General features: G+C 74.4%; 76 protein-coding genes and 1 pseudogene. 46 read left to right on the forward strand and 31 right to left on the reverse strand.

Features of this window, described 5'->3' with window-relative positions:
* Positions 1–179: 179 nt before the first annotated feature.
* Together dtd and ABZV78_RS09825 are read right to left on the reverse strand one after the other, a co-directional pair.
* Positions 180–602: a D-aminoacyl-tRNA deacylase gene (gene dtd / locus ABZV78_RS09820; RefSeq protein WP_355637085.1), complete on the reverse strand. Its 423-nt coding sequence runs from the start codon at positions 600–602 to the stop codon at positions 180–182.
* On the reverse strand, positions 602–2,086 hold the full coding sequence (locus tag ABZV78_RS09825) for a methyltransferase (protein ID WP_355637087.1): 1,485 nt from the start codon (positions 2,084–2,086) through the stop codon (positions 602–604). Before ABZV78_RS09825 ends, dtd begins: the two co-directional genes overlap by 1 nt.
* Positions 2,087–2,246: 160 nt before the next feature.
* On the opposite strand from ABZV78_RS09825, the pseudogene ABZV78_RS09830 reads away from it, so the two are divergent.
* The 4 genes and pseudogenes from ABZV78_RS09830 to ABZV78_RS09845 form a co-directional block, all read left to right on the forward strand.
* Positions 2,247–2,564: pseudogene (locus ABZV78_RS09830) on the forward strand (S8 family serine peptidase); the annotation flags it as partial.
* A gap of 83 nt (positions 2,565–2,647) precedes the next feature.
* Positions 2,648–3,232 (forward strand): HhH-GPD-type base excision DNA repair protein, encoded by a 585-nt coding sequence (locus ABZV78_RS09835; protein ID WP_355637089.1) that lies wholly within the window; start codon positions 2,648–2,650, stop codon positions 3,230–3,232.
* Positions 3,233–3,294: 62 nt separating this feature from the next.
* On the forward strand, positions 3,295–4,494 hold the full coding sequence (locus ABZV78_RS09840) for a low temperature requirement protein A (protein ID WP_355637091.1): 1,200 nt from the start codon (positions 3,295–3,297) through the stop codon (positions 4,492–4,494).
* 72 nt (positions 4,495–4,566) lie between these two features.
* The gene (locus tag ABZV78_RS09845) at positions 4,567–5,799 is read left to right on the forward strand and encodes a low temperature requirement protein A (protein WP_355637093.1); all 1,233 of its coding nucleotides are present in this window, start codon (positions 4,567–4,569) and stop codon (positions 5,797–5,799) included.
* A gap of 4 nt (positions 5,800–5,803) precedes the next feature.
* Here the strand turns inward: ABZV78_RS09845 and ABZV78_RS09850 are convergent, their stop codons facing one another.
* Complete coding sequence (locus ABZV78_RS09850; RefSeq protein ID WP_355637095.1) at positions 5,804–6,115, reverse strand: hypothetical protein; 312 nt, start codon at positions 6,113–6,115, stop codon at positions 5,804–5,806.
* Positions 6,105–6,416 carry a hypothetical protein gene (locus tag ABZV78_RS09855; RefSeq protein WP_355637097.1) on the reverse strand — a complete coding sequence of 104 codons (312 nt, stop codon included), beginning with the start codon at positions 6,414–6,416 and terminating at the stop codon, positions 6,105–6,107. The genes ABZV78_RS09850 and ABZV78_RS09855 overlap by 11 nt, the downstream gene beginning before the upstream one ends.
* Before the next feature lie 105 nt (positions 6,417–6,521).
* Between ABZV78_RS09855 and ABZV78_RS09860 the strand changes: the two genes are divergently transcribed.
* A complete protein-coding gene (locus ABZV78_RS09860; protein ID WP_355637099.1) occupies positions 6,522–6,878 on the forward strand; it encodes a DUF3099 domain-containing protein in 357 nt (118 codons plus the stop codon).
* A gap of 36 nt (positions 6,879–6,914) precedes the next feature.
* Here the strand turns inward: ABZV78_RS09860 and ABZV78_RS09865 are convergent, their stop codons facing one another.
* Both ABZV78_RS09865 and ABZV78_RS09870 read right to left on the reverse strand, forming a co-directional pair.
* On the reverse strand, positions 6,915–7,811 hold the full coding sequence (locus tag ABZV78_RS09865; protein WP_355637101.1) for a sugar kinase: 897 nt from the start codon (positions 7,809–7,811) through the stop codon (positions 6,915–6,917).
* Positions 7,808–8,743, reverse strand: a complete 936-nt coding sequence (locus tag ABZV78_RS09870) for a pseudouridine-5'-phosphate glycosidase (protein WP_355637103.1) — start codon at positions 8,741–8,743, stop codon at positions 7,808–7,810. Before ABZV78_RS09870 ends, ABZV78_RS09865 begins: the two co-directional genes overlap by 4 nt.
* Before the next feature lie 88 nt (positions 8,744–8,831).
* Here ABZV78_RS09870 and ABZV78_RS09875 point away from each other — a divergent pair, with 88 nt between their 5' ends.
* From ABZV78_RS09875 to ABZV78_RS09885, 3 genes are all read left to right on the forward strand, one after another.
* Complete coding sequence (locus tag ABZV78_RS09875; protein ID WP_030502976.1) at positions 8,832–9,050, forward strand: DUF3039 domain-containing protein; 219 nt, start codon at positions 8,832–8,834, stop codon at positions 9,048–9,050.
* Between the two features lie 40 nt (positions 9,051–9,090).
* A complete protein-coding gene (locus ABZV78_RS09880; RefSeq protein ID WP_355637105.1) occupies positions 9,091–9,741 on the forward strand; it encodes a TRIC cation channel family protein in 651 nt (216 codons plus the stop codon).
* A gap of 180 nt (positions 9,742–9,921) precedes the next feature.
* A complete protein-coding gene (locus ABZV78_RS09885; RefSeq protein WP_355637107.1) occupies positions 9,922–11,655 on the forward strand; it encodes a DEAD/DEAH box helicase in 1,734 nt (577 codons plus the stop codon).
* Between the two features lie 184 nt (positions 11,656–11,839).
* Here ABZV78_RS09885 and ABZV78_RS09890 read toward each other — a convergent pair whose 3' ends face one another.
* Together ABZV78_RS09890 and ABZV78_RS09895 are read right to left on the reverse strand one after the other, a co-directional pair.
* Positions 11,840–12,073 carry a hypothetical protein gene (locus tag ABZV78_RS09890; protein ID WP_355637109.1) on the reverse strand — a complete coding sequence of 78 codons (234 nt, stop codon included), beginning with the start codon at positions 12,071–12,073 and terminating at the stop codon, positions 11,840–11,842.
* 245 nt (positions 12,074–12,318) lie between these two features.
* Complete coding sequence (locus ABZV78_RS09895) at positions 12,319–13,944, reverse strand: RNA polymerase sigma factor (protein ID WP_355637111.1); 1,626 nt, start codon at positions 13,942–13,944, stop codon at positions 12,319–12,321.
* A 286-nt stretch (positions 13,945–14,230) separates the two neighbouring features.
* Between ABZV78_RS09895 and ABZV78_RS09900 the strand changes: the two genes are divergently transcribed.
* The gene (locus tag ABZV78_RS09900) at positions 14,231–15,052 is read left to right on the forward strand and encodes an inositol monophosphatase family protein (protein ID WP_355637113.1); all 822 of its coding nucleotides are present in this window, start codon (positions 14,231–14,233) and stop codon (positions 15,050–15,052) included.
* Between the two features lie 87 nt (positions 15,053–15,139).
* On the opposite strand, the gene ABZV78_RS09905 is transcribed toward ABZV78_RS09900, so the two are convergent.
* Positions 15,140–15,652, reverse strand: a complete 513-nt coding sequence (locus ABZV78_RS09905; protein ID WP_355637214.1) for a LytR C-terminal domain-containing protein — start codon at positions 15,650–15,652, stop codon at positions 15,140–15,142.
* 437 nt (positions 15,653–16,089) lie between these two features.
* Between ABZV78_RS09905 and ABZV78_RS09910 the strand changes: the two genes are divergently transcribed.
* Both ABZV78_RS09910 and ABZV78_RS09915 read left to right on the forward strand, forming a co-directional pair.
* On the forward strand, positions 16,090–16,386 hold the full coding sequence (locus tag ABZV78_RS09910; RefSeq protein WP_091269374.1) for a DUF4193 domain-containing protein: 297 nt from the start codon (positions 16,090–16,092) through the stop codon (positions 16,384–16,386).
* A gap of 196 nt (positions 16,387–16,582) precedes the next feature.
* On the forward strand, positions 16,583–17,380 hold the full coding sequence (locus tag ABZV78_RS09915) for a hypothetical protein (RefSeq protein ID WP_355637216.1): 798 nt from the start codon (positions 16,583–16,585) through the stop codon (positions 17,378–17,380).
* Positions 17,381–17,401: 21 nt separating this feature from the next.
* On the opposite strand, the gene ABZV78_RS09920 is transcribed toward ABZV78_RS09915, so the two are convergent.
* The gene (locus ABZV78_RS09920; protein ID WP_355637115.1) at positions 17,402–17,893 is read right to left on the reverse strand and encodes a DUF3093 domain-containing protein; all 492 of its coding nucleotides are present in this window, start codon (positions 17,891–17,893) and stop codon (positions 17,402–17,404) included.
* A gap of 86 nt (positions 17,894–17,979) precedes the next feature.
* Between ABZV78_RS09920 and dut the strand changes: the two genes are divergently transcribed.
* The 4 genes from dut to ABZV78_RS09940 all read left to right on the forward strand — a co-directional run bounded on the left by dut (position 17,980) and on the right by ABZV78_RS09940 (position 20,435).
* A complete protein-coding gene (gene dut / locus ABZV78_RS09925; RefSeq protein WP_355637117.1) occupies positions 17,980–18,477 on the forward strand; it encodes a dUTP diphosphatase in 498 nt (165 codons plus the stop codon).
* 25 nt (positions 18,478–18,502) lie between these two features.
* Positions 18,503–19,156 carry a DUF3710 domain-containing protein gene (locus ABZV78_RS09930; RefSeq protein WP_355637119.1) on the forward strand — a complete coding sequence of 218 codons (654 nt, stop codon included), beginning with the start codon at positions 18,503–18,505 and terminating at the stop codon, positions 19,154–19,156.
* A 227-nt stretch (positions 19,157–19,383) separates the two neighbouring features.
* Positions 19,384–19,764: an OB-fold nucleic acid binding domain-containing protein gene (locus ABZV78_RS09935; RefSeq protein ID WP_189193719.1), complete on the forward strand. Its 381-nt coding sequence runs from the start codon at positions 19,384–19,386 to the stop codon at positions 19,762–19,764.
* A gap of 56 nt (positions 19,765–19,820) precedes the next feature.
* Positions 19,821–20,435 carry a DUF3159 domain-containing protein gene (locus ABZV78_RS09940; RefSeq protein WP_355637218.1) on the forward strand — a complete coding sequence of 205 codons (615 nt, stop codon included), beginning with the start codon at positions 19,821–19,823 and terminating at the stop codon, positions 20,433–20,435.
* 18 nt (positions 20,436–20,453) lie between these two features.
* Here the strand turns inward: ABZV78_RS09940 and ABZV78_RS09945 are convergent, their stop codons facing one another.
* Positions 20,454–21,143, reverse strand: a complete 690-nt coding sequence (locus ABZV78_RS09945) for a TrkA family potassium uptake protein (protein ID WP_355637121.1) — start codon at positions 21,141–21,143, stop codon at positions 20,454–20,456.
* A 2-nt stretch (positions 21,144–21,145) separates the two neighbouring features.
* Entirely contained in the window at positions 21,146–21,811 is a 666-nt protein-coding gene (locus ABZV78_RS09950; RefSeq protein WP_355637123.1) for a TrkA family potassium uptake protein, read from the reverse strand.
* 157 nt (positions 21,812–21,968) lie between these two features.
* Here ABZV78_RS09950 and ABZV78_RS09955 point away from each other — a divergent pair, with 157 nt between their 5' ends.
* From ABZV78_RS09955 to ABZV78_RS09995, 9 genes are all read left to right on the forward strand, one after another.
* On the forward strand, positions 21,969–24,032 hold the full coding sequence (locus ABZV78_RS09955) for an APC family permease (RefSeq protein ID WP_355637125.1): 2,064 nt from the start codon (positions 21,969–21,971) through the stop codon (positions 24,030–24,032).
* A complete protein-coding gene (locus tag ABZV78_RS09960) occupies positions 24,029–25,267 on the forward strand; it encodes a TRAM domain-containing protein (RefSeq protein ID WP_355637127.1) in 1,239 nt (412 codons plus the stop codon). Before ABZV78_RS09955 ends, ABZV78_RS09960 begins: the two co-directional genes overlap by 4 nt.
* A 13-nt stretch (positions 25,268–25,280) precedes the next feature.
* The gene (locus tag ABZV78_RS09965) at positions 25,281–26,474 is read left to right on the forward strand and encodes an anhydro-N-acetylmuramic acid kinase (RefSeq protein WP_355637129.1); all 1,194 of its coding nucleotides are present in this window, start codon (positions 25,281–25,283) and stop codon (positions 26,472–26,474) included.
* 70 nt (positions 26,475–26,544) lie between these two features.
* Complete coding sequence (gene dxs / locus ABZV78_RS09970) at positions 26,545–28,491, forward strand: 1-deoxy-D-xylulose-5-phosphate synthase (RefSeq protein WP_091311778.1); 1,947 nt, start codon at positions 26,545–26,547, stop codon at positions 28,489–28,491.
* 262 nt (positions 28,492–28,753) lie between these two features.
* Positions 28,754–29,440, forward strand: a complete 687-nt coding sequence (locus ABZV78_RS09975) for a hypothetical protein (RefSeq protein ID WP_355637131.1) — start codon at positions 28,754–28,756, stop codon at positions 29,438–29,440.
* A 184-nt stretch (positions 29,441–29,624) separates the two neighbouring features.
* Complete coding sequence (locus tag ABZV78_RS09980; RefSeq protein ID WP_355637133.1) at positions 29,625–30,185, forward strand: hypothetical protein; 561 nt, start codon at positions 29,625–29,627, stop codon at positions 30,183–30,185.
* 180 nt (positions 30,186–30,365) lie between these two features.
* On the forward strand, positions 30,366–31,577 hold the full coding sequence (locus tag ABZV78_RS09985) for a helix-turn-helix transcriptional regulator (protein ID WP_355637135.1): 1,212 nt from the start codon (positions 30,366–30,368) through the stop codon (positions 31,575–31,577).
* A 315-nt stretch (positions 31,578–31,892) separates the two neighbouring features.
* The gene (locus ABZV78_RS09990) at positions 31,893–32,111 is read left to right on the forward strand and encodes a flavin reductase (RefSeq protein WP_355637136.1); all 219 of its coding nucleotides are present in this window, start codon (positions 31,893–31,895) and stop codon (positions 32,109–32,111) included.
* Positions 32,108–32,281, forward strand: coding sequence for a hypothetical protein (locus ABZV78_RS09995; protein WP_355637138.1), 174 nt, complete (start codon positions 32,108–32,110; stop codon positions 32,279–32,281). Before ABZV78_RS09990 ends, ABZV78_RS09995 begins: the two co-directional genes overlap by 4 nt.
* 211 nt (positions 32,282–32,492) lie before the next feature.
* Here ABZV78_RS09995 and ABZV78_RS10000 read toward each other — a convergent pair whose 3' ends face one another.
* Complete coding sequence (locus ABZV78_RS10000; protein ID WP_355637140.1) at positions 32,493–33,677, reverse strand: hypothetical protein; 1,185 nt, start codon at positions 33,675–33,677, stop codon at positions 32,493–32,495.
* 171 nt (positions 33,678–33,848) lie between these two features.
* On the opposite strand from ABZV78_RS10000, the gene ABZV78_RS10005 reads away from it, so the two are divergent.
* Both ABZV78_RS10005 and ABZV78_RS10010 read left to right on the forward strand, forming a co-directional pair.
* Positions 33,849–35,726 carry a hypothetical protein gene (locus tag ABZV78_RS10005; RefSeq protein WP_355637142.1) on the forward strand — a complete coding sequence of 626 codons (1,878 nt, stop codon included), beginning with the start codon at positions 33,849–33,851 and terminating at the stop codon, positions 35,724–35,726.
* Entirely contained in the window at positions 35,684–37,471 is a 1,788-nt protein-coding gene (locus ABZV78_RS10010; RefSeq protein ID WP_355637144.1) for a hypothetical protein, read from the forward strand. Before ABZV78_RS10005 ends, ABZV78_RS10010 begins: the two co-directional genes overlap by 43 nt.
* A 219-nt stretch (positions 37,472–37,690) precedes the next feature.
* On the opposite strand, the gene ABZV78_RS10015 is transcribed toward ABZV78_RS10010, so the two are convergent.
* Complete coding sequence (locus tag ABZV78_RS10015) at positions 37,691–39,481, reverse strand: hypothetical protein (RefSeq protein ID WP_355637220.1); 1,791 nt, start codon at positions 39,479–39,481, stop codon at positions 37,691–37,693.
* 140 nt (positions 39,482–39,621) lie between these two features.
* Here ABZV78_RS10015 and ABZV78_RS10020 point away from each other — a divergent pair, with 140 nt between their 5' ends.
* Complete coding sequence (locus ABZV78_RS10020; protein ID WP_355637146.1) at positions 39,622–40,908, forward strand: PQQ-binding-like beta-propeller repeat protein; 1,287 nt, start codon at positions 39,622–39,624, stop codon at positions 40,906–40,908.
* Complete coding sequence (locus tag ABZV78_RS10025) at positions 40,905–42,194, forward strand: PQQ-binding-like beta-propeller repeat protein (protein ID WP_355637148.1); 1,290 nt, start codon at positions 40,905–40,907, stop codon at positions 42,192–42,194. The genes ABZV78_RS10020 and ABZV78_RS10025 overlap by 4 nt, the downstream gene beginning before the upstream one ends.
* Position 42,195: 1 nt before the next feature.
* Here the strand turns inward: ABZV78_RS10025 and ABZV78_RS10030 are convergent, their stop codons facing one another.
* Entirely contained in the window at positions 42,196–43,143 is a 948-nt protein-coding gene (locus ABZV78_RS10030) for a C39 family peptidase (protein WP_355637150.1), read from the reverse strand.
* A gap of 444 nt (positions 43,144–43,587) precedes the next feature.
* Here ABZV78_RS10030 and ABZV78_RS10035 point away from each other — a divergent pair, with 444 nt between their 5' ends.
* From ABZV78_RS10035 to ABZV78_RS10050, 4 genes are all read left to right on the forward strand, one after another.
* Entirely contained in the window at positions 43,588–44,256 is a 669-nt protein-coding gene (locus ABZV78_RS10035; RefSeq protein ID WP_355637152.1) for a response regulator transcription factor, read from the forward strand.
* Positions 44,253–45,326 (forward strand): HAMP domain-containing sensor histidine kinase, encoded by a 1,074-nt coding sequence (locus ABZV78_RS10040; RefSeq protein ID WP_355637154.1) that lies wholly within the window; start codon positions 44,253–44,255, stop codon positions 45,324–45,326. The genes ABZV78_RS10035 and ABZV78_RS10040 overlap by 4 nt, the downstream gene beginning before the upstream one ends.
* A 186-nt stretch (positions 45,327–45,512) precedes the next feature.
* A complete protein-coding gene (locus tag ABZV78_RS10045) occupies positions 45,513–48,053 on the forward strand; it encodes a malectin domain-containing carbohydrate-binding protein (RefSeq protein WP_355637156.1) in 2,541 nt (846 codons plus the stop codon).
* 211 nt (positions 48,054–48,264) lie between these two features.
* On the forward strand, positions 48,265–48,651 hold the full coding sequence (locus ABZV78_RS10050; protein ID WP_355637158.1) for a VOC family protein: 387 nt from the start codon (positions 48,265–48,267) through the stop codon (positions 48,649–48,651).
* A 63-nt stretch (positions 48,652–48,714) separates the two neighbouring features.
* Here the strand turns inward: ABZV78_RS10050 and ABZV78_RS10055 are convergent, their stop codons facing one another.
* The 4 genes from ABZV78_RS10055 to ABZV78_RS10070 all read right to left on the reverse strand — a co-directional run bounded on the left by ABZV78_RS10055 (position 48,715) and on the right by ABZV78_RS10070 (position 54,627).
* Positions 48,715–49,578, reverse strand: coding sequence for a hypothetical protein (locus tag ABZV78_RS10055; protein WP_355637160.1), 864 nt, complete (start codon positions 49,576–49,578; stop codon positions 48,715–48,717).
* Between the two features lie 274 nt (positions 49,579–49,852).
* Positions 49,853–51,922 carry a 3-hydroxyacyl-CoA dehydrogenase NAD-binding domain-containing protein gene (locus ABZV78_RS10060; protein ID WP_355637162.1) on the reverse strand — a complete coding sequence of 690 codons (2,070 nt, stop codon included), beginning with the start codon at positions 51,920–51,922 and terminating at the stop codon, positions 49,853–49,855.
* Positions 51,919–53,115 (reverse strand): thiolase family protein, encoded by a 1,197-nt coding sequence (locus ABZV78_RS10065; RefSeq protein WP_355637164.1) that lies wholly within the window; start codon positions 53,113–53,115, stop codon positions 51,919–51,921. Before ABZV78_RS10065 ends, ABZV78_RS10060 begins: the two co-directional genes overlap by 4 nt.
* Positions 53,116–53,304: 189 nt before the next feature.
* Positions 53,305–54,627, reverse strand: a complete 1,323-nt coding sequence (locus ABZV78_RS10070; protein WP_355637166.1) for an HRDC domain-containing protein — start codon at positions 54,625–54,627, stop codon at positions 53,305–53,307.
* A 208-nt stretch (positions 54,628–54,835) separates the two neighbouring features.
* On the opposite strand from ABZV78_RS10070, the gene ABZV78_RS10075 reads away from it, so the two are divergent.
* Complete coding sequence (locus tag ABZV78_RS10075; protein ID WP_355637168.1) at positions 54,836–56,359, forward strand: trypsin-like peptidase domain-containing protein; 1,524 nt, start codon at positions 54,836–54,838, stop codon at positions 56,357–56,359.
* A gap of 124 nt (positions 56,360–56,483) precedes the next feature.
* Complete coding sequence (locus ABZV78_RS10080; RefSeq protein ID WP_355637170.1) at positions 56,484–57,305, forward strand: hypothetical protein; 822 nt, start codon at positions 56,484–56,486, stop codon at positions 57,303–57,305.
* Between the two features lie 68 nt (positions 57,306–57,373).
* Here the strand turns inward: ABZV78_RS10080 and ABZV78_RS10085 are convergent, their stop codons facing one another.
* Complete coding sequence (locus ABZV78_RS10085; protein ID WP_355637172.1) at positions 57,374–57,946, reverse strand: DUF3000 domain-containing protein; 573 nt, start codon at positions 57,944–57,946, stop codon at positions 57,374–57,376.
* Positions 57,947–58,106: 160 nt separating this feature from the next.
* Between ABZV78_RS10085 and hemE the strand changes: the two genes are divergently transcribed.
* Genes hemE through hemQ form a run of 3 tightly spaced genes read left to right on the forward strand, consistent with a single transcriptional unit; the run spans position 58,107 to position 61,319 of the window.
* Positions 58,107–59,198, forward strand: coding sequence for a uroporphyrinogen decarboxylase (hemE, locus tag ABZV78_RS10090; RefSeq protein ID WP_355637174.1), 1,092 nt, complete (start codon positions 58,107–58,109; stop codon positions 59,196–59,198).
* Positions 59,199–59,211: 13 nt separating this feature from the next.
* Positions 59,212–60,621, forward strand: a complete 1,410-nt coding sequence (hemG, locus tag ABZV78_RS10095) for a protoporphyrinogen oxidase (protein WP_355637176.1) — start codon at positions 59,212–59,214, stop codon at positions 60,619–60,621.
* Positions 60,618–61,319 (forward strand): hydrogen peroxide-dependent heme synthase, encoded by a 702-nt coding sequence (gene hemQ, locus ABZV78_RS10100; RefSeq protein WP_355637178.1) that lies wholly within the window; start codon positions 60,618–60,620, stop codon positions 61,317–61,319. The genes hemG and hemQ overlap by 4 nt, the downstream gene beginning before the upstream one ends.
* 61 nt (positions 61,320–61,380) lie before the next feature.
* On the opposite strand, the gene ABZV78_RS10105 is transcribed toward hemQ, so the two are convergent.
* From ABZV78_RS10105 to ABZV78_RS10115, 3 genes are all read right to left on the reverse strand, one after another.
* On the reverse strand, positions 61,381–63,693 hold the full coding sequence (locus tag ABZV78_RS10105) for an N-acetylmuramoyl-L-alanine amidase (protein ID WP_355637180.1): 2,313 nt from the start codon (positions 63,691–63,693) through the stop codon (positions 61,381–61,383).
* An 83-nt stretch (positions 63,694–63,776) separates the two neighbouring features.
* Entirely contained in the window at positions 63,777–64,226 is a 450-nt protein-coding gene (locus ABZV78_RS10110) for a GNAT family N-acetyltransferase (protein WP_355637182.1), read from the reverse strand.
* 44 nt (positions 64,227–64,270) lie between these two features.
* On the reverse strand, positions 64,271–64,531 hold the full coding sequence (locus ABZV78_RS10115) for a Prokaryotic metallothionein (RefSeq protein WP_355637184.1): 261 nt from the start codon (positions 64,529–64,531) through the stop codon (positions 64,271–64,273).
* A 156-nt stretch (positions 64,532–64,687) separates the two neighbouring features.
* On the opposite strand from ABZV78_RS10115, the gene ABZV78_RS10120 reads away from it, so the two are divergent.
* Complete coding sequence (locus tag ABZV78_RS10120; protein WP_355637186.1) at positions 64,688–64,963, forward strand: isoamylase early set domain-containing protein; 276 nt, start codon at positions 64,688–64,690, stop codon at positions 64,961–64,963.
* Positions 64,964–64,984: 21 nt separating this feature from the next.
* Here the strand turns inward: ABZV78_RS10120 and msrB are convergent, their stop codons facing one another.
* Positions 64,985–65,395, reverse strand: coding sequence for a peptide-methionine (R)-S-oxide reductase MsrB (gene msrB / locus ABZV78_RS10125; RefSeq protein WP_107078418.1), 411 nt, complete (start codon positions 65,393–65,395; stop codon positions 64,985–64,987).
* A 47-nt stretch (positions 65,396–65,442) separates the two neighbouring features.
* Here msrB and ligD point away from each other — a divergent pair, with 47 nt between their 5' ends.
* The 5 genes from ligD to ABZV78_RS10150 all read left to right on the forward strand — a co-directional run bounded on the left by ligD (position 65,443) and on the right by ABZV78_RS10150 (position 74,239).
* On the forward strand, positions 65,443–66,471 hold the full coding sequence (gene ligD / locus ABZV78_RS10130; RefSeq protein ID WP_355637188.1) for a non-homologous end-joining DNA ligase: 1,029 nt from the start codon (positions 65,443–65,445) through the stop codon (positions 66,469–66,471).
* Positions 66,472–66,572: 101 nt separating this feature from the next.
* Positions 66,573–69,755 (forward strand): FtsX-like permease family protein, encoded by a 3,183-nt coding sequence (locus ABZV78_RS10135; RefSeq protein ID WP_355637190.1) that lies wholly within the window; start codon positions 66,573–66,575, stop codon positions 69,753–69,755.
* Positions 69,752–72,481, forward strand: a complete 2,730-nt coding sequence (locus tag ABZV78_RS10140; RefSeq protein WP_355637192.1) for an FtsX-like permease family protein — start codon at positions 69,752–69,754, stop codon at positions 72,479–72,481. Before ABZV78_RS10135 ends, ABZV78_RS10140 begins: the two co-directional genes overlap by 4 nt.
* A gap of 1 nt (position 72,482) precedes the next feature.
* The gene (locus ABZV78_RS10145) at positions 72,483–73,523 is read left to right on the forward strand and encodes an ABC transporter ATP-binding protein (RefSeq protein WP_355637194.1); all 1,041 of its coding nucleotides are present in this window, start codon (positions 72,483–72,485) and stop codon (positions 73,521–73,523) included.
* Positions 73,523–74,239 (forward strand): ABC transporter ATP-binding protein, encoded by a 717-nt coding sequence (locus ABZV78_RS10150; RefSeq protein WP_355637196.1) that lies wholly within the window; start codon positions 73,523–73,525, stop codon positions 74,237–74,239. Before ABZV78_RS10145 ends, ABZV78_RS10150 begins: the two co-directional genes overlap by 1 nt.
* A 70-nt stretch (positions 74,240–74,309) precedes the next feature.
* On the opposite strand, the gene ABZV78_RS10155 is transcribed toward ABZV78_RS10150, so the two are convergent.
* The 3 genes from ABZV78_RS10155 to ABZV78_RS10165 form a co-directional block, all read right to left on the reverse strand.
* Entirely contained in the window at positions 74,310–74,858 is a 549-nt protein-coding gene (locus ABZV78_RS10155) for a hypothetical protein (RefSeq protein ID WP_355637198.1), read from the reverse strand.
* A 76-nt stretch (positions 74,859–74,934) separates the two neighbouring features.
* A complete protein-coding gene (locus ABZV78_RS10160; protein ID WP_355637200.1) occupies positions 74,935–75,393 on the reverse strand; it encodes a hypothetical protein in 459 nt (152 codons plus the stop codon).
* Between the two features lie 17 nt (positions 75,394–75,410).
* Complete coding sequence (locus ABZV78_RS10165; protein WP_355637202.1) at positions 75,411–75,863, reverse strand: GNAT family N-acetyltransferase; 453 nt, start codon at positions 75,861–75,863, stop codon at positions 75,411–75,413.
* 73 nt (positions 75,864–75,936) lie between these two features.
* Between ABZV78_RS10165 and ABZV78_RS10170 the strand changes: the two genes are divergently transcribed.
* The gene (locus ABZV78_RS10170) at positions 75,937–76,428 is read left to right on the forward strand and encodes an ion channel (protein WP_355637204.1); all 492 of its coding nucleotides are present in this window, start codon (positions 75,937–75,939) and stop codon (positions 76,426–76,428) included.
* A gap of 47 nt (positions 76,429–76,475) precedes the next feature.
* Here ABZV78_RS10170 and ABZV78_RS10175 read toward each other — a convergent pair whose 3' ends face one another.
* Complete coding sequence (locus tag ABZV78_RS10175) at positions 76,476–78,062, reverse strand: alpha/beta hydrolase (protein ID WP_355637206.1); 1,587 nt, start codon at positions 78,060–78,062, stop codon at positions 76,476–76,478.
* 33 nt (positions 78,063–78,095) lie between these two features.
* A complete protein-coding gene (locus tag ABZV78_RS10180) occupies positions 78,096–79,208 on the reverse strand; it encodes an ATP-dependent DNA ligase (protein ID WP_355637208.1) in 1,113 nt (370 codons plus the stop codon).
* A gap of 135 nt (positions 79,209–79,343) precedes the next feature.
* On the opposite strand from ABZV78_RS10180, the gene ABZV78_RS10185 reads away from it, so the two are divergent.
* Positions 79,344–79,556 carry a hypothetical protein gene (locus ABZV78_RS10185; RefSeq protein WP_091311643.1) on the forward strand — a complete coding sequence of 71 codons (213 nt, stop codon included), beginning with the start codon at positions 79,344–79,346 and terminating at the stop codon, positions 79,554–79,556.
* Between the two features lie 24 nt (positions 79,557–79,580).
* Here ABZV78_RS10185 and ABZV78_RS10190 read toward each other — a convergent pair whose 3' ends face one another.
* Entirely contained in the window at positions 79,581–80,093 is a 513-nt protein-coding gene (locus ABZV78_RS10190; protein WP_355637209.1) for a GNAT family N-acetyltransferase, read from the reverse strand.
* A 94-nt stretch (positions 80,094–80,187) separates the two neighbouring features.
* Here ABZV78_RS10190 and ABZV78_RS10195 point away from each other — a divergent pair, with 94 nt between their 5' ends.
* Entirely contained in the window at positions 80,188–80,718 is a 531-nt protein-coding gene (locus tag ABZV78_RS10195) for a DUF1990 domain-containing protein (RefSeq protein ID WP_355637210.1), read from the forward strand.
* A gap of 22 nt (positions 80,719–80,740) precedes the next feature.
* Here the strand turns inward: ABZV78_RS10195 and ABZV78_RS10200 are convergent, their stop codons facing one another.
* Positions 80,741–81,655 carry a DNA-3-methyladenine glycosylase 2 family protein gene (locus ABZV78_RS10200; protein WP_355637212.1) on the reverse strand — a complete coding sequence of 305 codons (915 nt, stop codon included), beginning with the start codon at positions 81,653–81,655 and terminating at the stop codon, positions 80,741–80,743.
* Positions 81,656–81,834: the final 179 nt, after the last annotated feature.

Here is an 81,834-nt window from a genome sequence, read left to right on the forward strand (position 1 = left end):
GCCAGCGGCTACTGGCGGTCAAGCTCCTGATCAGGCCAAACGTCTCCCGCCGGGCCGGCGCCGGCAGCAGCAGACGGACAAGTCCCGCCAAAGGCACGAAGCCAGTCAGAGGAAGGGTCACGTCCGCTGCTGCCGACCATCAGCCCATCACCCGCGGACCGACCAGGCCAGCCTCACAGTCAGAGGTCGAGGAGGAGGGTGCGGGGGCCGACGTTGACGCTTTCGACCAGCATGTGGGTGCGGAAGCGGCCGGTCTCGACCTTGGCGCCCCGGGCGCGGAGTGCCTCCACGACGGCGTCGACCAGCGGCTCGGCCAGCTCGGCGGGGGCCGCGGCGGTCCAGCTCGGTCTTCTGCCCTTGCGGGCGTCACCGTAGAGGGTGAACTGGCTGACCACCAGGACGGGCGCGCCGGTGTCGGCGGCACTCCTCTCGTCGTCCAGGATGCGCAGCTCGTGGATCTTGCGGGCCATGGTGGCCGCCAGCTGCGGGGTGTCGGTGTGGGTCACGCCGAGCAGCACCAGCAGCCCGTCGGTGATCTCGCCGACCACCTCGCCGTCGACGGTCACGGCGGCCCGGCCGACGGTCTGCACCACCGCCCGCATCAGTCCGCCACCGGCTCGACGAGGCCCCGCTCGACCAGGTGCGCCACGATCGGCCCGGCCGCCTCGGCCAGCTCGTCTGGTGCGACGTCGTGCGCGGCGGCGAGCAGGGCGAGCTGGTCGCGCAGCGGCAGCCGGCCGTCCGCGCCGCCGACCAGGGCGAGCACCAGCGGGTCGATCTCCTCGGACCAGCGCAGCCCGTGCGGCATGGCGAGGACCTGGCGGTCCACCGCCCAGCCCTCCTCGCCCATGGTGGCCTCCTGGCGCAGCTGGAGCCCGTCCGCGGCCCGGTAGCGGGCGGCGAGCAGCCCGTCGGTGTCCCGGGCGCGCAGCCAGTCCTGCCGGTCGAACCACTCGCCGACCCGGTCGCCCAGCGGCGGCTCGACCCGCTGGCGCAGGTCCTCCACCCGGACGATCGGCTCGTCGTGGCCGGCCCGGCGCAGCGAGACGATGCCGAAGCCGATCGCCTCCACCTTGTGCGCGTCGAACCAGTCCAGCCAGGCCGCCATTCGCTGCGGGTCGGCCGTCTCGCCGACGTCGGTGAGCCACAGGTTGACGTACGCCATCGGGTCGGCCACCTCGCGCTGGATCACCCAGGCGTCCAGCCCGGTGCCGGCGAACCAGCCGGTCACCCGCTCGGCCCAGTCCTCGCCGGTGACGTGCACCCAGTTGGCCAGGTACTGCATCGTCCCGCCCTCGGTGAGCAGGTGCGGGGCGGCGGCGGCCAGTTCGGCGCCGATCGCGTCGCCGACCCGGCCGGAGTCGCGGTAGACGTGCGTGGTGGTGCCGGGCCCGACCACGAACGGCGGGTTGCTGACCACCAGGTCGAACCGGCGGCCGGCCACCGGGGCGACCAGGTCGCCGCGGAGCAGTTCCCAGTCCTGCCCGTTGAGGGCGGCGGTGGTGGCGGCGAAGCGCAGTGCCCGCTCGGAGACGTCGGTGGCGGTCACCCGGCGGGCGTGGGTGGACAGGTGCAGCGCCTGCACGCCCGAGCCGGTGCCCAGGTCCAGCGCGGTCTCCACCGGCCGGCGCACGGTGGCGCCGATCAGCGTCTGGGTGGCCCCGCCGATGCCCAGCACGTGCTCGGCGTGCAGCGGGCGGCCGGGCCGGGCGCTGGCCGGCACGTCGGCGAGCACCCACCACTCGTCCCCGTACGGCTCCAGGTCGACGCCGGCGCGCAGGCCGTCGCCGTGCCGCTCGACGAGGCCTCCGGCGAGCGCCTCCTCGACGGTCAGCGGGGCGAGCGCGGCGGCCACCACCGGCTCCGCCTCGGTCTGGTCGCAGATGAAGACCCGGATCAGCGTGGCGAGGGCGTCGCGGTCCTCGGTGGCGCGCAGCGCCGCGCGGAAGTCGTTGCGGGCCACCCCGCCGGTGGCCTGCGGCCCGAGCCGGTCGGCGATGCCGTTGGCGGTGAAGCGCGCCCGGGTCAGCGCGGTGCGCAGCGCGTCGACCCCGGCGGGGGAGAGCAGCATGTCGTGACGGTCCACGTCGACATCCTGCCTCCCCGGGGTGCTCGCCCGGCGGGCACCCGCGACATCCATACCGCCGACTCACGGTATCGGCAGTTATCTATTTCATGTTCATCAGTGTATGGCTAGCATCTGCCGCAACATCCGTCGATGGGCGCTCCCGGTGGCCACGAGCCCGGCCGCGATCACCGTGGGCTCCACCACCAGCAGCGACGCCCGCTCGTCCTTCTCCAACTACGGCTCCTGCGTGGACATCTTCGCCCCCGGGTCGAGCATCGTCTCCGCGTACCGGACCAGCGACACCGCCAGCAGCACGCTGAGCGGCACGTCGATGGCCTCGCCTCACGTGGCCGGCGCGGCGGCGCTCGTGCTCGGCGCCAACCCGTCGTACAGCCCGGCACAGGTGGCCAGCTACCTGACCACCAACGCCACCACCGGCAAGGTGACCAACCCCGGCTCCGGCTCGCCGAACCGGCTGCTCTTCGTCGTCAACTGACGATCGCGGCCGCACGGCCCGGTGGACCCCACCCCAGTCCACCGGGCCGTGTCGCGCACACGGGCGGCGGCGGGCGCGGCAGGATGGGGGGCATGACGCTCTCGCTGCCCATCGACCCGCAGGCCAACGAGCTGCTGGCGCGCAGCCCGCTGGCGCTGCTCCTCGGCATGGTGCTGGACCAGCAGGTGCCGATGGAGAAGGCGTTCTCCTCTCCCTACGTGCTGGCGCAACGGCTCGGCCACGAGCCGGACGCCCGGGAGCTGGCCGAATACTCCCCCGAGGCGCTGGTCGAGATCTTCGCCCGGCCGCCGGCCCTGCACCGGTTCCCCAAGGCCATGGCCGCCCGGGTGCAGGAGGTGTGCCGGGCCCTGGTCGAGCGCTACGACGGCGACCCGGCCCGGCTCTGGTCCGAGGCGGCCGACGGCCGGGAACTGCTGCGCCGGGTCGGCGAGCTGCCCGGCTTCGGCCGCCAGAAGGCGCAGATCTTCGTCGCCCTGCTCGGCAAGCGGTTCGGGATCGCCCCGGACGGCTGGCGCGAGGCGGCCGGCGGCTACGGCGACGCGGACGCGTACCGCTCGGTGGCCGACGTGACCGACCCCGAGTCGCTGCGCCGGGTCCGCGAGTACAAGCAGCGGATGAAGGCGGAGGCGAAGGCCGCCAAGGGCTGACGCAACCCCCGTCCACCCTGGCTCGTTGTCATGATCGTCAAGGTGGCGACGACGGGCGGGTGATGACGGACGAGCGGGGGGCGGAACTCCTGCGCGGCGGCGGCGGGCCCTACCGTGCGACCTTCCTGGAGCTCTTCCTCGACGTCGTGTTCGTCTTCGCGTTCACCCGGGTCTCGCAGCGCCTGATCCACGACGTGATGACGGGCGGCGGCCGCCTCCCCCTGGAACTGGCGCAGACCCTGCTCCTGCTCCTCGCGATCTGGATGGTCTGGTCGCTGACCGCATGGGCCACCAGCCACTACGACCCGGAACAGCCACCCATCCAGGCGGTCATGGTCTGGTCCATGTTCGGCAGCCTGGTGATGGCCGTCTCGGTGCCGGACGCGTACGGCGCGCACGGGCTGAGCTTCGCCGCCGGCTACGTCTCCATCCAGGTGGGCCGCTCGCTCTACCTGACCGTGGCGCTGCGCCGGCACCCGCAGCGGCACCTGTCCGACCGGATCCTGATCTGGTCAGCCGTCTCCGCCGTGGCGTGGCTCGCCGGTGGCCTGGCGGAGGGCGACTGGCGGTTGCTGCTCTGGGCGGTGGCGCTGGCGGTCGACTACCTGGGCCTGGTGATCGGCTGGCCGGTGCCCCGGCTGGGCCGGGCGGCGGCGACGGACTGGACGGTGACGGGCGAGCACCTGGCCGAGCGGTACCAGCAGTTCGTCATCATCGCGCTCGGCGAGATGATCTTCGTGGCCGGCCTCGGCTTCAGCGGCAGCGACTTCGCCGCGGTGCGGTGGATCGCCTTCATGGACGCCTTCGCCACCACCGTGCTGCTCTGGCGGATCTACTTCCACCGGGCCGGTTCGGTGCTGGTCGAGGCGGTGGCCGAGGCGCGGCAGCCGGCCCGGTTGGGGCGGTCGGCCACCTGGACCCACCTCACGATGATCGCCGGCATCGTGACCGCGGCGGTCGGCTACGAGTTGGCCATCGCCGAGCCCGGCGGGCACGCCGACGGGGTCCGGGTGGCGGCCATCATCGGGGGTCCGGCGCTCTTCGTGGTCGGCCGGGCCCGCTTCGAGTACGAGGTCTTCGGCCGGGTCTCCTGGTCCCGCGTGATCGGCCTGCTGCTCCTGGTCCTCGGCGTGCCGCTGCTGGCCCGGTTGCCGCTGCTCGGCATCGCCGCCGGCGTCACGGCGGTGCTCACCGGGATGGCCGTGGCGGACGCGCTGCGGGCGCGGGGCCGCCCGCCGGAACGCCCCGCCTCACCGATGTGACCCGCCGGGGGAGACGCAACCGGCGTGGCGGCCCCGTCGTTGGGGGCCAGGACGGCGGACGGGGGTGACACGGTGGACGAACGCGGTGCGGCGCTGCTGCGTCCGACGAGGAGTTCCGCGCGGGCCACCTTCCTGGAACTCTTCTTCGACCTGGTCTTCGTCTTCGCGCTGACCCGGGTCTCCCAGCGGCTGATCAACAGCCTGCCCGCCACCGGGTGGACACTGGCCGCCGCGGTGGGCCGTACCGTGCTGCTGTTTCTGGTGTTGTGGCTGGTCTGGACGATCACCGTCTGGGTGACCAGCCGCTACGAGCCGGAGCGGACCGTCATCCAGACCGTGGTGGTCGGGACCATGTTCGCGAGCCTGGTGATGGGGGTGGCGCTGCCGCGGGCCCTGGAGGAGCGGGCGCTGCCGTTCGCCCTCGCCTACGTGGCGGTGATGCTCGGCCGGCCCCTGGTGGTCGCCGCCGCGCTGCACGGCCATCCACGGCGGCTGGTCCCGCTCCGGCTGGCCGCCTGGGCGGGGGCGACCGCGCCGCTCTGGCTGGCCGGCGCACTGGGCCCCGACGACCTGCGCCTGCCGCTCTGGGCCCTGGCGCTGACCGTCGACTACGCCGCCCTGTTCACCGGCTGGCCGCTGCCGCGGCTCGGCTCCTCGCCGATCCTCGGCTGGCGGATCGCCGGCGAGCACCTGGCCGAGCGCTACCAGCAGATCTTCCTCATCGCGCTCGGTGAGTCGATCCTGGTCATCGGGGTGACCTACAGCGGCGAGGAGTTCTCCGGCGAGGGCGCCGGCGCCTTCGTGGTCGCCTTCGTCACGACCGCGCTGCTCTGGCGGATCTACTTCCACCGGGCCGGGCACCTGCTGGGCGAGGCGCTGCGGCTGGCGCGCGCGCCGGGCCGGCTCGGCACGTCGGCCGCGATCACCCACCTGGTCATCGTGCTCGGCGTGCTCACCGCGGCGGTCGGCTACGAGGTGGCCATCGCCGAGCCGTTTCACCGGTCCGACGCGAGCCTGCTGCTCTTCGTGGTGGGTGGACCGCTGCTCTTCCTGGCCGGCCGGGCCCGCTTCGAGTACGAGATCTTCGGCCGGATCTCGCTGCCCCGGGTGCTCGGCGGGGGCGTGCTGCTCCTGCTGGTCCCGCTGCTGGCGCACGGTCCCGCCGTGCGGGCCCTGTGGGTGGTGGCCGCCGTGCTGGCCGCGGTGGCCCTGGCGGATGCGTGGCGCAGCCGGGGTCGCCCGCCGGAGATGTCGGCCTCCCCGATCGGGCGCACGGGGCCGGAGAGCGGCGGCCCGGAGACGTGAGGGCTCAGGCGGCGGTGGGGCGGGACAGCGCGGCCAGGGCCCGGCGCACGTCGGCCAGGGAGACCGTGGCCGAGTCGTCGAGATCGGCAAGGCCGGCCTCGATCCACTGCCGCATGAGCGTGGTCACCCCGATGCCGCGCGTCTCGGCGGCCGCCCGGACCCGTTCGTAGGTCTCCAGCGGGAGGCGCACCGAGCGGCTGACCATCGGCACGTCGGTGTCGGGGGTGGGCAGTTCCGCGGGCTGGGTCTCGTCGATCAGGTCGGCGAGCGCGTCGCCGGCGTCGTGGAACCGCTTGGTTGCCTCGTTACGGTGCATCGTGACCGCCTCCTCGTCGGCGTGACCTCCGCACCGCGTCGTCGTAGCGCTTGGCTTCGACGTCGCTCAGTTCGCGGGCGGAGAGGATGTCCCAGTCGTTGTCGCTGCCGTCGGCCTCGGCCAGCAGCACCGCGAGGCGTCGCCCCCGGTGGTCGGTCGCGTAGACCACCATGACGTCGTCCCCGAGGTGCCGGATGACCCGCCGCGTGCTGTGCAGGGCCTCCCAGACTTCCCCGGGCGTGACTTCGTAGACCCGCAGGTTGGCCAACGCCTCGTCGGTGAAGCTGAACCGGTTGCCCACGAGCGGAGCGTACCACGCACGTAACACGCGCCGCCTTGTCACGATTTTCGCCGATCAACCGTCGGGGGTGACAGGATGAGTCGTAATCCCTCGAGGAGGTCCGTGGTGAAGCGTCAGGCGTACCAGCCGATCCTGATCACCGACGCCTCGCGCAGCCAGGACGACCAGCTCACCAGCCGGCAGAAGCGCTACGTGCTGATGATGGGAATCCGGGTCGCGTGCCTGGTGATCGGTGCGGTCCTGGTCGGCGTCAAGGCGCCGCTGCTCTGGCTCTGGCTGCCGCTCTGCGCTCTCGGGATGGCGCTCATCCCGTGGCTGGCCGTGCTGCTGGCCAACGACCGCCCGCCGAAGGAAGAGCACCGGTTGGCCGGAAAGTTCCAACACCGTCACCGCGACGAGACCCCGCCCATGGCGCTCTCCGCCGAGGAGCGCCCGCACAAGGTCATCGACGCCGAGCCCTGACCGGCCCGGGCGGCACCCCGCCCGGAGCGACCACCGTCAGGGTTGGGGGCGGGCGCCCACCGTCGTGACCGCCAGGGCGCCCAGGTCGCCGGCGCGGGTCAGTGCCGCGCGGGGGTTCGCGCCTTCGAGCCACGCCGTGAGCAGGCCGGCGGCGAAGGCGTCGCCCGCCCCGGTCACGTCGACCACGGCCACCCCGGGCGCCGGGGCCGTCTCGACCACCCCGGTCCGGTCCACCCAGACCGCGCCGGCCGCGCCCCGCTTCACCACCACCCGCCGGGCCACCGAGGTCAGCGCCCGGGCCTGCGCCGCCGGGTCGAGCCCGCCCGCCAGCACCGTCGCCTCGTCCGTGTTGACCAGCAGCAGGTCGACGTCGCGTACCCAGGTCAGGAAGGCCGTGCCGACCCGCCGCAACGGGGCCGCGGACGCCGCGTCGACGCTGGTGGTGAGCCCGCGCTCGCGGGCGGCGGCCAGCGCGCGCAGGCCCGCGCCGCGCGACCCGACGTCCAGCAGGGTGTACGCGGACAGGTGCAGGTGCCCGGCGTCGGGCGCCGCCGCGACGGTCCGGTCGACGTGCCCGGCGGTCAGCCGCAGGTTCGCCCCGCGCTGGCTGACCATGGTGCGCTCCCCGTCGTGGGTGAGCACGATGACCGTGCCGGTGGGGTAGCCCTCGTGGCGCTCCACCGCGCAGGTCACCCCGACCCGCTCCAGTTCGGCGACCCGTTCGCGGCCGGTCTCGTCGTCGCCGACCGCGGCGACCAGCGTGACGGCCGCCCCCTGGCCGGCGAGCCAGGCCGCGGTGTTGGCCGCCTGGCCGCCGCCGCTGAAGCGGATCCCGGCCGCGGTGTCCGAACCGGTGGCGAGGGGACCGGAGAGCACCGCGAGCACGTCGGTGATCACGTCGCCGACGACGACGATGCGGGGTGCGGGGCTCATGCCGAGGGGGCGGCGCGGCGGGCCGCCGCGGCGACCGCGATCCGCGCCGCCAGGTCGGCGTTGCGCAGGATGATCCGCACGTTCACGGCCAGGCTGGCGCCCTCGGTGGCGGAGTGGAAGTGGGCCAGCAGGAACGGGGTCACCGCCTTGCCGGTCACCCCGTCGCGGGCCAGCAGGGCCAGCCCCGCGGCCAGGGTGCGGTCGTGCAGCGCCGGGTCGAGTTGCTCGTCCACCGGCAGCGGGTTCGCCACGATCAGCCCGCCGTGGTGCACGCCCTGCTCCCGGCGGGCGGCCAGCACGTCGGCCGCCTGCTCCGGCGACTCCACCGACCAGTCCAGGTCGAAGCCCGCGTCGGTGAGGTAGAAGCCGGGGAAGCGGCGGGTGCGGTAGCCCACCACGCTCACCCCGAGGGTCTCCAGCCGCTCCAGGGTGGCGCCCACGTCGAGGATCGACTTCACCCCGGCGCAGACCACCGCGATCGGGGTCCGGGCGAGGGTGACCAGGTCGGCGGACTCGTCGAAGGTCTGCGCCGCCTCCCGGTGCACCCCGCCGAGCCCACCGGTGGCGAAGACGCCGATCCCGGCCGCCGCGGCCACCGCGCTGGTCGCCGCCACCGTGGTGGCCCCGTCCGCGCCGGTCGCCGCCGCCACGGCGAGGTCGCGCACCGAGAGCTTGCTCACCCCGTCAACCGTGGCGAGCCGGGTCAGCTGGGCGTCGTCCAGCCCCACGATCAGCTCACCGGCGACCATGCCGATGGTGGCCGGGACGGCCCCCGCGTCCCGGACCGCCTGCTCGATCTGTCGCGCGACGCGAAGGTTGTCCGGTCGGGGCAGGCCGTGCGAGACGATGGTGCTCTCCAGGGCGACGACCGGACGCCCGTCGCGCAGGGCGTCGGCCACCTCGGTGCCGAGACTGATGTGAAAGTTGGTCACTTCGGCTACGGTACGGGCCGCTTCCGGCGCGGGCCCAGGTGGACCGGGCCGGATCGACCTGCAAAACTGGACCGTTGGAGGTGTAGTCGTGAGTACAGAGGTTCTCGAGCGTCCCGAGCTGAAGGACGCCGACACCGGCCCGGAGATGTTCCACTACGTCCGCAAGGAGAAGATCGCGGAGAGTGCCGTCATGGGCACCTTCGTCGTGGCGCTCTGCGGCGAGACCTTTCCGGTGACCAAGGCGGCCAAGCCGGGTTCCCCGGTCTGCCCCAAGTGCAAGGAGATCTACGACTCGTACGCCGAGTGATCCCGGGCGGCCGTCCCGGCCGCCCGCGTAACCTGCGGCGGTGACCACCTCCACCGCCCTGCTCCTCGCCGACCTCACCGGTGTGGCGGTCTTCGCCGCCTCCGGTGCCTCCGCGGCGGTGGCCAAACGGCTCGACCTCTTCGGAGTGGTCTTCGTCGGCGTCGTCGCCGCCCTCGGCGGCGGGATCTTCCGCGACCTGGTCATCGACGAGGTGCCCCCGTTGGCCTTCGCCGACTGGCGGTACGCGGTCACCGCGGCGGTCACCGCCGCCGCCATCTTCTGGCTGCACCCCCAGTTCGCCCGGCTGCGCACCACCGTGCTGGTGCTCGACGCGGCGGGTCTCGGCCTGTTCACCGTCACCGGCACGCTCAAGGCCCTCGACGCCCACGTGCCGGCCGTCGGCGCCTGCATGATCGGCATGCTGACCGCGATCGGCGGCGGGCTGGGCCGCGACCTGCTCACCGGCGAGATCCCGGTGGTGCTGCGCCGCGAGATCTACGCCGTGGCCGCGCTGGCCGGCTCGATCGCGGTGGCGCTGCTGTCGGCGTACGGGGTGGCGACCGCGGTGCCGCTGACCGCCGCGGCCGTCTTCGTCTTCGGGCTGCGCCTGGTGTCCCTGCGGCGGCGCTGGTCCGCCCCGGTCCCGGCGCTGCGGCCACCGCGCACCGGCACCCGGGGACCGCAGGTCTGAGCCCTCGTGCGGCGGGGTGGGCGGATGTGACCAGCGTGGCGTCGAGTGGGGCGGAACGGCCCCGCTGGTTATGCTGAGTCGGCCTTCGCGGCACCGGATGCGCGAGGGCGTTTTCATGGGCGGCGGCACCCGTGGCCCTCGGCCGGGGTCCGCCGTCGTGCGGTCGGAGAGGAGCTACGCGTGGCACCGCGGTTGCCGGCGCTCGACACGTTCCCACCCCTGCGTGCCTGGCAACGCAAGGCGATGGTGGAGTACCTGCGCCGCCGCACCGAGGACTTCACGGCGGTCGCCACGCCCGGCGCCGGCAAGACCACCTTCGCCCTCCGGATCGCCGCCGAACTGCTGAACGACGGCACCGTCGAGGCGGTCACCGTGGTCGCCCCCACCGAGCACCTGAAGACCCAGTGGGCGGAGTCCGCCGCCCGGATCGGCATCCAGCTCGACGCCGCCTTCCGCAACGCCGACCTGCACTCCGCGGCCGACTTCCACGGCGCGGTCGTCACCTACGCCCAGGTCGGCATGGCGCCGCAGGTGCACCGGCGGCGCACCATGACCCGGCGCACCCTGGTCATCCTCGACGAGATCCACCACGCCGGCGACTCGCGGACCTGGGGCGACGGCGTCAAGGCGGCCTTCGAGCCCGCGGTACGCCGGCTGATGCTCACCGGCACGCCGTTCCGCTCCGACGACAACCCGATCCCGTTCGTCAGCTACGAGCGGGGCGGGGACGGGCTGCTCCGCTCCCGCGCCGACTCGGTCTACGGCTACTCCGACGCGCTGCGCGAGGGCGTGGTCCGGCCGGTGCTCTTCCTGGCGTACTCGGGGGAGACCCGGTGGCGCACCAACGCCGGCGAGGAGCTGGCCGCCCGGCTGGGCGAGCCGATGACCCAGGACCTCATCGCGCAGGCCTGGCGCACCGCGCTGGATCCGGCCGGCGACTGGATGCCGCAGGTGCTGCGGGCCGCCGACGCCCGGCTGACCGTGCTGCGCGCGAACGGCATGCCGGACGCCGGCGGCCTGGTGATCGCCAGCGACCAGCAGGTGGCCCGCTCCTACGCCAAGCTGCTGGAGCAGGTGACCGGTGAGAAGGCCGCCGTGGTGCTCTCCGACGACCAGGGCGCGTCCGCGCGGATCGCGACGTTCGCGGCCTCCGAGCAGCGCTGGCTGGTCGCGGTCCGGATGGTGTCCGAGGGCGTCGACATCCCCCGGCTGGCCGTCGGCGTCTACGCGACCAGCGCCAGCACCCCGCTCTACTTCGCGCAGGCGATCGGCCGGTTCGTCCGGGCCCGCCGGCCCGGCGAGACCGCCTCGGTCTTCCTGCCCAGCGTGCCGCACCTGCTCGGACTGGCCAGCGAGATGGAGGCCGAGCGGGACCACGTGCTCGGCAAGCCGAAGGACTCCGACGGCTTCGACGACGACCTGCTGGAGCGTGCCCAGCGGGACGACCAGGCCAGCGGCGAGCTGGAGAAGCGGTTCGCCGCGCTCTCCGCGACCGCCGAGCTGGACCAGGTGATCTTCGACGGCGCCTCGTTCGGCACCGCGGCCCAGGCGGGCACCCCGGAGGAGGAGGAATACCTCGGCCTGCCCGGGCTGCTCACCGCAGACCAGGTCTCGATGCTGCTCACCAAGCGGCAGTCCGAGCAGCTCGCCGCGCAGCGGCGCCGGACCGCCCAGCGGACCGCTGAGCCGGCCGCTGCGGCCCCGGCGGCGGCCCCGCCCGCGATGAGTGCCGCCCAGCGCCGGGTGGCCCTCCGGCGGCAGCTGAACGCCCTGGTGGCCGCCCGCCACCACCGCACCGGCCAACCCCACGGCAAGATCCACGCCGAGCTGCGCCGCCTCTGCGGCGGCCCCCCCAGCGCCCAGGCCACCATCGAACAACTCGAAGAACGCATAGCCACGGTCCAGACCCTGTGACCCGGCCCGCGCCCTCACCCGGTCCGGGTGATCATGAGGTTGGCGGCGAAGTCGATCTCGGAAACCGCCGCTAACCTCATGATCAACGGGGCCCGGTGGGTGGGTGGGGTGGGTGCGCAAAAAGCCGGCCGGAGGTCCCTGGGGACCTCCGGCCGGCTTATGTCGAGTTGCGGATCCTTCGTACTCAGTTCGCCATTAGATCGGCGCCACGCCAGCTGAACTCCGGGTCCGCCGAGAACCGCACGGTGATCTTCACGAGATCCTCCGCGTACTTGTTCGCGTGGTGCCCACAGAACACCAGCTCGCTCCCACCCGCCAGAGTGATCCGGAGCTTGCCGGCAGCATTGCAGCGGTCGCACCGTTCATCGGCGGCCGGGGGGCTCACCGTCTCGGGCGGCGGCGTGAGAGTCGGGGTCATCGCCTTCCTCCTCTGGTCGTCACCGATGAACACTCTCTTCGGTTGCTCACCTATCGTGCAACACCCTTCTCGGGCCCTGCCTTCCCTGTGTGCCCGTCGGGGACGGAGGTCACACCTGGCGTGGAAGACAGTGTGCCGTGCACCAAGGGTGCCACGTCAACGATCACAAACGGGCAACCGTCAGGTCACCGGAGAGTGTTCTACGGCTGGTGATCAAACCGACACGGCTGGTTGACGTGCGGCGGTCAGTCCAGGTAGTCGCGGAGCACCTGGGAACGCGAGGGGTGCCGCAACTTGGACATCGTCTTGGATTCGATCTGCCGGATGCGCTCCCGGGTCACGCCGTACACCTGGCCGATCTCGTCCAGGGTGCGCGGCTGTCCGTCGGTGAGGCCGAACCGCAGGCGTACCACGCCCGCCTCGCGCTCGGACAGCGTCTGGAGGACCTGCTGGAGCTGGTCCTGAAGCAGCGAGAACGACACCGCGTCGACCGCGACGACCGCCTCGGAGTCCTCGATGAAGTCGCCGAGCTGGCTGTCACCCTCGTCGCCGATGGTCTGGTCGAGCGAGATGGGCTCCCGGGCGTACTGCTGGATCTCCAGCACCTTCTCCGGTGTGATGTCCATCTCCTTCGCCAGCTCCTCCGGGGTGGGCTCGCGGCCCAGGTCCTGGAGCAGCTCGCGCTGGATCCGGCCAAGCTTGTTGATCACCTCGACCATGTGCACCGGGATGCGGATGGTGCGGGCCTGGTCGGCCATGGCGCGGGTGATGGCCTGGCGGATCCACCAGGTGGCGTAGGTGGAGAACTTGTAGCCCTTGGTGTAGTCGAACTTCTCGACCGCGCGGATCAGGCCGAGGTTGCCCTCCTGGATCAGGTCGAGGAAGGCCATGCCGCGACCGGTGTAGCGCTTGGCCAGCGACACGACCAGGCGGAGGTTGGCCTCCAGCAGGTGGTTCTTGGCCCGCTCGCCGTCCCGCGAGATCCACATCAGGTCGCGCTGCATGTCGCGGGTGAGCTTCTCCTCGCCCTCGTCGGCGGCGCGCAGCCGCTCGGCGGCGTAGAGGCCGGCCTCGATCCGCTTGGCGAGCTCGACCTCCTGCTCGGCGTTGAGCAGCGGCACCTTGCCGATCTGCTTCAGGTACGCCCGCACGGAGTCGGCGGAGGCGGTCAGCTCGGCGTCGCGGCGCGCCTGCTTGAGCGCCTCGGACTCCTCGTCGTCCCACTCGAAGTCGTTGTCGCTGGCGGAGCTGGCCGCGTCGGCCTCGGCGGCCTGGGTCAGCTCGGCCGGCTCCTCGACCACCACGTCCTCGATCTCGGCGGCCAGTTCCTCCGGCGAGATCTCGCCCTCGGCGCCCTCGCCCTTCGCGCCGTCCTTGGCCGGCTTCGCCGCCGCGTTCTTGGCGGCCACGGTGGCCTTGGTGGCGCGGGTGGTCTTGGTGGCCTTTGCCGGGGCGGCGGCCTTGGCGGCCACCTCGGCGGTGGTGCCGGTGGCGGTGGCGCCGGCGGCCTTGCGCGCCGTCGCCTTCCGCGGTGCGGGGGCCGGCGACTCCTCGGCGGCCGGGGCCTGCTTCGGGGCGGGCGCGGCGGCCTTCTTGGTGGTCTTGGCCGTGGTGGCCCGGGAGGCCGGGGTCGCGGACCGGGCGGCGGCCACCCGGCGGCGGGTGCTCGCGGAGCCGTCCACGACCACCGTCACGCCCGCCTCGGAGAGCGCACGGAGGATCTTCTTGGCCTGGGCCGGGGTCACCTCAGCGGACTCGACGGTGCGCGCGAGCTGGGCCGACGTGAGCTGGCCGCCGGCGCTCTGCGCGTGGGCGATCAGGGTGTCGGTGAGCGAGCGAACGTCGGCGCCGGGCTGGCGGGGTTCTGTCACGAATGACCTTCCGGAGGCGAAGAGCGAGCACGGCCGGGTCGTCCGGCACGGCAGGGAACGCGGTGTCGGGCGATGTCGTTGAGGGACCCCCGTGTCCCGGGCCGGGCGGTCGCTGGCGGTCCGTGGCGCGTGGGCAGGGTGAATTGTAACGCCGTCTGCCGCGATCATCCCGCGCCGCACGGCGGACCGGCCGTACGGACCACCGATTAGGCGCAGTTGTGGACTTTGTAAGGATGATACCCGCGCACGAACCGGCCGGTCCGGATCGTGCCGGAAGGGGACGAACATGATCGCCTCGGCGCCCACGCCGCAGGAACTGCTCAAGATCGCCGTCGAGGTGGCCCGGGACGCCGCGGCCACCGCGCACCGGATGCGGGCCGAGGGGGTGTCGGTCGCCGCGACCAAGAGCACGGTCACCGACGTGGTCACCGCCGCCGACCGGGCGGTGGAGCGGCAGGTGCTGGAGGCGCTGCGGACGCTGCGTCCCGGCGACGCGGTGCTGGGCGAGGAGTACGGCGCGGGGGAGACCGGCCCGGCCGCCGAGGACGGGGTGCGCTGGATCGTCGACCCGATCGACGGCACCGTCAACTATCTCTACGGGCTGCCGTACTGCGCGGTCTCCCTGGCCGCCGAGGTGGCCGGCGAGGTGGTGGCCGGGGTGGTGCGCAACGTCGCCACCGGCGAGGAGTGGACCGCCACCGCGGGCGGCGGCGCCTGGCGGGACGGGCAGCGGCTGCGCTGCTCCGCCGAGACCGACCTCGGGCAGGCCCTGGTCGCCACCGGGTTCGGCTACGACGCCGGGCGCCGGGCGCACCAGGCCCGGGTGGTCGCCGAACTCATCCCGCACGTCCGGGACATCCGCCGGATGGGCGCGGCGGCGCTCGACCTCTGCCTGGCCGCCGAGGGCCGGGTGGACGCCTACTACGAGAAGGGGCTGGCCGCCTGGGACCTCGCCGCGGGCGGGCTGGTCGCGCGGGAGGCCGGGCTGCTGGTGACCGGGCTGTCGGGCCGGCCGCCCGGCCCGGACCTGGTGCTCGCCGCACCGCCCGCGCTCCACGAGCCGCTGCACACCCGGCTCGCCGACCTGGACGCCTCCGGCGGCCCGTGACCGGCCCCGCCCGGAGCGGACACGGAAAGAGCGGATACGGAAAGAGTGGTCGCCCCGCCGGGGCGACCACTCTTTCCGCGATACGGGTTACTTGACCGGGCCCGGGCAGGTGCCGGCCGGCGCCTCCGGCGAGCCGAGGTCGCCCAGGGACTGGTTGACCTCGGTGGTGGTGGCCAGCTGCTGGAAACCGTTGCCCAGGATGACGTCGACCGTGTCGTCCTTGCGCTTCGGGTCGTACTGCTGCTTAGCGTTGTTGAGGAAGTAGGCCCGCAGCAGGTGCGCGGAGCCGACACCCTTCGGGCCGAACCGCAGCACCGCCACGTCGTCCACGGCCTTGGGGGCGTTGCCCTCCTTCTTGACCTGGAACTTGCGGTTGCGGAAGTCGTCCGCGACGCTGCCGGCCAGCCCGATCTCGTCGGTGCCGTTGTAGACGTTGATCTTGACGTCCTTCTGCTCGCGCAGGCGCACGTCGGCGACCGGCCAACCCTCGGGGCAGTCCTCGGCGGTGCCCGCCGTGCCCTGGGTGTCGCGGACCAGCGCGACGACGACGAAGACCAGGGCGGTGACCGCCAGCAGTCCGACGACAACGAGTGCCCGCACTCGCGCAAAACTCATTCTGGGCGCTCCCCGGACGGTGATTGGGTGGCGGCGGCCGCCGGCGGTCGGTCCGCCCCGCCGGCCGTCGAGTACGCCGCTGAGGTTAACGCTTGTCCGGCCGTCGCGTGGAAACAGTCCGACATGCCGGCGCGCCACCGGGGGAACGGGTACTACTACCCCTATCTTCGTGTCGCCTGAGTCACATTGGGAACAACTTCGGGCGCAGGGGCGTACATCTCTGCCGCGAGGGCGGTATACATGCCTCGCCCAAAGGGGGGGTAAGGTTCCGCGCTCGCTGGGGGAGTTCCTTCCTGGCGGACCCGGCCCACGGCGGTCGGGTCGGGTGACCGACACATTTGGTGGCCGGCCAGCGGAACCGAAACAGCGTCGTCCGGCGTTACAACCGGAAGCGACCATATCGATATGGGAGAGTGAAACCGATGGCCACCGACTACGACGCCCCGCGTCGCGACGAGGTCGACCTCGGCGAGGACAGCCTGGAAGAGCTCAAGGCCCGGCGCGTCGACACACAGTCGGGCGCCGTGGACGTCGACGAGGCCGAGGTGGCCGAGAGCTTCGAGCTGCCCGGCGCCGACCTGGCCGACGAGGAGCTCACGGTCAAGGTGCTACCGATGCAGCAGGACGAGTTCCGGTGCGCCCGCTGCTTCCTGGTCCACCACCGCAGCCAGCTGGCGGTCGAGCGCAACGGCGAGCTGATCTGCCGCGAGTGCGTCTGACCCCGACGCGAGACACCGGCGGCGGCCTCCTCGACGGGGCCGCCGCTTATCGAGCTGCCGTGCGCCGGTGGCCGGAAGCTGCTTGACTCGTAGCGGCGGCTGTCACGCCGCGCGGAGCCAGGAGGGCGGACGGGTGAGCGAGCGCAGCGAGCGGGCCGACGGGACCGGCACGGACCGACCGACCGAGAAGAACGCGATGCCCGGCGCCGACGCCGGCCGTCCCGACGGCGCGCGGCCGGAGCAGCCCGACGGCGCCGAGCAGCTCGGCGCGACCGTCGCGGCGCTGACCGAGGACGACATCGCCCCCGCCCGCCGCCGGCAGCTGCTCACCCGGCTGGTCGCCCAGGCCCGCGCCCGCGGCATCGCCGACCTCTACAAACCGAAGGCGGCGATCCGCTGGATGACGGACACCGTCGCCGAGGTCGCCCCGCGCGTGCCGATCCGCGACCTGGCGACCCTCCGCAAGCACTTCCCCGGCCTGGACGACGAGGCGCTCGCCGAGCGGCTGGTCCGCAACGCGGCCCGGACCACCGCCGGGGTCGGCGCGGCCGGCGGCGGGGTGGCCGCGGTGGAGTGGGCGGTCACGCCGACCCTGCTCTCCGCGCCCGTGCTGCTGGCCGCCGAGACGGTCGCCGTGGTGGCCGTCGAACTGAAGCTGATCGGCGAGCTGCACGAGGTCTACCGGGTGCCGCTGCCCCCCGGTGGCACCCAGCGGGCCGTCGCCCTGGTGCACTCCTGGGCCACCCAGCGGGGGATCAACCCGATGATTCCGGGGGCCGGGGTGAGCGCGGTGCTCGGCACCGCCGCCCGCCGGGAGCTGCGGGACAGCCTCCTTCGCCGCTTCGGCCGCAACCTCACCACGCTCGGCCCGTTCCTGACCGGCGCCGCGGTGGCCGGCTACCTCAACCGCCGGTCCACCCGGAGCCTGGCGGACCAGCTCCGCAAGGACCTCCGCCACCAGGCGCTCGCGCTCCCCGGCGGCACGCGGTCCTGACGCGACCGGGCGGCGCGTGGATCAGGCGGCGTCGCGGGCGGCGAGCAGGGCCGCGGCCAGCTCGACCGGCCGGCGGGAGCTGACCACCCAGAACGGGGTGGGGTCGTCGGGGTCGTTCAGCACCACCTGCACCGCGCCGCCGACCCAGGGGCGCTGCACCACGAAGGCGAGCGGGTCGGCGCCGACGCCGAGCACCTCGCGCCGGCCGGCCGCGTCCAGCGGCACCGCGTCGGCGACGTAGCGCACCGGCAGGCGGGCGTCGTCGACCCACAGTTCGCCGGCGCGCACGGTGACCCGGATCCGGCCCAGCCACCAGAGCGTGGCGGCCGCCGCCGGAAGCAGCAGCACGAACGGCAGCCAGGCCCGGACGCCGGTCGCGCCCATCCAGAGCTCGGCGGCGAGCAGCCCGGCGAGGGCCAGACCGGCCGGCCAGGCCCACCAGGGCAGCCCGAGGCGCTCCGAGTATCCGGGCGGGGCGGCCACCGGGGTGGCCGGCGATGACGACTGACGCACACTCCGAGGGTACGGCGCGCGGCCGGCCGCCGAACCGGCAGGATGGCAGGGTCACCCCCGCAAGGACCGGACGGAAGAGGATGACCGTGACAGACGTCGTACCCGTGCCCGTACGGCAGCTCGACCCGGAGCTGCCGCTGCCGGCGTACGCCCATCCCGGCGACGCCGGCGCGGACCTGGTGGCCGCCGCGGACGTGGAGCTGGCGCCCGGCGGGCGGGCCCTGGTGCCGACCGGCGTGGCCATCGCGCTGCCGGAGGGGTACGTCGGGCTGGTACATCCCCGATCGGGGCTGGCGGCCAGGCTCGGCGTGACGGTGCTCAACGCGCCCGGTACGGTCGACGCCGGCTACCGGGGTGAGATCCTGGTCAACCTGATCAATCATGATCGGGAGACGCCGGCGAAGATCAGCCGGGGCGACCGGATCGCGCAGCTCGTGGTCCAGCGGGTCGCCCGGGCCGAGTTCCAGCCGGTGGTCGAGCTGCCCGCGTCCCGGCGCGGGGCCGGCGGGCACGGCTCGACCGGCGGGCACGCCGGGCTGGTCCCGGCTCCGGCGGGCGGGCAGACGGAAGAGGTGGCAGGGTGAGTGCGAACAGCGGAGGGTGGGCGCAGTGATCTTCTCCCGTAAGCGGGCCGAGGGCGCGCGGCACGCGCGTGACGAGCGGGACGCCGGGGTCCTCGACGCCGAGGAGACCCCGCAGGCGCCGGCCCGTGGCCCGTACGACGTGTCCGAGGCGCCCGACGCGCCCCGGCTCGACCTGGGCAGCCTCCAGATCCCGGCGGTGCCGGACGTGGAGGTGCGGGTGCAGGCCGACCCGCAGGGCGTGATCCAGCAGGTCGTGCTGGTGCACGGTCAGAACGCCCTCCAGCTCGGTGTCTTCGCCGCGCCCCGCTCCGAGGGCATCTGGGACGAGGTGCGCGAGGAGATCCGCCAGTCGCTGTTCAACGACGGCGCCGCCGCCCAGGAGGTCGAGGGGGAGTACGGCACCGAGCTGCGCGCCCGGGTCCGCACCCCGGACGGCATCACCGACCTGCGCTTCGTCGGCATCGACGGGCCGCGCTGGATGGTGCGCGGGGTCTACCAGGGCGAGGCCGCCACCGACCCGGTCGCCGCCGGGCCCCTCGCGGCCTGCCTGGACGGCCTGGTCGTCGACCGCGGCCAGGAGGCCAAGCCGGTCCGCGAGCCGCTGCCGCTGCGGCTGCCCCGCGAGGTGGCCGAGCAGCAGGCCCAGCAGGAGGGCGCGCCGCAGCCGCGCCAGGTCTGAGCACCGCGATCCGGGCCCGGTCGAGTCGGCGTGACGCCGGCGGCGCCGGGCCCGTCGCGTGTCCGGTCCCGGCAGCGGTACGCCCGCCGACGCCGGTCCCGCCGCCGGGCCGGATCGGCGTACGCTGGCGGGACGGTTCCGCCACCTGCGGGGCCGGTGCCGGCGCGGCCGGCCGATCCAGGGAGCCGGCGGGAGCCGGCCGGCGTGGAGAGGGTGACGCGGAGGTCATGACGACCGACGAGAGCCGGGTGTCGCTGCGGCGGTTCCTGCAACGGCTCACCGCGAGCGAGGCCGAGATCGAGGCGCAGGAGCTGCAACGGGAGAGCGCCGAGTGTGGCGGCATGCCGGCCCGCCAGTGCATGCGCGGCCAGGTGGTCTCGGTCACCGGGCGGCTGCGCACGGTGGTCTACACGCCCCGGACCAACCTGCCCACGCTGGAGGCCGACCTCTACGACGGCAGCGACGTGGTGACCCTGGTCTGGCTGGGCCGGCGGCACATCGCCGGCATCGAGCCGGGCCGGCACCTCACCGCCCGCGGCCGGGTGGCCGTACGGGACGACCGCAAGGTGATCTACAACCCGTACTACGAGCTGGAGTCGCCGAAGTGACGACCGGACAGCACACCGAGCCGGAGCTCGGGCCGGAGGACGAGCGGCTGCCCAGCATGGCCGAGCAGATGGCCGACCAGCTCGGCGGCTGGCGGGGCCTGGTCGAGTCGAGCATCCCCGTGGTGGTCTTCGTGATCGCCAACGTGGTGGGCGACCTGCGCCCCGCCGTGATCGCCTCGGTGGCCGTGGCGCTGCTGATCGCCGGGCTGCGGCTGGCCCAGCGCCGGCCGGTGCGGCACGCGGTCAACGGGCTGGTCGGCATCGCCATCGGCGCCGCCATCGCCTGGCGCACCGGCGACGAGCGCGACTTCTACCTCCCCGGCATCCTCTACGGGATCGGCTACGGCCTGGCCCTGCTGCTCTCGGCGGCGATCAAGCAGCCGCTGGTCGGCTGGATCTGGTCGGTGCTGGTGGCCAAGGGCCGCTCCGAGTGGCGGGACGACCCGAAGCTGGTGCGCACCTTCACCCAGCTCACCGTGCTCTGGGGCGTGGTGTGGCTGGCCAAGGTCGGCGTGCAGGCCGGGCTCTACCTGGCCCACCAGGACACCGCGTTGGGCGTGGCCCGGCTCGCCCTGGGCTACCCGCCCTACGCGCTGCTGCTGCTGATCACCGTCTGGGTGGTGCGCCGGGTGACCCGGGAGACCGCGCCGACGCCGCTGCCGGGGGCCTGAGCCCCCGGGCACGGTCGATCAGGGCCGCTCGCGGTTGCGCTCGACGCTGTCCGGGCCGAGGATCACCGCCCGCACCGCGTCCTCCACGGCGGCCGTGCACACGAAGATCAGCTCGTCGCCGGCCTCGATCGGGTCGTCCGGGCTGGGCACCAGCACCCGCTTGCCGCGCAGGATCGCCACCAGCGCCGCGTCCCGGGGGAGCGGCACCGCGTGGATCGGCTGCCCGACGTAGGGCGCGGTGGGCGGCAGGGTGATCTCGACGAGGTTCGCCTCACCCTGACGGAAGGTCATGAGCCGGACCAGGTCGCCGACCGTGACCGCCTCCTCGACCAGCGCGGCCATCACCCGCGGCTTGCTCACCGCGACGTCGACGCCCCACTGCTCGGTGAAGAGCCACTCGTTCTCGGCACGGTTGACCCGGGCCACCACGCGGGGCACCGCGAACTCGGTCTTGGCCAGCAGCGACACCACCAGGTTGACCTTGTCGTCGCCGGTGGCCGCCACGACCACCTCGCACCCGGCCAGGTTGGCCTCCTCCAGGCTGGCCAGCTCGCAGGCGTCGGCGAGCACCCAGTCGGCGGCCGGCACCCGGTCGGGGCGGAGCATCTTGGGCTGCCGCTCGATCAGCATCACCTGGTGGCCGTTGTCGATCAGCTCCTGGGCGATCGACCGGCCCACGTTGCCCGCGCCGGCGATGGCGATGCGCATGCTCACTGCCCCCCTTCGGGCGGCGCCGCCGCCACCGAGGTGACCGAGGCGGTGATGTCGTCGGTCACCAGCATGAAGACCTGGTCGCCCTCCTGCACCACGGTGGAGGCGGTGGGCAGCGTGCCGATGCCGAACCGGATCAGGTAGGCGACCCGGGCGCCGGTGGCCTCCTCGAGGTGCCGCAGCGACCGGCCGATCCAGTCCTTGTGCACCGGCACCTCGATGATCGAGACGGTGCTGGTCGGGTCGCGGAAGATCTCCACGTTGCCCTCGGGGACCAGGTGGCGCAGCATCCGCTCGGCCGTCCACCGCACGGTGGCCACGGTGGGGATGCCGAGGCGCTCGTAGACCTGGGCGCGGCGTTGGTCGTAGATCCGGGCGGCCACCCGGGACACGCCGAAGGTCTCGCGGGCCAGCCGGGCCGAGATGATGTTGGAGTTGTCGCCGCTGGAGACCGCGGCGAAGGCGTCGGCCCGCTCGATGCCGGCCTGGCGCAGCACCTCGCCGTCGAAGCCGGCGCCGGTGACCGTGATGCCGGCGAAGTCCGGCCCGAGACGGCGGAACGCGTCCGCATCCTGGTCGATCACCGCCACCGAGTGCCCCCGGGACTCCAGGCTGTGGGCCAGGGTCGACCCGACCCGGCCGCAGCCCATGATCACGACATGCACGGTGTCCGCTCCTCCCACGGTGCCGCCCGCTGGCCCGTCGTCTGCGAGCCTGCCACGTCCCCGCTGCGGGCGGGGGACCGAACCGTACCGCGCGGGCGCGCGTGGGGCGATCGCCCACCCCCACCGCCCGGCCCGGGTGGTCGTACTCTTGGCGGTTGTGGCCAGACCCACCTCGCTGCTGAAGCGACTCCTCCTCGGTCGACCGTTCCGGTCCGACCGCCTCCAGCACACCCTCCTGCCGAAGCGCATCGCGCTGCCGGTCTTCGCCTCCGACGCGCTCTCCAGCGTCGCCTACGCCCCGGACGAGATCCTGCTGACGCTCTCCATCGCGGGCGCGTCGGCCTTCATCTTCTCGCCGTGGATCGCGCTCGCGGTCGTCGTGGTGATGCTGACCGTGGTGGCCAGCTACCGGCAGAACGTGCACGCCTACCCCTCCGGCGGCGGCGACTACGAGGTGGCCACGGTCAACCTCGGGCCGCGGGCCGGGCTCGCGGTGGCCAGCGCGCTGCTGGTCGACTACGTGCTCACCGTGGCGGTGTCGGTCTCCTCGGGCGTGGCGAACCTCGGCTCGGTGGTGCCGTACGTGGCCACCCACAAGGTGCTCATCGCGGTCAGCGCGGTGGTGCTGCTCACCGCCATGAACCTGCGCGGCCTGCGCGAGTCGGGCACCGCGTTCGCCATCCCCACCTACGGCTTCGTGATCGTCATCGGCGGCATGCTGCTGACCGGGCTGGTCCGGATCTTCATCCTCGGCGACGACCTGCGGGCGCCGAGCGCCGGGCTGGAGATCCACGCCGAACACAGCGTGACCGGCTTCGCGTTGATCTTCCTGCTGTTGCGCACCTTCTCCTCCGGCTGCGCCGCGCTCACCGGCGTCGAGGCGATCTCCAACGGCGTGCCCGCGTTCAAGACCCCCAAGTCGAAGAACGCGGCGACCACCCTGCTGCTGCTCGGCACCATCGCCGTCAGCATGCTGGTCGGCATCATCTGGCTGGCCAAGCTGACCGGGCTGCAGTTCGTCGAGGATCCGGCGCAGATCGTCTCCGGCCCCGACGGGTACGTGCAGAAGACTGTCACCACCCAGCTCGGGCAGACCGTGTTCGGCGACGGCTCGGTGCTGCTCTACGTGGTGGCCGGCATGACCGCGCTGATCCTGTTCCTGGCCGCGAACACCGCCTTCAACGGCTTCCCGGTGCTCGGCTCGATCCTGGCCCAGGACCGCTATCTGCCCCGCCAGCTGCACACCCGGGGCGACCGGCTGGCCTTCTCCAACGGCATCGTCTTCCTGGCCGTCTTCGCGGTGGTGCTGATCATCGGCTTCCAGGCCGAGGTGACCCGGCTCATCCAGCTCTACATCGTCGGGGTGTTCGTCTCGTTCACCCTCTCCCAGGCCGGCATGATCCGGCACTGGAACCGGCACCTGCGCACCGAGCGGGACCCGGAGGCGCGTGCGCGGATGATCCGCTCCCGGGCGATCAACGCGTTCGGCATGGCGATGACCGGCGTGGTGCTGATCATCGTGCTGATCACCAAGTTCCTGCTCGGCGCCTGGATCGCGATCGCCGCCATGGCGGTGATCTACCTGCTCATGCTGGCCATCCGGCGGCACTACGACCGGATCTCCGCGGAGTTGGAGCCGACCGAGCAGCGGGCCGTGCTGCCCGCCCGCAACCACGCCATCGTGCTGGTCAGCAAGCTGCACCAGCCGACGCTGCGGGCCATCGCCTACGCCCGGGCGACCCGGCCGGACACGCTCACCGCGGTGACGGTGAACGTGGACGACAAGGACACCCGGGACCTCCAGGCCGAGTGGGAGCGGCGCGAGCTGCCGGTGCCGCTGACCGTGATCGACTCCCCCTACCGGGAGATCACCCGGCCGATCCTCAACTTCGTCGCCTCCACCCGCCGGGAGTCGCCCCGCGACGTGGTCACGGTCTTCATCCCGGAGTACGTGGTGGGCCGCTGGTGGGAGAACCTGCTGCACAACCAGAGCGCGCTGCGGCTCAAGGGGCGGCTGCTCTTCGAGCCGGGCGTGATGGTCACCAGCGTGCCCTGGCAGCTCGCCTCCACCGCCAGCAAGAACCTGGACCGGCTGGACGCCACGCTCACCCGCGGCCCGGCGCGCGGCCCCCGGGTGGCCCCGCGCAGCACCCTGCCGCCCAGCGTCCCGCCGGTGGTCTCCGCGCCCCCGGGGGAGAGCGGTTCGGGGGACCGCCCGTGACCGCGCCGGCCCGTACCGGGCTGGAGGAGGCCGAGCGGGTCGAGCTGACCGTGGACGCGGTCGCCCCGGGCGGGCACTGCGTGGCCCGGGTCGACGGCCAGGTGGTCTTCGTCCGGCACGCGCTGCCCGGCGAGCGGGTGGTGGCCGAGGTGACCGAGCTGCACCGCGGCTTCGCCCGCGCCGACGCCGTGGAGATCCTGACCGCCTCGCCGGACCGGGTCGAGCCGCCGTGCCCGTACGCGAAGCCGGGCCGGTGCGGCGGCTGCGACCTCCAGCACGTCACCCCGGCCGCCCAGCTCGACTGGAAGGTCGCCGTGGTGCGCGAGCAGCTCACCCGGCTGGGCGGGCTCACCGACGACCAGATCGACGCGCTCGGCGTCCGGGTCGAGGCGCTGCCCGGCGGGCCGCTGGGCTGGCGCTCCCGGGTCCGCTACGCGGTCGACGCCGCCGGCCGGGCCGGGCTGCTCAAGCACCGCTCGCACGAGGTGGTGCCGATCGACCGCTGCCTGATCGCCCACCCGGCCATCCAGGACCTGCCGGTGCTGGCGCCCAGTGGGGCCCACTGGCCGGACGCCGACGCCGTCGAGACGGTGGCCTCCACGGGCGGCGACGTCAGCGTGGTCGCCCTCGCCGAGGGGGCGCCCACCCCGGTCAGCGGCCCGGCCGAGGTCCGCGAGGTGGCCGCCGGCCGGGACTGGACGCTGCCCGCGTCCGGCTTCTGGCAGGTGCACCCGGCCGCCGCGGACACCCTGGTCGGGGCGGTGCTCGACCTGCTCGACCCGCGCCCCGGCGAGACCGCCTGGGACCTCTACGGCGGCGCCGGGCTGTTCGCCGCGGCCCTCGCCGGCCGGGTCGGCGACGCGCGGGTCACCCTGGTCGAGTCGAGCCAGGACGGGGTGGACGCGGCCCGGGCCAACCTGGCCGACCTGCCCCGGGTCGAGGTGGTCGCCGCCCGCGTGGAGACCGCGCTGGCTCGCCGCCGGGTCACCGGCCCGGTCGACGTGGTGGTGCTCGACCCGCCGCGCTCCGGCGCGGGCGCCCCGGTGGTGCGGGACATCGTCGCCGCCGGCCCGCGCGCGGTCGCGTACGTGGCCTGCGACCCGGCCGCCTTCGCCCGGGACGTGCGCACCTTCACCGGAGCCGGCTGGCGGCTCGCCGCGCTGCGCGGCTTCGACCTGTTCCCGATGACCCAGCACGTCGAGCTGGTCGGGCTGTTCCTGCCTTCAGGAGAGTGACTAGCCTGGCCCGATGAAGATCGTCGGGCTGATGTCGGGCACCTCGTACGACGGGGTGGACGTGGTGGCGGCCGAGTTCACCCGGGACGGGGAGACGCTGACGCTGCGCCCGCTCGGGCACCGCAGCCTCGACTACCCCGACGACCTGCGGGCCGAGATCGGCGCGCTGCTGCCCCCGGCGGCCACCACCATCGAGGCGGTCTGCCGGCTGGACAACCGGCTCGGCGAGGTCTTCGCCGACGCGGCGGCGGCCGGCGTGGAGCTGGCCGGGGGCGTGGTCGACGCCGTGGTCTCGCCCGGCCAGACCGTCTTCCACTGGGTCGAGGCGGGCCGGGTGCGGGGCACCCTCCAGCTCGGCGCGCCGGCCCGGGTGGCCGCCCGGGTGGGCGTACCCGTGCTGCACGACCTGCGGTCGGCGGACGTGGCGGCCGGCGGTCAGGGCGCGCCGCTGGTCCCGGCCTTCGACGCGCTGCTGCTCGACGCGGCCGCCGCTCCGCGCGACGCGCGGAGCTCAAACGGAACTGCGCCGCGGGCCGCACTGAATCTCGGCGGGATCGCGAACCTCACCGTGGTCGCTCCCGGGGCGCCGGTCCTCGGATACGACGTGGGCCCGGCGAACGCCCTCCTGGACGCCGCGGCCCGGCGCTTCCTGGACCGCCCCTGCGACCTGGACGGGGCCCGGGCGGCGGCCGGCCGGGTGCACGAGGGCCTGCTGGCGCTGCTGCTCGCCGAGCCCTACTACGCCGCGCCCCCGCCCAAGTCGACCGGCAAGGAGCTGTTCCACGGCGGCTACCTGGACGACCGGCTGGCCGCCCTGGGCGAGCCGGTGGCCGTCGACGACGTGCTCGCCACGCTCACCGAGCTGACCGCCCGGACCGTCGCCGACGCCTGCGACCGGCACGGGGTGACCGAGGTCATCGCCGCCGGCGGGGGAGTGCGCAACCCCACACTCCGGGCCCGGCTCGCCGCCCTCGGGGCGGGGCGCTGGCGGCTGCGCACCACCGACGAGCTGGGGGTGCCGGCCCAGGCCAAGGAGGCGTACGCGTTCGCCCTGCTGGGCTGGCTGTCCTGGCACGGGCTGCCCGGGGCCATCCCGTCGGTCACCGGGGCCTCCCGGGCCGCCGTGCTGGGCTCCTGGACCCCCTCCGGCCCGGCGTTCGCGGCCGAACCGGCGGCTCCGCCGCGCCGGCTGGTCGTCACCCCCTGATCGGGGGCCTGACCTGGGAAGATCCACGGCCGGGCTGCGGGCTGTCGAGCGGCCGATAGACTCTTCGGTCATGAGTGTTGAAGAGGGCACGGCCAACCACGGTCGGCTGCTGGGCACCGTCCGCGGCCCGCAGGACGTGAAGCGGATGACGGCCGAGCAGCTGGACATCCTCGCCGCCGAGATCCGGGACTTCCTGATCGCCAAGGTCTCCCGCACCGGCGGGCACGTCGGCCCCAACCTGGGCGTGGTCGAGCTGACCCTGGCCATGCACCGGGTCTTCGACTCGCCGCGCGACCGGCTCCTGTTCGACACCGGCCACCAGGCCTACGTACACAAGATCGTCACCGGCCGGCAGGAGGGCTTCGACAAGCTCCGCCAGCGCGGTGGCCTCTCCGGCTACCCCAGCCAGGCGGAGAGCGAGCACGACCTCATCGAGAACTCGCACGCCTCCACGGCCCTCTCCTACGCCGACGGCCTCGCCAAGGCGTACGCGCTGCGCGGCGAGAAGCGCAGCGTCGTCGCGGTGGTCGGCGACGGCGCCCTCACCGGCGGCATGTGCTGGGAGGCCCTGAACAACATCGCCACCGCCGGCAACCCCCTCGTGATCGTGGTCAACGACAACGGCCGGTCCTACTCGCCGACCATCGGCGGCCTCGCCGACCACCTGTCGTCGCTGCGGCTCAACCCGAGCTACGAGAAGGTGCTCGACACCGTCAAGGACGCCCTCGGCTCGACCCCGCTGGTCGGCAGGCCCATGTACGAGGTGCTGCACGCGGTCAAGAAGGGCATCAAGGACGCGGTCGCCCCGCAGGCCATGTTCGAGGACCTGGGCATCAAGTACGTCGGCCCGGTCGACGGCCACGACGTCCCCGCGATCGAGTCGGCGCTGCGCGCCGCCAAGAACTTCGGCGGCCCGGTGATAGTCCACGCGGTCACCCGCAAGGGCTACGGCTACCGCGCCGCCGAGGAGGACGAGGCGGACCGCCTGCACGGCCCGGGCGGCGCGTTCGACATCGAGACCGGCAAGCTGCTCGCCGCGCCGTCGGTGAAGTGGACCCACGTCTTCGCCGACGAGCTGGTCAGCATCGCCGACGAGCGCCCCGACGTGGTCGGCATCACCGCCGCCATGGCCGAGCCCACCGGCATCGCCACCCTGGCCCGCAAGTACCCCAACCGGGTCTACGACGTGGGCATCGCCGAGCAGCACGCCGCCACCTCGGCGGCCGGCCTCGCCATGGGCGGCCTGCACCCGGTGGTCGCCGTCTACGCCACCTTCCTCAACCGCGCCTTCGACCAGGTCCTGCTCGACGTGGCCATGCACAAGCTGCCGGTCACCTTCGTGCTCGACCGCGCCGGCATCACCGGCCCCGACGGGCCCAGCCACTACGGCATCTGGGACATGTCGGTGTTCGGCACGGTGCCCGGCCTGCGGATCGCCGCGCCCCGCGACTCGGCCACCCTCCGCGAGGAACTGCGCGAGGCGATCGCCGTGGACGACGGGCCGACCATCCTGCGCTTCCCGACCGGCACCGTGGCCGCCGACCTGCCAGCCGTGCGCCGGGTCGGCCCGGTCGACGTGCTGGCCGAGTCGGCGCGTACGGACGTGCTGCTCGTCGCGGTCGGCTCCTTCGCCGGCCTCGGCATGGAGGTCGCCACCCGGGTCGCCGAGCAGGGGTACGGGGTGACCGTGGTCGACCCGCGCTGGGTCCGGCCCGTGCCGGCCGAGCTGGTCGAGCTGGCTGCTGGGCACCGGCTCGTCGTCACCGTCGAGGACGGTGTCCGGGTTGGGGGCGTGGGTTCCGCCCTCGCCCAGGCGATGCGGGACGCTGACGTTCGGGTGCCCGTCAAGGATCTTGGGGTGCCGGCGGACTGGCACCCGCACGGGACTCGGGCGCAGATCCTGGCCGACCTTGGGCTGACGGCTCAGGACGTGGCGCGGGACGTCACCGGGTGGATCTCGGGGCTGGACGCGCAGTCGGTCGACCCGGCCGCCGACGAGGCGACCGCAAAGAACTGACCTCAGCTACGCCGAACGGGCGGTCCTGCCTTGCGCGGGGCCGCCCGTTCGATGTCTGCTGCCTTACTCGCTTACGACATCCCGCGGTTCCCGCCTCAAGCCGGCATTCTCGTCGATTATTGCCAAGGTGTGAATCGACTTGAGTCGGCGCTGTGAGCATGGCAATGCGAACCGGGGCTGTGGTGCGAATGTGCCTTACCTATCGTGATGATCAGGTGACACGGGTCGCCGATGAAGGGGAGGCATTCTGCTTATGAGAGCCATGCAGCAGCGTCGAAGGCTGCGATCGCTGTTCGGGGCCACGGTCGTGGCATTTGTGCTGATGAATTCGGCCGCCACCGGCGCGGCTGCGGCACCTGCAGATTCCCAGGTGGAGACGCTGCAATGGGTCTCCATTGAGCAGTATTCGTCGGCGGCAGGCATCCCTGAAGAGGAAGTTGCCGCCATGCCCGACATGAAGCTGCCCGACAAGTTCCGGGTGCGAGCCGACGACGGATCAGTCTCCCGCGTGCTGTCGAGCGAGGAGTTCGGCGGCGACTACGCGGTTGAATCGCTGCCGGACCTGGATCCGGGTGGCGGCAACGACGGGAATTGGTGGAGTGTCGTTTGGGGTGGTCGGGACTGGAACGGCACCTACGTCCCGCTACGCCTGGGCAACGCTGATCTCGGTTACCGGCACTACAACGTCAGGCACAATCTCACCTCCATCGACCCCTTCAAGGCCGCCTTGAAGGCGCACGGTCCAAACGCGCAGAGCAACTACACCGCTCTCCTGGTGGACAGCAACCTCGGCGTCCGGGAGACAGTAGTCTTCGGCGTTCAGATGGCTACTCGCACGTCCGACGGTCGTTACGTCAGCCCGGACGGTGCCTACATCGGAGTGATCACCGGTTACTGTAAAGGCAAGAGCAAGTGCCCGAACGCGGTCAACCGCGTCAGAGTGAGCTGAGGACGGCGTGGTGAGGAACCTGGAGGACGTGGACCATGCACACCGGCTTCTCCTCGGTGCTGTGGTGCCGTTGCTGCTACCTCCTCTAGGTTCCGCCTCTGTTCCCCGACCCCGACCCCGGCTCCGCGGAGTCGTGCGAGTTGACGAGAAACGATCGCGAGTCGTTCTCACCGACGACTCGGCGATGGCGTCCGGTGTGGCTTTCGAGGTGTCGCACGAGGCCCTGCACCCCGACGCCGGAAGTCCATTCGCGGTGGACAGGGTTCTCGCCTATCTGGGGTCTATTTCCATCGACGCCATCGACCGGCTGAAGCGAGACGAGGCCCTGCCGCGGGACGTGCACGGCAACCGAGTGGTTACGCTTGCGGGCGAAGGACTCGCCGCACCCGCGAGCCGAATCTCATCCGAGCAGGAGCTGTTGACGGTTTTCCAGCTCATGCAGCGCGGCCCGATTCTCCCCTCGGTCAAAGACGTCTTCTGGTTCACCGGTTTCATGCTCCGAGCCGATGAAAGCTGTCGAATCTACGTCAGCTTGGTCGACAACGGCACCTCGTATGGACTCGACGTTCCACTGCAGCGCGCTGGCGGCCGTTCCATCGCAGGAATGGCCGCGAGCTTCGAGCTTGAGCTGACGATGAAGCTGGGTAACGACGGCGAGCTGTATGAGCCCATCACCGACCGCAACGACGAGTACTGCGCAGTCGCCTACGACCTCGAAAGCTGGCTGAATCCTCCGGAGATCTGAACGACACGCCGCGACTGGCTGGAACGACAGCCGTCTCGACCCGGTTCGGATGGCGAGACAGCAGGCCGGTCGCCCTGTCGGGGCGGTGTCTGAGGGTTATCAGGGCGCGGAGCTCCCGGTACGGTTAGGCGGGGCAGCGGCCGACAGGCCAGCGACGCCTTGCGCTACGAGGAGGTCCGGATGGACTCCATGCCGGAGCTGACCTTCGGGCAGCGCCTCAAGGTCTACCGCGAGCGGTCGGGCAAGACGCGGGCCGTGCTCGGCGGCCTCGTCGGTCGAAGCGCCGAGTGGGTCAAGGCGGTGGAGACCGATCGCATCCTGCCCCCGCGCGTGCACATGCTGGATCGGATTGCCCGCGCCCTCAAGGTCGACGTGTCCGCCCTGGTCGGAGAGTTGAGCGACCGATCCGCCGTCGTCAACGGCCCGGAGCACCCGGCCCTGGCCACTGTCCGCGACGCCGTGAACCGGTTCCCGCTGTCCAGTGACGTTCCGCCGGTGCCGTTGCACCAGCTCAGGGAACGCCTGGCGGCAGCATGGCGGGCACGCCATCAGGCGTCGGACCACCGCACGGTGCTCGGTGGCCTGCTCCCGGGCCTGGTGCGGGAGGCCCAACATGCAGCGTTGGCATATGAGGGTGATGAGCGCCGGCAGGCCCAGGCTCTGCTGGCCGAGGTGCTCGGGCTGGCGCAGATGTTCCTCGCCTACCAGCCGGCTGCCGAGCTCCTCTGGCGCGTGGCCGACCGGGCGATGGTCGCGGCTCAGGAGTCCGGGGAGCCCGAGGCGCTGGCCTGCGCCGGGTGGTTCCTATGCCAGGTGCACCGGGATGCCGGGGACTGGGACACGGCCATGGCGGTGACCCTCGACGTCGTGTCGGCACTGGAGCCTCGGGTGGCCGACGCGACCACCAACCTTCTGGCGCTCTGGGGGGCACTGAACTTCGAGGCCGCCTACACCGCCGCCCGGGCTGGCGAGGAGGGCCGGGCGTGGCGGTACTGGGACCGCGCGGACCGGGTGGCGCAGCGCCTGCCGAAGGGCTTCTACCAGCCGCAGACGTCGTTCTCGCAGGTCATCATGGGTGCGCACGCCGTGACCGTGGCCGTCGAGCTGCAGAAGTCCGGCGAGGCGCTGCGACAGGCCCGTCGCGTCGATCCGGCTGGTATTCCGTCGAGGCCGCGCCGCGCCCGTCACCTCATCGAGGTCGCTCGAGGTCACTACGGCAAGGGTGACAACGAAGCGACCGTGACGAGTCTCCGGCAGGCGTACGAGTCCGCGCCGGAGACGATCCGCTTCAACGGCTACGCCCGGCAGATGACCCTGAATCTGCTCGACGGGCCGCGGCCGGTACGGAACGACGTTCATGACCTCGCGTTGAAGGTCGGCCTCGTCTCTTGATCTAGGGGTACGAACCCTACCCGTTCCGCCCCGCAACGCTGCGTAGCTTCCTCGTCACGGGATGCGGCGGGCGGTGCGGGATCGCCTGGTCGCCGTGTCCCTCTCCATCCTGAGGGGCGAGGGAGAACAGGTGCGACGCGTCTCCTACGACGAATTCCTGGTGGCGGTGGCGCTGACCCTGGCCCGTCGTCACCGGCCGGTCTGGTCGTGGCGGCACTGGCGACGCGTCTGCCGCTGCGGATCCCACCTACCGTGCCGAAGCCGCCACGTCATCCCGATCAGCCGCGGCCACTGGCCCAACCAGGACGCCCCGCGATGACGACCCACCTCCCGGTCACGCCGGCCTGGACCTGCGGCGGCTGCGGCGCCGACTGGCCCTGCCAGACGCGCCGTCGCGAGCTGCGAGCGGAGTACGATGCCGCCCCGGTCTCACTAGGTCTCTACCTGGTCGCCCAGCTAGCCGACGCCACCCACGACCTGGCCCATGTCCCCGCCGGCCACCTGCACCACCGCTTCCTCGGCTGGACCCGATGAGCATCCTCCGACCCGGCGACGAGAAGTACCACTACAGCGACGGCTCCCACAAATGGATCCCGCCGGACCCGGACTACGACCAGGAGGTCTGGGACGAAGAGGTCCGCCAACACAAGCAGTCCCACCTGAGAAACGAGCGCCCGAAAATCCGCCTCCATCGCCTCGTGTGAAGACCTGCCCCGGGGAGATCTTGGACGGAAAGGGCCCCTATAGGGGCCACTTCCTACCAAGATCGCCACGGGTGGCCAACGAAGCCGCAACCCACCGGCGGAGCGCAACCAGCGCGGGGTTCGGGGCAGCCCGACCCGCGCAGGGATCAAGCCTGACCGCCCGGAGCGGGTCGGGCTGCCCCGAACCCCACCACCGCAACCACAGGCGAACTCAGCGCCCGCCCACGGACCGGTACCAGGTCTTCTCGGTCCCCGCCAGGCTGAACGTCTGCTTCCGGTCCGGCTGCGCCACCACCACGAGCCCCGGCCGGTCCACGAGCCGTGTGGTCCCCGGCGGCGCCGCGAACGACGCATCCCGCCCCCGCCAACTCAGCACCGCGAGCGGCTGTCCCGGCACCGGCAGGTAGTAAGCCTGCAAGGTCGTGGACCGGTCGGCAGGAGACACAACCGGAGCACCACCGCCGGCCGGCCGGTAGACCACGGCGGTCATCGTCCCGGTAGCGCTCTCCCAGGTGAGCTGCTCCAGCTCGCCAGGCTCCCCGCCACCAAGAGAAACCGACCCCAGCGACCGCACCGCGATCTTCGCCATCGGCCACGACTCCGGCGCCGACCGGGGCGCTTGCCGGTCGCCGATCCGCCGCGGCACGCTCCCGAACGGCCCCCGCTCCCCGGCGAGCACGCACGTGTCCAGCCCGGTCAGCGCCCGCTTCCCCGACCCCGTCTCGTCGCGCACCAGCGGATAACGGGGCGCGGCGGTCGCCGTACCCAGGTCGAGGACGCGGTCCGCGGCCCGGCCGCGCGGCAGCGAGCGGGTGGGCCGCAGCGTCGCGGTCACGGCCACGGCCTGGCAGGCGGGCACGGCGACCGGCTCGGTGATGCCGTCGGTCGCGGGGAGCGCCTTGCCGTCGGGGCCGAGCAGCCGCTCCACCCGGGCAGAGGTGAGGTAGCGGCGGCCGGTCCAGGTCTGGACCGGCAGCACGTCCGAGTAGACCAGGTAGCCGGGATCGGTGTACTCGGTGGCGTGCGACACCTGCCAGCGATCCCCGGCACGGTGGAGCTGTAGCAGCCAGGACGCGCCCTCGCCGGGTACGTCGGCGGCGACCAGGGCCAGCGGGCTTCCGCCCACCTCGCCGGAGTAGAGGATGCCGGAGGAGGACAGGTGCGCCCGGTCGTCGTCCGGCGAGCGCCAGTCCCGGACGGCCCGGCTGATCTCGCCGGTGGCGGCGGCGTCGCGGGTCAGGCTGCCCCGCGCCGGCCAGACCTTCAGCGTGCCGTCGAGGCTGTCGTAGCCCACGGGCAGCGCCGCCGGCTGCCGCCCGGCGACCGGGCCGCAGCCGGTCAGCAGCAGGGCCAGCAGCGCGGTGGCCGTCGTGCCGCGTCGACGGACTGAAACCACCCTGTACGCCCCCTGAATCCCGTCTTCACCGGTCGTGTCCGGAAGCCCACATGGTACGAGACGGCCGGTCACCCGGCCGCGCCCACCTCACCCTTTCGGATGATGACCACAGAGGACGGTGGGACGTGCGATTCGTACGCCATTTTCCGGCTCCGGTAGACTCCGCCGACTGTGACGCCTGCCGACCCCCGTGGCGACTCGACGCCGGACGCCGACGCCTCGGGCGGACCGCTCTCCGTCATGGTGGACGAACCCCCGATCACCGCGCGCGACGCGGAGCCCGCCGCGCCGGCCGCGCGGCGGCGGTGGCGGTGGACGCCGCGCCGGCAGGACCTGGCCGTGTACGGGGTGTTCCTGCTCGCCGCGGTCTGGGTGACCAGCGGGATCTGGGCCGACCCGGCCGGCCGGGTGGCCGCGCTCTACAGCAGCGACCCGGCGCAGGTGCAGTTCTTCCTGGCCCACTCGGTGCGGATCGTGCTGCACGGCGAGTATCCGTTCTACACCGACCAGTTCAACTATCCGGACGGGGTCAACCTGATGGCGAACACCGCCATCCTGGCCCTCGGCATCCCGATGGTGCCGGTGACCCTCCTGTTCGGACCGGCGGTCTCCTTCGTCACCCTGGTCACGCTCGGTCTCGCGGGCACGGCCGCCGCCTGGTACCGGGTGCTCTCCCGGCACCTGGTGCGCAACCGGCTGGCCGCCGCCGTGGGCGGCTGGTTCTGCGGGTTCTCGCCGGCCATGCTGTCGCACGCCAACTGGCATCCGAACATCATCAGCCAGTTCCTGCTGCCGTTCATCGTGTGGCGGGTGCTGGTGCTGACCCGGTCGACCCGGCCGGTCCGCGACGGCGCGCTGCTCGCCCTGCTGGTCACCGCGCAGGCGTTCGTCAACGAGGAGATCCTGCTCTTCACGGCGCTGGCCTGCGGGGTGTTCCTGGTCGCCGTGGTGGTGCAGCAGCGCGAGCGGTGGGCCGCCGCCTGGCGGCCGCTCGGCGTCGGGCTGGCGGTCTGCGCGGTGCTCGCCGGGGCGCTGCTGGCGTACCCGCTCTGGGTGCAGTTCGCGGGGCCGATGGCGTACCACGGGCTCAGTGACACGGTCCGCGACTACGGCAACGACATCGCCGCGTTCTTCACGCCCGGCTCCACCACGCTCGGCGGCAACGAGCGGGCCAATGTCAACCTGGCCCCGAACTACTCGGAGGAGAACGCCTTCTTCGGCTGGAGCCTGTCGCTGCTGGCCGTCGGCATCGTGGTCTGGCTGCGCCGGGAGGTCGTGGTCCGGGCGCTCGCGGCGACCGGGCTGTTCTTCGCCGTGCTCTCCCTCGGCGAGCGGGTCTCCTGGTGGGACCGGGACCTGATCACCGGCCCGTGGGAGCTGCTGGTGAAGCTGCCGCTGCTGGACGCCGTGGTGCCGACCCGGTTCGGCCTGATCACCACCGTGGTCATCGGGGTGCTGCTGGCCCTGGCGGTCGAGCGGGCCGCGGCGCTGCGGGTCGTGGAGCGGCGCACCGTGCGTACCCTGACCGCCGCCGGTCTGGTGTTCGCGCTGCTGCCCATCGCGCCGATGCCGCTGCGGGTCACCACCCGCCCGGCCGTGCCCGAGTTCATCACGGCCGACCGGTGGCGGCAGTACGTCGGGCCGGACCAGACGCTGGTCTCCGTGCCGGTGCCGGCCATGGGCAACACCGACCCGATGCGCTGGGCGGCCAGCACCGACCTGGCCTTCAAGATCCCCGGGGGCTACTTCCTCGCCCCGCGCAACGGGGTCACCGGCGACCCGGGCCGCTTCGGTGGCCGGCCCAGCGGCATCGGCGAACTGCTCGCCGAGGTCGAGGCCACCGGGCGTACGCCGAAGCTCGACGACCGGCAGCGCCGGCGCTTCCTCGACGAGCTGCGGCACTGGCGGGCCGCGATCGTGGTGCTGCCGCTGAACGAGCAGAACGCCGAGCCGCTGCGCCGCACCGTGGAGCAGCTGGTCGGGCCCGCCCGGCAGGAGCTGGACGTGTGGTTGTGGGACGTCCGGACACTGACCAGCCCGTCCGCCTGACCGGCCCGGACCGCCCCGAGCCCGCGCCCCGGCGCCGGTGGCGGCCGCGCCCGGTCGACGCGCTCGTGGTCGCCGGCTACCTGGGCCTGGCCGTGCTGCTCACCGCCGGCCAGTGGCGCCGGCCCGACCGGCTGTTCCACCAGGCCGGCGACCAGATGCTCTTCGAGTGGATGCTCGCCCGGGCCGCCCGGGCGGTGACCGGCGGGGAGAACCCGCTGCACAGCACCGCGTTGAACGTCCCCGACGGGGTCAACCTGATGGCCAACACCTCGGTGCTCGGGCTGGGCGTGCCGCTCACCCCGGTCACCGCGCTGTTCGGCTCGCAGGTGGCCTTCCTCGTCGCGGTGGTGCTCTGCCTCGCCGGCACCGCCACCGCCTGGTACGCGCTGCTCGCCCGCCGGCTGGTCCGCTCCCGGGCCGCCGCGGCGGTGGGCGGGCTGTTCTGCGGCTTCGCCCCGGGCCTCGTGTCGCAGGCCGGGGCGCACCTGCACATGGCCGCCCAGTTCCTGGTCCCGGTGATCCTCGGCCTGGTGTTCCGGCCGGCGCACGACCGGGTCCGCCGGGACGGGGTGCTGCTCGGGCTGGCCGTCGCCTACCAGGTCTTCCTCGGCGAGGAGGTGCTGGTCTTCCTGGCCCTCGCGGCCGGGGTGTGCGCCGGGGCTTACGCGCTGGCCGACCGGGCCGCCGCACGGCGGCTGGCACCCGTGGTGGCGCGCCGGCTCGGGATCGGCGCGCTGGTCGCCGGGGTGCTGCTGGCGTACCCGCTCTGGGTCCAGTTCGGCGGTCCGGGCCACTACAGCGGGATGCCGTTCTACGCCCGGGGCTACCGGCTGGACCTGGCCTCGTACGCCGCCGCCGCCCGGCAGACCGTCGCCGGGGACGGCTACCACGCCGGGCTGCTGTCGCCGAACCCGACCGAGGAGAACTCGTTCTTCGGGCCGTTCCTGCCGCTGCTGGCCGTGCTGATCGTGGTCCGGCTGTGGCGGCGGCCGCTGGTCCGGGCCCTCGCCGCCTGCGGGCTGCTGTTCGCGCTGCTCTCCCTGGGCACCACGGTGGTGGTGAACCGGCACGACACGGGGCTGCCCGGGCCGTACCGGCTGCTCGCCGGGGTGCCGCTGCTCGACCTCGTGGTGCCGGCCCGGTTCGCGCTGGTCTGCGTACCGGTGCTCGGGGTGCTGCTGGCCCTCGCCCTGGACCGGGTCCGGCACCGCGCGGCCCGGACCTGGGCGCCGTGGGCGGGGGCCGTCGCCGCCGCGCTGCTGCCGCTCACCCCGACCCCGATCCGCACCGTGCCGGTCACGCCGGTGCCGGCCTTCGTGGCCGACGGCGGCTGGCGGGCGTACGTGCCGCCGGGGCGGACGCTGGTGCCGGTGCCGCCGGTCACCGGGTCCGGGGTGAGCCCGGCCACCTTCTGGTCGGCGCGGACCGGGCTGGCGTTCGACGCGCCGGGCGGCTACTTCATCGGCCCCCGCTCTGCCGGCGACCCGACCGCGCACTGGGGCGCACCGGACCTGCCGACCTCGCTGCTGCTGCGCCGGGCCGCCGAGACCGGCCAGGTGCCGCCCATCGGCGACGCGGAACGCCGCCAGGCCGTCGCGGACCTGCGGCACTGGCGGGCGGCGGTGCTGGTGCAGGCCGGCTCGACCCCGGATGACCCGGTCCGCGCCACGGTGGACGCGCTGGTCGGCCCCGGCCGCGACGTCCCCGGCGCCCACCTCTGGGACGTCCGCCCCCTGACCGGCTGACCGGCCCTCTCCGTCGCGGCGGTGGAGGGGCTGGCAGGGCCCGCGGTCGCGGGCGGCCCGGGGGTCGTCATGGTCGGCTGGACGCTACGAACGCGGTGAGTCGTCTGCGACATCACGTTTGTAGGCGCCGCGAAGTTACCTCCGACCCGGTTGCGGCGGGCCGCCGCCCTCGGTCGGCGCCGACACCGGGCTGGTCCGGCGGAGGCCGGCCGGACGGGGTCAGACGCGGTCGCGGACGTCCCAGAGCCAGACGTCGTCGACGCGCTGCGGCGGGCCGAGCAGGGCGGTCATCAGGTCGCGGAGCACCGCCTCGCGCGGGTCCGCGCCGAGCACCACCACCGACGCCTTCCAGAAGCGCAGGTCGTCGAGGGCCTGCCGGCGGTTCTCGTCGGTGAGCGGCGGGACCTTGTTCGCGTCCATGGTGGAGTAGATGAGTGTGCTGGTCGGCCGGTTCGGCGCGCCGAAGACCCCCTCGCCCACCTCGTTGGGGCCGATGAAGTAGCCGCCGGGGATGGGGAACGCCTGCCTGGTCAGCGCGCTCCAGCGCAGCGTGGGCAGGCCGTGCACGTTGCTCGGGATCGGCACCGGCACGAGGGTCCGGCCGTCCGGCACGTAGGGCCGCCAGCCGCCGGCCGTGATGAAGTGCGGCGGCGGGTCGATCTGCTGGGCCGGCAGCGGGCGGGGGAGCAGCGGCAGCAGCGCGGCCACGATGGCGGCGTACCCGACGAGGCGCGGCCAACGCCGGCGTGATCCGGGGGCGGTCGGGCCGGTGCGCTGGGCGGGCACCGGCGGGCGTCCGCGCCCGGACAGGGCGTCCCAGGCCAGCGCGAGCAGCACGCCGACGGCGGCCGCCACCACCAGGCTGAGCCGGGTCGGCATCATCATCTCGACCAGCGGCAGGTCGTCCGGCACGTACGCCCAGGGGCCGTCGACGGTGGTCTCCACCCCGTCGAAGCGCACCTTCGGGCCGATGGCGGCGACCGTGAAGACCACCACGAGCACGGCCACGATCCGGGCCGGCAGCGAGCGGCGTACCAGCAGCACCAGCGCGACCAGCGCGACCAGCACCAGCGGCCAGCCGAACCAGGTGTTCTGCTCGGTCAGCCCGATGGTCTTCTCCACCGCCTCGTCCCCGGCCACGGTGTCCCGGGCGAAGGTGACGAAGGCCATCAGGTCCTCGCCCCAGTTGTGGAAGACCCCGCCCTGCAGGCCACGGTAGGACTGCGGCCCGTTGAACTGGAACCAGATCGGGTAGGCGGTCAGCAGCAGGGCCAGCGCGCCGCCCACGCCCGTGGCGGCGAGGAACGTGCCGGCCCGCTCGCGCGCCGCCCGCGGCCGCTGCGCGATCCACGCCACCACGACGACCAGGCAGGCCAGCGCGGTGAGCAGGAGCATCTCCTCGTTGATGAAGATCTGGTACGCCACGAGCAGGCCCAGCGCGATCCCGTTGCGCCGCCACCGGCCCGGTTCGCCGAGCCGCAGCACCCGGGCCACGATCAGCGGGAGCAGGAAGTTGGAGACGAAGTTCGGCTGCCCGTTGGCGTGGTGCACGATGCCCGGGGCGAAGCCGAGGAAGGCGCCGCCGACGAAGGCCGCCCCGCGCGAGCGGACCAGGTGCCGGGACAGCACCCAGTAGGAGGTGGCCGCGGTGGCCGAGAGCGCCGCGCCGAGGTAGAGCGCGTACATCACCTGCGGGCCGAGCAGCAGGGTGAGCGGCGCCAGCGGCAGGGTGACCCCGAGCAGCGAGGTGTTCGCCATCATGTTCACCCCGTCCGGCGCGTTCTGCCGGGCGGTGAAGAGCGGGTTCTCCAGGTGACGCACGGAGTACGCGCCGTGCGCGAAGAGCCACTCGAACCAGCTGTGGTCGGTCGGCAGGTGCGAGGAGACCCGGTGTTGCACGTCGCCCCAATAGTTGAGGCAGACGAGAATGCCGAGCACCGCATAGGCTCCGATGGCCAGCACGTCGGCGCGTGCCGGCCGGCGTCGAGGCCGGCGCGGCGGGTCCGCCACGACGGGCTCGGTCTCGACGGGCGAGGAGTTCAGCGAGGGGTCCACCACCGGCACGGCCACGACGGGCCATCGTACAGGCGGCACGTCTCGTACCGGTTTCGGCCGAGACAGCCGGGCGGCGGCGCGGGGAGGGTGTGGTCGTGACCGTCATCGATCTGGGTGAGCTGCGCGACGACGCCCCGCCGGGCCCGGCGCGGCGTCGTCCGCGGGCCGCCGGTCGTCCGTTCCGGAGCGTCGTGGTGCTGCTGGTGGCGTTGGTCACGCTCGCCGCCGCGGCACCGCCGGCGCGGCCCGCCGCGCGCACCCTGGCCGGCGGCCCCGCGGCCGCCGCGTTCGTCTCCGGCGACCGGGTGTACGTGGTCGAGCCGGCCGACCCGGCGGGCGGTGCGAACCGGCGGCTCGTCGCGTACCGGGCCGGCTCCGGTCCACCCCGGACACTGTGGCGGACCCCGCTGCCGGGGGTGGGCGCGGCCACCGCGGTGTGGGAGCAGGTCGGCACCGTCCTGCTCGTCGGGCGGACCGACAGCGACTCCGTGTACGAGACGGTCGGCCTCGACGCCCGCACCGGCCAGGTCAACTGGGTCCAGCCCGGGGTGGGCTTCCCGGCCGGCGAGGCCCTGCTCATGCAGGTGCCCGACGTGACGGGCCGGCAGCCGATCCGCCGGGTGGCGGTGAGCGACGGCCGGACCCTGTGGTCGGCGCCCGGCACGCCGGACGACGTCGAACTCAGCTTCGGCCCGTCCGGCGTGGACCGGCTGGTCTACCTGCCGGCCGCCGGCGAGACCGCCGTCTACGACGCGGTCAGCGGCGCCCGGCTGGTCGCCCGCGACCTGCGCCCCGGCGACCTGCCCACCCGGCAGCGCACCCTGCTCGCCGCCGGGATGCTGCTGGTGATCGGCGACGCGGGCAGCACCGTCACCGCCTACGACCTGGACACCCTCCAGCGGCGCTGGACGGCCGCGCTCCCCCTGGTCGGCTACGCGCAGCAGTGCGGCAGCCTGCTCTGCGCGATCAGGCAGACCGGCGGGATGTGGGCGCTCGACCCGGCCACCGGCGCGGTGCGGTGGACCGACGACCGGTGGGCGGGGGTGCTGTCGACCGCCCGCGGTCGGCTGCTGGTCAACACGGGCGCGGCACCGGACACCGGACACGGAACCGCCCTGGCGGTCATCGAGGAGGCCACCGGCCGGCTGGTGGCCGACCTCGGCGTCTGGGAGATGGTGCAGCAGGACGAGTACGACGGCCGGCTGTTCGGCGTCCGGCGGATACGGAACAGCCGCCAGCTCCTCGTCGAGCTGGACCCGGCCCCCGGCCGCCCCGAGGTGCGCGACGTGCTGGTCGGCGCCGTCGGCGACTGCCGGATGGGCGCGACGCTGGTCGTCTGCCGCCACACCGACGGCGGGTTCGGGCTGTGGCGGCTGCCGTGAGTCCGGTCATCGAGCTGGGGGAGATGCGGCACGGCGAGGAGGCCGGCGAGCCGGCTCCCGCGCCGGCCCGGCCGCCGGGCCGGGTGGCCCGGGTGGTGGCGGTCTGCTGCCTGGCGCTGCTGACCCTGGCCGGCGCGGCCCCGCCGGCCCGGCAGCCAGCGGGGATCCGGGTGCCCGCCCCGCAGGGCGCCATCTTCCTGGTCCTGGCGGGCCGGCTCGTGGTAGCCGACGGGCCGGGCACGATCGGCCGGGGCGGCCGGGTGGTCACGGGGCACCGGCTGCCCGGCGGCGAGCCGCTCTGGCGGTTCACCCTGCCGGCCGGTGACCACCTGCTCGGGCTGGGCGCGCTGGCGGGCGGGCTGCTGGTGACGAGCAGCCCGGCCGGGGCCGGCGACACCCTCTCCACCCTGCTCGACCCGGCGACCGGCGCGGTGCGCTGGCGGCAGTCCGGCTACGCGGTGTCGACCGGGTCCGGCGGGGTGCTGTTCGAGACCCCGCGGGCGGCCGGGACCGGCACGGTGCTGGCCGTCGACCCGGTCTCGGGCGCGGTGCGCTGGTCGCTGCCACTGCCCAGCAACGGGGTGGCGTACCGGGCGGACGACCGGGGGGTGACGCAGATCGTGCTGGTCACCCCCGACGGCCGGGTGGAGGTGCACGACGCGGACTCCGGCGCGCTGGTGCACGCCGGCCGGGTGCCGCCGGCCGCGGACCGGGTCTCCTACCGGTTCACCCAGGTGGTGGCCGACCTGCTGCTGGTCGACGGCGCGCCGGGCACGGTCACCGCCTACGGGCTGGACCGGCTGGACCGGCGCTGGAACGTGGCGGTGGAGCCCCGCGCCGGGGTCTGGTTCGTCGAGTGCGCCGGGATGGTGTGCATCCGCGACCAGGTCGGCGGGGTACGCGCCCTCGACCCGGCCACCGGTGAACCGAGCTGGGTGGACGACCAGTGGGTCGGGATGGCGCCGGTGGGCGGCCGGCTGCTCGGCGCCGAGCCCGGCGTCGGGCTGGAGCTGGAGCTGTCGGTGCTCGACCCGGCCACCGGCCACGCCCTCGCCCGGCTCGGCCGCTGGCGCACCACGGGCGTCGTGAGCGACCCGACCCGGCTGCTCGGGCTGCGCCGCATGCCCGGCGACCGGACGCTGGTCGGCGCGCTGGACGTCGCGGCCGGGGAGGTCCGGATCCGGGCGGTGCTGCCCGGCTCCTGGGACGACTGCGCCGACTCGGGCGCCGCGCTGGTCTGCCTGCGCCCGGCGGGCGGGCTGACGATCTGGCCGGTGGGCCGGTGAGTCACCAGTTGGCCTGCGCGGGCGCCGGCGGCAGCGCCACCGACTCCGGCCGCACCACGTAGACGACCCCGCCGCTGCCGCCCTGCCAGGCCGCCTCGAACGCCGCCCGGGGCACGGTCCGGCGGACCCCCTCGTCGTCCGGGGCGTACGGGTCATTGAGCACCGGGTCACCGTCGGCCGTGAAGCCGACCAGCACGATGAGGTGCCCCCGGGTGTCGTAGTCCAGCCCGGGCACCTGCCCCCGGGTGAAGGCCGCCGAGACGATGAGCGGGATGCCGGCGGCCACGAACCGTTCCGCCTCGGCCAGCGAGCGCAGCCGGGTGACGAAGGCGTCCACCCCGTGCAGGCCCGCGTACGCCGTGTTGAACGGCCAGTTCCCGGCCCCCGCGTACGCGTGGTCGTAGCAGTGCCGGGCGGCGTGCACCACCACCGGCCGGGGGCCGGGCGGGGCGACCCAGGCGTACCGGTCCGGGGTGGGGCCGGCGCCCCAGAAGTCGAGCACCATCGAGACGCAGGTGGGGCTGCACCAGGAGTCACCGCCGCCGCCCCAGCGGGTCTCCCCGCCGGCGTGCAGCCGCTGCGCGTAGCGCGGCACGTCCAGCACCCGGCCCCGGGCGCCGCCGGCCGTCCCGTCGACGGGGGCCGCCGCCGTGACCGGGACGGCGGGTGTGCCCGCCCGGGTGGCCCGGTCGTCGGCCGAGGCGACCACACCGAGGGTGCGCAGCACCGGGCCGGCCGGGGCGTCGGTGCGCCGGTGCAGGGTGACCCGGACCTGCCAGCCGGTGACCGTCCCGCCGATGACGCGCAGGGTGTCGGCCGCGACCCGGGCCGCGCCGTCCGCCTGGCCCGGCACCGAGGAGCGGTGGATGGTCGTGTCGTCCGCGGCCCACCGGCCCAGGTCGTACCAGCCGGTGGTGGCGGCGTCGCCGGCCCAGCCGCGCAGCTCCACCCGCAGCCAGCAGCCGGTCGGCGCGTCGGCGCGTCGGCGGTCCAGGAGGGGACCAGTTCGGCGACGGCGAAGCCGACCGGCACCACCGGGGAGGTCCAGGTCGCCGCGTCGTACCCGGCGGTGTCGCCGGAGTGCGGGTCGGTGTGGTCGACCCGGTCGGCCGGCGCGGCGAGCACCAGCCCGTCCGGGCCGCCGGCCACCCCGTCGGCGGCGCCGAGGTGCAGGTCCGCCGGAAAGCGGAAGCGGTGGTACGTCACGTCCCGGCCGGGGTCGACAGCGGTCATGCGGGCCTCCCGTCGGCTCGGGCCGGGCCGGCGCCCGGGGCGGTTGTCGCTCGCCGCCGGCGAGCATCGCGTACCTGAAGGTTTTTTGCAACGACGGCGCGCGAGGGACGCTTGGCGGCCGGCACTAGGTTGGCGGGAGGTCACGAGCTGGGAGGCCGGGATGCGGGTACTGGTGGTCGAGGACGAGCGGAACCTCGCCGACGCGATCGCGCGCGGGCTGCGCAAGCGCGGGATGGCCGTGGACGTCGCCTACGACGGCGACGCCGGGCACGAGGCCGCCTTCGTCACCCGCTACGACGTGGTGATCCTGGACCGGGACCTACCGGGCGTGCACGGCGACCGGATCTGTGCCGACCTGGCCGCCTCCGGCGCGCTGACCCGGGTGCTGATGCTCACCGCCAGCGGCACGGTCGCCGACCGGGTGGAGGGGTTGCAGCTCGGCGCCGACGACTACCTGCCCAAGCCGTTCGCCTTCGACGAGCTGGTCGCCCGGGTGCAGGCCCTGGGCCGGCGGGCCACCCCGGCCGCCCCGCCGGTGCTGGAGGTGGCCGACCTGGTGCTCGACCCGGCCCGCCGGGTCGTCACCCGCGCCGGCGAGCCGGTCGACCTCACCAACAAGGAGTTCGGCGTGCTGGCCGAGCTGCTCAAGGCGCGCGGGGCCGTGGTCTCCAGCGAGGAACTGCTGGAGCGGGTCTGGGACGCGAACACCGACCCGTTCACCACCATCGTCCGGGTGACCGTCATGACACTGCGCAAGAAGCTCGGCGACCCGCCGCTCATCGAGACTGTGGTCGGCGCGGGCTACCGGATCGGCGAGGCCGCCGCATGACCGGCCGGTCCCGGCTGCGGCCCACCCTGCGGCTGCGGCTCACCCTGCTCAACGGGGTGCTGCTGGTCGGGGCCGGAGCGGTCCTGGTGCTGCTCGCCTGGCTGCTGGTCCGGGACGCGCTGCGCCCCACCGACGAGCGGGAGCTGCTGGTCAAGGCCCTGGTGGCGCTGGCCGCCATCGGCATGGTCGGGGTGGCCGGGGCGTACGCGGTGGCTGGCCGGGCGCTGCGCCCGCTGCACCAGGTCACCGCCACCGCCCGCCGGCTCGGCGAGACGACCCTGGACGAGCGGATCCGCTGGTCCGGCGCGGACGACGAGGTGGCCGAGCTGGCCGAGACCTTCGACGCCATGCTCGACCGGATCAGCGCCGCGTTCGAGGCGCAGAAGCGGTTCGTGGCCAACGCCTCGCACGAGCTGCGGACCCCGCTCGCGGTGATGCGTACCGAGATCGACGTGACGCTCAGCGACGACGAGGCGGACCTCGCCGAGTACCGCCGGATGGCCAGCGTGGTCCGGGACGCCTCGGAGCGCGCCAACGGGCTGGTCGACGCGCTGCTGGTGCTGGCCCGCAGCGAGGCGCAGACCGGCGGGCGGCTGGCCCGCCGCACCGAGTTCGACCTCGCCACGGGCACCGCCAACGCGCTCTCCGCGATGGCCCGCGAGGTGGAGCGGATCGGCCTCAAGGTGCACACCTCGCTGCGGGCCGCTCCGGTGGTCGGCGACCCGGGCCTGCTCGACCGGCTCGCCGGCAACCTGGTGGAGAACGCGGTCCGCTACAACCACCTGCACGGCCGGCTGTGGGTGCGGACCGGCACCGACGGGCAGCGGTCCTGGCTGGTCGTCGGGAACACCGGCTTCGAGGTCGCCCCCGCCGACGTGCCGGGACTGTTCGAGCCGTTCCGGCGCGGCGGGCAGGAACGCACTGGCGCCCGCGGCTCCGGCCTCGGACTGTCCATCGTGCGCGCGGTCTGCGACGCGCACGGCGGCACGGTGAAGGCGGTCGCCCAGCCGGGCGGCGGCCTGGAGGTGACCGTCACCCTGCCGTCGGCCGACGCCCCCGCGGCCACCTGAGAAGCCGATCGGCGGCCACCTGTCCGTGCGGCCGGCCCCGGCTGTCCCGATCGGTCGCGCCGGGTCGTCGGCCGGTAGCGGCGCGGTGGTCGGGCAGAAAGCGTGGCCGGTGCTGGACGGCGCGTGACCGGTGGCCCAGGGTGATTGCTGCGACACGTCTGTCCACATCAGCCCCCGGAGCTGCCCGTGACCCACCCCTCGGCCCGCACCCGCCGCGTCCTCGCGGCCCTCGCCGCCGTCGCGCTCACCGCCGCCGGGCTGGCCCCGGCCGGCCCCGCCGCCGCCGCGCCCAACCACACCACCCTGGTCAAAGCGACACCCTCCACCGCCTCGCCGGACATCATGGACGGCACGGTCAACGCGATCCACGACGCCGGCACGAAGATCATCGTGGCCGGCTCGTTCACCCGCGTGCAGAACCGCGGGTCCGACGTCGACATCACGCGCAACTACCTGCTCGCCTTCGACAAGGCCACCGGCACGGTCGACACCGCCTTCGCACCGACCGTCGACAACGAGGTGTACGCGGTGGTCGCCGGGCCCACCGCCGGGACGGTCTTCGTGGCCGGCAAGTTCAACACCGTCAACGGGGTCACCCGGCGCAAGGTGGCGCTGCTCAACGTCGCCACCGGCGCGGTGGTCACCAGCTTCGCCGGCCCGGCGTTCAACGGGCTGGTCAACGACGTCGCCCTGGTCGGCGGGCGGCTGCTGGTCGGCGGCATCTTCACCACGGCCGGCAACCCCAACCCGCGCGGCGGCCTCGCCTCGCTCAACGCGAGCACCGGCGCGGTGGACGGCTACCTCACCACGGCGCTCACCGAGCACCACAACTACGACGGGGTCAGCGGCGCCAACGCCGGCGTCGGGGCCGAGAAGCTGGCCGTCTCCCCGGACGGCACGAAGCTCGTGGTGATCGGCAACTTCAAGAAGGCCGACGGGGTGCTGCACGACCAGATCGTCAAGCTGGACCTGGGCGCCACCGCGGCCACCGTGGCCGACTGGAACACCAGCCGGTACACCCCGCGCTGCGCCTGGTGGGCGTTCGACTCGTACATGCGGGACCTCGCGTTCGCCCCGGACGGCAGCTACTTCGTGGTCGTGACCACCGGCGCGCCGAACGGCGGCACGCTCTGCGACGCCGCCGCCCGCTGGGAGGCCGACGCCACCGGGGCGGACCTCCAGCCCACCTGGGTCGACTACACCGGCGGCGACACCTACCTCTCCGTCGGCATCAGCGAGCAGGCGGTCTACGTCGGCGGCCACTTCCGCTGGCTCAACAACAGCTTCGGCGGCGACTCCGCCCAGGCGGGCGCGGTCGGCCGGGCCAGCATCGCGGCCCTCGACCCGCGCACCGGCCTGCCGCTCTCCTGGAACCCGGGCCGGCACCCGCGCGGCATCGGCGCCTCCGAGATGCTGGTCACCCCGGCCGGCCTCTGGGTCGGCTCGGACACCTCGTGGATCGGCAACTTCCAGTACCGCCGGGAGCGGATCGCGTTCTTCCCGCTGACCGGCGGCGCGGCGCCGCACCCGACCACCACGGCCACCCTTCCGGGCAACGTGTACCAGGCCGGCGTCCCGGCGTCGACCAACGTGCTGCACCGGGTCAACGCCGGCGGCCCGCTGGTCGCCTCGACGGACAACGGGCCGGACTGGGCGGCCGACGACGGCGGAAACCCCAGCCCGTACCACAACGGCGGCAGCAGCACCGCCGGCTTCGCGCCGGTGGGCGGCGTGGACGCCACCGTGCCGGCCGGCGCCCCGGCCGCGCTCTACAGCGACGAGCGCTGGGATCCCGCCGGCGACCCGGAGATGAGCTGGCAGTTCCCGGTGCCCGCGGGCACCGAGGTGCAGGTCCGGCTCTACCTGGCCAACCGGTACGACGGCACCGCCGCCGCCGGCTCCCGGGTCTTCGACGTGGCCCTGGAGGGGACGACCGTCCTGGACGACCTCGACCTCTCCGCGAGCGTCGGGCACAACGTGGGCACCATGCGGTCGTTCACCGTGGTCAGCGACGGCTCCGTCGACCTCGACTTCCGGCACGTGGTGGAGAACCCGCTGGTCGACGGCATCGAGATCGTCAAGACCGGCGCCCCGCCCGCCGGCACCGGGAACGAGGTGCAGGTCCGGTCCTACGACGGGGTCACGACGGTCGGTGCGGCCGGCCCCGTGGCCGTCCCGGACGGCACCGCGTGGTCCACCGCGCGGGGCGCGTTCTGGGTCGGTGGCACGCTCTTCTACGGGATGAACGGGTCGTTGTGGCGGCGCACCTTCAACGGGTCCACGTTCGGCGCCGCGTCGGCGGTCGACCCGTACCACGACGCCTACTGGGACGCGGTGGAGACGGACTCCGGCCCGGCCGGCCAGACGTACGCCGGGGTGACGAACAACTTCTATCCCGAGATTCCCAACGTCACCGGCATGTTCTACAGCGGCGGACGGCTCTACTACAGCCTCGCCGGGCAGGGCGGCCTGTTCTGGCGCTGGTTCACCCCGGACAGCGGCGTGGTGGGCGCGGAGAAGTTCACCGTCGCCGGAGCGAGCGGCTTCGCCGACGCCGGGTCGGTGTTCCTGGCCGGCACCACCCTCTACAAGGTCAACCGCAGCACCGGTGAGCTGTCGGCCACCGACTGGGCGGGCGGCGCGCCGGTCGCGGCGTTCACCGTGCGCAGCGGCCCGGCCGTCGACGGCGTCGACTGGCGGGCGAAGGCGGTCTTCGTCGGCCCGTGACCCGGGGAGTTCGCACCGGCCGGCCCGGTCCCGCCTCGCGGGGGCCGGGCCGGCCTTGTCCCCACCGCCGTGTGGTGACATGATCAGCGGCGTCAGCCCGAGACGTGGAAGGGGGTGTGGTCGATGTCCACCGTGAACCGTCCCGCGCCCCGCAGTCGCCGCTGACCTCTCTCACTCCGGCGGGGCGCACTCCGATCCAGGAGGAAGCACCGTGAGTGCACAGATCCACTGCGTCACCGTCGAGACCGACGACCCGTACGCCCTGGCCAGCTGGTGGGCCCGGGTGCTCGACCGGAAGCTGCACGACGACGACCACCCGGGCGACCCGGAGGCGGTCCTCGTCGCGCCCGACGGCCACGGCCCCGACCTGCTCTTCGTCTCGGTGGGGGAGCGGCACGGCAAGGGCGCGTTCCACCTCGACGTGCACGCGGCCGAGGGGACCCGGGACGAGGAGGTGGCGCGGCTGCGCGACCTCGGGGCCACCCTGGTCGCCGACCGCCGCCGGCCGGACGGCACCGGCTGGGTGGTGCTGGCCGACCCCGAGGGCAACGAGTTCTGCGTCTGCCGCAGCCCCGCGGAGCGGGCCGCGTCGGCCTGACCGGTGAAAACGGGACCGGGCCCCCGCCGTAGGGCGGGGGCCCGGTTCTCCGGATCCGCGGGGTCAGTCCTGCTTCTCGATCTCGCCGCGCATGGTGACGAACTCCGACTGGATCTCGGCCGCGGACTTGAAGTAGACCACCACCATGCCGAGGCTGCCCTTGTCGGCCCAGATGCAGACCGCCACCGGGACGTCCTCGGTCTTGCCGTCGCCGCACTTGGCGTCGCCGCCCAGCGGGCCGGCCTCGACCGTCTTGAACTCCTTGGCGCCCAGTTCGGGAGTGATCGCCGTGATGGCGTCCGCCATCTCCTTCTTCGGGTCGGCGATGACGCCGGACGCGCCGGCGATCATGACCAGGTCCTTCTTCGCCGGATCGCCGTAGAACGCGCCGACCGTGCTGGTGGCGTTCGGCACGTCCTTGGCGATCTCGGACTTCATCTGGGTCGCGGCGGCCTTGAGCTCCGGCTGGTCCACCTTCGCCCGGCCGGCCAGCGTGGGGGGCTCGACCAGGCGGGTCTTGGTGGCCGTGACCACGTCGCCGACCTCGTCCTTGGCGGCGAACCAGATGGCGGCGCCACCGCCGACGCAGAGCACCAGCACGACGGCCAGGACGATCAGGAGGATCTTGCCGGCGCTCGACTTCTTCTTCGGCGGCAGGGGGGCCGGGGCGCCGTAGCCGGGCTGCCCGGTCTCCGGGTAGCCGCTGCCGTACTGCTGGCCGGGCTGGTCGGGCTGCGGGTAGCCGCCGCCGTACTGCTGGCCGGGCTGGCCGCTCTCCGGGTAGCCGCCGCCGTACTGGGGCTGCTGCTGCGGAGCCGGCGGGTAGCCGCCGCCGTACTGGGGCTGCTGCGGCGGCTGGTAGCCACCGGGCTGCTGGTGGGGCGGGGGGTAGGAACCGGGGTAGGGACTGGACGGCGGCTGGGACATGGTGTCAGCTCCTGTGTTGAATCCGGACGCGTGATCGTAGCGAGCGACACCGACACGGCACCGTCCGGCCGCTGCCGACGTGACGAAACCGGAACCGGGTCGTGACCGGGCCGGCCGAGCGATGTCGCGGAAGTGGGCGCAGGGTGTCCGGCCGGTGACCGCCCGGGCCGCCGCCGCCCCGCCCGGGACCGGGCGGCGCGGAAACGCCGATCGCGGTGGCCGAACCGTCCCACGGGACGGCCGACCACCGCGATCGTGGCGGAGCGGAGCGGGGCTAGCCGCGCAGGCTGGCGACGCCGCGCGGCAGGAACCGCCGGCCGGTGACCCGCTCGGAGGTGCCGGTCCGGTCCAGGTACGGCGTGACGCCGCCCAGGTGGAACGGCCAGCCGGCGCCGAGGATCATGCACAGGTCGATGTCCTGCGCCTCGGCGACGACGCCCTCGTCGAGCATCAGCCGGATCTCCTCGGCCAGCGCGTCCAGCGCGTTCTGCCGGACCTGCTCGGCGGTGAGCGGCTGGTCGCCGACCACGAGCAGCTTGGCGACCTCCTCGTTGACCTGGTCGTCGACCACGATCGGCTGGCCCGAGTCGGCGATCCGCTTGAGGTTCTCGCTGACGCCGAACCGGTCCGGGAACGCGGCGTGCAGAGTGCCGCCCACGTGGTAGGCCACGGCCGGGCCGACCAGCTGGAGCAGGGCGAGCGGGCGCATCGGCAGGCCCAGCGGGTCCAGCGCGCTGTTCGCCACGTCCAGCGGGGTGCCCTGGTCGACGGCGGCGAAGACGGTGCCGAGGAAGCGGGTCAGCAGCCGGTTGACCACGAACGCCGGGGCGTCCTTGACCAGCACGCTCGACTTCTTCAGCTGCTTGCCGACCGCGAACGCGGTGGCGAGCGTGGCGTCGTCGGTCCGCTCGCCGCGGACGATCTCCAGCAGCGGCAGCACGGCGACCGGGTTGAAGAAGTGGAAGCCGACCACCCGCTCGGGGTGCTCCAGGTCGGCGGCCATCTCGGTGATCGACAGCGAGCTGGTGTTGGTGGCCAGCACGGCCTCCGGCTTGACGATCTTCTCCAGCTCGGCCCAGACCTGCTTCTTGATGCCGAGGTCCTCGAAGACCGCCTCGATGACGAAGTCGGCGTCGGCGAAGACGGACTTGTCGACCGAGCCGCTGACCAGGCCGTACAGCTTGGCCGCGGTGCCCTTGTCCATCCGGCCCTTGCTGACGGCCTTCTCGATCTGGGTGTGCACGTAGCCGACGCCCTTGTCCACCCGGGACTGGTCCAGGTCGGTCATGACCACCGGCACCTGGAGGCGGCGGGCGAAGAGCAGGGCGAGCTGGCTGGCCATCAGGCCGGCGCCGACGATGCCCACCTTGGTGACCGGGCGGGCCAGGCCCTTGTCCGGCGCGCCGGCCGGCCGCTTGGCCCGCCGCTGCACCAGGTCGAAGGCGTACAGGCCGCTGCGCAGCTCCTCGGAGAAGACCAGGTCGGCCAGGGCCTCGTCCTCGGCCGCGGTGCCGGCGGCGAAGTCGGCGTCCTTCGCGGTCTCCAGCAGGTCCAGTGCCTTGTAGGCGGCCGGGACCGCCCCGTGCAGCCGCTGGTCGAGGGTCTGCCGGGCGAAGTAGAGCACGCCCGCCCACATGTCCTTGTCGACCTCGGGCCGGGTCACGGTGACCTCGCCCTTGACCACCCCGGCGGCCCACTCCAGGGATCGCTCCAGGAAGTCGGCCGGCTCGAGCAGCACGTCCGCGATGCCCATCTCCGCCGCCTGCTTCGGCTTGAGCATCTTGTTCTGCATCAGCGGGTTCTGCAGGATCACCTGGGTCGCGGCCGGGATGCCGATCAGGTTCGGCAGCAGCTGGGTGCCGCCCCAGCCGGGGACCAGGCCGAGCGAGACCTCGGGCAGCGCCAGGGCCGCCGCGCCCGCCGACAGGGTCCGGTAGTGGCAGTGCAGGGCCAGCTCCAGGCCGCCGCCCATCGCCGCGCCGTTGACGAAGGCGAAGGTCGGGACCGCGCTGTCCTTGAGGCGGGCGAAGACCCGGTGGCCGAGCCGGCCGATCTCCAGCGCCTGCTCGCGGCTCTCCAGCTGCGGCAGGCTGGTGATGTCCGCGCCCACGCAGAAGATGTACGGCTTGCCGGTGACGGCGATGAACGCCGGGTCGGCCGCCAGGGCGGCCGTGATCGCCTCGTCCAGGCTGGTCAGGCCGCCCGGGCCGAAGCTGTTCGGCTTGGTGTGGTCGAAGCCGTTGTCCAGGGTGATGAGGGCGGCCGGACGGTCCAGCCCGGGTACGGCCACCTGGCGCAGCAGCGCCTTGGTGACGACCTCGTTCGGTGCGGCGAGCGCGCTCACTTGTTGCCACCCTCCCAGTGCGGGTTCTCCCAGATCACGGTGCCGCCCATGCCGATGCCGATGCACATGGCGGTGAGGCCGTAGCGGACCTCGGGGTGCTCGGCGAACTGCCGGGCGAGCTGGGTCATCAGCCGGACGCCGGAGGAGGCGAGCGGGTGACCGATGGCGATCGCGCCGCCCCACGGGTTGACCCGCGGGTCGTCGTCGGCAATGCCGAAGTGGTCGAGGAAGGCGAGCACCTGCACCGCGAAGGCCTCGTTCAGCTCGAACAGGCCGATGTCGTCGATGCTCAGGCCGGCGATGCGCAGCGCCTTCTCGGTCGACGGGATCGGGCCGACGCCCATCACCTCGGGCTCGACGCCGACGAAGCCGTACGACACCAGCCGCATGCCGATCGGCAGGCCCAGCTCGCGGGCGGTCTCCTCGGCGACCAGCAGGGCCGCCGTGGCACCGTCGTTCAGGCCGGCCGCGTTGCCCGCGGTGACCTTGCCGTGCGGGCGGAACGGGGTCTTGAGGGTGGCGAGCTTCTCCAGCGAGGTCTCCCGGGGAGCCTCGTCGGTGGTGGCCAGGCCCCAGCCGGCCTCCGGGTCGCGGATCGCCACCGGCACCAGGTCGCCCTGGAGCTTGCCGTTGGCGTACGCCTTGGCGGTCTTCTGCTGCGACGCGAGCGCGAACGCGTCGGTGCGCTCCTTGGTGATGTGCGGGACCCGGTCGTGCAGGTTCTCCGCGGTGGCGCCCATGACCAGCGCGGACGGGTCGACCAGCTTCTCCGCGATGATCCGCGGGTTGGGGTCGACGCCCTCGCCCATCGGGTGGCGGCCCATGTGCTCGACGCCGCCGGCGATGGCGACGTCGTAGGCGCCCATGGCGATGCCGCTGGCGACGGTGGTGACGGCGGTCATCGCGCCGGCGCACATCCGGTCGATGGCGAAGCCGGGCACCGTCTTGGGCAGGCCGGCCAGCAGGGCGGCGGTGCGGCCGATGGTCAGGCCCTGGTCGCCGATCTGGGTGGTGGCCGCGATGGCGACCTCCTCCACCTTCTCCGGCGGCAGCTGCGGGTTGCGCCGCATCAGCTCGCGGATGCAGCGGATCACCAGGTCGTCGGCGCGGGTGTTGGCGTACATGCCACCCGCCTTGCCGAACGGGGTGCGGACGCCGTCGACGAAGACGACATCCCGAACTTCACGGGGCACTGAGAGCCTCCCTAGCCGGCACTGGCGTTTGCACCGGATGCTACTCGCCAGTAACCAACCCCGACACCACCCCCCGTGTGGCCAACCCCACACTGCCCGCGAGTGCCCTGGTTCAGTCGATCATGAAGTTGACGGCGATCTCGATCTCCGAAACTGCCGCCAACTTCATGATCAACCTGCGGTTCCGGGTCAGGAGGCCGGGAGGTGGAGGGCCCGGGTCAGGGCGGGGAGGAGGAGGCCGATCTGCCACTCCCTCGCGCCGAAGGTGCGCAGGACCTCCGCGACCGTGTCGTCGGTGATCTCCTCGGGGGGCTGCCAGGCCAGGCGGCGGACGTAGTCCGGGGCGATCAGGTTCTCCGGGGGGAGGTTGTGCGCGCCCGCGGTGCCGACCACCACCTCCCGGCAGCGGGCCAGCCGGCCGGCGGCCACCGGGTCCCGCTCCGCCCACCGGTGCGGCGGAGGCGGACCCTCCACCACCGGGCTCACCGGCAGGGCATCGTCCGGCAGTTGACGGGCGTCGTCGAGGGCCGCCAGCCAGGTACGCGCCAACCGGCGCACCGAGCGGCCACCGAAGCCGGGGAGGGTGAGCAGGGTCTTCTCGTCCTTCGGGTCCAGCTCGGCGGCGGCCACGATGGCCGAGTCCGGCAGCACCCGGCCCGGAGCGGCGTCCCGCCGGGCGGCGATCTGGTCCCGCGCGTACCACAGCGAGCGGACCCGGGCCTGCGCCCGCGCGCCGCGTACGCGGTGGATGCCCGAGGTGCGGCGCCACGGCTCGGCCCGGACCCGGGGCGGGCGGGCGCCGTTGCGCACCAGCGCGGCGAACTCCTCCGCCGCCCACGCCGACTTGCCCTGCTTGTCGAGCTCCTCGTCGAGCGCGTCGCGCAGGTCCACCAGCAGCTCCACGTCCAGCGCCGCGTAGGTCAGCCAGGACTCCGGCAGCGGCCGGCTCGACCAGTCCGCCGCGGAGTGGTGCTTCTCCAGGCTGTAGCCGAGCAGCTGCTCGGTCAGCGCGGCCAGGCCCACCCGCTCGAAGCCGGCCAGCCGGGCGGCCAGCTCGGTGTCGAACAGCCGGCGCGGGCGCAGCCCCAGCTCGGCGAGGCAGGCGAGATCCTGGCTGGCGGCGTGCAGCACCCACTCGGCCTCGGCGATCGCGTCGTCGAGGGCGGTAAGGTCGGGCAGCGGCAGCGGGTCGATCAGCGTCGTGCCGGAGCCCGCCCGGCGCAGCTGCACCAGGTAGGCGCGCTGGCTGTAGCGGTAGCCGGAGGCACGCTCGGCGTCCAGGGCCACCGGGCCGGTGCCGGCCGCGAAGCGGGCCACGACCTCGTCGAGCTCGCTCGAAGTGGCCACCGGCGCGGGCGTGCCCTCGCGCGGGGCGGTCAGCGGGACGGGCCCGCCGGCGGTGGGTTCGGTCCCCGCGTCCGCCGGCTCCGGCGCGGCCGACGACGGATGCGGCGAGGCCTCGTCCGTACGGCTTTCGGCGGCCCGACGGCGCAGGGGTGGTTCGTCGGTCACCTGACAACCCTAGTGCGCCGGGCGATCCGGTGTGCGCAGCCGGTCGGGCGCGTGTCGGCGGGATGTCCGGAAGATGTCGTGACAGGGTCGGGTTGCGCCGGAATGGCAGGGTCGGACAACGGGGGAGACAAACCCCGTTCACGCAGGTACGGTCCATCGAGCCGCGGGCCGCGAGGGCGTCGGTGCGGCTACGGGGGAGGACAGGATCATGACGGGCGCTTACGGGGCCGGCGACGGCGTACCGGGGCAGGACGGCGACGAGACGGCCGACCAGTGGCGGGCCGGGGCCGACCGGCCCGGGCCCCTGCCGCCACGCATCGTCCCGCCGACCGGCCACGCCGCGGTCCCCGGCCAGCCGGCCGGCTACCCCAGCGCGCCGACCGCGAACCTCCCGGGCGCGCCCGCCGGGGGCTTCCCGCCTGGCAGCGCCCCGACCGGACCGGCCACCGGTTTCGGCTCCGTGCCCGCCGCCTCCGGGTCCGCACCCGCCGGCGCCGGCTTCGCGCCCGCTGGCGGCTTCGACGCCGCCCCCGGTGCGCCGGGCACCGACCAGCCGGCAGCCCGTGCCACGTGGTCGCCGCCGCCGAACAGCGGCCAGTGGAGTGGCCCGGCCGCACCCAGTCCGCGCACCCCCGACGGCTGGCCGCCGGCACCGCCGGGCGCCGCGCCGGGGCAGCCGACCGTCCCCGGACAGTTCACCGGCCAGCCCGGCGCCGCCCAGCCGGCCTCGAACCCCCTCGCCCCGCCCGCACCCTCGGGACCGCCCGCCTACCCGACCCAGCCCACCTCGGGCCCGGCCTACCCCGCCCCGGCGTCCGGCCCGGCCTTCCCGACCCAGCCCACCTCGGGCCCGGCCTACCCCGGGCAGACCACGTCCGGGCCGGCCTATCCCGGGCAGCCCGTCGCCGGGTCGGCGCTGCCGGTTCCGTCCACCGGTCACCCCGAGGGGTCCGGGCGGGGCCGTCGGCTGCCGGTGGTGGCGCTCCTCCTGGCCGGAATCCTGGCCCTGGTGGCGGGCGTGCAGGCGTACCAGATCCACCGGCTGGGCGACCGGCTCGCCGCCACCGACCGGCGGCTGGCCGAGGCGCAGGGCGCGGACGCCGGCCGGCTCGACGGCCTGGAGGAGCGGGCGGGGGCGCTGGAGAAGCAGGCCGGCGCCGCGTTCAACCCGGAGGCCGTGGCGAGCGCGGTGCTGCCCAGCGTGTTCCGGGTCCGGGCCGGCCAGTTCACCGGCACGGCCTTCGCCATCGGCAAGGCGCCGTCCGGGGGCGGCACCACCCTGCTCACCAACTTCCACGTGGTGGAGTCGGTCTTCGCGGGCGGCGGCCGCAAGGTCTTCCTGGAGCGCACCGACCAGCGGTTCGAGGCGACCATCGTCCAGGTCGACAAGGACAAGGATCTCGCCCACCTGCGCACCACCGCCAAGTTCACCGGCCTGGTCGCGGCGCGTACGCCGGTCAAGTCCGGGCAGCAGATCGTGGTGGTCGGCGCCCCGCTCGGCCTCCAGGACAGCGTCACCACCGGGGTGGTGAGCGCGTTCCGTAAGGATGAGGGCGGCTCGGGTCCGGTGATCCAGTTCGACGCGCCGATCAACCCCGGCAACTCCGGCGGGCCGGTGATCAACGGCTCGAAGGAGGTCGTCGGGATCGCCACGGCCAAGGCCCGGGACGCCGAGGGCATCGGCCTGGCGGTGCCGATCAAGACCGCGTGCGACCGGTTCAAGCTCTGCTGAGCGGCGCGCCGCCGGTGGCTTGACCCGGTCCCGCACCGTCGAGGCGTAGGCCCGACCACGCCGACCCCATACCCCGGCCCTACGGGCCACCCCGCGGGGGACCAGCAAACCTGGAGGAAGAGACATGTCCCAGCCACCGACCGGAGCGGGCGGCTACCCGCCGCAGCCGCCGGGGGGCACCGTGTACGGCAGCCCGTACGGGGGCCAGCCCGCACCCCAGCAGTACGGGCCGGCCCAGCCCGAGCCCCCGCAGTACGGCGCGGCCCAGCCCGAGCCCACCCTGCCGCAGCCCACCACGCCGGTGCCCGGGCAGTACGCGCCGGGCGCCGCCCCGGTCCCGCCGTCGGGCGCTCCGGTCTCCGCGCCGGGCTACCCGCGGCCCATGTCGGCCCCGCCGACCTCCGTCCCGCCGGTCTCCGGCGCCGGCTCCGTGCCCGGCTACCCGCAGCCGATGTCGGCCCCGCCGGTCTCCGCGCCGGGCTACCCGATGTCGGCCCCGCCCGGCCCGGTGCCGCCCTACGGGGCGCCCGCGGCGGCGGGCGGCGGCAAGGGGCGGGCCGCGCTGATCCTGGCCATCGTGGCCGGGCTGCTGCTGGTCCTCGGCGGCGTGATGACCGGCCTCTATGTCACCACCAACGGCAAGCTGCACAAGGCCGAGCAGCAGGTCAGCCAGCGGGACGGCACGATCACCGCGAACCGGCAGGAGATCGACAAGCTCAAGGGCGACCTCCAGACGGTCCGCGACAAGCTCGCCGACACCGAGCAGGACCTGACCGGCACCAAGAACGACCGGGACGAGCAGGCCCGGCAGAAGAAGGTCATCGCGAGCTGCCTGGACAAGCTGACCACGGCCATCGCGGCGGCGTCCCGGGGCGACAAGGCGGCCTTCGACCGCGCCAACAAGGGGCTGGACAAGGTCTGCGACGAGGCCGAGAACTACCTCTGAGCCGACTCGGCACGGGCCGCTCCGGGGACAACCCCGGGGCGGCCCGTCGCCTGTCGGCGCGGAACGGGTCAGGCGGCGCCGGCGGGGCGGCGGGTGGGCAGCGCGGTCACACCGGGCGGGGGGAGGCCGGCCGTCGAGGCCAGCAGCGTGCACCAGCCGAGCAGGTGCGGGGCCAGGTCGGCGCCGAGCGGCGTCCAGGAGGCACGGATCTCGATGTCGCCCGCGGCGGGCGGCCCGGCCAGCTCGCCGAACCGGGTGGAGAGCGTCTGGGTGACCGTGCCGCCGGCGGCCCGGTAGCGGGCCTCCTGCGCGTCGAGGGCGTCGGTCAGCCAGGTCCAGCCGACCCCGGGCAGCAGCGGGTCGCTGGCCAGGTCGACCTCCAGCTCGGCGGTCACGTAGGTGACCAGCCGCAGGGTGCCCTGCCACGCCTCGTGCCCGGCCGGGTCGTGCAGCAGGATGAGCCGCCCGGTGGCCACCTCGTCGTCCTCGCGCAGCACCGCGGCGGAGAGGGCGAACGCGTACGGGGCCAGGCGCTGCGGGGCGCCGACCTCCTCCAGCACGATCTCGGGGCGGCATGTCACCGATCGCAACCCCGCGACCGCGCGGGCGAAGGTTTCCGGGAGCGCGATCGGGGGGGCCATGACGGCAGCCTATGCCGCGCCGCCCGGCACGGTGTGACGGCGCGCCGGGCGGACGGTCACGATCATGGGCGCCGGGCCGCGCCGGACGCCGGAGGGTGGCCGGTCACAAAAGGTGACGGTGGCGGCGGGGGCCGCCCGGACGCGTGGCACGATTGCCGCGATGACCACCGACACCACGGGCACTGCCGCCCGAGACGGAGAACCCCGCCGCGGCGGGCCGGCCGACTCGCCCTTCGTCCGCGCCTGCCGGCGCGAGTCGGGCCCGCACACCCCGGTCTGGTTCATGCGCCAGGCCGGCCGGTCGCTGCCGGAGTACCGCGACATCCGGGCCAACGTGCCGATGCTGGAGTCGTGCCGCCGCCCCGAGCTGGTCACCGAGATCACCCTCCAGCCGGTCCGCCGGCACGGGGTCGACGCGGCGATCCTGTTCAGCGACATCGTGGTGCCGGTGGCCGCCGCCGGGGTCGACCTGGACATCGTGCCCGGCACCGGCCCGGTGGTGGCCGAGCCGGTCCGCACCGCCGCCGACGTCGAGCGGATCAACCCGATCGGCCGGGACGACGTGTCCTACGTGGACGAGGCCGTCCGGCTGCTCGTCGCCGAGCTGGGCGACACCCCGCTGATCGGCTTCGCGGGCGCGCCGTTCACCCTGGCCAGCTACCTGGTCGAGGGCGGTCCGTCGCGGACCCACGCGAAGACCAAGGCGATGATGTACGGCGACCCGGAGCTGTGGCACGCGCTCTGCGCCCGGCTTGCCGAGATCACGCTGGCGTTCCTGCGGGTGCAGGTCGACGCCGGGGTCTCCGCGGTGCAGCTCTTCGACTCGTGGGCCGGGGCGCTCTCCGAGGCGGACTACCGCCGCTACGTGCTGCCGCACTCGGCCCAGGTGCTCGCCGGGCTGGCCGGCGCCGGCGTCCCCCGGATCCACTTCGGCGTGGGCACCGCCGAGCTGCTCGGCGCGATGGGCGAGGCCGGCGCCGACGTGGTCGGCGTGGACTGGCGTACGCCGCTGGACGTCGCGACCCGCCGGATCGGCCCGGAGCGGGCCGTGCAGGGCAACCTCGACCCGGCCGTGCTGCTCGCCCCGTGGGAGGTTGTCGAGGCCCAGGTGCGCCGGATCCTCGACCAGGGGCGGGCCGCTCCCGGTCACGTGTTCAACCTCGGTCACGGCGTGCTGCCGGAGACCGACCCCGAGGTGCTGACCCGGGTGGTCGCGCTGGTGCACGAGCTGTCCGCGCGGCCGGCCGCGTAAGGGAGGGACGACCATGGCGCGACCGTGGCGGGTGGCGATCGTCGGTGGCGGGATCACCGGGCTGGCCGCCGCCGTCCGGTTGCGCGACCGGGCCCCCGCCGGCACCGAGATCACCGTGTACGAGCAGTCCGACCGCCTCGGCGGCAAGCTGCGCACCGGTGAGCTGGCCGGCGGCCCGGTCGAGTTCGGCGCCGAGTCGTTCCTCATGCGCGACCCGGCCGGCGGGGAGTCGGCCGCGGTGACCCTGGCCCGCCGGCTCGGCCTGGCCGGGGCGATCGTGCACCCCACCGTCGGGCAGGCCGCCCTGGTGGTCGACGGGGGGCTGCGCCCGGTCCCGGGCGGCACCCTGGTGGGCGTACCCGGGGATCTGGACCGGGTGGCGGCCGTGGCGCAGCCGGCCGCGGCGGCCGACCGGGACGGCGGCGCGCCGCTGCTCCCGCCGGACGCCGACGTGTCGGTCGGCGCGCTGGTCCGCGACCGGCTCGGCGACGAGGTGGTGGACCGGCTGGTCGACCCGATGCTCGGCGGCGTCTACGCCGGCCGGGCCGACGACCTCTCGCTGGTCACCACCATGCCGGCCCTGGCCCGGGCGGCCCGGGTCGAGCACACCCTGGTCGGGGCGGTTCGCGCCGCGCAGGCCGCCGCGCCCCGCGCCCCCGGCGCGCCGGTCTTCGGCACCCTGGCCGGCGGCCTGAGCACGCTGGTCGAGGCGGCGGCGCGGGAGAGCGGGGCGACGATCCGCCGGGACGCCGCGGTCCGCGAGCTGCACCGCACCCCGACCGGCTGGCGCCTCACCGTCGGCCCCACCCGGGATCCTGAGTTCGTCGAGGCCGACGCCGTGCTGCTCGCCGTGCCGGCCCGCCCGGCCGCCCGGCTGCTGGCCGGCCCGGCACCGGAGGTCGCGACGATCGTCGGCGGGCTGGACTACGCCAGCGTCGCGCTGGTCACCTTGGCCCTGCCCGAGCCGGAGCTGCCGGAGCTGTCCGGCTTCCTGGTGCCGGCCACCGAGGGGCTGCTGATCAAGGCGTCCACCTTCTTCACCACGAAGTGGGGGCACCTGCGCCGGCCCGACGGGCTCGCCCTGGTGCGCGCCTCGGTCGGCCGGTACGGCGACGCGACCTCGCTCCAGCTCACCGACGACGACCTGGTCGCCACCGTGCACCGGGAGCTGTCGAAGGTGCTCGGCGCGCCGCTGCCCACCCCGGTGGCCCGGCACGTGCAGCGGTGGGGCGGCGCCCTGCCGCAGTACACCCCCGGCCATCTCGGCCGGGTGGCGGCGGCCCGGGCGGCGCTGCGCGCCGCCCATCCGACGCTTGCCCTGGCCGGGGCCGGCTACGACGGCGTCGGCATCCCGGTCTGCGTCCGCTCGGGCGAGACGGCGGCCGAAGAGATCATCACTGCACTGGGAGGATCGGCAGCATGACGGAGCAGACCAACGCGGCCCGGCTGCGGGAGCTCAACGAGACCATCCGCTACACCATGTGGTCGGTGTACCGGGCCACCAGCCCCCTCCCGTCGCTGCGCGAGAACGTCGTCGCCGAGGTCGAGTCCCTCTTCGAGGAGCTGGCCGGCAAGGACGTCACCATCCGCGGCACCTACGACGTGGCCGGCCTGCGCGCCGACGCCGACCTGATGATCTGGTGGCACTCGTCCTCCAGCGACGCGCTCCAGGACGCCTACCTGCGGTTCCGGCGCACCACGCTGGGCCGGGCGCTGACCCCGGTCTGGTCGCAGATGGCGCTGCACCGGCCGGCCGAGTTCAACAAGAGCCACATCCCGGCGTTCCTGGCCGACGAGGAGGCCCGGGCCTACGTCTGCGTCTACCCGTTCGTCCGGTCCTACGAGTGGTACCTGCTGCCCGACGCCGAGCGGCGCGAGCTGCTGGCCGAGCACGGCAAGATGGCCCGCGGCTACCCGGACGTGCGGGCCAACACGGTCGCCTCGTTCGCGCTCGGTGACTACGAGTGGATGCTCGCCTTCGAGGCCGACGAGCTGCACCGGATCGTCGACCTGATGCGCGACCTGCGGGCCTCCCGGGCGCGCCGGCACGTGCGTGAGGAGGTCCCCTTCTACACGGGCCGCCGCCGCTCGATCGCCGACCTGGTCACCTGCCTGGTCTGAGGAGCCCGATCAGCGCGACGGGCCCCGGAGGAGGATCCTCCGAGGCCCGTCGTCGGCTACGTCAGCGGATCAGGACCAGGCCGTCCGTGATGACCCTGGGGCGGCCCGAGGTGCCCACGACCACGATCTTCACGGTGTGCTGGGCGCTGCCGGTCCAGGTCTTCGCCCACACCGCCTGCCGGTACTGGGTGGTGCTGGACCTCAGGTCCAGCGTGGTCTGCCGGACGCCGTCCACCCAGATTTCCACCTGGCCCGAGGTGCTGGTCCGGGTCGCCAGGAAAGACACGGACCGGGCGGTGACGGTCCAGGCCAGCGACGCCTTGGCGGTGGTCGAGGTCAGCGCCGAGCCGCCCAGGTAGTTGCTGCCGCTGTAGGTGGACCAGGTGCCGGTGCGGGCGGCACTGGTCTCCGCGCTGAAGACCGGGGTCCAGGTCGCCGAGGAGGTCGCGGTGTTGCCGGACCAGTCGGCGGCCCGCATGGACCAGGTGGTGGCGACGCTCGGCTTCGTGGTGGTGTTGTAGCTGCCGCTGGCCGCGTAGCTGCCACTGGTCGGGGCGGTCAGCAGGACCGAGTGGACGGCGACGTTGTCGGCCGACCGCCAGCTCAGGGTCACCGGCACGACCGTGCTGCTCGCCGTGCCGGTACGAAGGGAGAGGGTCGGGGCCTGCGTGAAGGTCGGCGCCGTGAGGTCCGAGATGACCGCCTGCCCGGCGCTCACCGCGGTACGCCCCAGCGCGTGCACCCCGCGCACCTGGACGGTGTGCGAGCCGGGCTGGAGGCGGATGCCCGCCGAGCGGGCGGTGCCCGGGGCGGTTGCCGCCACCACCCCGTCCACCAGCACCTCGAAGTGCGAGATCAGGACGCTCGGCGTGCTCACCGACCAGGTCACGTTCGCCGTGCTCCGGACGTGGTAGGTGGTGCCGTTCCGGTTCCCCGTCATGCCGGTCAGGGTCAGGCCGTAGATGCTGGCCGCCTTGCTGCGGATCACCCCGAGCTGGCCGTAGAGCGTGTCGCCCGGGCACTCGGTCGCCACCGCGTCCCGGTGCCCGCCGATCCGGTTGAAGGTGACCTGCTGGCCGAGGGGGAACTTGCCGTCGGACACCCCGGAGGTCAGGGTCACCTTGCCGAGCGGGTCGTTGCCGTGCAGGCCGAGCTTGTACGCGGCGACGTGCGCGATGGCGTCCTGGGTCGCGGCCGGGATGCCGGTGCTGATGTAGGTGCCGAGAACGGCGATCGCCGAGGTGTCGGTGTTGAAGCCGTACGTGTGCGCGCCGATCACCGGCTTGTCGATGCCGCCCTTGCGGCCCTCGAAGACCACGCCGCACTTGTCGACCAGGAAGTTGTAGCCGATGTCGTTCCAGCCGTTGCTCTTGACGTGATAGATCTCGATGCCCCGGACGATGGCCGCGGAGTCGGCGCAGCTGTAGTCGTTGGTGCCGGCCGTGTGGTGCACCCAGAACGCCTTGACCGAGGTCCCGTACGACGGCGGGTCGGTGACGATCGACTCGTCGGCCTTCCACGCCGCGCGGGTGACCACCGTCGGCACGGGGATCTGGTAGGGCTCCTCAACCGTGGCGGGCGCGGAGGGTGCACTGGTGGTGGGCGCCGGGGCCGACGTGGTGGTCGGCGCGGGCGCGGTGGTCTGCGTGGGCGCCGGGGCGGTGGTCTGCGTCGGCGCGGGCGCGGTGGTCTCCGCCGGAGCGGTGGTCTCGGTCGGCGCGGGTGCAGTCGTCGTGGTGGCGGTCGGTGCCGGCTCGGTCGGGGTGGGTTCCAGCGCCCGCACCTCGGCGACCGGCCGCAGGCGCTCCGGGCGGGTCCCACCGAGGCCGGCCGCGCCGGCCTTGCGGCGCTTCACCTGGCCCGGGTCGACCAGCTCAAGGCGGAGGCCGTCGGGCAGCCGGTCGGAGGCGGCGTCACCGGAAGCCGCCTCGGCGCGCACCTCGACGCCGTCGGACAGGCCGACCCAGAGCGGGTCCGAGCCGCCGCGGGCCCGGCCGGTCTTCGCCGCCGGGGAACCGGGCTCGGGCCGGAGGTGGCCGTCGAGTTCCAGCGGCATCCAGGACGACCAGCGGCCGCCCACCGCGTGGGTGCGGACCGAGATGGAGCCCCGGAAGTCGAGTTCCGGGTTCGTCCAGGTCACCCCGATCATGGCGAAGCGCTCGGTGTCCCGCCGCGGGATCGTCACCTCGCGGCCGTTCGCGGCCGGGAAGGCCACCGTGTGCAGCTTCGCCGTGGCCGAACCCTCCGCCCACTCGGCGAAGCCGTCGTCGACGCCGACGGCCACCAGGCCCGCGGTGCCGGCGACGGTGGTCGCGACCAGCGCCGCCGCGATGCCGGCGGTCCGGCCGTTCCAGCGGATCCCCGTCAGTCTCACCCTCATGTCCCTCCGAAGCGGTCTCACCGGAGGGTTGAGCGTAGTCACCGCGGATGTCGTTACCTCCCGCCGTCAATGTCCGCTCAGGCGGCGGCGCGACCCTCCCGCCGCATGGGGGTGTGCGGGATGCCGTCCTCGACGTAGCCGGCGCCGCTGACCGCGAAGCCGTGGCCGGCGTAGAAGTCGACCAGGTGGGTCTGCGCCTCCAGCACGCACGGCCGGTCGCCCACCACCGCCAGGGCCTCGGTCATCAGCGCGCCGGCCAGGCCCGCGCCGCGGGCCGCCGGCGCCACCACCACCCGGCCGATCCGCGCCACCCCGCCCGGGTCGGCCAGGATCCGCAGGTACGCCACCACGGCGGCGTCCCGGGTCAGCCAGAGGTGCCGGGTGCCGGGTTCGACGTCCCGGCCGTCCAGCTCCGGGTACGGGCAGGACTGCTCCACCACGAACACGTCGATGCGCAGCCGGAGCAGGTCGTGGAAGGTGCGCGCGTCCAGCTCGGCGAAGCCGGCCAGGTGGGACTCGGTAGGCATCCCGCGATGGTAGGCCGGTCTCCGGAGTGCTCGGCGGGGAGCGCTCAGGCGGGGCGGGCGCCCACCGCGTCGCGCACCTCGGCGCCCTGCGGGCCCTCGACCGCGCGGGCGCAGTGGGCGCAGCAGAAGAACCGGCCGGAGACCTCGACGCCGTGCCCGACGATCTTGGTCTGGCAGTGCTCGCAGATCGGTGCCATCTTCTGGATGGCGCACTCGAAGGAGTCGAAGGTGTGCGTGGCCCCGTTGACCGTGCGCACCTCGAACGCCATCCAGTAGTCGTTGCCGCAGACCTCACACGTAGCCATCAGAAACCCCCCGAAAACGGACCCGTCATCCCAGGGTCGGCGAGCGGACACGCCCCGGCAACCGAAACCGGCGAACCTGATCCGGCTCGACGGCGAGTCGCCCCCGGCGTGTCGCGCGTTAGCCCTGGTGACCGCCCTCGAACCCCCGGAGGATCCGTGATCAAGCGCAACAAGCTCTTCGGCAACCAGACCCGGGTCACCTTCTGCCTGCCGCGGGACACCCCGCCCGGCACGGTCAGCGTGGTCGGCTCCTTCAACGACTGGCAGCCCGGCCGGCACGAGCTGGTCACCCGCCGGGACGGCACCCGGACCGTGACGGTGCGGCTCGGCCCGGGCGAGTACCGCTTCCGCTACCTGGCCACCGGCGGCGTCTGGCTGGACGACGACGCCGCCGACGCGGTCGACGAGCAGGGCAGCCGCCTGCTGCTCTGACCGCCCCGGCGGCGTCGCGGGTCAGCCCTGTCGCGGCTCCAGCCGGACCGAGATCGAGTTCACGCAGTGCCGGGTGTCCTTCGGGGTGAAGCCCTCGCCCTCGAAGACGTGCCCGAGGTGGCTGTCGCAGCGGGCGCAGCGGATCTCGACCCGCCGCATGCCGAGGGTGTTGTCGGGGATCTCCTTGACCGCGCCCGGGATGGCGTCGTCGAAGCTCGGCCAGCCGCAGTGCGAGTCGAACTTGTCCTCGCTGCGGAACAGCTCCGCCCCGCAGGCCCGGCAGTGGTAGACGCCGGGGGTCTTGGTGTCGACATACTCGCCGGTCCACGGCCGCTCGGTGCCGGCCTCGCGGAGCACCCGGAACTCCTCCGGGCTCAGCCGGACCCGCCACTCGTCCTCGGTGCGGGGCAGTTCATTGTCGGAAAGACTCACCGGACAACCGTACGTCGGCCGTCGGTGGCATCGCATAGGGTCGCCCAATGGCTGGCAGCAAGGCCGCAGTCGAGGAGATCGAGGTCGCCGGGCACACCGTACGGCTGAGCAGCCCCGACCGGGTGATCTTCCCGCAGCGCGGTTTCACCAAGGCGGACGTCTTCCACTACTACCTGTCGGTCGGCGAGGGGATCATGCGGGCCCTGCGCGACCGGCCCACCACCCTGCAGCGCTTCCCGGAGGGCATCGAGGGGGAGGCGTTCTTCCAGAAGCGGGTGCCGGCCCGGGGCGTGCCCCCGTGGGTGGCGACCGCGGAGATCAGCTTCCCGAGCGGCCGGAAGGCCGCCGAGCTGTGTCCGGCCGACCTGGCGCACGTGGCCTGGGCCGCGCAGATGGGCACGGTGGTGTTCCACCCGTGGCCGGTGCGCGCCGCCGACGTCGACCGCCCCGACGAGCTGCGCATCGACCTGGACCCGCAGCCGGGCACCGACTTCACCCACGCGGTCACCGCCGCCGGTGAGCTGCGCGGGCTCCTGGACGAGCTGGGCGTGACCGGCTGGCCGAAGACCTCCGGCGGCCGGGGTGTGCACGTCTACCTGCGCATCCAGCCGCGTTGGACGTTCGTCGAGGCGCGCCGGGCCACCATCGCGCTGGCCCGGGAGCTGGAACGGCGCCGCCCCGAGCTGGTCACCACCGCCTGGTGGAAGGAGGAGCGGGGCAGCCGGGTCTTCGTGGACTTCAACCAGATGGCCCGCGACCGCACCATCGCCTGCGCGTACTCGCTGCGGGCCAACGGACGGGCCACCGTCTCCACCCCGGTCGAGTGGGACGAGCTGCCCGACGTCGACCCGGACGACTTCCACCTGGGCAGCGTGCCGGCCCGGTTCGCCGAGCGGGGCGACCCGCACGCCGGCGTCGACGACGCGCCGTGGGACATCACCCCGCTCCTGGAGTGGGCCGAGCGGGACGCGGCCGCCGGCCAGGGGGACATGCCTTACCCGCCGGAGTATCCGAAGATGCCCGGCGAGCCGAAGCGGGTGCAGCCCTCCAAGGACCGCGACCGGCCCCGCACCTGACCAGGGACCGAATAACGATCATGTAACAGGCGCGAACCTTTCCCGCCCCCCGACTGGTCTTCCTGAGCATCGGCCCAACGGGGGCCAGGGGAGGACGTCGGATGAAGCTGGTGTGGAGGCGGGCGGTCGAGGCTCGTGGACTGCTGCTCGCCGCCGCGGTCGCGGCCCTGGTCGCGGTCGCGTTGGTCACCGGACTCTCCGACTACAACCGTCGGGCGGTTGATGCGGGCGCCCGGGCGGTGCTGGACGCCGCCCCGGCCGAGGAGCGCAGCCTGCTGGTCAGCGGCTCCGGCGGGCGGGACGCCGCCGCGTACGCCGACCGGGACCGGGCCGTCCGTGCCCAGTTCGCCGACGGTCTCGGCGGGGTGCCGGTCACCGTCGCCGCGGCCCGCTACGGCACCGGGCGGGAGCTGACCGGGGACCTCGGGCCGGCCCGCACCGACGACGACCCGATGTTCGCCAGCCTCGGCACGCTGACCGACCTGCCGGCGCACGCCGAGCTGACCGGCGGGTCGTGGCCGACGCCCGGCGCGGTGCCGCTGCAGGTCACCCTCCCCGAGAAGGTCGCCTCCCAGCTCGGCCTGCGGGTCGGTGAGCGGGTGCCGCTCTACGACCGCAGCGCCGAGCGGGCCGGTGCCGTGGTGCTGGCCGGCACCTGGCGACCCCGCGATCCGGCCGACGCCTACTGGCGGCTCGCCCCGGGCGTGGGCGAGAGCCAGGGCGACGCCTCGGCCGCCTCGTACGGGCCGTTCGCGCTGGACCCCGCCGACTTCGCGCGCACCTTTCCCGGCTCGACCTCGGCGGCCTGGCTGGTCGCCCCCGACCTCGCCGTGGTCGAGCCGAGCCGGCTGACCGGGGTCACGACCGCCCTCGCCACCGTCGCCGAGGAGATCCCCGAGGCCACCGGCCTCGGCTCCTCCGCGCAGACCGTGAGCCACCTGGACCGGCTCGTCGACCGGCTCGGCCGGGCCGACCTGGTGGGCCGGTCCGCCCTGCTCACCCCGCTGCTGCTGATCGTGGTGCTCGGCGGCTACGCGCTGGTGCTGGTCGCCGCGCTGCTCAACGAGGACCGCCGGGCGCAGACCGCGCTGCTGCGGGCCCGCGGCGCCGCCCGCGGCCAGCTCGCCGGACTCGCCGTACGCGAGGCGACGCTGGTGGTGGCACCGGCCGTGCTGCTCGCTCCGGCGCTGACCGGGCAGGCCGTGCACCGGCTCGGCGGGGACCTGCGGCTGGCCGACGGCGGGGTGGCCCGGATCTGGGTGGTGGCCGTCGCCGCCGCGATCGGCTGCCTGCTCGCCATGATGCTGCCGGCGCTGCGCCGGGCCGGCACCTACGTCGCCGACATGGCGGCCCGCTCCCGCCCCACCCGGGGCGCGGCCGTGCAGCGGGCCAGCGTCGACCTGGCCCTGGTCGCGCTGGCCGTGCTCGCCTGGACCCAGCTGCGGCAGTACTCGTCGCCGCTGGCCGGGGCCGGCGGGCGGCTCGGCATCGACCCGCTGCTCGCCGCCGCGCCCACCATCGGCGTGCTGGCCGGCGCGGTCATCGCGCTGCGGCTGCTGCCGCCGGCCACCCGGGTCGCCGAGCGCTTCGTCGACCGGCGGCCGTGGACGGCCACCATGTTCGGCATGTGGCAGGCCGGCCGCCGGCCGCACGCCGGTCCCGTGCTGCTGCTCGCCCTCGCCGTCGGCGGCAGCACCCTGGCCTGGTCGCTGGTCGCCTCCTGGGAACGCTCGCAGCGCGACCAGGCCCGGCACACCGTCGGCGCCGACCTGCGGCTGGTCGAGCGGAACGGCGCCGCGCCCGCGGACCGGGCCGCCCGACTGGCCGCCACGGCCGGGTTGACCGGGGTGCTGCCGGCGTGGCGGGACGAGGTCCGACTGGGCCGCGACGCCCGGCCGGCCAGCGTGGTGAGCCTCGACGCCGCCGCCGCGACCGGGGTGCTCAAACTGGACGACGCGGCCGGCGGGGCGTCCACCGCCACGCTGCTCGACCGGCTGGTCAAGGGGCGGGCCGCGCCCGCCGGGGTGGTCCTGCCGGCCGGTGCGCACACCCTCACCGGCGCTGTCCGCACCCCGGTCGACGACCCGTTCGGGATCCCGCAGGTGACCGTGTCCGCGCTGCTCACCACCGACACCGGCGCCGCGTGGCGGGTGCCGCTGACGGTCGCCGACGGCGACGGCCGCCCGGTGCGCTTCGCCGTGCCGCTACCCGGGACCGGCGGTGCCCCGCTGCGGCTGGCCGGGTTCGAGGCCGACGGCGGCGCGGCGGTCGGCCTCTCCTACGGGCTGCGGATCGAGGGGCTCCGGCTCACCGACGCCGCCGGCGCGCCCCTGCCGCTACCGGTCGACGGCGACTGGCGGGTCACCACCGCGGAGGGGCCGCGCCGTCCGGCCCGGGTCGCCGCGACCGGCGTCGAGGCCACCCACCCGATCGACCTGCCGGCGGGGGCCCTGCAGTTCGCCCGCCAGCCCTCGTCCCGGTTCGCCGTGGTGCCCGCCGGGGACGACCCGCCCGTGCCGGCCCTGATGACCCCCGGGGCTGCGGCGGCGCTGAACGTCCGCACCGGTTACACCGTGACCCTCGCGCTGTCCGGGGTGTCGCTGCCGGTCACGGTCGTCGGCCAGGTCGCCGCCGTCCCCGGCACCACCGGCGACGGGGTGCTGCTGGACCTGCCCGCCGCCACCAACCTGCTGCTCCGCCAGCAGGGCACGGTCCGGCCGGTGGCCGAGTGGTGGCTGCGGACCGACGCCGGTGGGCACGCCGCGGCGGCCGAGCAACTGGCCGGTTTCGGCGGCACCACGCTGCTCGACCGGCGGCAGGTGGCCGCGGAGGCGGCCCGCGACCCGTACTGGCGGGGCGCCCGCACGGGCCTGCTCGCCGCCGCGCTCGGCTCGGTCCTGCTCGCCCTGGTCGGCCTCGGCGTGGACGTCTGGGCCACCACCCGGCACCGGCTCGCCGAGTTCGCGGTGCTGCACACGCTCGGCGCGAACGCCCGGCTGCTGGCCCGCGCCCTCCTCGCCGAGCAGGCCTTCCTGGCCGGCATCGGCGTCGGCGTCGGGCTGCTGGTGGGGGCCGGTGTTGCGGCCACCATGGTGCCGCTGGTGATCCTCACTCCGGCCGCCGGCCGGCCGGTGCCCGAGGCGGTGTTCACCGTGCCCTGGTCGCCCGTCGGGCTGACCGCCGTCGGGCTGCTGCTGGCCGCGCTGGCCTTCGCCGCCCTCATCACCACGGGCATCCGCCGTCGGGTGGCCGCCGCACAGCTCCGGATCGGGGGAGAACGATGAGTCCGTCAGGTGCGCCGCGGCGGGTCCGGGCGTACGGGGGGCACTTCCTGCTGCTCGCCGTCCTGACCCTGGTCACCGCGCTGCTGATCACCGCGGTGCCCCGGGTCGCCGACCGGCTCACCGGGCAGGGGCTGCGGGAGTACGTGGCCGCCCAGCCGGTGGCCCGGCGCGACCTGACGTACACCACCGAGCCGACGGTGCTGCCCCGGACCGCCTCCCGGGTCGCCGCCACCAACGCCGGCGAGCTGGCCACCGTCGAGGCGCGGATGCCGCCGGCCGTGGGGCGGACCATCGGCGAGCGGTGGTACTCGGCGCAGACCGGGTTCGGCCGGTTGACCGGGCCGACCCTGGACCCCGGCAAGGGCCTCATCGACGTCAGCCTGCGCAGCATGACCGGGCTGCCCGAGGCGGCCACCCTGGTCGACGGCCGCTGGCCGGCCGGCGGCACCGGTGCCGGTGACGCCATCGAGGTCGCCCTCGCCGACACCGTGGCCGGCCAGCTCGGGATCCGCGCCGGCAACACCTTCGCCTGGTCCGCTCTCGACCAGGACGGCAATCCGGTCCGGCAGCGCACAGTGGCCCTGGTCGGGGTCTTCCGGCCGACGGACCCGCACGCCGGGATCTGGGACGCGTTGCCCCAGATCCTGCGGCTCGCCGCGCCCACGCAGGACGGCAAACCGTTCCTCTCCGTCGCGTACACCGCCGAGGCCGGCTTCGACGCGGCCGCCACCTCCGGCTGGCCGGTCAGCTTCGCCTGGCGCTACCGGGTGGCCCCCGACCGGATCAGCCCGGGGCAGCTCACCGCCCTGGTCGACGGGCTCGCCGCGCTGGAGCGGACCCGCCCCGCCGGGCTGACCCTGACCCAGGGCGTGGACATCCCGCTGCGCCGCTTCGCCGAGTCCCTCGCCGCCGCCCGTACGCTGCTGGCCGTCATCGCGGCCGGGCTGCTCGCCACCCTGGCCGGCCTGATCCTGCTGGCCGCCCGCCTCGCCGCGCGCCGCCGCCAGGGCGAGTACGCGCTGCTGCGCGCCCGGGGCGGGGCGAACGCCGCGGTGCTGGGCCGCGGGCTGGCCGAGTCGCTGCTGGTGCTGCCCCTCGCTGCCGGCGTGGGCTGGTTGCTCGGCGGGCTGCTTCCCGGCGACGGGGCAGAGCTGCGCTGGGTGCTGCTCGCCACGCTGCTGGCCACCCTGGTCCCGCCGCTCACCGCGCTCACTGCCGGCCGGGGCGGCGGCGGCCGGACGGACCTGGTCGGCGCCCGGTCCCCCGCCGTGCGGCTCACCGTCGAGGTGACCCTGCTCGCGGTGGCCGCCCTCGGCGCGTTCCTGCTCCGCCGGCGCGGGCTCACCCTCGACGGGACGGTGGATCCGCTGCTGGTCTCGGTGCCGGTGCTGCTGGCCGTCGCCGCGGCGCTGGTCGCGCTGCGCGCGTACCCGTGGCCGCTGCGGCTGCTCAGCCGGGCCGCCGCCCGGGCCCGGGGCAGCGTCGCGTTCCTCGGCACCGCCCGCGCCGGCCGGGCCGCCACCACCGGCCCGCTGGTCGTGGTGGTGCTGGCCGTGGCGACCGCCGCGTTCTGCGGGGTGGTCGCGGCCGGCATCGAGAACGGCCGGGACCGGGCCGCCGCCGACGCGGTGCCCGGTGACGTCCGGGTCGACGGGGAGCGGTTCGCCCCGGACACCACCGACGCGCTCGCCGCGCTGCCCGGCGTCCGCGCGGTCACTCCGCTGCTGGTCGAGACCGGCCAGCGCCCGTACGCCGACCAGGCCGGCCGGTTCGGCGGGGTCGGTGACACCCGGGTGGTGCTGGTCGACGGCGCCCGGTTCGCCGAGGTGGCCCGCCGCGCGGGCGTCCCGGTGACCGTCCCCGACCCGCTGCGCGCCACGGGCGACGGCACCGCGCCGCTGCCGGCGCTGGTCTCCGCGGCCCTGGCCGACGAGTTCACCGACGTCGGGCTGGCCGACCCGGCCGGCCGGCGCCCCGCCTGGCTGGACGTGCAGGGCAACCGGCTGCCGCTGCGCACGGCCGCCACCGTCGCGGAGTTCCCGCTCGTCGAGCGGGGCGTGACCCGGTTCGTGGTGCTGCCCTGGCCGGCGCTGCCGGCGGACGCCCCGTACCCGCTCGCCCCCACCGGCTTCCTGCTCGCCGGCGACCGGGTCGACCCGGCCGCGGTGGCCCGGGTGGTCGGCGAGGGGGCGCAGCGCTACCAGCAGGCCGGGGCGCTGACCGGCGGGGAGCCTCCCCGCCAGCCCACCGTCACCACCCGCTCGGCGGTCCGCGCCGAGCTGGGCGGCAGCGGCGTGAACGGTCTGCTGGTCTTCGGCTTCACGATCGGCGCGGTCGGCGGCGGCGTGCTGGGCCTGCTCGCGCTGGCCTTCGCCGTGCTGGCCGGGGCGCGCGGTCGCGGGCAGGTGCTGTCCCGGCTGCGCACCATGGGCCTGTCCCGCCGGCAGTGGCGCGGGCTGCTGCTGGTGGAGCTGACCCCGCTGGTGCTGGTCTCCGTGCTCACCGGCGCGGTGGTCGGCGCGCTGCTGCCGGTGCTGCTCACCCCGGTGCTCGGCCTGCCCGCGTTCACCGGCGGGGTGGCCGTGCGGGCACGTTTCGAACCCGGCCTGGTGGCCGGCGTGCTGGGCCTCGCCGTGCTGGCCCTCGGCTTCGCGATCGCCGTCGAGGCCCTGAACAACCGTCGGATGCGCCTCGGCGAGGTGCTCCGGCTCGGAGAGGAGAGCTGAGATGACCGCGATCGACTATGGCCATCCGGGCTCGGCGCGTCTGACGCCGCGCAGCGACCCCGGACAGCCAGCGTCCGCCGTACCGGACCTGGCCGCCCTTCAGCAGCGCGCCGCGGAGCGCGCCGCCGAACGGGCCGGCGGCCGGGACCGGCTGCGCGGGCACATCGTCTGCGACGGCCTGGTCCGCATCTTCAAGACCGAGGGGGTGGAGGTGGTCGCCCTCCAGGGCCTCGACCTGGTCATCGACCGGGGCGAGCTGGTGGCGATCGTCGGCGCCTCCGGGTCCGGCAAGTCCACCCTGCTGAACATCCTCTCCGGGCTGGACACCCCGACCGCCGGCATCGCCCGGGTCGCCGACTACGACCTGCTCGCCCTGTCGCCCCGGCGCCGGCTCGCCTACCGCCGCCAGGTGGTCGGCTTCGTCTGGCAGCAGACCGGCCGGAACCTGCTGCCGTACCTGACCGCGCTCGAGAACGTCGAGCTGCCCATGAAGCTGGCCGGTGGCCGCTCCCGGCGGGCCCGGCGGGAACGGGCCCGCGAGCTGCTCGACCTGGTCGGGGTCGGCTACTGCGCGGACCGCCGGCCGGGCCAGCTCAGCGGCGGCGAGCAGCAGCGCTGCGCGGTGGCCGTGGCGGTGGCCAACGACCCGGAGGTGCTCTTCGCCGACGAGCCGACCGGTGAGCTGGACGAGGCCACCGGCGCCGAGGTCTTCGCCGCGCTGCGCACGATCAACGCCGAGCTGGGCGTCACCATCGTGGTGGTCACCCACGACCACGCCGTGGCCGGCCAGGTCCGCCGGACCGTCGCGATCCGCGACGGCCGGACCTCCTCCGAGGTACGCCGCACCGCCCGGGTCACCGCCGACGGCGGCACCGAGCTGGTCAGCGAGGAGTACGCGGTGCTCGACCGGACCGGCCGGATGCAGCTCCCGGCGTCCTTCGTGGACGCCCTGTCCCTGCGCGACCGGGTCCGGCTCAACCTGGAACCCGATCACGTCGAGGTGCGGCCGGGCGACCGGGCGCACGCCGAGGAGAGTGAGTGATGACCGAGCAGCTGACCGTGCCGCCGGCCCGCGTCGCCGTCGACGAGGTGGTCCGGGTCGAGGGGGTGAGCCGCACCTTCGGCAAGGGCGAGCACGCCGTCCACGCCGTGCGGGACGTCTCCTTCGGGGCCGGCCGGGGTGAGCTGGTCGCGGTCCGGGGCCGCTCCGGGGCCGGCAAGACCACCCTGCTGAACCTGGTCGGCGGGCTGGACCGGCCGGACCGCGGGCGGGTCCGGGTGGCCGGGCACGAGGTGACGGCCGCGAGCGAACGGGAGCTGCTGGCGCTGCGCCGGGGCACCGTCGGGTTCATCTTCCAGACCTTCGGCCTGGTGCCGATCCTGTCGGCGGCGGAGAACGTCGGGGTGCCGCTGCGGCTGGCCAGGGTGCCCGCCGCCGAGCGGGAACAGCGCGTGGCCGTGCTGCTGGAGCTGGTCGGGCTGGGCGGGCACGCCGCGCAGCGCCCGTACGAGCTTTCCGGCGGCCAGCAGCAGCGAGTGGCGGTGGCCCGGGCGCTGGCCAACGAGCCGGACCTGCTCATCGCCGACGAGCCGACCGGTCAGCTCGACTCGGAGACCGGCCGGTCCATCATGGACCTGATCCGCGCCGTGGTGCACGCCCGCGGCATGACCGCCCTGGTCGCCACCCACGACCCGGCCCTGATCGAGATGGCCGACCGCACCCTGACCCTCCGCGACGGCCACCTGGTAACCGACTGACCCACCCAGGCCCCGCCCCGTTGATCATGAAGTTGGCGGCAGTCCGCCCCGGCGTGTCGTGCCGTCAACCTCATGATCGACCGGGGTGGGCGGGGGAGTGGCGGCGGTGGTAGGACACCGTGAGCAACAGGAGGAGGGGGCCCCAGAGGAGGAGGGGGGCGTAGCAGGCCAGCAGGAGGGTGAAGCCGGGCGGGGTGAAGCCGAGGTCGTTGCCGTGCACGACCACGCCCCAGGCGGCGTACCCCCAGATCAGGGTGAGCGCGACGGCGCCCGCGGTGGCGACGGTGACGGCGAACCGCGGCGGCACCCGCCGGCCGCCGACCAGCGGCAGCCGGCTCGGGAACACCTCGCCCCACGGGCGGACCAGGCCGAGCGCGAGCAGCGCCAACCCCTCCGAGACCACGCTCAGCGAGACGATGTAGACGCTCTCGCCGAGGCCGGGATCGACCGGCGCGCCGCGCGCCGCCGCGCCGATCGGCAGGCCGGCGACCAGAGCGATCCGCCACAGCCCGGACGGCAGGACGGCCAGCGGGATCAGGTGGGCGACGCGGACCGCCCAGGCCGGCGCGGGACGGCGGGCACCGCAGTGGACGGCGCCGGACGCGGTGTCGCTGGTCATGGGGCCTCCCCGGTGCCGGAAACTGCTCTCCAGCCTGCCGACCGGTCCGGCGAGGGAACTCCCCGCGACCGGGGAGTCAGCTCCCCCGGCCGGGGGAGGGGTCGTCCGGCAGCGCTCCCGCCAGCGGGATGAGCAGGCAGCCGAGCAGGGCCAGCAGCGCCCCCGCGCCCGGGCCGGTCGACACCAGTCCGGCCTCCCGGGCGTACGGGTCCGTGGCGGAGAAATACCACCAGCCGGCGGTGGCCACCCCACCGGCGAGCACGGTCGAGACCAGGAGCCCGCGGCTGACGTCGCGCCACAGCCAGCGGGACGGGCCGACCCGGGCCAGCGAGACCACGGCGACCAGGCCGCACACCAGCGCCCACGGCAGCACGACCCACAGCAGCTGCCCGCCGGGCCGCAGCGCGACCCGGTCCGGGTAGACGGTGCGCCAGGCCGGCAGCGCCGGGATGGCGAGGACGGCGAGCAGGCCGGCGCCGAGCAGGGCGGCCCCGACCCGCCGTCGGCGGGACAGCAGAGCTCCGGGTGGGGGCATCGCCGCCAACCTGACCGTCAGAGGGCCAGCTTCATGCCCTCGTGGCTGGCCACGAAGCCGAGGTCGCGATAGAAGCGGTGCGCGTCGGCGCGGCTCTTGTCGGTGGTGAGCTGCACCAGCGCGCAACCCCGCTCCCGGGCCCGGTCGATCGCCCAGGTCATCATCGCCCGGCCCAGGCCCCGGCCGCGCAGGTCGGAGCGGACCCGGACCGACTCGATCAGCGACCGCTCGGCGCCGTGCCGGCCCAGCCCCGGGATGTAGGTGATCTGGAAGCAGCCGACCAGCTCGCCGCCGGTCTCCGCGACGACCAGGTGGTTGCGCGGGTCGGCGTCGATGGCGGCGAACGCCCGCTCGTACGCCTCGTCCACCTCGGTGAAGTCCCGGGCCTTGCCCAGCACGTCGTCGGCGAGCAGGGCGATGACGGCGGGCAGGTCGGCCCGGACGGCCTCCCGGAAGATCACATCGGTCATGTCGGGCAGCCTCGCACAGTCACGCCCGACGATGCGGTCGCGTCGGTTGCCGGCACCGGGCAGCATGTGCGCCATGGACGTCCTGCTGTTGCCGTTCCGCGGGATCTACCGGGGTCTGGTCTGGTTCGCCAACTCGCCCCGCACGTTGATCATCTCGTACCTGCTGATGATCGTGGTGGCCGGCGTGCTGTACAGCCAAGCCGAGCACAAGAGCGCCGCCGACTCGGTCTGGTGGGCCGTGGTGACGGCCTCCACCGTCGGCTACGGCGACATCTCCCCGACCTCCTTCGAGGGGCGGTTCCTCGCCGCGCTGCTCATCTCCACCATGGTGCTGCTGGTCATCCCGCTGATCACCGCCCACTTCGCCAGCCGGCTCATCGTGGACGACGATGCCTTCGAGCACGCCGAGCAGGAGGAGTTGAAGGCGGACGTGCGGCGGCTGCGGGCGCTGGTGGAGGAGATGGCCGCCCGGCAGGGCATCGCGGTGCCCGAGCCGGAGCGCCCCGAGCCGGTCAGCACGGCCCCGCCCGGGGAACGGCGCCGCCTGCGCCGCCGGCGCCGGTGACGACGCCGGCCGCGGGGTGGGCGGCCGGCTGACCGGCCCGCCCGCCGTCACCGGGCGGGGCAGCGCAGCCCTTCCCGGGGGACGGTGAGCGAGACCAGGTAGGCGTCGACGGCCGCCGTCACGCAGGCGGTCTGCGGGTAGGCCGTGTGCCCCTCGCCCTCCCAGGTGAGCACCCGGCCGACGCCCAGCATCGAGGCCAGCGCGGCGGTCTGCTCGTAGGGCGTGGCCGGGTCGCCGGTGGTGCCGACCACCAGGATCGGCGGCGCGCCGGCCGCCTTCCCGGTCGGGTAGGGGTCGCGCCCGCCGGGCCACTCCACGCAGCCGAGCATCCCGACCGCCAGCGCCGGGCCGAACAGCGGGTATTTCTGCCGCCACTGCGACTGGAGCGACCGGATCTGGTCCCGGGTCGGCTTCTCGGTCTCGTCGGCGCAGTTGACCGCCATGTTGGCGTCGAACAGGTTGGAGTAGTGCCCGTCGTCCTCGCGGCCCGCGTAGGCGTCGGCGAGCTTGAACACGCCGGTCGGATCACCGCCCTGCAACGCGTCGACCGCCCGGGCCAGCTCCTGCCAGCCCTGCTCGGTGTAGAGGGAGGAGATGACCGCGTAGAACACCCAGCCGGCGGTGGCCTCCCGGCCGTCCTTCCCGCGGACGGGCGAGACCCTGGCCTTGTCGATGGCCGTGGTCACCGCGGCTCGGGCGTCCGGCGCGATCGGGCAGCGGCCCGCGTTCGCCGCGCACCAGCGGGAGAAGTTGTCGAAGGCCCGCTCGAAGCCCTTGGCCTGGCTCTCCGAGCCGGCCACGAGCTTCTGCCGCGGGTCCACCGCGCCGTCGAGCACCAGCGCCCGCACCCGCTGCGGGTAGAGCTGGGCGTACGTCGCGCCGAGCAGGGTGCCGTAGGAGTAGCCGAGGTAGGTCAGCTTCTCGTCGCCGACGGCCGCGCGCACCGCGTCCATGTCCCGCGCGGCCTGCTCCGTGCCGTAGAGCGGCAGCTGGTCGCCGTATTTCCCGCCGCACCGCTGGCCGACCCGCCGGTTGAGGTCGACGAAGCCGTCGAAGGACGCCTGGCTCTCCGGGTCGGGGTCGTAGCCGAAGCTGGCGTCCAGGTCGGCGTCGGGGATGCACTTCACCGGGCTGGACCGGGCCACCCCGCGCGGGTCGAAGCCGACGATGTCGAACCGGTCGGTCACGTCGGCCGGCAGCCCGCCGAACCCCGGCCCGAAGGAGAGGTAGACCGCGGTGTCCACGCCGGACGCGCCGGGACCGCCCGGGTTCACCACCAGCGACCCGATCCGGTCGCGCTGCTTGTTCGAGCGGATCCGGATCAGCGCGATCTCGAAGGTCTCCCCGGCGCCCGGCCCGGCGGTCGCGCCGGTCGCCGCCCCGGTGCCCCAGTTGCGGGGTACGGCGATCCGGGCGCAGTCGTAGCGCATGCCCGCCGCGCCCCGCCCCACCAGCTCGTCCGGCACCTCCGGGCAGGCCCGCCAGGTCGGCGCGGTGCCCGGGGCCGCCGCCTCGCCCTGGCTCTCGGCCCGCGGGGCGAACGCCGGCAGCGTGCAGCCGGCGGTGAGCACCAGCGCCGCGACGAACCCGGCCAGGGTGGGCCGGCGACGGATCCGGTCGAAGAAGCGGGTCACGTGGAGCCCTCCATGATCGTGTGGACCGCCAGGCTACGCCCGGCCCGGCCCGTCGCCGACGGTCGCCGCCGGATCCCCGCGCAGCACCTGGTCGACGTCGTAGCGGATCGGGCGCTCCAGCTGGTCGTACGTGCAGGAGCGGGGATCGCGGTCGGGGCGCCAGCGGACGAACTGGGCGGTGTGCCGCAGTCGGTCGCCCTCCATCGCGTCGTAGCCCACCTCGACCACCAGCTCCGGGCGCAGCGGCTCCCACTCCAGGTTCTTGCCGCCGGTCCACCGGCTCACCCCGCCCGGGATGCGCTGCCCCCGCTCGTGGTCGCCGTGCACCCACGGGTGGTCGCCGCCGACCTCCCGGTAGGGCTCCAGCTCGTCCAGCAGCTCCTTGCGCCGGGCCGCGCTGAACGAGGAGCTGACCCCGATGTGGTGCAGCACCCCGGCGTCGTCGTAGAGGCCGAGCAGCAGCGAGCCCACCACCGGGCCGGACTTGTGCCAGCGGAAGCCGGCCACCACCGCGTCGGCGCTGCGCGCGTGCTTGACCTTGAACATCAGCCGCTTGCCCGGCTCGTAGGGCAGGTCGGCCGGCTTGACGATGAGCCCGTCCAGCCCGGCCCCCTCGAACACGTCGAACCAGCGCCGGGCCGTCGCCGGGTCGGTGGTCACCTGGGTGACGTGCACCGGCGGCCGGACCTTGGCCAGCGCCTTCTCCAGGCGGGCCCGGCGCTCCGGGTAGGCCTGGTCGGTCAGCAGCTCGTCGTCGAGGGCGAGCAGGTCGAAGGCGACGAAGTCGGCCGGGGTGGTCTCGGCGAGCAGCTTCACCCGGGAGGCGGCCGGGTGGATCCGCTGGGCCAGCAGCTCGAAGTCGAGCCGCGGCTGGCCGCCCGGGCCGTCCCGGCGGATCACGATCAGCTCCCCGTCGACCGCGCACCGCTCCGGGAGCTGGCGGCGCGCCTGCTCCACCACCTCCGGGAAGTAGCGGGTCATCGTCTTGCCGCCGCGACTGGCCAGCTCGACCTCGTCGCCGTCGCGGAAGATGATGCAGCGGAAGCCGTCCCACTTGGGTTCGTAGGTCAGGCCGGGATCGGTGGGCAGTTGGGGCACGCTCTTCGCCAGCATCGGCTCGACCGGCGGATTGATCGGCAGGTCCACGGCGACCAGTCAACCAGACCCCACCGACGGTCGTGAGGCAGATCACCGGCGGTGCCGGGCGGCGTGTCCCGTCCCGGACCCCTTCGTCACCCGCGCCCGGATGGTGAAACCGCAGGTCAGGGCTACGGTCGCGGCGTGCCGGAGTGGAGCTGCGGATGCTGCGGGCGGTGGCGGGTCAGCGTGGAGCTGATCCGCGGGCGCTACCGCTACCGGCTGGTGCACCGCTACCCGGCCGAGCACGGCGGCGGCGCGAACGTGGTCGGCGAGGTGGCCTCGGTGGCCGAGCTGGAACTGCTGCTCCGGCGGTACGCCCCGGTCGGCCTGGCCGACCTCCGCGAGGCGGCCTGACCGTCCCGCTGAAGGCCGACGGGCTCAGGCGCCGCTGCGAGCGGGGCTGACCGCGCCGGGGCCACCCGCCACGGTCTTCTCCAGCACGGCCAGGCGGTTGCCGTTCTCGTCCGGCCGGTGCGCCACCACGCGGTAGCCGCGCCGCGCGTACAGGCCCAGGTTCTCCGCGCTCTCCGCGCCGGTGAACAGGGCGAACCGGGCCACCTGGCCGGCGCAGGCGGACTCCACCGCGGTCAGCAGCCGGCCACCGATGCCGCGCCCCTGCTGGTCCGGGGCGACCGCGAGCCGGCCGACGTGGGCGGTGTCGCCGTCGATCCGGGCGCGTACCGAGCCGACGAGGCGGGGCCCGAGCCGGGCCGCGAGCACCACGGTCGGGCCGGCCAGGGCGGCGCGGACCTCGTCCAGGGTCTCGGTCAGCGGGGGCAGGAACACGTCCCGGTAGCGCTGCGCCTCCACCAGGTACGCGGCGCGCTGCACGGTGAGGATCTCACCGGCGTCCGCGACGCCGGCCGGGGCGATGGTCAGCTCGTCGGTCACCCGGCAAGCCCACCACAGCCCGCCGGACCGGCCCTCGGCGGGCCACCCGACCCGGCCGTACGCTGGCGGGGTCCCGCGCGAGGAGGAGGCCGACGTGGCCGAGCTGACGTACCCGGAGGTGGGGGCGACCCGCGACGGACGCCTGCCGGCCGGCTACCACCACCTGCGCCACCGGGTCCGGCTGCCGGACGGCGGCTTCCCGACCGCGGCGGACGCGGTGCTCGGCTGGCGGCTGCACCGGGCCGCGGGGGTCGTCATGCGCACCGACGCGCCGCGCGTGGCCGCGGGGGTGCGGGTCACCCCGGGGCTCGGGGTCGGCCCGCTGCGGATCTGGGGCCCCACCGAGGTGGTCTGGACGGTGGACGAGCCGGATCGGGCCGGGTTCGGCTACGGCACCCTGCCCGGGCACCCGGAGGTCGGCGAGGAGGCGTTCCTGGTCACCCGGGCCGCCGACGGTGTGTGGTTCGAGGTCACCGCGTTCAGCCGGCCGGCCCGCTGGTACGTGCGGGCCGCCGGGCCGGTCGCCCGGGCCGTCCAGCAGGCGTACGCGTGGTGGCTGGGGCGGACCCTGCGCCGGCTCTGCACCGGTCACCGGCCAGCGTCGCCGGCCGCCCGGGGTCGGTAGCCGCCTCCGCCGGCCGCCCGGGTCAGTAGCCGGCGAAGGAGCGGATCGGGGCGCGGGGGCCGTACTTCGGCGCCTGGATGCCGGCGGCCTCCAGCAGCACGCAGACCCGCCCGCGGTGGCCCCGGAACGGCTCCAGCAGGGCCAGCATCCGGGCGTCGTCGCCGCGCGGCTCCCCGGCCAGGGCCCAGGCCACCGTGTTGGGCACGTGGTAGTCGCCGACGCTGACCGCGTCCGGGTCCCCGTACGCGACCCGGACCACCTCGGCGGCGGTCCACGGGCCGATGCCGGCGATCGCGGTGAGCCGGCGGGTGGCCTCGGCGGCGTCGGCGCAGCGTTCCAGCCGGTCCGCGACGGCGGCCGCCCGGCGCAGCGTGTCGGCCCGGCGCTGCTCCACGCCGAAGGGGTGGAAGACCCAGTACGGCGTGGCCGCCACCGCCGCCGCCTCGGGCGGCAGCAGCAGCGGCTGCAGCGGCCCCGGCGCCGGCTCCCGGAAGTGCCGCACGGTCGCCGCGTACGCCCGGTACGCCTCCTTGCCGGTGACCTTCTGTTCGAAGACGGCCCGCAGCAGCCGGGGGAAGACCTGGCCGGTGGCGGGCATCCGCAGCCCGTGGTGCTCGCGGGCCAGCCGGGCCACCAGCGGGTGCGCGTCGGCCAGCGCCCCGAACCCGGTCAGGTCGTCGCGGAGCCCGGCCACCGCGTCGGCCCGCTCGACCACCCAGTCCGCCCCGGGGCCGTAGCCCTCGGCGACCAGTTCACCGGCGGCGGGGCGCAGCGCGAGGGTGGCCGGGCCGGCCGGGGTGCGGGTGGCCCACCAGAAGCTGCCGGCGGCGATCCGGGCGCACGGGTCGTAGGGGCTGAAGGTGAGGGCGCGGACCGAGGCGGCCAGTCGGTAGCCGGCCGGGGGGCGCAGCGTCCGGCGGGCGGCGGGGGAGGTCACCCCGCCACTCTGCCACGCGCCCCCGCCGCACCGGCCGGAGGTGCGGGCACCGGCCCGCGTCGCGTTTCGGGGGCGCCCGGCGCGGAAGGGGATCGCGGCGCCGGCCCGTAGGTTTCGACGGTCCGGCGCAGAAGGGGATCGCGGCGCCGGCCCGTAGGTTTCGACGGTCCGGCGCAGAA

Origin of the sequence: Micromonospora sp. NPDC004540, assembly GCF_040610095.1 — a bacterium.
Lineage (GTDB): Bacteria > Actinomycetota > Actinomycetes > Mycobacteriales > Micromonosporaceae > Micromonospora.

Bases quoted from the DNA above. Each gene is read 5' to 3' on its own strand.
- ABZV78_RS10140 (WP_355637192.1), top strand. From the start codon at position 69,752: ATGAGTCCGTCAGGTGCGCCGCGGCGGGTCCGGGCGTACGGGGGGCAC.
- ABZV78_RS09935 (WP_189193719.1), top strand. From the start codon at position 19,384: ATGACGACCGACGAGAGCCGGGTGTCGCTGCGGCGGTTCCTGCAACGG.
- ABZV78_RS10145 (WP_355637194.1), top strand. From the start codon at position 72,483: ATGACCGCGATCGACTATGGCCATCCGGGCTCGGCGCGTCTGACGCCG.
- ABZV78_RS10150 (WP_355637196.1), top strand. From the start codon at position 73,523: ATGACCGAGCAGCTGACCGTGCCGCCGGCCCGCGTCGCCGTCGACGAG.
- hemQ (WP_355637178.1), top strand. From the start codon at position 60,618: ATGACGGAGCAGACCAACGCGGCCCGGCTGCGGGAGCTCAACGAGACC.
- ABZV78_RS10165 (WP_355637202.1), bottom strand. From the start codon at position 75,863: ATGACCGATGTGATCTTCCGGGAGGCCGTCCGGGCCGACCTGCCCGCC.
- ABZV78_RS09840 (WP_355637091.1), top strand. From the start codon at position 3,295: ATGACGGACGAGCGGGGGGCGGAACTCCTGCGCGGCGGCGGCGGGCCC.
- ABZV78_RS09985 (WP_355637135.1), top strand. From the start codon at position 30,366: ATGGACTCCATGCCGGAGCTGACCTTCGGGCAGCGCCTCAAGGTCTAC.
- ABZV78_RS10155 (WP_355637198.1), bottom strand. From the start codon at position 74,858: ATGACCAGCGACACCGCGTCCGGCGCCGTCCACTGCGGTGCCCGCCGT.
- ABZV78_RS09990 (WP_355637136.1), top strand. From the start codon at position 31,893: ATGACGACCCACCTCCCGGTCACGCCGGCCTGGACCTGCGGCGGCTGC.
- ABZV78_RS10170 (WP_355637204.1), top strand. From the start codon at position 75,937: ATGGACGTCCTGCTGTTGCCGTTCCGCGGGATCTACCGGGGTCTGGTC.
- ABZV78_RS09945 (WP_355637121.1), bottom strand. From the start codon at position 21,143: ATGCGCATCGCCATCGCCGGCGCGGGCAACGTGGGCCGGTCGATCGCC.
- ABZV78_RS10080 (WP_355637170.1), top strand. From the start codon at position 56,484: ATGTCCCAGCCACCGACCGGAGCGGGCGGCTACCCGCCGCAGCCGCCG.
- ABZV78_RS09915 (WP_355637216.1), top strand. From the start codon at position 16,583: ATGCCCGGCGCCGACGCCGGCCGTCCCGACGGCGCGCGGCCGGAGCAG.
- dtd (WP_355637085.1), bottom strand. From the start codon at position 602: ATGCGGGCGGTGGTGCAGACCGTCGGCCGGGCCGCCGTGACCGTCGAC.
- ABZV78_RS09865 (WP_355637101.1), bottom strand. From the start codon at position 7,811: ATGAGCCCCGCACCCCGCATCGTCGTCGTCGGCGACGTGATCACCGAC.
- dxs (WP_091311778.1), top strand. From the start codon at position 26,545: ATGAGTGTTGAAGAGGGCACGGCCAACCACGGTCGGCTGCTGGGCACC.
- ABZV78_RS09850 (WP_355637095.1), bottom strand. From the start codon at position 6,115: ATGCACCGTAACGAGGCAACCAAGCGGTTCCACGACGCCGGCGACGCG.
- ABZV78_RS10135 (WP_355637190.1), top strand. From the start codon at position 66,573: ATGAAGCTGGTGTGGAGGCGGGCGGTCGAGGCTCGTGGACTGCTGCTC.
- ABZV78_RS10040 (WP_355637154.1), top strand. From the start codon at position 44,253: ATGACCGGCCGGTCCCGGCTGCGGCCCACCCTGCGGCTGCGGCTCACC.
- ABZV78_RS10115 (WP_355637184.1), bottom strand. From the start codon at position 64,531: ATGGCTACGTGTGAGGTCTGCGGCAACGACTACTGGATGGCGTTCGAG.
- hemE (WP_355637174.1), top strand. From the start codon at position 58,107: ATGACCACCGACACCACGGGCACTGCCGCCCGAGACGGAGAACCCCGC.
- hemG (WP_355637176.1), top strand. From the start codon at position 59,212: ATGGCGCGACCGTGGCGGGTGGCGATCGTCGGTGGCGGGATCACCGGG.
- ligD (WP_355637188.1), top strand. From the start codon at position 65,443: ATGGCTGGCAGCAAGGCCGCAGTCGAGGAGATCGAGGTCGCCGGGCAC.
- ABZV78_RS09890 (WP_355637109.1), bottom strand. From the start codon at position 12,073: ATGACCCCGACTCTCACGCCGCCGCCCGAGACGGTGAGCCCCCCGGCC.
- ABZV78_RS10085 (WP_355637172.1), bottom strand. From the start codon at position 57,946: ATGGCCCCCCCGATCGCGCTCCCGGAAACCTTCGCCCGCGCGGTCGCG.
- ABZV78_RS09975 (WP_355637131.1), top strand. From the start codon at position 28,754: ATGCAGCAGCGTCGAAGGCTGCGATCGCTGTTCGGGGCCACGGTCGTG.
- ABZV78_RS09910 (WP_091269374.1), top strand. From the start codon at position 16,090: ATGGCCACCGACTACGACGCCCCGCGTCGCGACGAGGTCGACCTCGGC.
- ABZV78_RS09995 (WP_355637138.1), top strand. From the start codon at position 32,108: ATGAGCATCCTCCGACCCGGCGACGAGAAGTACCACTACAGCGACGGC.
- ABZV78_RS09835 (WP_355637089.1), top strand. From the start codon at position 2,648: ATGGGGGGCATGACGCTCTCGCTGCCCATCGACCCGCAGGCCAACGAG.
- ABZV78_RS09965 (WP_355637129.1), top strand. From the start codon at position 25,281: ATGAAGATCGTCGGGCTGATGTCGGGCACCTCGTACGACGGGGTGGAC.
- ABZV78_RS10035 (WP_355637152.1), top strand. From the start codon at position 43,588: ATGCGGGTACTGGTGGTCGAGGACGAGCGGAACCTCGCCGACGCGATC.
- ABZV78_RS10160 (WP_355637200.1), bottom strand. From the start codon at position 75,393: ATGCCCCCACCCGGAGCTCTGCTGTCCCGCCGACGGCGGGTCGGGGCC.
- ABZV78_RS10055 (WP_355637160.1), bottom strand. From the start codon at position 49,578: ATGTCCCAGCCGCCGTCCAGTCCCTACCCCGGTTCCTACCCCCCGCCC.
- ABZV78_RS09980 (WP_355637133.1), top strand. From the start codon at position 29,625: ATGGCGTCCGGTGTGGCTTTCGAGGTGTCGCACGAGGCCCTGCACCCC.
- ABZV78_RS09900 (WP_355637113.1), top strand. From the start codon at position 14,231: ATGATCGCCTCGGCGCCCACGCCGCAGGAACTGCTCAAGATCGCCGTC.
- ABZV78_RS09940 (WP_355637218.1), top strand. From the start codon at position 19,821: ATGGCCGAGCAGATGGCCGACCAGCTCGGCGGCTGGCGGGGCCTGGTC.
- ABZV78_RS10110 (WP_355637182.1), bottom strand. From the start codon at position 64,226: ATGCCTACCGAGTCCCACCTGGCCGGCTTCGCCGAGCTGGACGCGCGC.
- ABZV78_RS10075 (WP_355637168.1), top strand. From the start codon at position 54,836: ATGACGGGCGCTTACGGGGCCGGCGACGGCGTACCGGGGCAGGACGGC.